At 52.3% G+C, this 114,528-nt stretch carries 114 protein-coding genes, 2 pseudogenes and 1 riboswitch (1 of these 117 only partly in view); of the genes and pseudogenes, 55 read left to right on the top strand and 61 right to left on the bottom strand.

From position 1 onward, the window contains the following. Positions 1 to 65: the final stretch of an alpha/beta fold hydrolase gene (locus OK409_RS19465; RefSeq protein ID WP_010247407.1), read on the top strand. Its footprint begins 802 nt before the window's first position; the window shows 65 of its 867 coding nt (coding positions 803–867); the start codon falls outside the window, past its left edge; it ends in the stop codon at positions 63 to 65. A gap of 52 nt (positions 66 to 117) precedes the next feature. Here OK409_RS19465 and OK409_RS19460 read toward each other — a convergent pair whose 3' ends face one another. Further along, positions 118 to 666, bottom strand: a complete 549-nt coding sequence (locus OK409_RS19460) for a YbhB/YbcL family Raf kinase inhibitor-like protein (RefSeq protein ID WP_264367355.1) — start codon at positions 664 to 666, stop codon at positions 118 to 120. Between the two features lie 257 nt (positions 667 to 923). On the opposite strand from OK409_RS19460, the gene OK409_RS19455 reads away from it, so the two are divergent. Beyond that, positions 924 to 1,802 (top strand): LysR family transcriptional regulator, encoded by an 879-nt coding sequence (locus OK409_RS19455; RefSeq protein ID WP_033768559.1) that lies wholly within the window; start codon positions 924 to 926, stop codon positions 1,800 to 1,802. Positions 1,803 to 1,807: 5 nt separating this feature from the next. Here OK409_RS19455 and OK409_RS19450 read toward each other — a convergent pair whose 3' ends face one another. Further along, positions 1,808 to 3,445: a dihydroxyacetone kinase subunit DhaK gene (locus tag OK409_RS19450; RefSeq protein WP_264367354.1), complete on the bottom strand. Its 1,638-nt coding sequence runs from the start codon at positions 3,443 to 3,445 to the stop codon at positions 1,808 to 1,810. Between the two features lie 258 nt (positions 3,446 to 3,703). Between OK409_RS19450 and fucO the strand changes: the two genes are divergently transcribed. The 5 genes from fucO to glsB all read left to right on the top strand — a co-directional run bounded on the left by fucO (position 3,704) and on the right by glsB (position 8,006). Beyond that, positions 3,704 to 4,852 carry a lactaldehyde reductase gene (gene fucO, locus OK409_RS19445; protein WP_264367353.1) on the top strand — a complete coding sequence of 383 codons (1,149 nt, stop codon included), beginning with the start codon at positions 3,704 to 3,706 and terminating at the stop codon, positions 4,850 to 4,852. 321 nt (positions 4,853 to 5,173) lie between these two features. After that, positions 5,174 to 5,347, top strand: a complete 174-nt coding sequence (locus tag OK409_RS19440) for a GhoT/OrtT family toxin (RefSeq protein ID WP_010247416.1) — start codon at positions 5,174 to 5,176, stop codon at positions 5,345 to 5,347. A gap of 104 nt (positions 5,348 to 5,451) precedes the next feature. Then, a complete protein-coding gene (locus OK409_RS19435) occupies positions 5,452 to 5,622 on the top strand; it encodes a hypothetical protein (protein WP_010247418.1) in 171 nt (56 codons plus the stop codon). 175 nt (positions 5,623 to 5,797) lie between these two features. Next, positions 5,798 to 6,997, top strand: a complete 1,200-nt coding sequence (locus tag OK409_RS19430; RefSeq protein ID WP_264367352.1) for a CynX/NimT family MFS transporter — start codon at positions 5,798 to 5,800, stop codon at positions 6,995 to 6,997. Between the two features lie 82 nt (positions 6,998 to 7,079). Beyond that, the gene (glsB, locus tag OK409_RS19425; RefSeq protein ID WP_413629637.1) at positions 7,080 to 8,006 is read left to right on the top strand and encodes a glutaminase B; all 927 of its coding nucleotides are present in this window, start codon (positions 7,080 to 7,082) and stop codon (positions 8,004 to 8,006) included. 138 nt (positions 8,007 to 8,144) lie between these two features. Here the strand turns inward: glsB and OK409_RS19420 are convergent, their stop codons facing one another. Continuing rightward, on the bottom strand, positions 8,145 to 9,074 hold the full coding sequence (locus tag OK409_RS19420) for an Rpn family recombination-promoting nuclease/putative transposase (RefSeq protein WP_264367350.1): 930 nt from the start codon (positions 9,072 to 9,074) through the stop codon (positions 8,145 to 8,147). 214 nt (positions 9,075 to 9,288) lie between these two features. Continuing rightward, positions 9,289 to 10,227, bottom strand: a complete 939-nt coding sequence (locus OK409_RS19415; RefSeq protein WP_264367349.1) for a D-2-hydroxyacid dehydrogenase — start codon at positions 10,225 to 10,227, stop codon at positions 9,289 to 9,291. 221 nt (positions 10,228 to 10,448) lie between these two features. Between OK409_RS19415 and OK409_RS19410 the strand changes: the two genes are divergently transcribed. From OK409_RS19410 to OK409_RS19400, 3 genes are all read left to right on the top strand, one after another. Beyond that, the gene (locus OK409_RS19410; protein WP_010247431.1) at positions 10,449 to 10,868 is read left to right on the top strand and encodes a DUF2946 domain-containing protein; all 420 of its coding nucleotides are present in this window, start codon (positions 10,449 to 10,451) and stop codon (positions 10,866 to 10,868) included. A 45-nt stretch (positions 10,869 to 10,913) separates the two neighbouring features. Further along, entirely contained in the window at positions 10,914 to 12,644 is a 1,731-nt protein-coding gene (locus OK409_RS19405; RefSeq protein WP_264367348.1) for a DUF2534 family protein, read from the top strand. A 126-nt stretch (positions 12,645 to 12,770) separates the two neighbouring features. After that, on the top strand, positions 12,771 to 13,448 hold the full coding sequence (locus OK409_RS19400) for a pirin family protein (RefSeq protein WP_264367347.1): 678 nt from the start codon (positions 12,771 to 12,773) through the stop codon (positions 13,446 to 13,448). Between the two features lie 45 nt (positions 13,449 to 13,493). Here OK409_RS19400 and OK409_RS19395 read toward each other — a convergent pair whose 3' ends face one another. Continuing rightward, positions 13,494 to 13,721, bottom strand: a complete 228-nt coding sequence (locus OK409_RS19395) for a hypothetical protein (protein WP_010247439.1) — start codon at positions 13,719 to 13,721, stop codon at positions 13,494 to 13,496. Positions 13,722 to 13,893: 172 nt separating this feature from the next. On the opposite strand from OK409_RS19395, the gene OK409_RS19390 reads away from it, so the two are divergent. The 6 genes from OK409_RS19390 (at position 13,894) to crtB (ending at position 20,404) form a co-directional block, all read left to right on the top strand. After that, the gene (locus tag OK409_RS19390; RefSeq protein ID WP_010247442.1) at positions 13,894 to 14,424 is read left to right on the top strand and encodes a YtfJ family protein; all 531 of its coding nucleotides are present in this window, start codon (positions 13,894 to 13,896) and stop codon (positions 14,422 to 14,424) included. A 218-nt stretch (positions 14,425 to 14,642) separates the two neighbouring features. After that, entirely contained in the window at positions 14,643 to 15,551 is a 909-nt protein-coding gene (locus OK409_RS19385; RefSeq protein ID WP_033760185.1) for a polyprenyl synthetase family protein, read from the top strand. 9 nt (positions 15,552 to 15,560) lie between these two features. Beyond that, complete coding sequence (locus OK409_RS19380) at positions 15,561 to 16,856, top strand: glycosyltransferase (protein WP_264367346.1); 1,296 nt, start codon at positions 15,561 to 15,563, stop codon at positions 16,854 to 16,856. Then, positions 16,843 to 18,003 carry a lycopene beta-cyclase CrtY gene (gene crtY, locus OK409_RS19375; RefSeq protein ID WP_264367345.1) on the top strand — a complete coding sequence of 387 codons (1,161 nt, stop codon included), beginning with the start codon at positions 16,843 to 16,845 and terminating at the stop codon, positions 18,001 to 18,003. Before OK409_RS19380 ends, crtY begins: the two co-directional genes overlap by 14 nt. Further along, positions 18,000 to 19,478, top strand: a complete 1,479-nt coding sequence (locus OK409_RS19370; RefSeq protein WP_264367344.1) for a phytoene desaturase — start codon at positions 18,000 to 18,002, stop codon at positions 19,476 to 19,478. The genes crtY and OK409_RS19370 overlap by 4 nt, the downstream gene beginning before the upstream one ends. Next, positions 19,475 to 20,404, top strand: coding sequence for a 15-cis-phytoene synthase CrtB (crtB, locus tag OK409_RS19365; protein ID WP_167433107.1), 930 nt, complete (start codon positions 19,475 to 19,477; stop codon positions 20,402 to 20,404). The genes OK409_RS19370 and crtB overlap by 4 nt, the downstream gene beginning before the upstream one ends. Here the strand turns inward: crtB and OK409_RS19360 are convergent. From OK409_RS19360 to OK409_RS19335, 6 genes are all read right to left on the bottom strand, one after another. Continuing rightward, positions 20,343 to 20,870, bottom strand: a complete 528-nt coding sequence (locus OK409_RS19360) for a sterol desaturase family protein (protein ID WP_010247467.1) — start codon at positions 20,868 to 20,870, stop codon at positions 20,343 to 20,345. The genes crtB and OK409_RS19360 overlap by 62 nt on opposite strands. Before the next feature lie 209 nt (positions 20,871 to 21,079). Continuing rightward, positions 21,080 to 22,168: a fimbrial protein gene (locus OK409_RS19355; RefSeq protein WP_264367343.1), complete on the bottom strand. Its 1,089-nt coding sequence runs from the start codon at positions 22,166 to 22,168 to the stop codon at positions 21,080 to 21,082. Between the two features lie 37 nt (positions 22,169 to 22,205). Continuing rightward, positions 22,206 to 24,656: a fimbria/pilus outer membrane usher protein gene (locus OK409_RS19350; RefSeq protein WP_264367342.1), complete on the bottom strand. Its 2,451-nt coding sequence runs from the start codon at positions 24,654 to 24,656 to the stop codon at positions 22,206 to 22,208. A 117-nt stretch (positions 24,657 to 24,773) separates the two neighbouring features. Then, positions 24,774 to 25,442: a molecular chaperone gene (locus OK409_RS19345; protein ID WP_404932599.1), complete on the bottom strand. Its 669-nt coding sequence runs from the start codon at positions 25,440 to 25,442 to the stop codon at positions 24,774 to 24,776. Between the two features lie 55 nt (positions 25,443 to 25,497). Further along, the gene (locus OK409_RS19340) at positions 25,498 to 26,088 is read right to left on the bottom strand and encodes a fimbrial protein (protein ID WP_245115290.1); all 591 of its coding nucleotides are present in this window, start codon (positions 26,086 to 26,088) and stop codon (positions 25,498 to 25,500) included. Positions 26,089 to 26,535: 447 nt separating this feature from the next. Continuing rightward, positions 26,536 to 26,805, bottom strand: coding sequence for a hypothetical protein (locus OK409_RS19335; RefSeq protein WP_031593389.1), 270 nt, complete (start codon positions 26,803 to 26,805; stop codon positions 26,536 to 26,538). A gap of 317 nt (positions 26,806 to 27,122) precedes the next feature. Between OK409_RS19335 and OK409_RS19330 the strand changes: the two genes are divergently transcribed. After that, complete coding sequence (locus OK409_RS19330; RefSeq protein ID WP_010247473.1) at positions 27,123 to 27,665, top strand: DsbA family protein; 543 nt, start codon at positions 27,123 to 27,125, stop codon at positions 27,663 to 27,665. Between the two features lie 252 nt (positions 27,666 to 27,917). After that, the gene (locus OK409_RS19325; RefSeq protein ID WP_010247476.1) at positions 27,918 to 28,331 is read left to right on the top strand and encodes an ASCH domain-containing protein; all 414 of its coding nucleotides are present in this window, start codon (positions 27,918 to 27,920) and stop codon (positions 28,329 to 28,331) included. A gap of 9 nt (positions 28,332 to 28,340) precedes the next feature. On the opposite strand, the gene OK409_RS19320 is transcribed toward OK409_RS19325, so the two are convergent. From OK409_RS19320 to OK409_RS19285, 8 genes are all read right to left on the bottom strand, one after another. Then, a complete protein-coding gene (locus OK409_RS19320) occupies positions 28,341 to 29,309 on the bottom strand; it encodes a HesA/MoeB/ThiF family protein (protein WP_264367341.1) in 969 nt (322 codons plus the stop codon). Positions 29,310 to 29,318: 9 nt separating this feature from the next. Beyond that, on the bottom strand, positions 29,319 to 30,077 hold the full coding sequence (locus tag OK409_RS19315; protein ID WP_010247482.1) for a thiazole synthase: 759 nt from the start codon (positions 30,075 to 30,077) through the stop codon (positions 29,319 to 29,321). 2 nt (positions 30,078 to 30,079) lie between these two features. After that, positions 30,080 to 30,277: a sulfur carrier protein ThiS gene (gene thiS, locus OK409_RS19310; protein WP_033760164.1), complete on the bottom strand. Its 198-nt coding sequence runs from the start codon at positions 30,275 to 30,277 to the stop codon at positions 30,080 to 30,082. Then, positions 30,267 to 31,205 carry an FAD-dependent oxidoreductase gene (locus tag OK409_RS19305; RefSeq protein ID WP_264367340.1) on the bottom strand — a complete coding sequence of 313 codons (939 nt, stop codon included), beginning with the start codon at positions 31,203 to 31,205 and terminating at the stop codon, positions 30,267 to 30,269. Before OK409_RS19305 ends, thiS begins: the two co-directional genes overlap by 11 nt. A 131-nt stretch (positions 31,206 to 31,336) precedes the next feature. Then, positions 31,337 to 31,456: riboswitch (TPP riboswitch) on the bottom strand. Positions 31,457 to 31,519: 63 nt separating this feature from the next. Further along, on the bottom strand, positions 31,520 to 32,065 hold the full coding sequence (locus OK409_RS19300; protein WP_050679421.1) for a cysteine hydrolase family protein: 546 nt from the start codon (positions 32,063 to 32,065) through the stop codon (positions 31,520 to 31,522). A 245-nt stretch (positions 32,066 to 32,310) separates the two neighbouring features. After that, positions 32,311 to 32,625 (bottom strand): ArsR/SmtB family transcription factor, encoded by a 315-nt coding sequence (locus OK409_RS19295; RefSeq protein ID WP_010247494.1) that lies wholly within the window; start codon positions 32,623 to 32,625, stop codon positions 32,311 to 32,313. A 16-nt stretch (positions 32,626 to 32,641) separates the two neighbouring features. Continuing rightward, a complete protein-coding gene (locus OK409_RS19290; protein ID WP_264367339.1) occupies positions 32,642 to 33,760 on the bottom strand; it encodes an alkene reductase in 1,119 nt (372 codons plus the stop codon). 268 nt (positions 33,761 to 34,028) lie between these two features. Continuing rightward, the gene (locus OK409_RS19285; protein ID WP_235330832.1) at positions 34,029 to 34,757 is read right to left on the bottom strand and encodes a hypothetical protein; all 729 of its coding nucleotides are present in this window, start codon (positions 34,755 to 34,757) and stop codon (positions 34,029 to 34,031) included. A gap of 433 nt (positions 34,758 to 35,190) precedes the next feature. Between OK409_RS19285 and OK409_RS19280 the strand changes: the two genes are divergently transcribed. Then, positions 35,191 to 35,745, top strand: a complete 555-nt coding sequence (locus OK409_RS19280; protein ID WP_264367338.1) for an AAA family ATPase — start codon at positions 35,191 to 35,193, stop codon at positions 35,743 to 35,745. Positions 35,746 to 35,836: 91 nt separating this feature from the next. On the opposite strand, the gene OK409_RS19275 is transcribed toward OK409_RS19280, so the two are convergent. From OK409_RS19275 to OK409_RS19265, 3 genes are all read right to left on the bottom strand, one after another. After that, on the bottom strand, positions 35,837 to 36,265 hold the full coding sequence (locus OK409_RS19275) for a GFA family protein (RefSeq protein ID WP_264367337.1): 429 nt from the start codon (positions 36,263 to 36,265) through the stop codon (positions 35,837 to 35,839). A gap of 185 nt (positions 36,266 to 36,450) precedes the next feature. After that, complete coding sequence (locus tag OK409_RS19270) at positions 36,451 to 37,080, bottom strand: LysE family translocator (RefSeq protein WP_010247507.1); 630 nt, start codon at positions 37,078 to 37,080, stop codon at positions 36,451 to 36,453. A 195-nt stretch (positions 37,081 to 37,275) separates the two neighbouring features. After that, positions 37,276 to 37,788, bottom strand: coding sequence for a GNAT family N-acetyltransferase (locus OK409_RS19265; RefSeq protein WP_157353366.1), 513 nt, complete (start codon positions 37,786 to 37,788; stop codon positions 37,276 to 37,278). 63 nt (positions 37,789 to 37,851) lie between these two features. Between OK409_RS19265 and OK409_RS19260 the strand changes: the two genes are divergently transcribed. Then, the gene (locus OK409_RS19260) at positions 37,852 to 38,430 is read left to right on the top strand and encodes a helix-turn-helix domain-containing protein (protein WP_060679018.1); all 579 of its coding nucleotides are present in this window, start codon (positions 37,852 to 37,854) and stop codon (positions 38,428 to 38,430) included. 126 nt (positions 38,431 to 38,556) lie between these two features. Here OK409_RS19260 and OK409_RS19255 read toward each other — a convergent pair whose 3' ends face one another. The 3 genes from OK409_RS19255 to OK409_RS19245 form a co-directional block, all read right to left on the bottom strand. Continuing rightward, positions 38,557 to 39,588, bottom strand: coding sequence for a methionine synthase (locus OK409_RS19255; RefSeq protein ID WP_264367336.1), 1,032 nt, complete (start codon positions 39,586 to 39,588; stop codon positions 38,557 to 38,559). A gap of 27 nt (positions 39,589 to 39,615) precedes the next feature. Beyond that, a complete protein-coding gene (locus tag OK409_RS19250; protein WP_064690709.1) occupies positions 39,616 to 40,596 on the bottom strand; it encodes a DUF1852 domain-containing protein in 981 nt (326 codons plus the stop codon). Positions 40,597 to 41,058: 462 nt separating this feature from the next. Further along, on the bottom strand, positions 41,059 to 41,769 hold the full coding sequence (locus tag OK409_RS19245; RefSeq protein WP_033760141.1) for an IclR family transcriptional regulator: 711 nt from the start codon (positions 41,767 to 41,769) through the stop codon (positions 41,059 to 41,061). Between the two features lie 172 nt (positions 41,770 to 41,941). Here OK409_RS19245 and OK409_RS19240 point away from each other — a divergent pair, with 172 nt between their 5' ends. The 3 genes from OK409_RS19240 to OK409_RS19230 all read left to right on the top strand — a co-directional run bounded on the left by OK409_RS19240 (position 41,942) and on the right by OK409_RS19230 (position 44,360). Then, positions 41,942 to 42,634 carry an RraA family protein gene (locus tag OK409_RS19240; protein WP_061902258.1) on the top strand — a complete coding sequence of 231 codons (693 nt, stop codon included), beginning with the start codon at positions 41,942 to 41,944 and terminating at the stop codon, positions 42,632 to 42,634. Beyond that, complete coding sequence (locus tag OK409_RS19235) at positions 42,634 to 43,584, top strand: hydroxyacid dehydrogenase (RefSeq protein ID WP_258996027.1); 951 nt, start codon at positions 42,634 to 42,636, stop codon at positions 43,582 to 43,584. Before OK409_RS19240 ends, OK409_RS19235 begins: the two co-directional genes overlap by 1 nt. Positions 43,585 to 43,961: 377 nt before the next feature. After that, complete coding sequence (locus tag OK409_RS19230; protein WP_223565865.1) at positions 43,962 to 44,360, top strand: TonB family protein; 399 nt, start codon at positions 43,962 to 43,964, stop codon at positions 44,358 to 44,360. Between the two features lie 253 nt (positions 44,361 to 44,613). Here OK409_RS19230 and OK409_RS19225 read toward each other — a convergent pair whose 3' ends face one another. Continuing rightward, a complete protein-coding gene (locus OK409_RS19225; RefSeq protein ID WP_264367335.1) occupies positions 44,614 to 45,807 on the bottom strand; it encodes an MFS transporter in 1,194 nt (397 codons plus the stop codon). Beyond that, positions 45,804 to 46,331, bottom strand: coding sequence for a GNAT family N-acetyltransferase (locus OK409_RS19220; protein ID WP_033780118.1), 528 nt, complete (start codon positions 46,329 to 46,331; stop codon positions 45,804 to 45,806). The genes OK409_RS19225 and OK409_RS19220 overlap by 4 nt, the downstream gene beginning before the upstream one ends. Before the next feature lie 98 nt (positions 46,332 to 46,429). Between OK409_RS19220 and OK409_RS19215 the strand changes: the two genes are divergently transcribed. Continuing rightward, complete coding sequence (locus OK409_RS19215; protein ID WP_061703384.1) at positions 46,430 to 47,335, top strand: LysR family transcriptional regulator; 906 nt, start codon at positions 46,430 to 46,432, stop codon at positions 47,333 to 47,335. A gap of 197 nt (positions 47,336 to 47,532) precedes the next feature. Here the strand turns inward: OK409_RS19215 and OK409_RS19210 are convergent, their stop codons facing one another. Both OK409_RS19210 and OK409_RS19205 read right to left on the bottom strand, forming a co-directional pair. Then, complete coding sequence (locus OK409_RS19210; protein ID WP_264367334.1) at positions 47,533 to 47,835, bottom strand: putative quinol monooxygenase; 303 nt, start codon at positions 47,833 to 47,835, stop codon at positions 47,533 to 47,535. A 63-nt stretch (positions 47,836 to 47,898) separates the two neighbouring features. Beyond that, positions 47,899 to 48,915, bottom strand: coding sequence for an NADP-dependent oxidoreductase (locus tag OK409_RS19205; protein WP_264367333.1), 1,017 nt, complete (start codon positions 48,913 to 48,915; stop codon positions 47,899 to 47,901). 89 nt (positions 48,916 to 49,004) lie between these two features. On the opposite strand from OK409_RS19205, the gene OK409_RS19200 reads away from it, so the two are divergent. After that, positions 49,005 to 49,916, top strand: coding sequence for a LysR family transcriptional regulator (locus OK409_RS19200; RefSeq protein ID WP_264367381.1), 912 nt, complete (start codon positions 49,005 to 49,007; stop codon positions 49,914 to 49,916). 180 nt (positions 49,917 to 50,096) lie between these two features. On the opposite strand, the gene OK409_RS19195 is transcribed toward OK409_RS19200, so the two are convergent. After that, the gene (locus OK409_RS19195) at positions 50,097 to 51,437 is read right to left on the bottom strand and encodes an MFS transporter (RefSeq protein WP_010259093.1); all 1,341 of its coding nucleotides are present in this window, start codon (positions 51,435 to 51,437) and stop codon (positions 50,097 to 50,099) included. Between the two features lie 476 nt (positions 51,438 to 51,913). Between OK409_RS19195 and OK409_RS19190 the strand changes: the two genes are divergently transcribed. After that, positions 51,914 to 52,384: a DUF1203 domain-containing protein gene (locus OK409_RS19190; RefSeq protein ID WP_264367332.1), complete on the top strand. Its 471-nt coding sequence runs from the start codon at positions 51,914 to 51,916 to the stop codon at positions 52,382 to 52,384. 152 nt (positions 52,385 to 52,536) lie between these two features. Here the strand turns inward: OK409_RS19190 and OK409_RS19185 are convergent, their stop codons facing one another. After that, the gene (locus OK409_RS19185; protein WP_264367331.1) at positions 52,537 to 53,412 is read right to left on the bottom strand and encodes a LysR family transcriptional regulator; all 876 of its coding nucleotides are present in this window, start codon (positions 53,410 to 53,412) and stop codon (positions 52,537 to 52,539) included. 100 nt (positions 53,413 to 53,512) lie between these two features. Here OK409_RS19185 and OK409_RS19180 point away from each other — a divergent pair, with 100 nt between their 5' ends. After that, a complete protein-coding gene (locus OK409_RS19180) occupies positions 53,513 to 54,487 on the top strand; it encodes a nitrilase family protein (RefSeq protein WP_264367330.1) in 975 nt (324 codons plus the stop codon). Between the two features lie 84 nt (positions 54,488 to 54,571). On the opposite strand, the gene OK409_RS19175 is transcribed toward OK409_RS19180, so the two are convergent. Both OK409_RS19175 and OK409_RS19170 read right to left on the bottom strand, forming a co-directional pair. Continuing rightward, entirely contained in the window at positions 54,572 to 56,155 is a 1,584-nt protein-coding gene (locus tag OK409_RS19175; RefSeq protein ID WP_052271233.1) for a methyl-accepting chemotaxis protein, read from the bottom strand. Positions 56,156 to 56,581: 426 nt separating this feature from the next. Continuing rightward, entirely contained in the window at positions 56,582 to 57,055 is a 474-nt protein-coding gene (locus OK409_RS19170; protein WP_010259098.1) for an Lrp/AsnC family transcriptional regulator, read from the bottom strand. Positions 57,056 to 57,527: 472 nt separating this feature from the next. Between OK409_RS19170 and OK409_RS19165 the strand changes: the two genes are divergently transcribed. Together OK409_RS19165 and OK409_RS19160 are read left to right on the top strand one after the other, a co-directional pair. Then, positions 57,528 to 58,154, top strand: a complete 627-nt coding sequence (locus tag OK409_RS19165) for a LysE family translocator (protein ID WP_264367329.1) — start codon at positions 57,528 to 57,530, stop codon at positions 58,152 to 58,154. Between the two features lie 432 nt (positions 58,155 to 58,586). Then, positions 58,587 to 59,387 (top strand): SDR family oxidoreductase, encoded by an 801-nt coding sequence (locus OK409_RS19160; protein ID WP_033760083.1) that lies wholly within the window; start codon positions 58,587 to 58,589, stop codon positions 59,385 to 59,387. A 180-nt stretch (positions 59,388 to 59,567) separates the two neighbouring features. Here OK409_RS19160 and OK409_RS19155 read toward each other — a convergent pair whose 3' ends face one another. Continuing rightward, positions 59,568 to 60,116 carry a TetR/AcrR family transcriptional regulator gene (locus OK409_RS19155; RefSeq protein WP_264367328.1) on the bottom strand — a complete coding sequence of 183 codons (549 nt, stop codon included), beginning with the start codon at positions 60,114 to 60,116 and terminating at the stop codon, positions 59,568 to 59,570. 127 nt (positions 60,117 to 60,243) lie between these two features. Between OK409_RS19155 and OK409_RS19150 the strand changes: the two genes are divergently transcribed. The 4 genes from OK409_RS19150 to OK409_RS19135 all read left to right on the top strand — a co-directional run bounded on the left by OK409_RS19150 (position 60,244) and on the right by OK409_RS19135 (position 64,045). Then, positions 60,244 to 61,335, top strand: coding sequence for an alkene reductase (locus OK409_RS19150; protein WP_264367327.1), 1,092 nt, complete (start codon positions 60,244 to 60,246; stop codon positions 61,333 to 61,335). A 64-nt stretch (positions 61,336 to 61,399) separates the two neighbouring features. Next, on the top strand, positions 61,400 to 62,182 hold the full coding sequence (locus OK409_RS19145) for an SDR family NAD(P)-dependent oxidoreductase (protein ID WP_122459884.1): 783 nt from the start codon (positions 61,400 to 61,402) through the stop codon (positions 62,180 to 62,182). Positions 62,183 to 62,384: 202 nt separating this feature from the next. Continuing rightward, positions 62,385 to 63,407: an NADP-dependent oxidoreductase gene (locus OK409_RS19140; protein ID WP_264367326.1), complete on the top strand. Its 1,023-nt coding sequence runs from the start codon at positions 62,385 to 62,387 to the stop codon at positions 63,405 to 63,407. A gap of 161 nt (positions 63,408 to 63,568) precedes the next feature. Next, complete coding sequence (locus OK409_RS19135) at positions 63,569 to 64,045, top strand: glutathione peroxidase (RefSeq protein WP_264367325.1); 477 nt, start codon at positions 63,569 to 63,571, stop codon at positions 64,043 to 64,045. A gap of 116 nt (positions 64,046 to 64,161) precedes the next feature. Here OK409_RS19135 and OK409_RS19130 read toward each other — a convergent pair whose 3' ends face one another. Together OK409_RS19130 and OK409_RS19125 are read right to left on the bottom strand one after the other, a co-directional pair. Further along, entirely contained in the window at positions 64,162 to 65,349 is a 1,188-nt protein-coding gene (locus tag OK409_RS19130; RefSeq protein WP_022624669.1) for an MFS transporter, read from the bottom strand. Positions 65,350 to 65,521: 172 nt separating this feature from the next. Beyond that, positions 65,522 to 66,451 carry a LysR family transcriptional regulator gene (locus OK409_RS19125; RefSeq protein WP_163794266.1) on the bottom strand — a complete coding sequence of 310 codons (930 nt, stop codon included), beginning with the start codon at positions 66,449 to 66,451 and terminating at the stop codon, positions 65,522 to 65,524. A 127-nt stretch (positions 66,452 to 66,578) separates the two neighbouring features. Between OK409_RS19125 and OK409_RS19120 the strand changes: the two genes are divergently transcribed. Then, positions 66,579 to 67,145 carry an NADPH-dependent FMN reductase gene (locus tag OK409_RS19120; RefSeq protein ID WP_050679444.1) on the top strand — a complete coding sequence of 189 codons (567 nt, stop codon included), beginning with the start codon at positions 66,579 to 66,581 and terminating at the stop codon, positions 67,143 to 67,145. Between the two features lie 43 nt (positions 67,146 to 67,188). Further along, on the top strand, positions 67,189 to 67,713 hold the full coding sequence (locus tag OK409_RS19115; protein WP_033780083.1) for a VOC family protein: 525 nt from the start codon (positions 67,189 to 67,191) through the stop codon (positions 67,711 to 67,713). Positions 67,714 to 67,970: 257 nt separating this feature from the next. Here the strand turns inward: OK409_RS19115 and hemH are convergent, their stop codons facing one another. From hemH to OK409_RS19100, 3 genes and pseudogenes are all read right to left on the bottom strand, one after another. Then, complete coding sequence (gene hemH, locus OK409_RS19110; RefSeq protein WP_010259113.1) at positions 67,971 to 68,942, bottom strand: ferrochelatase; 972 nt, start codon at positions 68,940 to 68,942, stop codon at positions 67,971 to 67,973. 630 nt (positions 68,943 to 69,572) lie between these two features. Further along, positions 69,573 to 69,863 (bottom strand): Bor family protein, encoded by a 291-nt coding sequence (locus OK409_RS19105; RefSeq protein ID WP_010259114.1) that lies wholly within the window; start codon positions 69,861 to 69,863, stop codon positions 69,573 to 69,575. A 198-nt stretch (positions 69,864 to 70,061) separates the two neighbouring features. Continuing rightward, a pseudogene (locus tag OK409_RS19100) lies at positions 70,062 to 70,196 on the bottom strand (molecular chaperone DnaJ); the annotation flags it as partial. A gap of 312 nt (positions 70,197 to 70,508) precedes the next feature. On the opposite strand from OK409_RS19100, the gene OK409_RS19095 reads away from it, so the two are divergent. From OK409_RS19095 to OK409_RS19080, 3 genes are all read left to right on the top strand, one after another. Further along, a complete protein-coding gene (locus tag OK409_RS19095) occupies positions 70,509 to 73,994 on the top strand; it encodes a KAP family NTPase (protein WP_264367324.1) in 3,486 nt (1,161 codons plus the stop codon). A gap of 781 nt (positions 73,995 to 74,775) precedes the next feature. Then, entirely contained in the window at positions 74,776 to 75,162 is a 387-nt protein-coding gene (locus OK409_RS19085; protein WP_264367323.1) for a hypothetical protein, read from the top strand. 198 nt (positions 75,163 to 75,360) lie between these two features. Next, entirely contained in the window at positions 75,361 to 75,612 is a 252-nt protein-coding gene (locus OK409_RS19080; protein ID WP_010670662.1) for a hypothetical protein, read from the top strand. A 292-nt stretch (positions 75,613 to 75,904) separates the two neighbouring features. Here the strand turns inward: OK409_RS19080 and OK409_RS19075 are convergent, their stop codons facing one another. Further along, on the bottom strand, positions 75,905 to 77,152 hold the full coding sequence (locus tag OK409_RS19075; protein WP_264367322.1) for a sensor domain-containing diguanylate cyclase: 1,248 nt from the start codon (positions 77,150 to 77,152) through the stop codon (positions 75,905 to 75,907). Positions 77,153 to 77,585: 433 nt separating this feature from the next. Continuing rightward, positions 77,586 to 77,969: a nuclear transport factor 2 family protein gene (locus OK409_RS19070; protein WP_033786812.1), complete on the bottom strand. Its 384-nt coding sequence runs from the start codon at positions 77,967 to 77,969 to the stop codon at positions 77,586 to 77,588. 233 nt (positions 77,970 to 78,202) lie between these two features. Between OK409_RS19070 and OK409_RS19065 the strand changes: the two genes are divergently transcribed. From OK409_RS19065 to OK409_RS19045, 5 genes are all read left to right on the top strand, one after another. Next, the gene (locus OK409_RS19065; protein ID WP_052271245.1) at positions 78,203 to 78,844 is read left to right on the top strand and encodes a TetR/AcrR family transcriptional regulator; all 642 of its coding nucleotides are present in this window, start codon (positions 78,203 to 78,205) and stop codon (positions 78,842 to 78,844) included. 60 nt (positions 78,845 to 78,904) lie between these two features. Next, complete coding sequence (locus OK409_RS19060; protein ID WP_031292506.1) at positions 78,905 to 79,486, top strand: TetR/AcrR family transcriptional regulator; 582 nt, start codon at positions 78,905 to 78,907, stop codon at positions 79,484 to 79,486. Between the two features lie 53 nt (positions 79,487 to 79,539). Continuing rightward, entirely contained in the window at positions 79,540 to 80,643 is a 1,104-nt protein-coding gene (locus tag OK409_RS19055; protein ID WP_264367321.1) for an alkene reductase, read from the top strand. A gap of 54 nt (positions 80,644 to 80,697) precedes the next feature. Continuing rightward, positions 80,698 to 81,441 carry an SDR family oxidoreductase gene (locus tag OK409_RS19050; protein ID WP_061703361.1) on the top strand — a complete coding sequence of 248 codons (744 nt, stop codon included), beginning with the start codon at positions 80,698 to 80,700 and terminating at the stop codon, positions 81,439 to 81,441. 406 nt (positions 81,442 to 81,847) lie between these two features. Continuing rightward, a complete protein-coding gene (locus tag OK409_RS19045) occupies positions 81,848 to 82,621 on the top strand; it encodes a hypothetical protein (protein ID WP_061703360.1) in 774 nt (257 codons plus the stop codon). A 103-nt stretch (positions 82,622 to 82,724) separates the two neighbouring features. On the opposite strand, the gene OK409_RS19040 is transcribed toward OK409_RS19045, so the two are convergent. Both OK409_RS19040 and OK409_RS19035 read right to left on the bottom strand, forming a co-directional pair. After that, positions 82,725 to 83,051 carry a hypothetical protein gene (locus OK409_RS19040; RefSeq protein ID WP_010670656.1) on the bottom strand — a complete coding sequence of 109 codons (327 nt, stop codon included), beginning with the start codon at positions 83,049 to 83,051 and terminating at the stop codon, positions 82,725 to 82,727. A gap of 184 nt (positions 83,052 to 83,235) precedes the next feature. Continuing rightward, entirely contained in the window at positions 83,236 to 84,306 is a 1,071-nt protein-coding gene (locus OK409_RS19035; RefSeq protein WP_010259142.1) for a LacI family DNA-binding transcriptional regulator, read from the bottom strand. 265 nt (positions 84,307 to 84,571) lie between these two features. On the opposite strand from OK409_RS19035, the gene OK409_RS19030 reads away from it, so the two are divergent. After that, a complete protein-coding gene (locus OK409_RS19030; RefSeq protein WP_022624645.1) occupies positions 84,572 to 85,834 on the top strand; it encodes a maltoporin in 1,263 nt (420 codons plus the stop codon). Positions 85,835 to 85,917: 83 nt separating this feature from the next. On the opposite strand, the gene OK409_RS19025 is transcribed toward OK409_RS19030, so the two are convergent. The 6 genes from OK409_RS19025 to OK409_RS19000 all read right to left on the bottom strand — a co-directional run bounded on the left by OK409_RS19025 (position 85,918) and on the right by OK409_RS19000 (position 93,665). Next, entirely contained in the window at positions 85,918 to 86,241 is a 324-nt protein-coding gene (locus OK409_RS19025) for a glucose PTS transporter subunit EIIB (protein ID WP_010259145.1), read from the bottom strand. A gap of 678 nt (positions 86,242 to 86,919) precedes the next feature. Then, positions 86,920 to 88,995 (bottom strand): beta-galactosidase, encoded by a 2,076-nt coding sequence (locus OK409_RS19020; protein ID WP_264367320.1) that lies wholly within the window; start codon positions 88,993 to 88,995, stop codon positions 86,920 to 86,922. Between the two features lie 41 nt (positions 88,996 to 89,036). Continuing rightward, complete coding sequence (locus OK409_RS19015; RefSeq protein WP_264367319.1) at positions 89,037 to 90,230, bottom strand: glycosyl hydrolase 53 family protein; 1,194 nt, start codon at positions 90,228 to 90,230, stop codon at positions 89,037 to 89,039. Between the two features lie 3 nt (positions 90,231 to 90,233). Then, positions 90,234 to 91,085: a sugar ABC transporter permease gene (locus tag OK409_RS19010; RefSeq protein WP_010259151.1), complete on the bottom strand. Its 852-nt coding sequence runs from the start codon at positions 91,083 to 91,085 to the stop codon at positions 90,234 to 90,236. A 10-nt stretch (positions 91,086 to 91,095) separates the two neighbouring features. Beyond that, positions 91,096 to 92,403, bottom strand: a complete 1,308-nt coding sequence (locus OK409_RS19005) for a carbohydrate ABC transporter permease (RefSeq protein WP_031292502.1) — start codon at positions 92,401 to 92,403, stop codon at positions 91,096 to 91,098. 41 nt (positions 92,404 to 92,444) lie between these two features. Beyond that, positions 92,445 to 93,665, bottom strand: coding sequence for an extracellular solute-binding protein (locus tag OK409_RS19000; RefSeq protein ID WP_191920212.1), 1,221 nt, complete (start codon positions 93,663 to 93,665; stop codon positions 92,445 to 92,447). A gap of 313 nt (positions 93,666 to 93,978) precedes the next feature. On the opposite strand from OK409_RS19000, the gene OK409_RS18995 reads away from it, so the two are divergent. Then, positions 93,979 to 95,109, top strand: coding sequence for an ABC transporter ATP-binding protein (locus OK409_RS18995; RefSeq protein WP_413629634.1), 1,131 nt, complete (start codon positions 93,979 to 93,981; stop codon positions 95,107 to 95,109). 230 nt (positions 95,110 to 95,339) lie between these two features. Here the strand turns inward: OK409_RS18995 and OK409_RS18990 are convergent, their stop codons facing one another. Then, the gene (locus OK409_RS18990; protein WP_192033946.1) at positions 95,340 to 95,939 is read right to left on the bottom strand and encodes a hypothetical protein; all 600 of its coding nucleotides are present in this window, start codon (positions 95,937 to 95,939) and stop codon (positions 95,340 to 95,342) included. A 30-nt stretch (positions 95,940 to 95,969) separates the two neighbouring features. After that, positions 95,970 to 96,311, bottom strand: coding sequence for a hypothetical protein (locus OK409_RS18985; protein ID WP_010670649.1), 342 nt, complete (start codon positions 96,309 to 96,311; stop codon positions 95,970 to 95,972). Between the two features lie 401 nt (positions 96,312 to 96,712). Here OK409_RS18985 and OK409_RS18980 point away from each other — a divergent pair, with 401 nt between their 5' ends. The 4 genes from OK409_RS18980 to OK409_RS18965 all read left to right on the top strand — a co-directional run bounded on the left by OK409_RS18980 (position 96,713) and on the right by OK409_RS18965 (position 102,253). Continuing rightward, a complete protein-coding gene (locus tag OK409_RS18980) occupies positions 96,713 to 97,150 on the top strand; it encodes a DUF2628 domain-containing protein (protein WP_033760988.1) in 438 nt (145 codons plus the stop codon). Positions 97,151 to 97,508: 358 nt separating this feature from the next. Beyond that, entirely contained in the window at positions 97,509 to 99,386 is a 1,878-nt protein-coding gene (locus OK409_RS18975) for a M48 family metallopeptidase (RefSeq protein ID WP_033786801.1), read from the top strand. Between the two features lie 135 nt (positions 99,387 to 99,521). Then, positions 99,522 to 100,490, top strand: a complete 969-nt coding sequence (locus OK409_RS18970; protein ID WP_062759322.1) for a YiiG family protein — start codon at positions 99,522 to 99,524, stop codon at positions 100,488 to 100,490. A gap of 245 nt (positions 100,491 to 100,735) precedes the next feature. Continuing rightward, positions 100,736 to 102,253 (top strand): hypothetical protein, encoded by a 1,518-nt coding sequence (locus OK409_RS18965; protein ID WP_264367317.1) that lies wholly within the window; start codon positions 100,736 to 100,738, stop codon positions 102,251 to 102,253. Positions 102,254 to 102,448: 195 nt separating this feature from the next. On the opposite strand, the gene OK409_RS18960 is transcribed toward OK409_RS18965, so the two are convergent. Then, positions 102,449 to 103,339, bottom strand: a complete 891-nt coding sequence (locus tag OK409_RS18960; RefSeq protein WP_181451934.1) for a LysR family transcriptional regulator — start codon at positions 103,337 to 103,339, stop codon at positions 102,449 to 102,451. Positions 103,340 to 103,468: 129 nt separating this feature from the next. Here OK409_RS18960 and gstA point away from each other — a divergent pair, with 129 nt between their 5' ends. Next, positions 103,469 to 104,074: a glutathione transferase GstA gene (gene gstA / locus OK409_RS18955; protein WP_264367316.1), complete on the top strand. Its 606-nt coding sequence runs from the start codon at positions 103,469 to 103,471 to the stop codon at positions 104,072 to 104,074. 171 nt (positions 104,075 to 104,245) lie between these two features. Next, positions 104,246 to 104,989, top strand: a complete 744-nt coding sequence (locus OK409_RS18950; RefSeq protein ID WP_264367315.1) for an alpha/beta fold hydrolase — start codon at positions 104,246 to 104,248, stop codon at positions 104,987 to 104,989. On the opposite strand, the gene OK409_RS18945 is transcribed toward OK409_RS18950, so the two are convergent. Further along, the gene (locus OK409_RS18945) at positions 104,986 to 105,297 is read right to left on the bottom strand and encodes a cupin (protein ID WP_010259799.1); all 312 of its coding nucleotides are present in this window, start codon (positions 105,295 to 105,297) and stop codon (positions 104,986 to 104,988) included. The two genes, OK409_RS18950 and OK409_RS18945, sit on opposite strands and share 4 nt — an antisense overlap. 435 nt (positions 105,298 to 105,732) lie before the next feature. Here OK409_RS18945 and OK409_RS18940 point away from each other — a divergent pair. Further along, a pseudogene (locus tag OK409_RS18940) lies at positions 105,733 to 106,554 on the top strand (DUF4225 domain-containing protein). Here OK409_RS18940 and OK409_RS18935 read toward each other — a convergent pair. Then, on the bottom strand, positions 106,526 to 106,855 hold the full coding sequence (locus tag OK409_RS18935; protein ID WP_022624631.1) for a hypothetical protein: 330 nt from the start codon (positions 106,853 to 106,855) through the stop codon (positions 106,526 to 106,528). The pseudogene OK409_RS18940 and the gene OK409_RS18935 overlap by 29 nt on opposite strands. Positions 106,856 to 107,486: 631 nt before the next feature. On the opposite strand from OK409_RS18935, the gene OK409_RS18930 reads away from it, so the two are divergent. Then, positions 107,487 to 108,170 carry a hypothetical protein gene (locus OK409_RS18930; protein WP_264367314.1) on the top strand — a complete coding sequence of 228 codons (684 nt, stop codon included), beginning with the start codon at positions 107,487 to 107,489 and terminating at the stop codon, positions 108,168 to 108,170. A gap of 340 nt (positions 108,171 to 108,510) precedes the next feature. Continuing rightward, the gene (locus tag OK409_RS18925; RefSeq protein WP_010670640.1) at positions 108,511 to 109,131 is read left to right on the top strand and encodes a protein phosphatase CheZ; all 621 of its coding nucleotides are present in this window, start codon (positions 108,511 to 108,513) and stop codon (positions 109,129 to 109,131) included. A 152-nt stretch (positions 109,132 to 109,283) separates the two neighbouring features. Here the strand turns inward: OK409_RS18925 and OK409_RS18920 are convergent, their stop codons facing one another. Then, positions 109,284 to 109,724: a GNAT family N-acetyltransferase gene (locus OK409_RS18920; protein ID WP_264367313.1), complete on the bottom strand. Its 441-nt coding sequence runs from the start codon at positions 109,722 to 109,724 to the stop codon at positions 109,284 to 109,286. Positions 109,725 to 109,932: 208 nt separating this feature from the next. Next, complete coding sequence (locus OK409_RS18915) at positions 109,933 to 110,925, bottom strand: threonine/serine dehydratase (RefSeq protein WP_029519275.1); 993 nt, start codon at positions 110,923 to 110,925, stop codon at positions 109,933 to 109,935. Between the two features lie 51 nt (positions 110,926 to 110,976). On the opposite strand from OK409_RS18915, the gene OK409_RS18910 reads away from it, so the two are divergent. Continuing rightward, positions 110,977 to 111,324: an ArsR/SmtB family transcription factor gene (locus OK409_RS18910; protein ID WP_167423238.1), complete on the top strand. Its 348-nt coding sequence runs from the start codon at positions 110,977 to 110,979 to the stop codon at positions 111,322 to 111,324. Positions 111,325 to 111,732: 408 nt separating this feature from the next. On the opposite strand, the gene OK409_RS18905 is transcribed toward OK409_RS18910, so the two are convergent. From OK409_RS18905 to OK409_RS18885, 5 genes are all read right to left on the bottom strand, one after another. Then, a complete protein-coding gene (locus OK409_RS18905; protein WP_264367312.1) occupies positions 111,733 to 112,344 on the bottom strand; it encodes an SDR family NAD(P)-dependent oxidoreductase in 612 nt (203 codons plus the stop codon). A gap of 347 nt (positions 112,345 to 112,691) precedes the next feature. Next, a complete protein-coding gene (locus tag OK409_RS18900; RefSeq protein ID WP_259393551.1) occupies positions 112,692 to 113,027 on the bottom strand; it encodes a hypothetical protein in 336 nt (111 codons plus the stop codon). Then, positions 112,991 to 113,410, bottom strand: coding sequence for a hypothetical protein (locus OK409_RS18895; RefSeq protein WP_264367311.1), 420 nt, complete (start codon positions 113,408 to 113,410; stop codon positions 112,991 to 112,993). The genes OK409_RS18900 and OK409_RS18895 overlap by 37 nt, the downstream gene beginning before the upstream one ends. 66 nt (positions 113,411 to 113,476) lie before the next feature. Next, a complete protein-coding gene (locus tag OK409_RS18890; RefSeq protein ID WP_264367310.1) occupies positions 113,477 to 113,635 on the bottom strand; it encodes a hypothetical protein in 159 nt (52 codons plus the stop codon). Next, a partial coding sequence (locus tag OK409_RS18885) for an HNH endonuclease signature motif containing protein (RefSeq protein WP_264367309.1) occupies positions 113,632 to 114,528 on the bottom strand: 897 nt, incomplete at its 5' end. The genes OK409_RS18885 and OK409_RS18890, both read right to left, overlap by 4 nt.

The following is a 114,528-nucleotide window of genomic DNA, read 5'->3' as shown; positions in this document are numbered from 1 at the left end:
TCGCGCTGGAGACGCACACCCATCACATTGCGTCGCGCATCCGCGAGATGTTCAGTGGCGACTGACCCGCTGCGCGCAGAGGCAGGCTATTCAGCGCTGCCTCTGCATACGTGCAGGTCATTCATTGCTAAAGCGGCCAACGGTGCTGGCCGCGCCCAGCGCATGGCCTTTTAGCTGTGCAACCAGCTCTGCCTGGGATAACCCCGCTTTCAACTGACCCACCGGCAAATCGGTGGCGATCAGCACAAAGTTATAGTGATGCAGCCCACTGCCTGCAGGCGGACAAGGACCATAATAGTGCAGCGTCCCTGGGGTATTTTTTCCGCCGGTGTAGTCCTTGCCCTTTGTCAGAGCCCCCTGCGCAAATGACGAGCGGCTGGCGGGAATGTTATAGGCCACCATGTGGGTAACGCCGAGCCCTTTGGCCCCGACCGGGTCGGTCATCAGAAGAGCCAGACTGCGGGTGCCCGCCGGAATCGCAGACCAGTTCAATTCGGGAGAGATATTCTCACCGGTACAGGAAGGATTACTTTTATTGGCACCGGCAAACTTTTTATCCAGTAGCGCATTATCGCTGAAGTCTTGTGATTGCAGCGTAAATACCGACGCCGCCAGCGTGGTCATTGGCAAAATGGCCAGCACCGTCGCGCATAGTAATTTTTTCACCAGCCACTCCTTATCAGATTACTCAAGAGATTATGTTCCGTATGGATTGCGTCACAGCCTGATTACTATAACGGCTTTAACGCGATTGACCCGACTGACCGCCTGTTCAGGGGTAAAGAAACGGCAAATCTATGATCTCCGTCGCGCTGGCTGAGAGAGCTGACGCGTTGCCCTGTGACGCATTACCCGATATAAGTTAACGCGTCTGGCTGAAGTTTCGCCTGAATCATCGTCATTGTCACCGATAAGTGGACACTATGCAGATTGAAGATCTCCGGATTTACGTTGCGGTAATGCATGCTGGCAACTTTACTGCAGCAGCTGAGCATCTGATGCTATCGAAACAGTATGTCAGCCGCCGCATGGCTGCGCTGGAGGCATCATTAGGGGTACGACTGCTGATCCGTAACACCCGTAAGCTGTCTGTAACGGATGCAGGTTTACTGTTCGCGCAACATGCTCAGCGCATTCTGGATGAGATTCAGGAAGCGCAACTGGCGGTGTCAGAGCAGCAGCAGGCGCTGCGCGGCACCTTCCGAATCAATCTGCCGATGTCCTTTGGCATGAGCCACCTCTCCCCCCTGATTGCCGAATTTCTAAGCCACCATCCGTCATTGCAGTTTCATATTGAGCTGGCTGACCGCTATGCCGATGTGATTGGCGAAGGCGTTGATATGGCGATTCGCATCGGTACGCTGGCTGATTCCACACTGATTGCCCGTCCGCTCGGCGAGCTGAAGCGGGTTATCTGCTGCAGCCCCCGCTATCTGGAACGGGCAGGCGTGCCGCAGCAGCCAGAAGCCTTGCTGCAACATGCCTGTCTGCGCTACGGACGTGAAGGTCAGAATGGCTGGGAACTGCAGGTCAATGGTAAACCCAAGTGGCTGGCGGTTCAGGGACCGATGGTGAGTAACAATGGCGAGGTCCTGCGTGATGCCGCACTGGCAGGCTTAGGACTGGTATTGTTACCCGCCTTTATCGTTGAGACAGCCCTGCAACGCGGTGAGCTGGTGACCGTGCTGGACGACTATCTGCCGCCCGCACTCTCTCTGAATGCGGTTTACCCGCAGCACCGTCAGCGCAGCGAAGTAAACCGCCAGTTACTGGCCTTTCTCCAGGCGCGTTTAGCGTCGTGACAGGATTAAAGTTTTTTTAATGCCGCAAAGACCCTGGCGACAGCAACGGCACCCGGATCAGACACGCCGTTGAGGTTAGCACTGTTGAGATAAGATGATCGGCCCGCTTTTGCTTTCCCCATGCTGGCGGTTGCATCACTGCCCTGCTGTGCCGCATCAGCCGCCTCTGCCAGCGATTTACCCGCCACCAACGCCTCGATTGCCGGTTGCAGCGCATCAATCAGCGTGCGATCTCCTGGTTGTGCCCCGCCATACTGCTTCATCTTCTCCAGACCCTGCTGCAGGGCCGTGGGCAGCGCATCCCCTTCGGCCAGCTGCTGCGCAGCAGCGGTGAAAAAGATCGCCATCAGTACGCCGCTGGAGCCGCCCATCACGGTCGCCAGTCGCTCACCCGTCACCGCGAGCAGATCGGGCAAGGCATTTAACGGCAGCTGATTATCTGCACATTCGCGCTGGATCTGGAGTGCGCCAGCAGCAAAGGTCGAACCGGTATCGCCATCACCGACCTGCGCATCCAGTTTGTTCAGCTCGCTTTCGCTGGCGATCAGGGTTTCACAGATGCTGTTAACAAACGCAGCGACGGTCGGGTTATCTGAGGGTTGCGCCGGATGCGCTGTTGCCTCTTTTGTCGCGTTTACCGGCTGCAGCGGCGCGATTTTAACCGCCTGAACCCAGCCGGTGACCTCAACCGGCGCGCAGATCGCCTCTTCGAACAACGGCGTCAGCGTCATGGAGGTGACGGAAAAGCCCTTCATGTCCAGCGCGGTCATCAGCGGAGCCGGGCCAATCAGATAATCACTGCCCAGGCTGAGCGGCGACTCAATCAAATCCCGCGTAACCAGACTCATCTCCAGCGCGGACATGCCGCCAAGATTATTGATTAACAGCGCGCGTGGCTGATCGTTGTCCGGCATCACTTTCTCCAGCAGATGCTGCACAATCTGCTGACTGTTTTGCGTCTGCATGACGTCAACACCCGGTTCGCCGTGAATCCCCAGCCCCATTTCAACGCTGCCGTCTGGCACCCGCTGGCCGGTCTGTTCATCCGGCAGATGGCAGCTTGAGAGCGCAACGCCCATGGTGGCGATAGCTCGACTGGCTGCCTCTGCTGCCTCGGTCACCCCCGCCAGGTCATCACCCCGCTCTGCGACGAAGCCCGCCACTTTATGCACCAGCAACGTGCCCGCGACGCCGCGTGGCTGAGGGTTATCGGGCAACGCAACATCATCACCGACAATCACCATATTGACGCTGAATCCCGCTTTGCGCGCTTTTTCTGCCGCCAGACCGAAGTTGAGTCGATCTCCGGTGTAGTTTTTCACAATCAGCAGACACCCCGCCTCACCGGTAATATTGATGATGGCGTTGTAAACCGCGTCAACGCTGGGGGAAGCAAAAACATCGCCACAGACGGCAGCCGTCAGCATCCCTTTGCCGATAAAGCCGACATGGGCCGGTTCATGGCCTGAACCGCCACCGGAAATCAGCGCGACCTGCTGTTTTTGCCAGTCATTACGCATCACGATGCGAATGCGCGGATCGACCTGCAACCGGACCAGATTGCGCCACGGGCTGGCGTAAATCATGCCATCTAACGCGCTGTCGACGAGATCATCCTTTTTATTCATTACGAATCGGGTCATGTCTTCTTTCCTCATAGGCATGCGGGTTTGCTGATGACCCAGTGTTACATATCACTGACGACAGTGAGAAATCCATCAACAGGTCTGTAGCCTGATTTCAGACATACCGCACGAAAACCAGCTGACACAGGCGCAGTGATTTTTACTAATTGATTGATTTTTATCAAATGTCTTTACCTGAAAGTGAGAGGTTCTGCGCAGAACATGAACCGGGGATCACGGATGGTAAAAATTCATTTGTTAACAGAGGATGTTTTAATGACCCAACGTATGATTCTCAATGAAACCGCCTGGTTTGGTGCTGGTGCTTTGCGCCATTTGCCGGAAGAGGTACAACGTCGCGGGATGCGAAAAGCACTGATCGTCACTGACAAAGCGCTGGTCGCGGCGGGTGCGCTGAAGCGGGTGACCGATCTGCTGGCGCAACATCAGCTTGACTGGACGGTGTATGATGAGGTGGTGCCGAATCCTACCATTCGGGTTGTGCAGCAGGGTGTTGCGGTGTTCAGAGAGTCAGGTGCCGACTACCTGATCGCCATTGGCGGCGGCTCACCACAGGATACCAGCAAGGCGATCGGCATTATTATCAATAACCCTGAGTTTGAAGATGTGCGCAGCCTGGAAGGCGTCAGCCCCACCCGTCATCCGTGCGTGCCGATCATCGCCATCCCGACCACGGCAGGCACCGCCGCAGAAGTGACGATTAATTACGTCATTACCGATGAAGAGAATCGCCGTAAGTTTGTCTGTGTCGATCCCCATGACATTCCGAAAGTGGCGATCATTGATGCGGAGATGATGGTGAGCATGCCAGCGTCGCTGAAGGCTGCGACCGGTATTGATGCCCTTACTCATGCCATTGAAGGCTACATCACGCGCGGAGCCTGGACCCTGACCGATATGCTACACCTCAAAGCCATTGAGATTATCAGCCAGTCACTGCGCGAATCGGTAGCAGGAAATATTGAGGCGGTTGAGCAGATGGCGCTGGGACAATATGTGGCCGGTATGGGTTTCTCTAATGTCGGCCTTGGTCTGGTGCATGGCATGGCACACCCGCTGGGCGCCTTTTACAATGTCCCGCACGGCGTAGCCAATGCCATTTTGCTGCCGCAGGTGATGGCGTGGAATGCCTCAAGCACTGGCGAAAAATATCGCGATATTGCCCGTGCAATGGGTGTGAAACAGGTTGAGTCATTGTCGCTTGATCAGGCGCGGGAAGCGGCGGTCGCCGCGGTGCGTCAGCTCTGTCGCGATGTGGGTATTCCCCGCTCGCTGCGTGAAGTGGGCTTAAAAGAGGCGGATATCCCTGCACTGGCACAGGCCGCGCTGGATGATGTCTGCACCGGCGGCAACCCACGTACGCCGGACCTTGAGGACGTGATGGCGTTGTACCGCCAGAGTTAAAGCGCATATCCTGTAGTGATGCAGTGTCGATAACAGGCCCGCCCACGCTGGCGGGCTTTTTTTACGTCATGGCAACGGTTAATCCGGGAGTATTCGCCAGAGGTTGTTGAGTCTGGCTGACGGCATCAGCCAAGGTTTTAGCCGTGTTTTCCCCGCCTGGTTTCAGCCTGAAATCGCCCGCTGTTACGATGAAGTTCAGCGAGCGAATCAGTTGCTCTGACTCATGATTTCTTTAGATGCTAAACCCTGATTCACTTGATCTGGATCACAAAAATCCGCATCATGCGCAGCGAAAACCTTAATGACGCTGCGGAGATATCAATGACACTGTACCAGGGTATGCTAATTTTCTATGCCGTTGTTGCATTGATCGCTACGCTGATCACGTTCTTCATCGCCAAAGATAAGCTGAGCATCAAACTGCTGAGCGCCTTTCTGGTGGGGGCCACCTGGCCGATGAGTTTTCCTGTCGCGCTGATGTTTGCTCTGTTTTAATTGACATTATCCCCTTAGATACCACACTCAGGTAAGACGTCCCTGACCTGCAAACCGCCGATCACCGACGTGGCCTTGTTCATGACGGTTAATAAGGAGCGGATATGCGCGTTATCAGTGTGATGATTCTGGTTTCTCTTCTCAGTGCCTGTAGTGCCCCATGGCACGCTGAAAAACCGGTTCCGGCGGCCGAAACCCGCCAGCAGACCTGCCAGCCAGGCTCCAATCCCAGCCAGAACGACTGCGGTCATTTCCCTGAACCTGAATTCCATTGATCCTGTCACAAGGCGATCGCTGCTGTGAGATCTCAATTACGCTATTTCATCGCATAACAAGGCTTTACACGCTGCTAACCGGTCAGTAAAGTAGCGCCCAGACATCAATTCTGATGCGTAAGCGTTAACGTCAACCAACGCCCCCGCAGCACTGCTGCATGTGATGATCCCTGCCATGATGCCTGTACAACACCCAGCTAAACCTCTCGCTGCGTATTCCAGCGCCACATTTTTTTTGTTCGTCCTGCTGCTGACCGCGGCTAATCTTCGTGCGCCCATTACTGTCATCGGCCCGGTACTACAGGATATCCGCCAGACCTTTGGCCTGAGTGTCGGTGAAGCAGGTCTGTTTAACTTTATTCCACTGATGCTGTTTGCCCTGCTCGCCCCACTGGCCGCCTGGCTGGGAAATCGCGTCGGGCTTGAGCGCAGTTTATGGGGCGCGCTATGCCTGATCACTGCCGGTTCGCTGTTGCGCTGGCTGCCTGCTGAAGCGGCGTTGTGGAGCGGAACGCTGTTGCTCAGCGCAGGTATTGCCGCCGCCAACGTGCTGCTGCCGCCACTGATTAAACGCGATTTCACCGCCCACACCGCTAAATATATTGGCCTTTATGCCGCCACCATGTCGATTACTGCCAGCCTGGCATCTGGCATTGCCGTTCCGCTGAGCCAGCTTTCAGCGGCAGGCTGGCGACTCTCGCTGGTTGTCTGGGCGCTACCGGGGCTGATTGCGCTACTCGTCTGGCTGCCGCTGTTACGTCAACGGCGGTCAACCGCAGCGTCCGCCGACGCGCCCGTTACATATCGCCATCCGTGGCGAACGCCCGGCGGCTGGCAAATCGCACTGTTTATGGCGCTGCAATCGCTGGCGTTTTATACCCTGATTGACTGGTTTACGCTGTTTGCCCAGGATAACGGCTTCAGTCAGGCCCACGCAGGCTGGCTGCTGTTCTGGTATCAGGCAATTGCGATCGTCGCCAACCTGGGCTGCATGGTGGCGCTGAAGCGGGTAAAAGATTCCCGGCTTACCGCGTTCATTGCTTCATCAGGCATTTTCCTGGGCATGCTGGGCCTATTGCTCAATCCGCAGTGGGCCGTCATCTGGCTGACACTGGCCGGACTAGGCGCAGGCGCATCATTGGTGCTCTGCCTCTCACTGTTTAATCTGCGAGCCACCCATCACCGTCAGGCGTCACAGCTGTCGGGCATGGCACAGTGTGTCGGATATGCGCTGGCGGCACTCGGCCCTTTGTTCTTTGGCGTGCTCCATGAGCAGAGCGGTAACTGGACGCTGCCCTTCAGCGTTCTGGCAATGCTGAGCCTGTTACAGATGCTGCTGGCTCCGCTGGCAGCGCAGTCAAAACCCATTAGCTGAAAATGCGGCGGAGCCGTTAACAATAAATGACTCGCCGATCGCGGATGCCTGGCATCACCGGTCGGCGGGAATCGACGGGAGAATGTGCGTGTCTGAACTGAATAATGCTCTGCTGCAGGAGATCCTGGGTCATGTGCGTCCGCTGATCCATCAGGGAAAGGTGGCTGACTATATCCCTGCGCTGGCGGATGTGGCTGCCGATCATCTGGCAATAGCGGTTTGCCTGCGTGATGGCACCCTCTTTCAGGCGGGCGATGCTGAGACGCGCTTTTCGATTCAGTCGATCTCCAAGGCGCTTTCTCTGACCGTAGCACTGACCCGCTATGAGGACAGCGAAATCTGGCAGCGGGTCGGCAAAGAGCCTTCTGGCCAGCCATTTAATTCATTGGTTCAGCTGGAGCTGGAACAGGGCAAGCCGCGTAATCCGTTTATTAATGCCGGTGCGCTGGTGATTTGCGATCTGCTGGAAACCCGACTGACCGCCCCGCGTCAGCGGATGCTGGAAATTGTGCGCCAGCTGAGTCAGCAGTCCGATATCAATTATGATCGCCACGTTGCCCGCTCTGAGTTCGAACATTCGGCCCGCAATGCAGCGATCGCCTGGCTGATGAAGTCGTTTGGAAATTTCGACAACGATGTCACCAGCGTGATGCAGACCTATTTCCACTACTGTTCCCTGTCGATGAACTGCGTTGAGCTGGCCCGCACGTTTATCTATCTGGCGAATCAGGGCAAAACGCTGGATGGCAGCCAGATGATTACTCCACGTCAGGCGCGGCAAATTAACGCACTGATGATCACCAGCGGGATGTACGACGGCGCTGGCGAATTCGCGTGGAGAGTCGGGATGCCCGCAAAATCGGGCGTGGGTGGCGGGATTATTGCCATCATCCCAGGTGAGATGAGCATTGCCGTCTGGTCGCCTGGGCTGGATAGCGCGGGCAATTCTCTGGCCGGTACCGCTGTGCTGGAATTGCTGACCGAGAAGCTGGGGCGATCGATATTCTGAGGCTGAGCGCGCAAGTCACAGGCTCGCTGTGGTGAAATGCGGCGGGATTCCCATGATTTCGGGAAGCTGATTTTGCATTTTCCGTGTAGTCCGCTGGCGATTTGAGTCGTCAGCGATAATCAGAACTCAAAAAACTAATTAGTGCGAAATCTGCGCCAGATCGTCTTCATTCAGACCAGTCATCCGCATAACGGTATTGCGATCCATGCCACTCTTCAGCATGGTGTGGGCAATTCTGAGGCTTGCTCCACGACTACCTTCTGTCCGTCCCTGTTCAATACCCTGCTCAATACCTTTTTCAAGCCCTATCTGCTCAAGCTGTTGTGCGATAGTCATAAGTGCGTTCTCGTGTTGGGGCACACGCTGTGCCAGCTCCCGTACAAAGGCTTTGGCGTCCGATGTTTCACCCGCCTGTACAATGTAGTGTACCAGCGTTATCACCTGTGATGAAGAGTGATAGCCAGCCTGCAAAATGGTCACCAGCCGGTCCATCATTTCAGCCAGATCACGCTGCCGGATATGCTTCTGCAACAGGGTCAGAGCCGCCATGCTGCGATGTTGCATGATCTCATCGTCAGGAATCACCGTGACATCGACCAGCGGAAAACTACGGCTGTAAAGCCTGTCCGCCAGCGCCGGGTCGTCGAACTCATCCAGCCACCGGGTCGAATAGGGATATGGAGTGCGTCTGCCAGTGTAAAACAGGACGGGAATCACCAGCGGCAACCGCTTATGGCCTGCTTCAAGATGGCGTTGCATGGCAGCCACTGCATAACGCATCAGCCGAAATGCCATATGTTTGTCTGGCACAGACTGATGCTCAATGAGTACATGGATATATCCATCGCCAGCGGTTGTTTTAAGACTGTAAAGCACGTCGCTGAAGTACTGCCGGAGGTCATCCTCGACAAACGACCCCGACTCCAGTTTCAGCGTGCTGAGATCACAGCATATGAGCAGCTCTGGCGGCAAATGCAGCTCCATGAAATCCCGGGCAATATCCGGCTGAGTCAGAAATTGCCGGAATGTGGCATCATGAGGCACAGGCGTGCTGTTCTTCTTTTTCACTGACCAGAATCCTTTCTGTTCCTGAAGCGCTTACATCGGCTGATTCAGCCAGTAAAAGGCGCTAATTCCTGTAGCGCACGAACGTTTAAAGTCCTGATGGAAATAACGAAATTAATACCCTGATGACTAAACCGCGTAAAACGCTTTTCCTGAAATCTACGAGGTTGCTCTGAATATCAACCCATGTTGGGCATTAAAAACTATTCCATCTGACTCAGCTCACCACATTAATTGGCTCGCCCTGAATAAAGGCCGCGATATTGGCCATCACGCCAGCCACCAGATTCTCCACGCCGCTGCGACTTGCCCAGGCGATGTGCGGTGTCAGCAGCAGCGTTGGCAGATCCGCCAGCAGCGGATTATCCGGAGCGGGCGGCTCGCTGCTCAGCACATCCAGCGCCGCACCACCAATCTGCCCCTGCTTTAACGCGGCAGCAAGATCGGCTTCGTTAATCAGTCCGCCACGAGCCGTGTTTATCAGCAGCGCCTGTGGCTTCATTTTATCCAGCGCCTCGCGATCAATCATCTGGCGGGTGCTGTCACTCAGCGGGCAGTGCAGCGAAATGATGTCGCTGGTCGCCAGCATCTGCTCAAAGCTGACATAACCGTCACGCACCCTTTCACTGCCTTTTCGCTCGGCGTACTGCACCTGCATTCCCAGCGCCTGGGCCAGCCTGCCGACCGCCTGGCCGATGTCGCCTTTACCCGCGATGCCCAGCGTGGCACCGCCAATATCCCCTATCGGCTGATGATGCACACAGAAGTGCTTAGCCTGGGGCCAGTCGATGCGGGTATTGCTGGCATAAGCCATCAGCTGACGGCGCAGGGCAAAAATCGCGGCTATCACCGCCTCTGAAACGCTCTGAGTTGAATAGCCTGGAACATTACTGACCACGATGCCGCGTGCGCGGCAGGCATCAAGATCGATACAGTCATAGCCCGTCGCTGCGACACAGATAAAACGCAGTTCAGGCAGTTGTTGCAGTGTGTCAGCCCGCAACGGCACCTTATTGGTTATAGCGACCGTTGCGCCCGCCAGCGAAGACACAATGCCTTCAGCCGGAGTCTGCGCGCGCATCTCCCAGTCAGCCTGCTGTTGACCGGTCGGCAGGGGTACCGGCAGCGTGTCACCATCCAGCATTACAATTTTCATTTTTTATTCCTTCATCAGGTTTGGTTAAACCGCAGGCGAATGATTAATGTTATTTGTATGTGCACCGCGAGTAACAACTAAGTTAAATGATGCTGAAATTAAAGTGAAAATGTTCAAAGAGTGCGAAATTTTTCGGAACAAATGCCACTTTATTTAACTCTTTTATTCCCTTCGCGTTACACTGCCGCCCTGAATTCTGACCTCATACGACCGTTGAAATCATGCCGGGATCTTCACTCAGACAACGACTCACCGCCGGTATTGCGATACTGGCCGTGCTGCTGTTGTTTGTTGCACCGATGATCTCAAAGAATCTCGCTGAACATCATGCCAGGATGCAAGGCGCTTCGATCATGAGCGCAGAGATGCCGATGATGGATCATCACAGCGAGATGTCGATGGCTGATCACGGGATGATGATGGGCCCGGGCTTTGCCTGTGGCTACTGCGATCTGCTGGTGCATGTTCCGCTGATGCTCTGGGTTTTTATCCCGTTTATCTGGTGGATGTGCCTGATCAGCCGCGCCCCGCCGCCAGCGGCTATCAATCCACCCCAATGGCAACGGCTGTTGCGTCTTCATCGACCGCGCGCGCCACCCTTTATCGCGTCACACTCACTGCTTACTAATCCGATTGCGTGACAACGTCACCTGATCGTCTTTGTCTTTTGAAAAGTGTGGAATGCTATGTCCTCTTCTCAGGAAATGTCCCCTGCACCGCGCGGCACGGTGTTTAATCTCTTTCGCCGCCTGCATTTTTATATCGGCCTGTTTATTGCGCCGTTTATTTTTGTCGCGGCACTCACCGGCACGCTCTACGTTCTGACGCCGCAACTGGAACAGGCTATCTACCATGATGCCCTGACCACCGATGCCCAGGGTGAGGCCCAACCGTTGTCCGCCCAGATTGCCGCTGCGCGAGCCCGTGCCGGTGAATCAGCACGCATTTACGCTGTGCGTCCGGCACCCGGCCGGCAGGATACGACCCGCGTGCAGTTTGCCGAGCCACAGCTTGGCCCATCGGAATCACGATCGCTGTTTATTGATCCCTACACCCTGCAGGTGAAAGGCGATATGACGGTGTATGGCACCAGCGGTGTGCTGCCGCTGCGCATGTGGCTGGATCAGCTGCATCGCGGCCTGTTGCTGGGTGATTTTGGCCGAAACTACAGTGAACTGGCAGCCTCCTGGCTGTGGGTCGCCGCGCTGGGTGGGATCGTCTTATGGTCCGGCACCCGGCCACCGCGCACCCGCAGTAAAGCACGGAGCGGCTTCGCGGCAACCCGTCACTGGCATGTCACGCTGGGGCTGCTGCTGGCAATCGGACTGGTGTTCTTTTCAGTAACCGGGCTGACCTGGTCACAGTGGGCGGGCAATAATATTGAAAAGATGCGCAGCGACTTTGGCTGGAAAACGCCGCAGGTCAATACTGCACTGAACGGTAACGCGCCCGCTGAAGCCGCCGATCCCCATGCTGACCATCGCGGTGCGATGGAAGGGATGACGATGTCCGGAATGACCATGCCGGCCAAAACCGCTGCGCCTGTGATTCTCAATCAGCCGGATGCCAGCTGGGATCAGGCGCTGGCAGCGGCGCGTCAGGCCGGACTGCACTCAGCGAAACTGGAACTACGTCAGCCTAAGAACGCTGAACAGGCGTGGACGGTTTCGGAGATTGACCGCAGCTGGCCAAGCCAGGTCGATGCGGTTTCAATTAATCCGACTGATTTTAGCGTGGTCGACCGCGTTGAGTTTGCCAGCTTCCCGCTGGTGGCGAAACTGACCCGCTGGGGCGTGGATGCGCATATGGGCGTGCTGTTTGGCCTGCCTAATCAGCTGATTCTGGCGCTGTCTGGCTTTGGACTCTGCACAATGATTGTGCTGGGCTACCGCATGTGGTGGATTCGTCGCCCGGCTGTTCCGCAGCTCAACCCCTCGCAGACGCTGTTATCCGCCTGGCTGGCGCTGCCGCGCTATGCGCAGGGCACCAGCCTGATAGTGATGCTGGCACTGGGATATGCCCTGCCCGTTATGGGTATCAGCCTGCTGGTGCTGGTGCTGCTGGATATTCAGCGCTGGCGCAGCGCACAGCGCGCCGCGGTCGTTCGCGTGGATGTAGCCCCGGACAAGCAGTCGCCGCTGGCCATCGTCCAGTCGCGTTTTGCCGGGAAGCGCAAAGAGATGCGCTATTTTCTGCGCAGCGTGACGGTGCTGGCGCTGATTGTCATTACGGTGATGGCGAATGCGATGATTGGCGGAGTGATTGATCAGTATCAGATCCCCTTCAGTCACTGGTCGCTGACCATGTATATCACCCAGGCGATGATGATCCTGCTCTACTCCACGGTCTTTACCGGGCTATTGTCGATTCCACTCTGGTATTTCTTCCTCGGTGAGAGCGACGAACAGGGCAAGTAAGCTGGCAAGACACCCTAAACTCTGTTATTCAAAATAACTGACGAAGCCGGGCAAAACTCCCGGCTTCTCATTCTCCGCCTGAGGTCTATGATCGTTGTTATGAGTCACTTTATTTGAGAGCAAATCATGAACATTGTGCGAGCTAATCCTGAACAACTGTTTGAGTACGGTCCTTTTACCGTCCGTCGCCAGCGTCCTGGCGAGGCGTTAAGCCCGCTGGTCAGTGTTGATCTGATGTCGCTAAAACTCGATGCCCGGATTCCGATGCAGCAGCATCAGGATGAAGAAGTTTTCACCTACCTGTGGCGTGGTTCGATGCAGCATCAGGACAGTAACGGCGAACGTACCCAGCTCTCTGCAAAACGCGTGATGGTGGTGAACGCGGGTGATGGCGTTCAATACGAAGAGTCGGTGCCGTTAAATGAAGCGGAGCTGTTACAGGCGGTTATCCGGCCTGCACAGCAGGGCGGTGAAGCGATGACCCAGGTGCTGGAGCGCGATCAGGGCATTATGACCAATGGCTGGACCGAACTGGCCGGGCCGGAAGAGTCTGATGCGCCGCTGGAACTGCGCCAGGAAGTCTACATCTTCGACACGCTGCTGGAGCGCAACCATACGCTGGACGTGCCGTCGATGCCGGGCTTTGTCGCTTATCTTACCGTACTTGAAGGGATTATTCGCGTCGGCGATCAGCGACTGAGTCGCGGTGATGCCGTCAGCGGGCTGGATTCCAGCGTCGAGATCGTGGGCGATCGGGATGCCAATCTGGTCTGCTTCCTGATAAAGCCCGATAATTTTGCATAAAAAAGCGCGGGAACTTTCCCGCGCTCACGTCTTGTTTAACGCAGATTAAAGCGTGCTACGTTGCTGCATCGCCTGAACCCGTTTATAGGCATGATCGAACTGACGTACATCATCGCGAAGCCAGTGGCGTTGCGTCAGCGGTGCATCATCCAGCGCCTGCGGCAGCGGCACACCCGCCAGCGATCCCCGGCAGCAAAAGGCGCGCGCCAGCGTTGGGGTGGCAATGCCGATATAACGGGCAAATTCAGGTAATGTCATCAATGCTGTACTCATTTCCCACCTCCTGTAAACACAATCTCCCCTGCATTTTCAGGCCAAATCCTGAATGCTTTTATTGATCTGAAACATAGATGTGGTACTAATCTTCTGCCTGCTAATGAGAGCGTTCACCGCGTCTGACGCAAACCGAGAAAGAAGTGAGGAACCCGTGCGCCATTATGGATTGATGATTGCCCTGCTGTTTTCCGGCTTTGCCACCGCTCACACCCTGACCCCTGGTCAGCCTGTACCACCTGTCTTCGTTGCCGATAAAGGCGAAATGGTGCTGAATCAGGGCGACATAAATTATCAGCGCTGGAACAGTCAGACTCTGACCGGAAAAGTGCGTCTGGTGATTCATGTGGCGGGTCGTCTCTCAGCGAAGGATCAGAGTGCACGATTAATCGAAGCCATTCAGCAGGCCAGCTTGCCGCGTGACCGTTTTCAGACCACCACCATCGTGAATACTGACGATGCGCTGCCTGGCAGTGCCATTTTTGTGGTGCGCAGCATCGCTTCCAGTAAAAAAGCGGCACCGTGGCAGCAATTCATTATCGACAGCAGTGGCGTAACCGCGCACAGCTGGCATCTTAAGCCGGAAAGCGCGTCCGTGGTGGTGATTGATCCGGCAGGCATTGTGCGCTTTGCTAAAGATGGCGCATTATCTGCGGAGGATGTCGCCAGCGTGATGAAACAGCTGCGCGCATTACTGGGTTAATTTACGCATAATGCCCGTCCGGCTATCGCCGCAAAACGCGGAAGGCTGCTGAATTCTCCGACATTTTTATTATCGTGAACTACTCTTAGTTGTAATGGATTAACCCGCCGTTCTTTGAAAACCTGCCAACTATGCTATGGCAGTCGGGGACGATTATTGAAGATGGCATCGAATCATTCGACCTGCTGTGACTTCCTCTGTAGATAAGGACAGCCATGATGACGGTCTGTGCAGAACAACACGTCAATTTCATACACAGCGATGCAGCCAGCCTGTTGAACGACATTGAGCAACGGCTTGATCAGCTTTTACCGGTTGAAAGCGAACGTGACTTAGTGGGCGCTGCCATGCGCGACGGTGCGCTGGCACCAGGAAAGCGTATCCGTCCACTGCTGTTGTTGCTGGCAGCGCGCGATCTGGGCTGCAACGCCACGCCTGCCGGCCTGCTCGATCTCGCCTGCGCGGTAGAGATGGTGCATGCCGCATCACTGATTCTGGATGACATGCCCTGCATGGATGATGCGCAACTGCGTCGCGGACGTCCGACCATTCATTGCCAGTATGGTGAACATGTCGCGATTCTGGCCGCGGTGGCCCTGCTGAGTAAGGCATTCGGCGTGGTCGCTGCGGCAGAAGGCTTAACGGCAACCGCCAGAGCCGACGCTGTGGCAGAATTATCCCACGCAGTCGGCATGCAGGGGCTGGTGCAGGGGCAGTTTAAGGATCTCTCCGAAGGTGACAAGCCACGCAGCGCTGACGCCATTCTGATGACCAATCACTATAAAACCAGCACCCTGTTCTGCGCCTCCATGCAGATGGCCTCTATCGTGGCTGAAGCCTCAGGTGAAGCCCGCGAACAGCTGCACCGTTTTTCGCTTAATCTTGGTCAGGCTTTCCAGCTACTGGACGATCTCACTGACGGCATGGCCGACACCGGTAAAGATGCTCATCAGGATGACGGGAAATCAACGCTGGTGAATCTGCTGGGGCCACAGGCGGTTGAAACGCGACTGCGCGATCATCTGCGCTGCGCCAGCGAGCATCTGTTATCGGCCTGCCGGGACGGTTATGCCACACACCATTTTGTTCAGGCCTGGTTTGAGAAAAAACTCGCTGCCGTCAGTTAAGGATGCTGCATGAGCCACTTTGCGGTCATTGCACCGCCTTTCTATAGCCATGTGCAGGCGCTTCAGCATCTTAGCCAGGCCTTAATCGCACGCGGACACCAGATCACTTTCATCCAGCAGACGGACGTTGGCGCGCTACTCACCGATAGCCGGATCGGCTTTTTCCCGCTGGGTTTAGCCTCGCATCCGGCGGGCAGTCTGGCACACACCCTGCAACTGGCGGCGCATCCTCTCGGCCCCTCAATGCTGAAACTGATCAATGAGATGGCCCGCAGCACCGATATGCTCTGTCGTGAACTGCCCGTGTTGCTGAGCACCCTGGCGATTGATGGCGTGATCGTCGATCAGATGGAGCCTGCCGGTGCACTGGCGGCAGAAGCGCTGAACCTGCCTTATGTTTCGGTTGCCTGTGCGCTGCCACTTAACCGTGAAGCGGATTTCCCGCTGGCCGTGATGCCGTTTGACTATGCCAGGACCGATCAGGCACGGGAACGCTATCGCACCAGTGAAAAAATCTATGACTGGCTGATGCGACGTCACGATCGGGTGATCGCCCGCAACGCTCATGCGATGGGATTAGCGCCACGGGAAAAACTGCATCACTGTTTTTCACCGCTGGCGCAGATCAGCCAGCTGATTCCGGAACTGGATTTTCCCCGCCAGGCGTTGCCCGATCATTTCCATTCGGTTGGCCCGCTGCGTACCACTGAACCGGCACCCGCCGCGTCGCAGCCTCGCTACTTCCCGCATGGTGACAAACCGCGCATTTTTGCTTCCCTCGGCACGCTGCAGGGACATCGCTACGGCCTGTTTAAAACCATCGTCCGCGCCTGCCAGGAGATCGATGCTCAGTTATTGCTGGCGCATTGCGGTCGGTTGTCACCTTTCCAGGCGGAGAAACTGGCGCAGGCCAGCCATGTTCAGGTGGTCGATTTTGCCGACCAGGCAGCTGCACTGGCTCAGGCCGATCTTGCCATTACGCACGGCGGCATGAATACGGTGCTGGATGGGATTAACCACCTGACGCCGCTGCTGACGATCCCGCTGGCCTTTGATCAGCCGGGTGTGGCTGCCAGAGTGGTCTGGCACGGTATCGGACGTCGCGCCTCACGCTTTACCACCAGCCACTCCATGGCGCGTCAGCTCCAGACCTTACTGGCTGATGAAAGCTACGTTCAGCAGATGAAAACGCTGCGTAGCGCACTTCGTCAGGCGGGCGGAACCACCCTGGCGGCGGACATCGTCGAACAGGCGATGCTGACCCGCCAGCCGGTGCTCACCAGGAGAGACTATGCCGCGGTATGATCTGATTCTGGTGGGTGCGGGACTGGCCAACGGGCTGATCGCCCTGCGCCTGAGACAGCAGTGGCCCTCCCTGCGCATTCTGCTGATTGACGCCGAACGTGAACCGGGTGCCAATCACACCTGGTCGTTTCATGCGGAAGATCTCACCGAAACGCAGCATCGCTGGATCGCTCCGCTGGTAGTACATCACTGGCCTGGCTATGAGGTCCGCTTTCCCCAACGCAGTCGCAGCCTGAACAGTGGCTATTTTTGCGTGACTGCGGAGCGCTTCGCGCAGGTCATCAGCGACAGGTTTGCGCCGGATCTGCTGCTGAATACCCGGGTTGCGAGCATCGCTTCACGCGCGGTCACGCTGGACGATGGCCGGGTGCTGGAGAGTGACGCAGTGATTGATGGCCGTGGCTACCAGCCCGATGCCGCGCTGCGCATGGGCTTCCAGTCGTTTGTCGGACAGGAGTGGCAGCTCAGCGAGCCACATGGCCTGACCGCGCCGGTCATCATGGATGCCACGGTAGATCAGCAGGCAGGCTATCGCTTTGTCTACAGCCTGCCCTTTTCTGCAGACACCCTGCTGATTGAAGATACCCACTACATTGATAACGCCACGCTGGAAGGCGATCGCGCCCGTCAGAATATCCGCGCCTATGCCGCGCAGCAGGGGTGGCGTTTAGACCGGCTGCTACGCGAAGAGCAAGGCGCATTACCCATTACGCTGACCGGCGACGTGGCCGCCTTCTGGCAGAACCGCGATTTGCCCTGCAGCGGTTTGCGTGCCGGGTTATTCCATCCCACTACCGGCTATTCTCTGCCGCTGGCGGTCGCGCTGGCTGACCGGCTGGCGCAGATGCAGACGTTTACCTCTGAGACCCTGCACGCCACCATTCAGCAATTCGCCAGTCAGGCATGGCAGCAACATCGCTTCTTCCGCATGCTGAACCGTATGCTGTTTCTGGCGGGTCCGGCTGACCAGCGCTGGCAGGTTATGCAACGTTTTTACGGCCTTCCCGAAGGTCTGATCGCCCGTTTTTATGCGGGAAAACTCACTTTGCCTGATCGGCTGCGCATCTTAAGCGGCAAGCCCCCGGTCCCCGTTCTGGCGGCGTTACAGGCTATTATGACTCCTCACCGTCAACAGGCGATGCAATGAATAGAACTACAGTAATTGGCGCAGGCTTTGGTGGTCTGGCTCTGGCAATTCGCCTTCAGGCGTCAGGCGTTCCCACCCGACTGCTGGAGCAGCGTGACAAGCCTGGCGGCCGGGCTTATGTCTATCAGGATCAGGGCTTCACGTTTGATGCCGGCCCCACGGTAATCACCGATCCCAGCGCCATTGAAGAGCTGTTCACCCTGGCGGGTAAAAAGCTCTCTGACTATGTCGAGCTGATGCCGGTGAAGCCGTTTTATCGCCTCTGCTGGGAGTCCGGCAAGGTGTTCAGTTATGACAACGATCAGCCCGCGCTGGAAGCGCAGATTGCCGCGTTTAATCCGCGTGACGTTGAAGGATATCGTCGCTTTCTGGCCTATTCCCGAGCGGTGTTTGCTGAAGGCTATCTGAAACTTGGCACCGTGCCGTTTCTGTCATTCCGCGATATGCTGCGGGCCGCGCCTCAGCTGGCAAAACTTCAGGCGTGGCGCAGCGTTTACAGCAAAGTGGCGAGCTACATTGAAGATGAGCATCTGCGTCAGGCCTTCTCTTTCCACTCACTGCTGGTGGGCGGAAATCCGTTTGCCACTTCCTCAATCTATACCCTGATTCATGCGCTGGAACGTGAATGGGGCGTCTGGTTCCCGCGCGGTGGCACGGGCGCGCTGGTGCAGGGCATGGTGAAACTGTTTGAAGATCTGGGCGGCGAAGTGGAGCTCAATGCCAGCGTTGCCCGGCTGGAGACCCAGGAAAACAGGATTACCGCGGTGCACCTGAAAGATGGCCGGGTCTTCCCGACCCGCGCGGTTGCCTCCAACGCAGATGTGGTTCACACCTACCGCGAACTGCTGAGCCAGCATCCCGCTTCGCAGGCGCAGGGACGATCACTGCAAAACAAACGCATGAGCAACTCACTGTTTGTGATCTATTTTGGCCTGAATCATCATCACAATCAGCTGGCGCACCACACGGTCTGCTTTGGTCCGCGCTATCGTGAGTTGATTGATGAGATCTTTAACAAAGATGGCCTGGCAGAGGACTTCTCGCTCTATCTGCATGCGCCCTGCGTGACCGATCCCTCACTGGCGCCGGAGGGCTGCGGCAGCTACTACGTGCTGGCGCCAGTTCCGCACCTCGGCACCGCCGATATCGACTGGGCCGTTGAAGGTCCGCGCCTGCGCGATCGCATTTTTGACTATCTGGAACAGCACTATATGCCGGGCCTGCGTAGCCAGTTGGTCACGCATCGCATCTTCACGCCGTTTGATTTCCGCGATGAGCTGAATGCGTATCAGGGTTCGGCCTTCTCGGTGGAGCCGATCCTGACGCAAAGCGCCTGGTTCCGGCCTCACAACCGCGATAAAAATATTAATAATCTCTATCTGGTCGGTGCAGGTACCCATCCTGGCGCGGGTATTCCAGGCGTGATTGGCTCGGCCAAGGCTACCGCAGGATTGATGCTGGAGGATCTGGCTTGAATAGTCCGTCACTGCTCGATCATGCCGTAGACACCATGGAGGTGGGATCGAAAAGCTTTGCCACCGCGTCAAAACTGTTTGATGCCAAAACCCGACGCAGCGTGCTGATGCTCTACGCCTGGTGCCGTCACTGTGATGATGTGATTGACGATCAGGTACTGGGATTCAGCAACGATACGCCATCGCTGCAATCCGCCGAACAGCGCCTGGCGCAGCTGGAGATGAAAACGCGTCAGGCCTATGCCGGATCCCAGATGCATGAGCCCGCCTTTGCGGCCTTTCAGGAGGTGGCAATGGCACACGATATTCTGCCTGCTTACGCTTTTGATCATCTGGCGGGCTTTGCGATGGACGTGCATGAGACACGCTATCAGACGCTGGATGATACGCTGCGTTACTGTTACCACGTTGCGGGCGTGGTTGGCCTGATGATGGCGCAGATTATGGGCGTACGCGACAACGCCACGCTGGATCGCGCCTGCGATCTCGGTCTGGCGTTTCAGCTGACCAATATTGCGCGCGATATCGTTGAAGATGCTGAAGCGGGACGCTGCTATCTGCCCGCTACGTGGCTGGCTGAAGAGGGGCTGACCCGAGAGAATCTCGCCGATCCGCAAAATCGCCAGGCACTCAGCCGCGTCGCCCGTCGGCTGGTGGAAACAGCGGAGCCCTATTATCGATCGGCGTCGGCTGGCCTGCCGGGTTTACCGCTGCGTTCAGCGTGGGCGATTGCTACCGCGCAGCAGGTCTATCGTAAAATAGGTATGAAGGTGGTTCAGGCGGGTTCACAGGCGTGGGAGCAACGCCAGTCCACCAGCACGCCAGAGAAACTGGCACTGCTGGTGGCGGCATCGGGTCAGGCGGTTACTTCCCGGGTGGCGCGTCACGCTCCACGCTCCGCTGATCTCTGGCAGCGCCCCGTTTAACGCCATGGCGTTCTCGCAGCGTCGCCTGCAGTTTTGACAGCGGCGGCGCGTAAAGAAAGCCAAACGAGACACAGCCCTCTTTGCCTCGTACCGCATGATGCATGCGGTGCGCCATATAAAGCCTGCGTAAATAACCCCGGCGCGGAACATAGCGGAATGGCCAGCGCTGATGCACCAGGCCGTCATGCACAATAAAATAGAGCAGGCCGTAGAGCGTCATACCCGCGCCGATCCACTGCAAGGGCCAGACACCCGTGCTGCCCAGATAAATGAGCAAAATCGACAGAGCGGCGAACACTACGGCATAGAGGTCATTAACCTCAAACCAGCCTTTATGCGGTTCATGATGTGACAGATGCCAGCCCCAACCCCAGCCATGCATAATGTATCTGTGCGCCAGTGCAGCCGTTATCTCCATTCCGATAACAGTGACCAGAACAATCAGGGCATTCCAAATCCACAACATAGTTTCTCCCGAACATGCATCCTGCAAAGTGGCGCAGAGGTTCAATTTTAACAGAGATTGGGGAAAACAGCGGGTCGGGTTGTGCCGGTTTTAACGATTGCTGCAGGAGATGGCCCGGATAATGATTGTGTCAGCGCTCAGGGTAGAAACATGTGGCGCATTCAGCATGCATCACACCGTTACCACCTGTAATGCACAGTCTGAACAACCTAGTTATAAACCAGGTTAAAGGTCACTGTGCTGTCCGCTTTGCCCGCCATAACCTGCCCGTCGGTCTGAATATATTGCGCGTTAAACGCCATCGACTTCGTCTGATTGGGTGAGGAGATCGTCGTCAGCACCGGCAGTTGATCGGTGGGCACATTCAGAGGGACCCGCTGGCCTTCAGGAACCTGCAGGCCCGACCCATAGGTCAGGGCAATGCCCACACCTGAAGCAGAGTTGCTCTGTGGCGTCAGGCTAAGGGCATCCTTATCACCCGCAGTAGTCATACCGAAAAAGCCCACTTTAACCGCTGCACTGTGTTCACACATCACCTGAATCTGAAAACCTTTTTCACTTCCCGCCCGGCTACCGATACCGCTAAACTCTGCCTTACTCACTTTTCCCATCTCCACATTAATCACGGACTGGGAGGTGACAACGGCACAGCTGCCATATTGCACGGTAAAGCTGGAGAGGAAGATCTGCGGCTTATCATTGATCGGCTGACTACTGGTTGCACTATCCCCCACCTTTAAGCTGGCATTGCCAATATTCACCTCACCGACATTGGCCGGTTGATTGCCTGGATTAAGCGGCGATTGCTGGCCCGGGATTTTATAGAAGACCACATAGGACTGAAGTGTAATGTCATGTGCAGAATTCAACTGTGGGCCGGTCTGGGAATTACAGATCGAGCTAATTTTGCCCTTGCCGCTGGTATCAGAGAAGGTACCGGCGCACCAGGAGGGCTCCCTGAAACCGATAGCGAATCCGATGCTGTCTACTCCCGGCACACGATATATTGGCGTATTATGACCGCCCGCAATATTCGTCTGTAAGCCGGACTCTTCGGCGTTAATCTCAAACCCCAGATCCTTGTAGTTATAGCCCTGCTCACCGCTGTTTCTATTACAGATAAAGGCATTACTGCTTTGCAAAGGCATCTGCGCCGAGATGGCCGTGCCATCGGCTGCGCCCGGCACATAGTTGACGTTTTGCACCTGTACCACAACCTGACTGATACCCTGACAGGACTCCTGCCCCAGCGCCTGCAAACAAACCAGCGCCGGGATCATCAGTATGATTCCTGTCATTAATCGCTGAACTGATTTCATCTTAACTTCCTGTGGATTACTGACAAACCGCAGAGACCAGCCTGACCGGGTTAGAGCCAGTGGCGGCTGGCAGGCGGAACGGTGCGCGACAGCTTTTCTGCCCTCCCTCATCCTGCCAGTTCACTTCGATGAGGCCCTGAGCCGGTACACCGCTCAGATAAAGTTCCCCTTTTTCGGCCACGATGCCGCTGGTACTGCTCTCTTTACCCGCGGCGGCAAGTGCGACCTGGCCAGCCGCACCGAAGGGCGGAAAAGTATCCTGCCAGGTAAGGGTGAACAACACCCTGTTACCTACGTGGGTGGCATAATCGGCCATCACAATCGCTCCACGCGTAGGGATAGCCTTTTGCCCATCCAGTTCGACGTCAACGTTGTCGGGCAGCGTATCCGTTTCCAGTTCGATAGCGTTTTCCTGGTAGGGCGAGAGTGAAGGCACAATCGCATAGCCGCGGCCATCAGTGACCACTTTGCTGCCGCTCTGGATGCCCACATCTGCCGTATCCGGTACCCGAACAATCGCGAAGGTATCGCCCAGCGGCTGGCTTAACGTAATGCCGTGTTCATGCGCGACGATCCCACCCGACAGGCCATAGTTAAACTGGCTGCTGTGCCGATCGTGACTGACCCCGACACTGACGCTGCCGCGACTGCCGCGATAGTCCAGCGAACCGTTGCTGTTCACGTTCTGTCCCTGACTGTCATGACCCTGTTGCAGGTTGTAGTGCAGGTTATCGTCCTGCAACGCGCTGCCCGACAGGCTGACCTGCTGAGACACATCGCCATCATTAGTGGCATTCATGCTGTAGCTGACGGAGCTGTCTGGCAGCAGTGCGCTGAAGGGGATGGAGACATTGAAAGAGACCGCACGGTCAGCTTTACGGGCACTGGTCGAGTCGTTGTAAAACCAGGCAATGCCCCACGAAATGGCGTTGTAATTGCTGTAGAAGCCCAGATGTAATGTGCGATCTTCATTGTCTGATCGCCAGTAGCGCTGCACATACGCGGAGGCACTGAGGCTGCCATAATCACCGATACCCTGAGAGAATGAAATCTCCGAGCGACTGCGTTTGTTAGCCACATAGCTTACCGGACTGGTCATCGCATTGGCCTCGCTGAAGGCGTAAAAACCGCTGGAAGAGTAGCGATAGCTTGCCATGCTGAAGGTCGTATTGGTGGAGGCGAAATTTTTCTGATATTGCACACGCACCGACTGACCACTCCGGCTTTGTCCTTCCGGCATACGGGTTTTTGCCAGAGTCACATCGGTTCCCAGCGAGCCAAAATCACCCAGGCTTTTACCCAGGCCCGCCGCCACAGCGTGATAGTTTTGCGCAACCTGCAGGCCACCAAAGGCGGTAAAGTCATGCGGCAGTCCGTAGAACAGCGTGGATTGCACAAATTCAGGCGAACGCAGGTTGCTGCTGCCTGAGTAGTGATAACGACCGCCACTGACACCGTATTTCAGATGGCCCTGACGCAGCATATAAGGCACGGCAGAGTAAGGCTGAGTGAAGGTGCGCACCGAGCCATCACTTTCATGAATGGTAATCTCAAGGTCACCGCTCTGGGACGTGGGATAGAGATCTTTGATTTCGAACGCACCGGGTGCGACCACGGTTTCATAAATCATATAGCCGTGCTGGCTCACCGTTACCCGCGCATTGCTATGGGCGATGCCGTGGATCATCGGGGCGAAGCCGCGCTGGCTTTCCGGAAGCATGGTGTCATCAGACATGATCTGCATACCGCGAAACTGCACGCTGTCAAAAACATCGCCGGACGTATAGGTATCCCCTACCCGAAACTGGCTTTTCAGCGCCTTAAGATCCCGCTCCAGAAATGAGGTCTGAGACTGCCATTGACTGACCAGATCGTAGCGCCATGTGGACGTGTTACGCAGCCGCCATGCACCAAGATTGGCCCCGCTGCGCAGGCTGAGTAACGTCGAGTTCCAGCGGTCCCTGTGATTGCGGCTACTGCTGCCAGACAAGGTATAGTTCACAAAAGCAGCCGATACCCCCTCATCCCAGCGTGCTGGATCGACATAATCGCGATCTTTCACCATCAGCGAGATCTGTGGAATTGAAAGGTTTAACTGCTGATGCGCGAAATCAAAGTGGGTCGATGCATCGGGAATGAAATCGCCTAACTCTTCGATGGCCTCATCTTTCTTCAGATTAGTGAGGGCGGAAAAACCGTTGACGTTCACCCCCATCGCGGCCAGCTCTGCCACCGTCAGTTGCGGAACCAGCCCCGCTCTGCCTTGTACGAAGCTGACATCGCGGCTATCAATAACTCTGTTGTTGAGCAACAGCGTGACATGATAAGTGCCGGGTTGCTGTCCGCCCTCACGAGCAAAATAGTGGAGATCGGTGGCGTGATGTTGATCGGATGAGAACTCCAGCGCCGCCGGGTCAAAATAGTCATCCGCACGAGCACCACGCAGCGGGCAGAACAAAATCAGCATTAACCAGGGAGAGGCGTAAAGTGGCTTTGCGTACCTTCTCTTTCCTCTCTGAGCGTGCTGATTGACTTTCACTGATGATGGCCCCGGGTTTAAAACAAAATAAATTACAAATAACAATTAGCGCGTACGTTGTTCGGTAATGCCGCCATAGTCGTTGATTGCAGACCAGCTCACTGCGCCGGAATCAGCGACGCGCCAGTGCCGATCTTCTCCAGGGCCAATCATGCCAGGATCCTGTATCTCGTGATGATTAACGCTGAGCGAATAAAATGAGACAAAGTAAGGCGTTGGGTTATGCGCAATCAGCTGATTGCCTTCATGGCGGAATGAGAGTTGCTGCCAGGCATCAGCCGGATTACCCGGCAAATCTTTTGGCCGATAAAAAAGCTTAAATTTCGATTTAATATTGACCTGAAGCTGGTTACTTTTATCGCGCGGCGTCGGTGAAATAGATTTCACATTCAGCCAGAATACCGATTCACGATCTTTCGGCAGGGGCATCCCCAGATAATTAATCCTTAACAGATTCTCTTTTTCCGCATCAAGCCGGAATAGCGGTGGCGTAACAATAAATGGTACCCGGGAATGATTATTTTTATCAAAGTTCTCTATCCAGGATTCAACCAGATACGGCGTATTTTTATCCTGATTGGTGACCGAAAGTGTTGCCTCCTTTTTGCCTTCCACAAAAATAACACGCGTCCCTCCCATTACCACACCCGCATGGGCAGCCATGCCCAGCATGCACGCAGAAAAGAGTGAAATAAGTCTTATTACCTTAAACATAGATATTTGTGCCATCGATATTTCGGAGGGGAAGCAGGGTTGCCCCTGCTTTTAATCAGTTATAAATCATCACAAAGTTAGAGACTGAGTTGGCAGCACCGACAGCAATCGGCGCACCATCACTTTTATAATCGGCAAAGAAATTTAAGTCCGCAGAACCGCCCTCGTCAGCCGTTACCAGGCTGACCGCTTTGGAGACGGATCCGATAGCAATCGGCGTGCTTCGGTCAGCTTCATAAAGTTTAATTCCTACGCCGGACGCGCCACCGCTGGTGACTTTCAGCAGGGAGTTGTCACCGCTATCTTTATCGCCATCAAACAGCACAGCCACGGTTTTAACTGATGAAGGACAATCCTTAACAGAGATAGTGAATGGCGTTTCTGTAGTTTCGTTACGGCTTTCGAAATACGATTTCGCCCATTTACCTAAATCAACGCTCTGGTTTTTACTGGCGGTAGAAACGTCACAGGAAACATCGGTAATTTCGCCGGTAAATTTCACTTCACCACCGGCACCCTGTGTACCGGCTGCTGCTCCCGGATTAGGAGTAATCGGTGATGGGCCATCAGCAGGCGTTGCTAATGCTGATCCGGACACCATAAGGCCAGCCAGTGCCACGGGCAGAATATGTTTTCTGAAATTCATCAAACCTGTCTCTTTTAATACATGCAAAGTGGCTGCAATGAGTCACCTGATGGATAAATATGCATTTACAGAAATGCGCCAACATAACAACCTGATGTTTATTATGTTGCTGCTATATTAGCCTCTCACGGCTATATAAAAATTAAACAAGACGTTTAGGTTCTTACATAGAAGATATACATTAGTAGCCTTCCTTGATCTACATCACTTTAAGAAGGTAAAAAGATTATTTATTGAAAAAAATATTTTCACTAAGAAGGCACTTAATATAAACCTTAAATATATATTCATTCCAGAATGCGAATATATAAGTTGGCCGCCGTGAAAATTATGCAGTGCCGGAAATTCTCAGCGGTGATTAGCAGCGGCTCACCTCGGGTTTTACATCATCAGCCACACCAGGTTTTCGACTTGCGTGATTTTCACTGATGCCGCGAGCCAGTCAGCTCAAAGCAAATCGTGACCTATGGGAGTGCGAAAAGCGTGGCGTGCCGCGGTCATTAACTGACTGGCGGTGACGGTCGTGGGTAAGCGCATCAGAATTTTGCTCGCCTGCCAGTAACAGAGCAGCATGACCTCATCCTCCTCTTTTTCAGCCAGTTCATGCAGCCGGGCGCGCAGTGATAACACATCAATGGTCTGCTGCTCGTCAAGCATGTCAGAGATCGTCTGATTGATGACGTGATGGAGAGTTTTCCAGGTGAGATCGGTATGCAAAATTAACCTCTTCTAACGCTTATCAGCTCCGGGCAAACAAACAGCAGTGAAGCAGCTTAAATGGCTGTATCCTGCAAAAGATTGCACACTGCTGACAACTATAGCTGTTCGTGGGCGGCTACGCCGTGCCAGCAGTTGAAAATGCCAAAGTTGGCAATTCTAACGACTAATGGACCTGTCTGTCGCGTATTACACGCGACTCATCAGCTGATTGCTGTTTTTTGTAACAATTGCGGCTGATTCTTAACTGGCTGATGTCAGAGGGATTTGCCAGGGTAAACAGGTTTCCCGTCTCGTTAATGTTCAAGGAGTTGTCGATGAGTCAGCACGCTGATGTACTGGTATGGGGCCACGGCCCTGAGATCTTTGAAGTCTTTCTGGAACCCACCTGTCCTTTTTCGGTGCGCGCCTTCAATAAATTCGACGCGTTACTGGCGCACGCGGGTGAAGAGAACATCACCCTGAAGATCCGTCTGCAATCACAGCCGTGGCACCTCTATTCCGGGCTGATAGTGCGCTATATCCTTGCCGCCGCCTGCGAAAGCAAAGAGGCCGCGAAAAAGGTGATGCAGGCGGTGGCCGATCATCGTGAAGAGTTTGAGTTCACCGATCACTGTACCGGTCCGAACCGCGATGCCACGCCGAATCAAATTCTCGCCCGCCTGAAAGAGGTCAGCGGCGTAGATGCCAGCGCCGCGTTTGATCAGCCCGACCTGCAGAACGCCATTAAATGGCACTGCAAATATGCCCGCCAGAATGGCATTCACGTTTCACCGACCTTTATGGTAAACGGTCTGGTACAGCCCGAAATCAGCAGCGGTGACGATATAGCGCACTGGGCAAGCTTTCTGATTCGTTAATCTTAGTGCGCGGCTGTGCCTGGCCGCGCCAGACTGAGTCTCTCCTTTGCGACCCCACTCACGCTCAAACTCAATATCCTGATAATTAAGCCTGTTTTCCCATGTGGAGGCCGGGTAAGCTGTACCGCTATCAGCAGCAGACGGTGGGAATAAAGCCGCTGCTGCTGTTCATCTTAACGGCACCGCTGGCCTGCATGGCGATAACCTGACGTTACGCCGGGCCCGCACGCCTAATTCATTGAGGATTTGCTGATGACGATGACGCTGCAACAACTGCAGGACAAATATCCGGGTGCCTTCACAGATGCATTTGGTGACTCCCCGGAATTAGCCAGCGAGCTCGCAACGCTGATTATTGCCGGTAAGAAAGTGGCTACCTGCGGGTCGTTGCGGAGCTGGCAGGATCAGGAAGCATTGCCTCAACCGGGCGGTTACAGCATTGTTCTCAACGGCGAACAGCAGCCCGTCTGCGTGATCCGCACCACCGGCTTGTTCCTGACGCGCTTTGATCGCGTCACGCCAGAGATGGCGATGCTGGAGGGTGAAGGCGATCTGAGCCTCGACCACTGGCGTCAGGAACATCAGCGCTACTTCGAGCGTGAAGGCTATTTTCACAGCGAAATGGAGCTGATCTTCGAGACGTTCCAGCTGGTCGAGGTGGTCTAAACCGGCACGCTACAGCGTGTTTGCCGCCACCAGCGCAAGCCGCGCAATCCCGCGCGCGGCAAGGTTCTCAGCCGCCTGGGCTGCGCGCATGCCACTGGCACACACCAGAACCACACGCTGATTGACCGGCGGTTGCCAGGCCGCTATCTGCTGCGGCAGAATTCGCACCACCCGCTCGGCCACACTGACCGGTGCCTCTTCCAGGCTGCGCAACTCCACTATGCAATCATCCTCCATCAGCATGGCCCGATCGATAAAGGGCGTGCCGGGCGCGTCAGGTTCAGGTGCGTCATCAAAACGAAACTGCCTGATATGCCAGTCAACAAAGTTACAGTGGATCATGCAGCCGAGCGGCGATGGCGTCAGTTTTAACAATACGCTCAGCGCCATCTGCGCCTGCATTGCGCCCAGCGTCGCTACCGCCGGTCCCATTACGCCTGCCGTATTGCAGTTACCCGAGGCCGTGGGCAGCTGCGGGAACAGCGCGCGATAGCCAGGAGCACCGCCACAGAATCCGCCAACATAGCCTTTGCGTCCCAGCACCGAGGCGCAGATCAGCGGCAGGCCTGCCGGATAACAGGCATCGGAGAGCTGATAAGTAATAGCGAAGTTATCCGCCGCGTCCACCACCAGATCGATCCCCTCCAGCGCCTGCGGCAGTTGACTGGCGCTTAGCGCGTGAGGATGCGCCTCAACGCGACAGTCAGGATTGCGCTGCGCCAGCGCACGCTGAGCGCAAAATACTTTCTGCTGACCCACATCGTCGACGCCAAACAGCGTCTGCCGGTGGAGGTTGTGCAGTTCAACCCGATCGCCATCGTAAAGACGGATAAATCCCACACCCGCGCCTGCCAGTAACGGCAGCAGCATTGCACTAAGCCCGCCCGCCCCCACCACCAGCACCCTTGCCCTGCTCAGCCGCTGCTGCCCCGCTTCACCAATCTCAGGCAACATCGACTGTCGCTGATAACGCTCCATCGCTGCTCCTTAACTGAATTGTGCCAGACCAAAAATAGGCGTAGAAGCAGACGCCATGTCGCGCTGCTCCATCAATCCCGCCTGAAACGCCTCGTGTCCGCCGTGGATTGCAGCAGCAAAGGCTCCAGCCATACGCACCGGATCGCGCGCTTTTGCCACCGCCGTGTTGAGCAGCACGCCATCGAAACCCATCTCCATTGCCTGAGCCGCCTGGCCAGGCGCGCCAATGCCCGCATCAATAATCAGCGGCACATCTTTAAACCACGCACGCATAGCGCGCAGTCCCTCGATATTACGCAGTCCCTGGCCGGAGCCGATCGGCGCGCCCCAGGGCATCAGCACTTCACAGCCCGCTTCCAGCAATTTTTCGCCGACAATCAGATCTTCCGTAGTGTAGGGAAACACCTGGAACCCGTCAGCGCAGAGAATCCGTGCGGCCTCAACCAGGGCAAAAGGATCGGGCTGCAGCGTGTCGGCATGGCCAATCACCTCCAGCTTGATCCACGGTGTGTCGAACAGTTCACGCGCCATCTGCGCCGTCGTCACCGCCTCTTTCACCGTGTGGCAGCCCGCCGTATTCGGCAGAATACGTTTGTTGAGCTGTTGCAGCAGCGTGCGGAAAGCGCCGCCTTCACTGCCTTCCCGTCGCAGGCTGACGGTAATAATCTCCGCGCCTGACGCGTTGATCGCCTGATGCAGAATGTCCGGTGACGGATAACCGGCCGTGCCGAGCAGAAATCGGGATTGCGGAGTAAATTGATAGAACATGGTTAACCTCCCTGCATCGGTGACAGGATTTCGAGCTGGTTGCCCGCCTCAAGTTGCTGGCTGGCATAGCGGCTACGCGGTACAAACTCCCCGTTCAGCGCGGTGGCGACGGTCCGCGGATCGATCTGCTGCTCCGCCATAAGCTCCGCCAGCGTCGTTGCGCTGGTTTCAATCGTGCGTCCATTCAGTTCAACGCGCATGAGTCATCTCCTGAGTCAGTTGCAGCATAAGTTTTTCAGCCATGATCGGGGCCAGCAAAAAGCCGTGGCGGTAGAGGCCGTTAAGTGAGAAACGCCCATTTTCGTAGCGGACTTCCGGCAGGTTCTGCCGGTAAGCAGGACGCAGACCGGTGCCGCTCTCCACGATCCGCGCTTCGGCCAGTGCCGGATGCAGGCTGTAAGCGGCGCTGAGCAATTCCATCATCGCCCGGGCGCTGATCGGGCTGCTGTCGTGGCTTTCCACCATAGTGGCACCCAGCATGAAGTGGCCTCCGGCACGCGGCACCAGATAGCAGGGAAAGCGCGGGTGCAGCAGCCGGACAGGACGGGAGAGTTGTACGTCGGGTGTGTGCAGGATCACCATTTCGCCCCGCACGGCGCGCAGGGCTGGCTGCCGATCGGTGGCGTGGATGCCACGGCAGTCGATGATTTTGCCGCCGGGTTTACCACTGTGAACGGGGACGCCAGCCTGTTGCAGTTTGTCGCGCAGTTGCTGCAAGGCGCGGCGCGGATCGAGATGCGCCTCTGCGGCGAAAAACAGGCCGCGGGCAAAGCGGTTTTCCAGCGCGGGTTCGATGTCACCGGGAGAGACCCACTGATGCTGCTGCGTCATACTGGCGAAGCGCGTGAGTTCGCGGCTGTCACGCGGCGGAGCAACCACCAGCGTGCCCTGCTGTTCCACGCCATCAACGCGTTTCGCCCACCATCTGGCCGCGTGCTGGCCCCATTCGATCACCTGTGGCGGTGCGCTTTCTGCTTCACACCAGGGCGCGAGCATGCCGCCCGCCCAGTGCGAGGCCGCACGGCAGTCAGGCTGAGTAATAACTTCGACCGTTTCTCCCCGCTCCAGCAGCAGCGTGGCGACACAAAGCCCGGCAACGCCGCTGCCGAGCACCGACCAGCGGCTCATGGTGTCCACCGGACAGGAAAAGAAAGATTCAGGATGAGATATTTCAATTTGGCCTCGTTATCCGTTAACGAAGACCCGTGATACAGAGGGAAAAGGCAGGAACGTTGCGAATGCGCCCCTGCGGCAAGTATCTGATGAGATACCCGTCTTCCTACGCCAGTATCAACTGGGTCAGGTTCTAAGGGTCGCTAAGCCGCGCGGTGCGCTATTAGCCTCTCAGTCTCTCTGGCGAGACTCCCCTGACGGATTTAGTTGTAAGTTAAGCAGACAGCTTCGTCAAGCAGACTGCATAGAACCGGGTAAGAAAATCGGACTTAACCGGCAGAACCGAAATGCCAGTCAGTTGCGGTTGCCAGCGTCACAAAGGGGCCCGCCAGCGTCTGGTTGTGATGCGCAATAATCTTCTCCGCAGAGAGGTGGGGATTATCGACGGTGGTGTGCGCATCGGAAATCAGTACGACGTTAAAACCCAGCTCCGGGGCTGCCCGACAGGTAGTATCAACGCAGAACTCCGTTTTCATCCCCGCAATCACCAGTTGCTTAATGCCCTTTTGCCTCAGCTGAAGCTGCAGGCCAGTATCCCTGAAACAGCTGGGATATCTTTTGGTGAAGACGACATCACTCTGCGGGTTAGCCTGCAATTCCGGGATCAGGCGCGTCAGCGGGCTTTGCTCGTTAAAAGGGGAATCATCCGGGCCGATATGTCGTGCGAAAAAGAGGGGGACGGCAGAAGCCCGGGCTTTAGTAATGAGAAGTGAGATGTTCGACAAGATCGAATTTGCGGCGAAGGGAGCCTCGGGACCATTAAAAAGGCCCTGCTGCATGTCGATAATTAAAAGTGCACTTTCAGATGTAACCATGACCTGTCTCCATTCAGTTTTTAAGAACGGAGAACAGCTCCCCGTCCGGTTCGGCGGGGAGTGAGAATCTGTTGTGTCAGGTGCCAGTCACAGAGTCGCTCACGCCGCCGCCAGAGGCGGTGGTGGTGACGGTTGTGAAAGACAGAACTGACATAAACATTTTCTGACCCTGAGTCAATGCGTTCGGTGAAGTCACCCTCAGAAGGATGGTGCTGACATCTACATTACCCTGTACGCCGTCGCTTTTAAAGCGCCTGCAGCGATTGGGTTACCGCATCGGTTATTTCACGAATGCGCGGTTCGGCGCGGCGATAGTAAGTCCATTTTCCGACTTTGCTGGCTTCAACCAGCCCTGCATTGTGAAGTGCTTTCAGGCATAACGAGGTGGCGGGCTGTGATAAGCCCGCCTTGTCCTGTATGAGGCTGGCACAGACGCCATACTGATCGAAGGGATAGAGCTGGGTATAGCCCGCAAACGCTTCGTCAGGATTTTTAAGCCACTTCAGCACTGCCACTCTGGTCGGGTTGGACAGTAACTTCAGGGCATTTTCGGGGGACATGCCGCCTCACAGAATATCAGGATGGATAAAATGGATAGTCAGTATAGCCTTTCTCAGTGCCGCCATACAGGGAGGCGTGATCGACCTCATTCAGCGGATATCCTGATTTAATCCGCGCGGGCAGATCGGGATTAGCGATAAATGAGCGGCCAAAACCAAACAGATCGCCCCAGCCTTTTTCCAGCACATGCTGCGCTTTTTCAGCCGTGTAGCGACCCGAATAGATGATCGGAGAGCGGAATGTTTCCCGCAGCGCGACACGGAAGCTCTCTGGCATCTCCGGGCTGTTGTCCCAGTCGGCTTCGGCAATGGAGAGATAGCCAACTTCCAGCTCGTTCAGCAGGGCTCCTGCGCGGATGTAGGTCGCATGTGGATCACTTTCAACCAGGCCGAGATAGACGCGCTCTTCGTCGGTACTGGTAAACAGAGGCGCAAATCTGACGCCAACGCGGTGGCTGCCAAATACCGAGCTGACCGCCTCAACGACTTCTCGCAGGAAGCGCAGACGATTCTCAGCAGATCCGCCATATTCATCCGTACGGAAGTTGGTGTGCTCAGAAATAAACTGGTTAATCAGATACCCGTTGGCGGAATGCAGTTCCACACCGTCGAAACCGGCCGCTTTGGCATTCTCCGCCGCGCGTCGGTAAAGCTCTACGATCTCTTTAACTTCCGATGTAGTCAGTGCGCGTGGCTCGCTGGGTGCGGTCAATATGCCGGCGCCGGGTCCGGTTTCAATAAATACCCGAACGTTATCGGCTGCGATGGCTGAAGGGGCAACGGGTGCCTGCTTGCCCGGCTGCAGTTCATTATGCGACACGCGGCCAACATGCCAGAGCTGGCAGAAAATCGTGGCCCCTTGCTGATGTACTGCCTCTGTAACCTTTTTCCAGCCGGCGATCTGCGCTTCGCTGTGGATCCCCGGCGTCCATGCATAGCCCTGCCCGCGAGGCTCAATCTGGGTGCCTTCGGTGATCATCAGCCCCGCGCTGGAACGCTGGCGGTAATACTCCACCATCATCTCGCCGGGAATGTTGCCCGGTTGTTCACTGCGGCAGCGCGTCAGCGGCGGCAGTACAATGCGGTTACGAAGCTGAAGGTCGCCCAGATTCAAGGGGGTAAAAAGTGACGGCATGACAAAAAGTCCTCTGATGTGTGAAGAGGCGACATTATATTTACACATTTAAATTTGTAAATGTGTAATCTGTGCTTTTTGTCCAGGGCGGTATCGGTGGTTTCTGGCAGAGGGTCACTTTCTGGGTGGAGTGGTGACAGCGCGTGGGATTAACAGTCCCTCATCGCAGCGCCTGACTGCGTAACGTCAGGAGGAGATCCTGCAGACGCCGCTTTCAGGCAAATTGCTTCGCCGGGACGGAGGTGCTGCCTGCAGGATCATAAGAACATTAAGAAGCGTATTTTTCAGTGAACGCCTGCCACTGCTGGCGATAAACCTCCAGTTGACTGAGTGCGCCATCAATGGAGGGCTGTGCTTTGTTGTCAGGATTCGGCGTGGCACGAATCAAATCGGCAAAGGTGCTGAAGACAGAGTCCATATCACGGCCCGACTTCATGGCTTCCATCATCCCGGCCAGCTCCACCTGTGGCCGTGCGGTTGCGCTCTTAACCTGGCTGAGATAGTCACGTGCGCTCTCCTGCATGTCGCGTGTTCCATGACGTATGGCTAACGCCAGCGTATCCTGTGCTCCCAGCAACGTCTGACGTTCACGAATGGCGACTTTGACGCTTATCATCTCATCAGCAATGTCATTCGCCTGCTTCTGGTTATCGCCGGAGACATATTTTTCTATCAGTTTATGGAGCTTAGACTGCGTCAGGGTCAGCGCCATGGCTTCCGAGGTATCCGAATTATCATACTGATTACGGCCCACCTGGCCTTCAGCCAGCACCTCATGGAGTGCAGCGGCAAACTCATCCATAGCGGTCTGCGTATTAGCAGCCGTCATACTCAGAAGCGGAGTAAATGTTCTGGCGTCCCAGCTGGTGTAGGGATCGTTGAATAATGCATATCCAAGGTTAACGGACGGTCCCTGACCGGATGACTTTGTCTTTGCCAGTTCCTCTGAATTTTTCGCCTGCTGCTCTGCCGTAATGGGCTCAGCGATAGCCTGCACCAGGCGCGCTCTTGCCTCGGGTGAGATCACCACCACACTGGCAGGTAATTCTTTTCCGGTAATAGTTTCTTTACTCGTGTTCTCAGATCTGTTTGTTACGGTGAGCGTGGCTAAATATCCTCTTGCCACCTCTGTTGTCACGCCATTGATTAACCCCATAATGCCCTCTACGGTTTGATTGGTTGAACAATTTATCGGCAAAATGTAACCAATCTTTACCGAAATCTTATTGCTGCCTGGGTTAAGACGGCTCAGGGCAAGTCTGGCTATCATCGCCGCTGCGGCCTGACTTTGATCCAGAAAAGGTTCAGAATCCCCAGGCTGACCAGCCAACGGGTCCCGGCAGCGTTTCAGACTTTACGGAATGCACAGGAAAGTTTCAGAGCAGTACGCATTTATCCATTTCAGACAGGGTTAATTCAGAGGAGACGTTGTGAATAGTGCACTTCCATTAGACGCGCTTGGGCCACGCATTTGTATTATGGGTCCCTCGAACAGCGGAAAATCGACCTTAGCTGAAGCCATTGCTCGCAAAACAGATCTACCCGCGGTTCATCTGGACCAGCTTCACCATATTCCGGACAGTCAATGGATGCCCAGAGCACCGGCAGAATTTCTTCGTTTGCATGCTGAGGCGGTGAGTCAGGAAAGATGGGTGATGGAGGGTAATTACACCAAATGTATTGAAGAACGATTCGCTCGTGCCACAGGCTTAATTCTGCTGGATGTAAAAGTGACAGTGGCACTGCTGCGGTACATTCGCAGATGTTACTCATCCACGCCGCGTATTGGCGGTCTGGGGATGGGCAGAGAGCAGATGAACCTGGAGATGCTGAAATATATTATCCGTACTGCCCCGCAGAATCGAAAGCGCCATAAAAAGCTTTACGACCAGGTCAGACTGCCAAAACTTCTGCTTCCTTCTCCCCGCGATGTTAAAGCCTGTTCTGACTACTGGGGATTACAGCTAACGAATAATGATCGATGAATACAGGCTGCCGGAATAACGTCTGTTTTCCGTTAATAGGGTCGCTCTGACTCAGTAACCCTTTTTGAATAACAAAGAAGCACCACTGCCCTCAATCAAAAAGCATTAAGCTTGTCAGAAGAGAGTCCAGCGATTCTACCGGCCCGGCATGATTTGTCTCGGAAGGGATTGTGTCCCAGGGCATGGCGTCATCAGTACAATAATCACCAGTGCACTGCATATCGGCAGGCTCACTGAGTAAACCAACCGGAAGCCAGATATAAGGCCTGCCACGCAACCGGTTAGGCACTGTGGAGCCACAGCTGGCGCAAAAATCGTTGCGATAACCTGTGGGTTTGCGCCATGACGCGATCTGGCTCTCACCAGAAATCCAGCTGAAGTCACTCTCTTTTACGATCGTTGCCAGGTTATAGCCGGTTCCGCTCTGTTTTCTGCACAAAGAACAGTGACAACGGTAATAGCGCGTGGGGGTTACTGATATTTCGAAAACAACGGTTTCACACAGACATGCGCCTTTCATTTCATCATCCTGTTCACTCAGATTCCTGGTTTGTCTGACTACTTGCCTGATCATAGTGGTGTTTAAGTAAGGGGCTGCTGAAGCGCTACCGCAACCCTGTCATTTTAATGCCGCTCCGGCTCATTGCATGATCTTTTGCGGATTTGAGCCAGAAGCGGATAACCCCTCGTACACCTTCATCAGTACTAACTGCGGCTGAATACCAGTTTCAGCCCTGCCAGCGCAAAGCAGCAGGCTAATAGCGCATCGAGTCCGCGACGAATGCGACGGTAGAATGCGCCCATCATGGCGGTTGAGAACAGCAGAGCATAACCGCCGAACACAACCACGCAAATCACCGCACAGCCGCAGATGATTATCGGCAGCGTGGCGGCGACCACATCCGGCTTCAGTGCAAACGACATAATGGCCACCCAGGTAAGAATCGCTTTGGGATTGCCGATATGCATCAGGATACCCTGACGAAACAGTCTGCCATACGCGACCCGCTCATCGCTGGCTTTAAAATCGCTGGCCTCAGTGCGGCGTAACGCAGATTTGCCGGCTTTAAACGCCAGCCATAACAGATATAACCCTCCGCCAATTTTTAACACGATCAGCAACTGAGCGAAGGTGGCCAGCACAGTCAGCACACCGCAGGCGGCCAGCAGCGCCCAGAGCATCGAACCACTCACGACACCCGCAGCCAGCGCCAGTGCGGCACCTCTGCCCTTTTTCATTGCCGTTCCCATTATCGCCATATTACTTGGCCCGGGACTGGCTGTAGCGACAAAGTAGGTGGTGAAGATCAGGATTAATTCGTGCGAAAGCGCCATGATGTCCTCTGCGATGGGTTGTTATTTATCTGTTATATCGGCTGACGTGCAAATTTGCTATCTCCTGGTTCGCTGCGGCTTCGTTTCTCGCTTTAAACGATCTGCGCAATCAAACGTTTTCCAGAGATAGCTTTCTTCTGCGGGGATCGGCATCCTGCCGGAAGTATCATCAAAGGATTCGCTTTAAGGGACAACTCAGGGTCGTTTACGGTCATCCAGACGCAGCTGCAAAAATGTCAAATCCAGCCAGCGTCCAAACTTAGTTCCAACCTCCGTCATTCTGCCAGACTCAATAAATCCCAGTTTTTTATGCAGGGCTATGGATGCTGCATTTTCCGATTCAATCGCCGCCACCATAACGTGCTTCCCGGCTTCGCGAGCAAGCTGGATAAGCCCCTGCATCAGGGCGGCACCCGCGCCTTTACCTCGTGCATCTTTATGAACATAAACCGAATGCTCAACCGTATGACGATATCCGTCCCATGGACGCCAGTCACCATAAGAGGCATATCCCAGCACGGTATCATCATTGTCGTCTGTCGCCACAATCACAGGAAAACCGGCCTGCTGGCGGCTGTTTATCCACGCGATGCGGTTAGCCACATCAATACGATTTTCATTCCAGATGGCTGTGGTGTTAAGCACCGCATCGTTATAAATCTCTGCGATGATTTCAGCATCGCTTTCTACAGCCGCACGGATAATCATGGTGGACACCCCTTTGCTCACTCACTAAAGTAGATGAATTGTTCACTATGATAGTTATCCATTATGTTAGATAAAATGTCCAGCAAAGAAGACAGCCTGAACATCCGCATCGGTCAGAAGGTAAAAGAGGAAAGGGAAAAACGCGGCTGGTCACTTACCGAGCTGGCTGATAACTCAGGCGTTTCACGGGCAATGATCCATAAGATTGAGCGTGGGGAGAGCAGCCCGACGGCGGTTTTGTTAGCGCGCCTCTCAGGCTCGTTTGATATGACTATCTCACAGCTGCTTGCTCAGACTGAAGTGCAAACCGGGACGCTGGTCAGGCATGAAAATCAGCCGGTGTGGCAGGATCCGGAAACCGGCTATCTGCGTCGCCACGTTTCACCGGGCGAGATGCCGGTCGATCTGGTCAGTGTCGAACTGCCGGCAAATACCGCTGTGCCGATGCCGGCAATCTCCTATGTTTCAAGACGCCAGCTGATATGGGTAATTGAAGGGACACTGACTTTTGAAGCAGGTTCCAGCACCTATGAAATGGCTGCTGGCGACTGTCTGGAACTGGGCGATCCGGCTGATTGCGTGTTCAGAAATAAAACGACTCAGGGCTGTCGATATGCCGTTATCGTACTCCGGCCTGCCTGAGCAGGCAGACGGCATAAATCCCTGAGTAAATCGACCATTGGCAGAGGGATGATTGTCACTCAGTCCGGCTATCGATCGCTTTCAGAAATCAAATCGCCAGCCGGACTGAATCTGCTCAGGGAAAGATTATTTCCCCAGAATCTCTCTGCGGACAATCTCAGCGCCCGCACTTAACGCATGCAGTTTGCCATTGGCAACCTCACGCGGCAGTGGAATCATGCCGCAGTTGGTTGAAGGATAGAGATTTTCAGCATCCACAAACTGCAGCGCTTTGCGCAGCGTATTCGCCACTTCTTCAGGTGTCTCAATGGTATGGGTTGCCACGTCGATGGCACCGACCATCACTTTCTTACCGCGAATCAGCTCGATCAGATCCATCGGAACCCGCGAGTTCTGACACTCCAGTGAGACAATATCGATAGCCGAACGCTGTAATTTAGGGAAGACCTCTTCGTACTGACGCCACTCTGTACCCAGAGTTTTCTTCCAGTCTGTATTCGCTTTAATGCCGTAGCCGTAGCAGATATGAACCGCGGTTTCACACTTCAGACCTTCGATGGCGCGCTCTAACGCGGCGATGCCCCAGTCATTCACTTCGTCGAAAAAGACGTTAAACGCAGGTTCATCAAACTGAATAATATCCACGCCAGCGGCTTCTAATTCTTTGGCTTCCTGATTCAGAATCTTTGCGAATTCCCAGGCCAGTTTTTCGCGACTTTTATAGTGATTGTCATAAAGGGTATCGATCATCGTCATCGGACCCGGCAACGCCCACTTAATAGGACGATCGGTCAGCTTACGCAGGATTTTCGCATCTTCAACAAATACGGGTTTCTGACGTGAGACTTCACCCACCACGGTCGGGACGCTCGCATCATAGCGATTACGGATTCGAACCACTTCACGCTTTTCAAAATCCACACCGCTGAGGTGTTCAATAAAAGTCGTCACGAAGTGCTGACGGGTCTGCTCGCCATCACTGACGATATCAATACCGGCCCGAACCTGATCGTCCAGACACAGACGCAACGCATCTCTTTTGCCGTCAACTAACTCTTCATCCTGCAGTTTCCAGGGTGACCAGAGCACCTCTGGCTGCGCAATCCAGGAGGGTTTAGGCAAGCTGCCAGCAGTAGATGTCGGTAATAAGGTTTTCATAGCAGGTGACCTTCTATATTTAATTAATCAAAGAACGAATTCAGCAGACCATTGCGCGAGAAGTGTCTGATTCGGCTTAATAAAATGCGTCTCAGTAAACTTACCCTGTTCGACGGCCAGGCGGCTGCGTTCTTCGCGATCGTAAACAATCCGGGTTAACGAATAATCCTGATGCTGCAGCGTGGGTTGATAGCACTGTCCCGCAGCAGAATTCGCGTTGTAAATTTCAGGGCGATAGATCTTCTGGAAAGTTTCCATGGTGCTGATGGTGCTGATCAGCTCGAGATTGGTGTAATCGCTGAGCAGGTCACCGTGGAAATAGAAAGCCAGCGGCGCAACACTGCCCTGCGGCATGAAGAAACGCACTTTCAGACCCATTTTTCCGAAATAGAAGTCAGTCAGGGAAGGTTCATCCTGCTGATATTCAATGCCCAATACCGGATGCTGATTACCGGTGCGCACGTAGGTGTTTTTGCTCGATACACTCAGGCAGATAACCGGCGATTTACTGAAGTTCTCTTTATAGACCGCTGAGTTCACGAAACTTTTGAAAATGTTGCCATGCAGCTGACCAAAATCATCCGGCAGGCTGAATTCAGTCTGACCTTTGTTATGTTCTGACAGAACAACGCTGAAATCATAATCACGCACATAGGAAGAGAAGTTATTGCCGACAATCCCCTCGGTGCGCTGACCGGTTTTATGATCCACGATATGCGTTTTTAAAATCTCAATCGCCGGGAACGATTCGTCGCTGCTTCCGGGACGAAGATTCAGCTCAGCAGAAATAATCTCAAGTTCAACTGAGTAGCGGTCGCCCTTTGGATTGTCCCAGTGCGCCAGAGAGTTGAAACGATTGTCGATCATCACCAGGGCGTTGTGCAGGTTTTCCTGACGTTTTTCGCCGCGCGCTAAATTAGCGAAGTTAGTCGTCGCCCGCGTATTTTTCGAAGGATTATAGTTTTCGTCGAAACGAATGCGCTTAAGGGTAAAGGCTAAGTTGTTCATCGCTATCGGGTATCCTGGTCGCTGATATGCGTTGTTGCTTTTAAGGGTTATCCAGTGTGGCTATCCCTTTACAACTATTCATATGACTCAAAGTTATTAACAATTCTTACTTTATGCCTCAACACCCGGTTGAAAAAAAGTGATTAAATTTCAACGAACATGAAGGGAATTCATGTTGAAGTATTTAAGCGGGGAAATTTTCATGAGGCAGCGAGCCTTTTAACACCTGATGTAAAATCCGGGTGTAAAAAGCCTCGCACAAAGAGGGCTTAGCAAGAGATGTCAGAGGTGGAGTGATCTTTCGCCTCAACTTAAGGCGCGGAGGCTTTCATGATCCCATAATCAGGCACGCCAGCGTGCTGTTAGTCATTTAGCGGAAATCAATCGGTTCCCACCCGCAGAGCGTTAAACGCAGCATGGATGCAGCAGCTAATAAATCCCGGTCACAGCCAGGCAACACGACTAAATTTTATAAACGTTATCACACATCACTTTATGTGCGCCTGATTTTACCGAAAGCCTGCACGCTGCCTCTTTCATCAGTTTTCCCATCTCACTGTCGCGCATCGACTGCGTCAGGCGTGAAGCCGGACCGGTTAATGCCAGCGCCGCGAGCAGTTTGTTACCTTCACCAAACACCGGTACGGAGAATGCCGCGATATGCGGATCGCGAATACCTGACGTGAACAACGGGAGTTCAGGTACAGAGTCAAACAGAGGTTCATTCAGCCCCCAGTAACGAAGCACCTGCCCGATGGCGGAATTATCCAGCGGCAGATAAGTGCCGGGCAGACGTGTTTCACGCAGTCCTTCAGAGGGCTCCGCTCTGAAAAGACAGAGTCGTTGACCGTTTTCAATTACATACCATGTGGCGCTTTCGCCTGTCGCAGTCGCCAGTGCGTGAAGTTCAGGCTGAACGATACTGGCCAGATGAAAGGATTGTTCATAGAGCTTGCCCAGATAAAGCAGTCTTGGCCCCAGGGTATAAACGCCATTGTCGCGACGAATGACATAGTTCATGCGCTCAAGTGAGTTCATCAGACGATAAACTGTCGTTTTATGGTACCCGGAAAGCTGCGCCAGCGCGGTCAGCGTCAGTGATTCCTCACCAGGCTTGAAACAATCCAGCAGCGCCAGCGCTTTTTCTACGGCAATTACGCCTTCATTCCCCATCGATACGTCCTCCTGTTTGCGACGGCAGGCAGTTTACCGCGCAATTTGTGATTCACATCGTATTTACATCACAAATGAATGCTTAACACTGGTGCGAACTCAATTAACATCGATATAGTAGTTTTATATTGTACAACTTAGTTGTGCCTGGTAAAACAAAGAGGATTAATCTATGCCCCATGCAGAGAATACATTCATCAATCGCGACATTATCCGTATCGCACCAGAGCGCGTAAAACAGGCTGCTCAGTTTCAGGCGGCAATCCTTGCTGATGTTGCCGGACGACGCGGAACGCTGCACGGTCGCGTAAAACCTGTGTCCCCCACAATGAAAGTCGCCGGACCGGCTATCACTGTCGAGGTGAGACCGGGCGACAACCTGGCGATCCACGCCGCGCTGGCGATTGCCCAGCCGGGCGATGTCATTGTGGTCGATGGCAAAGGCGATATCAGCTGTGCATTAATCGGTGAGATAATGTCCACCCAGGCAGAAGCCTCCGGCATCGCCGGAATTATTATTGATGGTGCGGTGCGTGACGCCGATGCACTCAGCGCAAACGGCTTTCCGGTTTTCTCTGCGGGCCTGAATCCCTGCGGTCCGACCAAGTCCATTGCGGGACGCGTCAACTACCCGGTTTCTGTGGCGGGCGCAGCCATTCAGCCAGGCGATCTCGTCATCGGGGATATTGATGGCGTGGTGGTTCTGCCGCGTGAAGACGTTCCTGCGTTGCTCGAACTGGCGCAGAAAAAACTGGATTTCGAAACCAGCCGTATTGCAGCCATTCGTGATGGCGACCTTCGCGCGCCGTGGTTAGAGAAAGCCCTGCAAACCGCTGGCATGCTGGTCGATGGGGAGTCGCTCTGATGACAACCTCTTCTCCCGTGATCCTGGTGACGGGTAATGACCTGGCACCGCAGGCAGTAAACCTGCTTAGTGACTTCAGCATTGTTTATGCCGGCAAACAGCCCAGCGAAGATAGCCTGTTCCAGCTCTGTCAGCAGCATAACCCTGTGGCGATTATCGTCCGATACGGAAAAATCAACGCCCGCATTATGGATGCCGCGCCTGACCTGCGGGTTATTTCCAAACACGGCAGCGGCATTGACGTTATCGACCAAAAGGCGGCGGCTGAACGTCATATCAGTGTTCAGTCAGCCCCGGGGGCCAACGCAGCGGCCGTGGCCGAGCATACCTGGGCGTTAATTTTAGCCTGTGCAAAATCGGTGATACCGCTTGATCAGCGCATGCGCCAGGGACACTGGGACAAATCGACCCATAAGTCGGTGGAGCTGGAGGGCAGAACGCTGGGTCTGGTAGGGCTTGGTGCCATAGGCGGTCGTGTTGCCCGTATTGGCCGTGCTTTTGGCATGAAGGTTCTCGCTTATGATCCTTTTGCCAGAACCTTTCCCGATGAGTGTGAATCGACCTCACTTGACGACCTGCTGCAACAGGCAGATGTCATTTCGCTGCACTGCCCGTTAACCGAACAGACGCAACAGATGATTAACGCTGAGAAACTGGCTCTGTTTAAAAAAGGCGCCATCCTGGTGAACACGGCGCGCGGTGGTCTCATTGATGAAGAAGCGCTGTTAGCGGCGCTGGATAATGGCACTGTCGCCTGGGCCGCACTGGACAGTTTTGCCACTGAACCCCTGACTGCGCCGCATATCTGGCAGAGTGTTGGAAATGTGATTCTGTCGCCACACATCGGCGGCGTCAGCGATAACTCCTACGTGAAGATGGGTACCGTCGCGGCCAGTAACATATTAAGCGTACTGGCAGAACCACTGAAAAACGAAAGTCCGGTAGCCTGAACCGCCCTCTCCAGCCGATCAGACAGGTAACAGCGCTGTCTGGTCGGCTGGTTAATGGGTTTAATCTGCTGCAACAGAGCGTAATGCTTAGCTGTCAGGGTTTCCGACACGAATCTTATTCTGTTCTATGCCGTTCTGGCTTACTTGCCTTCGCCCACATAAATGGGTTTATTACCCTTCAATCGTTAACGACTCTTCCCGCGTATTGAATGAGGTAGCTGCCTGTAGCGGTTTCTTTGAAGTGTCAATTGAAGGGCATGTGTTATGAAGGATATGTCCGCTATGAGCAAGGAGCGGATGACTAGCTTGTAGCAAGACTGGGGCAGGATTTATTGGGGTTATATCCACTGTTTTTTTGGATTATAACGCGATATTCGATGAGTTCAGCAAATGTCCTTCCGTTGATGTTTAAGTATAATGATAATGTTTATCAACAAAAGGATATTGTTATGTATGGGTTTATGATGATTCTGGCTGTTCTTGTACTCAATGCATGTACTACTTATTCACCTGTTAAAGTTGAACAACCAAAGCCCCTTCGACAAGATCGGCCCGTTTACCCATACTATGCGGCTAAAAACCGGATAGAAGGTATGGTTAAGTTTAACTTTGACGTTGATGCAGAAGGCAGGGTAAGTCAGATGAGAATTATCGAGTCTACGCCAGACCACTTGTTCGATGATGCTGTAATAACAGCCGTATCAAAATGGCGTTTCGAAAAGGGCAAACCTGCCAGGAATCTTCCCATGACTGTAAAATTAAAAGTGCAAAAATAGATTTAATTTTAAGGCTGCATAAATGAAAATTAATGACTGTAATTCAGGAGGTTATTATGGCTGAATGTTGTTCTTCTAAATATTAACATAAATTATTATCCGATGTCCGCTTCTGGCACAAAGCAGATATCTGCATCAGATAAAGTCCGATATGTGCGAAAAGCGAAAACACAAGATACGGATTTATCAAGATCAAATCCTGATAGTATCGCGAACCGTATCAAACGTTTTTCCCGGGCAGATGTAGTATTTTCTAATCACGGCTCTGTACTCCTGAGCCGGAATGACGTCGCCAGAGCACTACGGAAATCGCCGTAATGAACAGTGTCAGGAAAGCTGAAATAAGCAGCGTACCGCCTACGCCGTCCCGTTCCAGCAGCATGGCATAAGCAGAAGGGGCAAGTGCCGCGAGAAAAAATCCTGGTGATAACAGCATGCCTGTTTTGCGGGCGTAATGTTGCGGATCAAACAGCACGAGAGGAAGTAAGGCCTTCACGACCGTGCACAGTCCGTTCACGGCTCCATAACCCAGGACGAAGAGGGCTGTAGCCACAGGCGTAACGTACCCCGCAAGGCCGGTCATAAAACAGAGTGGCAGCAGGATACCGGTAATAAGGTTCAGGCGTAGTGCGGAGATTCGTGCGCCGGAGGCCACGTCCAGCAGGCGGGCACTCACCTGTCCCACGCCCCAAAGCATGCCGGCCAGGGCAGGCATGCTATAAGCGGCCAGTATCTGGGGGAAATGCGTAGACACGCCGGTGGAGACAAAGCTGAGCAGCGCTATCAGGGCGGCATACCACAGGCCGCTGATAAATCCTTTTCGTTCCTCTGCGGTCCCTGCCGCCGGAAGCTCAGATCGACCAGCAGCGGGAGGTTTTACCCGACGGCCTGCCGGAACGGCGGTCAGAAAAAGCAGGCCCACCAGACCCGCACACCCGTAAACGAGTAAGGCATGCCGCCAGTCGGTAATGTGCAGCAGGGCCGCGCCAGCAGTCCAGAACACAGATGACGCGAGGCCGCCCAGCAGTGTAACCAGAGAGACTGCTCTTCGGGCCCCGGCACCTGCGGTTTCCACAAGCAGGGCAAACGCAGCGTCATACAAGGCAAGGCGCATGCCGACACCCGTCAGGACCCAAACCGCAATCCATGCCACCGTGGAATGGGTAATCGCCATCAGAAAACACCCAATGGTTATGGCGAAGGTTCCCGCCATCATCATCATGCGTCCTCCGGTCCGGGCCATGACGGAACCGGTCAGCGGTGAAACCAGCCCCATAACCAGCATGGCAACGGTCAGACCAGAGAATGTCACCACGGGAGACCAGCCCGTCTCCGCCATGATGGCGGCTCCGAAAACGCCCGGCATGTAGAACGTAATACCCCAGTTAATAAGCTGTGTCATACCGATACAGAAAATGCTGCGGCCTGTCAGATGTCCGGCTGTCAAACTATGCTCTCCGCAAGCGTGGAGTCGCCCTGTCCAAGCGTGCGCTGCAGAATGACCGTATCGAGCCAGCGCCCGTGCTTGAATCCTACCGAGCTGAGTGTGCCAGTGATGCTGAAGCCTGCGGCGCGGTGCAGGGCAAGGGAGGCAGTATTTTCGCTATTACCTACCACGGCCACGAGCTGGCGAAAGCCACGGGCTTCTGCCCAGGCTATCGCACGGGATAACAGCATTTTGCCGTAGCCCCGCCCCTGACAAGTGGCGTCAATATAGACTGAGTCTTCCAGGGTAAACCGGTAGGCGCGCCGTTCTCTGTAAAATGACAGGTAGCAGTATCCCCGGACTTGCCCATCATCAACCGCCACAAACCAGGGCAGTCCTGCTGAACGCACCTTTTTCAGGCGGGCTGCCATTTCAGGTACATCTGGCGGTTCGGTTTCAAAAGTGGCGGTGCCATGTAATACGTGATAAGCATAAATCTGCTGGATAGCAGTAATATGTCTTTCATCTGCTTCAGTTATTTCCATCGGTATTGCTCTTTATCCGGTCAGAAACAAAGATTAACCCGGGTAAATAATTTCAGACAGGCCGCGGGACTTATCAGCGGTATAAGGAAAACTTTGGCATGGCAAACCTGAACCTTGATCACCTTGCTACTTTCAGGATGGTCATCAGCCGGGGAAGTTTCTCCGGAGCGGCAGAAGCACTCGGACTATCACAGCCTGCTGTCAGCCTGCAGATAAGACAGCTGGAGCAGGCACTCCATGTCCGGCTTATTGAGAGAACCAGCCGGGGGATAAGGCCCACTCCTGCCGGGCTGACTTTTTCTGAGCACTGTATGAAAATTGATTCAGTGGTAAATACGGCCATTGAATCGGTGTCTCTGCATTCAGACGACATCACCGGCACCGTTACTGTTGGCACTGGTGCAACAGCCTGTATTCATCTTCTGCCTCCCTTACTGCAACAGCTGCGACAGGCACATCCCCTGCTGAAAGTGGACGTACGCACGGGCAATACTTCCGATATTGTTCGGAGCGTAGGAGAGAATCGTATAGACATTGGACTTGTAACGCTTCCAGTAACCGGCAAATGCCTGAGCGTAAGCCCACTGGGTACTGATGAGTTTGTTGTTATCATGGAAAAGGATGCATCAGAGCAGAGTGCGAACCCGCTGTCTCCCGACGCCCTTTTGTCACTGCCGCTGATTATCTTTGAACCCGGAAGCGGGACACGCGCCCTAATCGACGAATGGTTCCGGTATGCCGGGCATACTGCCAGCCCTGTGATGGAACTTGGCAGTATTGAAGCAATCAAAAGAATGGTACGTTCCGGTCTGGGCTACAGCATCGTTCCCCTTATGTCCGTTGCTGGTATGGAAGAAAGTCAGGGTCTCAGCCTTTACTCTGTGACGCCCTCGCTTCACCGGACTCTGGGGACAGTAATGCGGGAGGATCGGATTGTCAGCAGGGGCATAAGTGAAGTGCTGAAAAGACTAAACGCCAGTTTTGCAAAAGATGAAAGCAGTTAAATATCACTCAATATATTTATCTGACAGATCCGGTCTCCTCAGCTCCGAAAAATATCCTTGCTGCTTAAGCCTCTGATGTCCGCTTCTGGCACAAAGCGGACCATCGTCCAGGCTTATGCCTGCTATGAGCTAAGAGCGATTACTCACAGATCCGAGGCTTGATAATAAAGCACTCTCGATTTTAATAAGATTTTTATTTACCCATCCATAAGCCCTCTCTCGTCACAGGCGTCATATTTGAAGAGTTTCCCCTTCATTTTCCCCTGCCATCGGTTGATAAACTCTACCGTGTCGGTTTTTATAAGATGGGCATTGAGCGCGTCCTGATCCACCCATCGTTCTGATATAAGCAATCTTCCGGTCTGATAGTCCTCCACGGCAGCGTTATATGAAAGGTTTCCATGACGTTGTCGCACGGCATTTGCCAATAACTTAAGTTCTCCCATAAATTGCTCCAGGATAGATGGATCAATGTACATATGACCGGAAATGATAAGCATTTTATTTTTCCTTTAACTGACTGCTACTCGCCCTCAGAAAATGGCTGATCAGGTATGGGGTAATCAGAAGTTAGTCAGCACAATTTTGCCCTGGATACTTCCTGACGAAGCGCGCCGATGTGCGGCTGATGCCATGGCTAATGGATAGGTGCTGTCAATCACGACGTTGATAATGCCTTTTTCCAGTAAAAGCCCCGCTTCGGATAGCTGCAGACCACTTGAACGCACTTGCGTTGTTGACACAGTAATCCCTTTTTGAGCGGCCTCAGTCTGCCCGGTAAAACTCAAAGGATTCACCAGAAATAGTGCTCCGCCCTGTCTGATGCAGCTTAAAAAGCGCTCTATATGCTTTCCGCCAACAGCATCAATAACCAGATCGACGTTTTTCACTACATTCTCAGCGGCTACTTTGGTGTAGTCGATAAAATCATCTGCGCCCAGTTCGCGCATAAGCACTTCATGACGGGAAGAAGCGACGGCAATGACTCTCGCACCCTTCCACTTCGCAATCTGAACAGCAATGTGCCCTACGCCTCCTCCTGCACCGTTAACCATCACCGTCTGGCCTTCAAGCAGAACCGGTTTATGGTTGAAAGATTGAAACGGATTGGGCGCATCATGGCCGACGTCGACAAGAAATTGCCACGCGGTGAGCAGTGACATCGGGGCACCCGCTGCCTGGATATGGTCTATTCCCTGAGGTTTTAACGCCACCTCTGATGCAGGAACGCTTACATAGTCGGCATAAGCTCCACTACCGGCCATTATCCCATCAGGAAAACGCACCATTGAATAGACTTCATCTCCGGTGCTGAATGCGGAAACATTTTCGCCCACGGCTTCGATAACTCCTGAAACATCCGTTCCCAGGATTAAGGGAAAGTGGGGTTCGGGCCGCCACTCAGGCGGAAGCGCCCGATAACCATCACGCAGATACAAGTCTGGTGGGTTCAGACTTGCGGCATGCACGCGCACAAGGACTTCGTCAGCCCCGATAGTTGGGCGGGGTGCATCTTCATACCTGAGATTCTCCGGGCCACCATACGCATGTAGCTGTACTGCTTTCATCATTTCAGTCATGGCAATTTCACTCCAACACAAATTCAGGTGCCAGAATATGACCAATTGTGATGATTGATAATGGGGCTGGATTTCGCTTTAATATTGCCATGAAGGAACAAATAATCTTTGAAAGACTAACAGGTCTGATTGCATTCGCTCGTGCGGGATCGCTCGGCAGCTTTACCGCTGCCGCTCGCTCGCTGGCAGTATCCCCTTCCGCGATAAGTAAAAGTATCCAGAGACTGGAGCAGCGTCTTGGCATCACATTGTTCACCCGAACCACCCGTTCGCTGGTGCTGACTGCTGAGGGTCGTGAACTGCACGAGCGCACGCTGCAGTTATTACGCGATGCTGAGGAGCTTGAGCAGGTCGCCATGCGATCGCGAGAGGAGCCAGCGGGAACATTACGCATTGCGGCATCGTTTCCGATTGGTGTTCATGTGATCGCGCCTCTCCTTCCGCAATTCTGTGCACTTCATCCTAAAGTGACAATCGACTTAAAGCTGAGTGATCGCGTAATTAGCATTGTTGACGAGAGTATTGATATAGCCATCCGGATCGGCGACCTCGCAGATTCAAATCTTCTGTCGCGTCGTTTGTCGCCATATCAAATAGGTTGTTATGCTTCGCCAGATTATTTGACCCGATGCCCGGAACCCGAACACCCCAATGATCTTATCGGGCATAAAACGGTTAGTTTGCAATATCAAAATACGGGGCAGATTTTTCGCTGGCCGTTCCGGGTTGGCGAGCGGGAGATTGAAATTGTGCCATCATCTGCTGTCATCGTCGATGCAAGCGAGGCCGTTATCGCGGCTGTGGCGGCCGGTGCCGGAATAGGCATGGTGGCGAGTTTTATGGCTGCTTCCTGGGTTAAGCGCGGGGAGTTAGTGCCCCTTCTCACTGATTTTTCAGTAGAGCGGCATAATATTTCTGCGGTATGGCATGCGAGCAGGCGTTCAAATCCTGCTGTACGCGCCTTTATTGATCTCATGCTTAACAGTTCTGAACGCTCTTAAACTGGGTATTGTCAGTAAATCCCCAAAGGTAAGTTCTTTCCGCATCTGACACATAACAGACATCAACAACCAGCAGACTGATTCAGGTAATGACAGGATGTGGAATGTTTATATGGCAGAGATAAAGCCGGAAGAACCCGCCTGCAGAGGCGCTGCTAAGCGTCTGCAGGCGGGATTACTTTATTTACTGACTGACGAAGCGCTATTTTCAACGTCGATGGTTAACTCTTTTTTGCGGCCCATGACCAGCACGGCAATGCCCCCGATGCCACAGAGGATAGCCAGTGGCACCATAGCCAGCGTATGGCTGCCGGTCGCCTGATTGATAATGCCATAAACGTTGACCATCACCCCACCGCCGATCAGATTCGCCATCGCACCGATAGCCGCCAGACCCGCTGCAGCGGTAGTCGATGACATCCATCCCGATGCCAGCGCCCAGAAAGGTCCTTTCATTGAGTAGGCTCCGATTAATACCAGCGACAGGATCACCACACTGCCGGTCAGACTATTGGTGATAAAGGCTGACAGCAGGCCACCTGCAATTAAGAACAGCGTTAACGCGGTGTGCCAGCGACGCTCGCCGCTGCGGTCAGAACTTCTCCCCCAGATAATCATTAGAATGGAGGCCAGGCCGTAGGGAATCGCATTGACTAAACCGGTGGTGAAGTTATCCAGTCCAAACGATTTAAGCAGTTGCGGAGACCAGACGCTCAGCGTTGAGCCAGCCGCAGACGCGCCTGCATAAATCAGCGCCATCACCCAGATATGTTTGTGACGCAGCAACTGCCACAAAGAGATATGACCTATCGCCTTCTTCTTCGCATTTTCGGCTTCGAGAGTGCTGTTCAGCCACGCTTTTTGTTCCTGATTTAACCAGCTGGCATTCGTGGGACGATTGCTCAGTAAAAAGAAGGCTGCAATTCCCAGAATTACCGCCGGAATACCTTCCAGGATAAATAACCAGTGCCAGCCACGCATACCGTACCAGCCATCCAGTGACAAAATCAGACCAGAAATGGGCGATCCAATAAAGTTCGCCGCAGGAATGGCCACCATAAAGGTAGCAATCACGCGTGCACGGTACTTTCCGGGGATCCAGTAAGTCAGATAAAGAATGACGCCAGGGAAAAATCCGGCCTCAGCGGCACCCAGTAAAAAGCGCAATATATAGAGTGTATTGGCACTTTCAACAAAGGCGGTACAGACAGAGATGATACCCCACGACACCATGATGCGAGAGATCCAAATCTTTGCGCCAATTTTCTGCATGGCCAGATTGCTGGGTACTTCAAACAGGAAGTAACCGACAAAAAACAGACTACTCGCAAAACCAAATACCGCTTTCGACAATCCTAAATCTTCGTTCATCTGCAACGAAGCCATCCCAATGTTGCCGCGATCAATAATGGCAATCAGATAACAAACAATCAGGAAGGGCAAAATGCGCCAGACCACCTTCTTAACGGTCTGCTGCTCAATATCGGCAGAGAAAGTCGGGATGTGCTGTTTTTCAGACATGATGATCCTCACAATTTTGTCATCGCTTTAGGTGCAATCCGCAAAGCGCTTTGTTTTACTCTGTAAAACTGTAATGTACTGAGTAAAACCATTATCACGATAAAAATTCTTTCCCGCCGGAAGATGTAATGGGGTTGTGTTATTTGTCACAAAAATGTATTCATCAACCTTAGTTTATGTGACGAGTATGTCGTTAACGGGTGGAGTTCAGCGATCTTTTTAATGAAGTGACGACAGGAGAACGGGAAAGAGTGAGAGGGAACAGAGTAATTTGAGCGCCGCCGTCGGGATGTGAGGCCTTAGCACTTGTGTGAAGATATCAGCCAGCGTCTGAGAGTTTGCAGCTGATGAAGCACTCGCCTGCCACTGTCGGACGGTCACATCATGAAATTCCCTGACCGATAACGGCGAGTTTCTCCTCACAGTATTCGATAACGTCATTGTTCGCGGTGTTACGGTGAAAAGAGAGGGATGCTATGAAATACCAAATTACTGGCCTGAACGCCGGGCAATTTGCTCATCTTTTTGGACAGAGCGATGAATATCTGAAAAAACACCATGCAGTACGACAAACGGTAGAGTGCTATCCGGGTTATCCCGACAGAATCTCATTGTGCGATATCCCCGCTGGAGAAAGCGCCCTCCTGATTAATCACATCTATCAGCCTGCCGACACGCCCTATTTTGGTACTCATGCAATCTATATATGGGAGGGATGCACCCGGCAAGGCATTTACATCAATGAATTACCTGAAGTCCTGCTAAGCAGAACGCTGTCATTAAGGGCCTATGACGGAAAGCATTTTTTAAAAGAGGCGGATATAGCTGAGGGGAAAGTTGCTGAAAATCTCATCGGCCATTTTTTTGCCGATCCTCAGATTAGTTATATCCAGATACATAATGCGAAACGGGGATGCTATTCCTGCTGTGCAGAACGTTTTGAATGACGGTTTGTATTGAGAAGCTGTATCCGCAACAGGAAATTATTCGTTGCCAGGGTGCCTCGGTGTCATCCCCCTGTTCTGAAGAGGGTACTAAGAATTATGTCAGTAATCCTGCCCTATCCAATATGGTAAAAGGAGTGACTGTTCCTGGAGGGTCAGACGTCATGAAGCACGATACCCTTTTTTATACTGGCAATAAAATTATCACGGATTATATCCTCGTGGTTCGCGTTCCAGGCAATGCCAACTTTCCAGCTTATTGACTCACCTGTTAACGGAATAATAACCAGCTCCGGCGGTGCAATATGCATAACACTGTATGGCACAAGGGCAACACCCGTGCCCGCGATGACCAGCGCGACAATAGTTTGTATATCATCACTCAATTGAGTGGATGATATGAAAAGAGCGTTGTCATGAAGAAAGCGATCAATTTGCGCATTTAAACCCCGTCCTCGCCCGGCATGAAGTCGCAACAGAGGGCGTTTCTTCAGCCAGTCATCAGCAGGCAATGACGGTGAACTTGCAGGCGCAATCAAAACCAACCGATCGGTAAACAATGGCAGGTAATCCAGCGCTACGGGAGGCGGAACTCTGACAAAACCGACCTGGAGCTCATCATTTTGCAAAAGTTCGTACTGCTGGAAGGAAGGAAGATCTGTCAATGACATCTCTATCCCCGGACACTCCCGACGAAATTCTGCCATACAGCGTGGTGCCAGATAAAAACTTGAGAGACCGAACCCCACGGCTATATGCCCTTCAATCCCTTTTGAAACCCGCTCTGCATGATGCATAAATAATCGGGTTTGCCTGACCACTTTTTCAGCCTCTGGCAGCAGACGCCTGCCACCGCCCGTGAGTGTGGCTCCATGACGCCCCCGCGTAAACAGTGACGTTTCCACCAGGGACTCAAGGAGATTAATCTGCTTGGTCAATGCAGGTTGCGAAATAAACAACGCCCGTGCCGCGTCGGCATAATTTCTTTTTTCAGCCAGCATCAAAAAGGCCTTAAGCAAGCGGATGTTCATTTTTACATTCCAAAAGGTTATCGAAACCGGAAATGTTTTGATTATACAGTTATCAGCAATGGTTATGTAATTCAGTTTCGATTACTACCGGAGAAGTACCATGAGCAAACATACATCCTTAAAAGCTGCCACCGTGCAATTTCAGCATCAGGCAAATAACAAAAATTATAATCTGCTGATAATGGAGAAATTTATTGAACAGGCAGCGATTGAGCAGGTGAAAATCCTCACATTCCCGGAAATGTGTATTACCGGCTACTGGCATGTACCCAAACTCACCCCGGCTGAGGTAACTGCTCTCGCCGAGCCGATCGAGGGGAGTCCTTCCCTTACGTTGATTCGTTCCCTGGCGATGAAACATCAAATGCTTATTGGTGTCGGGCTTATCGAAAGAGCCGATGATGGCCGCCTCTACAATGCATATGTTGCCTGTATGCCGGACGGCTCAATGCACACTCATCGCAAACTCCACGCTTTTGAACATCCGTCAATCAGCAGCGGTGACCGCTTTACCGTTTTTGAAACGCCCTGGGGAGTAAAAGTAGGTATCCTCATTTGCTGGGACAATAATCTGGTAGAAAATGTGCGTGCAACGGCATTGCTGGGTGCAGATATTCTTCTTGCGCCACATCAGACAGGCGGTACCGATTCCCGCAGTCCTTATGCGATGAAACCCATTCCGCTGACGCTCTGGGCGGAACGGGAAACGCGAAGGGAAGAAATTACTGCTGCATTCAAAGGGGCAAATGGTCGGGAATGGCTGATGAGGTGGCTGCCCGCTCGTGCGCATGACAACGGATTATTTATTCTCTTCAGTAACGGCGTAGGTGCAGATGATGATGAAGTGCGCACAGGTAATGCAATGATCCTGGATCCTTATGGAAGAATCATTAATGAAACCTGGGCAGCGGAAGATTTTATGGTGAGCGCTAACCTTGATTTGAGTCTGCTTGCAATGAGTACCGGACGTCGCTGGATCCATGGTCGCCGTCCTGATTTATACCATATTCTGACACAACCGCAGGGCTACGAACTTGATGCGATTAGCGCCCGATTTTCTGATGAGACGCCTTAAATAGGCTCGGCGACTGAAATCATCCAGTCGCGAGAAAGATTGTCAGGGCGCGGCATCGTGAAAACCTCGCCCTGACATTAAAGCTTAAACCAGCGCACTATTAATTTTAAAGACGCTGACACTGGCAAGCAACATTTCGGCCTGAGCCTGTAAGGCCTGCGCTGCGGCTGTGGATTGCTGAGAAAGCGCGGCATTTTGCTGAGTGGCCGCGTCCATATGTGTGACCGCCAGATTAACCTGATCGATACCAACACTCTGCTCATTACTGGCCGATGATACGTTTTCAATCAACTCGCTGACCTGATGAATACGTAAAATAATTTCCTCCATCGTCGTCCCCGCGTGTTGAACCAGTTCATTGCCCTGGCCGATTGAACTCACAGAACGTTCGATCAGGATACGCACATCCTTTGCCGCTTTTGCAGAGCGCTGTGCCAGAGCACGTACTTCGGCCGCAACCACCGCAAACCCTCGACCTTCGGTGCCCGCACGCGCCGCTTCGACCGCAGCATTCAGTGCCAGAATATTAGTCTGGAAAGCGATACCGTCAATCACCGTAATGATCTGGTTAATCTCGTTCGAGAACTGCTGGATCTCGCTCATGGTGTGTACCACTTTTTCCACCACATTGCCGCCCTGACCCGCAATGGAGCGGGCATCCTGGGCAATATTGCTGGCATGATATGCGTTCTGCGCGTTGTTTTTCACCACCGAAGTGAGTTCCTCCATGGAGGCAGCAGTTTCTTCAAGTGCGCCAGCCTGCGCCTCGTTACGTGAGGAAAGTTCCTGGCTGCCCTGCGCGATTTGAATTGACGCAGAGGCGATGTTTTCTGTACCGGTACGTACACCAGAGACGATTGAAGTCAGGCTGCTATTCATTTCACGCAACGCTGTCATTAACTCTGCGGTTTCGTCACGTCCGTTTGGACGAATAACAGTCTGCAGATCACCTGAAGCCACGGTGCGCGCAATATTGACTGCTTCGCGTAATGGATGGGTAATGCTGCGGATTAACCAGACAGTTATCACTATGCCGGAAAGTAAAATACCGGCCATGGCGATCCATAAGGTCATACGGGTTTCACGGTACTGAGCAAGGTTTTGCGCTGTCAGTTGCTGATTGAGTTTTTGAGCATGTGCCAGCGTATGATGAACGACATCATCAATCATTTTGGTCGGCTCACGATCGATGCCATTGACCTGGCTATCAACCAGCTGGGCGCTGGCGAGGTTACGCGTGTCGTAGTTTTGCAACGCAGCGAGGTATTTTTGTCTGAGCTGGACGTGTAGCTCAATCGTCTGTTTCACCTGCGCCGTATCCATCCCAAGCTCGGGTTGCAGTATCAGCAGTTGATGGAGCAGTGCCTGAGTTTTGTCACTCTGCGTCAGAAAGGCCGTTTTGTATTTGTCAAAAACACTCTGGCCTTGTGTGCCGCGTAAGAGGGCATTTTTCCACTCCTGTACCTGAATTTTAAACTGAACCTGTGCATTACGTGCAGTATCAATGCTCTCTGCGACACGTGTTTCGCTTGCCATGATGTCAATATTTTTTTGCAGAGCCTGAGCATTCAGATTTATGCCCCTCAAACCGACAATCATTGTCGCCAGCAGCAGGATTGCTGCCATCACACTGAGTCTTTGCCCTATCGTAAAATGATTAAGTTTCATATTTTTTCCGTGGTGAAAACAATAATGCACCGGCAAATCCCGGTACAACGGTTATCGTCACGGTAAAGCATGGACTTTATGGCTGGGGGAAGATTGATGGCATAATTTCATGTAAATAAGCGTCTCTTTTTAAGCTGACAGAGGCTGAAGAGAGGCTATGAATTAAAGTTTAAGCTGCTGGCTGCTCCGGTTTGAAAGGCACTATTGGTCGTTATCAACAATCAAGTCATCACAAATACTCGTGTTGTTAAAGCAGAAAAATGAGGAGAGTCAGCACGCTCGCTAACGCTATGCCACTATTAACTTGTGTAAGATCATGCCGGATAACAGTTTTGTGCGCTGAATCACGCAGGTAGCGTGCCTGATCATTAAATCCGCTCTATGCGGAATTGATAATCAGTCACTGGGCATCCCGGCAGCGATAGACTACTCAGAGATTTTCTTAATAGGATAACTAACGAGTGGTTTGATCTCTTTAAGCACAAACATACTCTGCATTTCTTTAATTCCTGGCAATCTGCGTACCACTGACATTGCAAAATCAGCATAGGAGTCCAGATCTGAAGCCACAACCTGTAGCAGAAAGTCAGCATCCCCACCGATGCTATAACAGGCAACCACATCCTCCAGGGCGGTCACTTCCTCTTCAAATTTCCTGGCCTCCGCTTCGCTATGGCTGTCAATGACGACCCGAATGAAAACCATTACTCCCAGCCCAATTTTCTTGCGGTCAAGAACAGCACGATAGCCCTGAATCACTTTATCTTCCTCGAGCTTACGAACTTTGCGCCAGCAGGGAGATGCTGAAATGTTTATCTTCTCCGCCAGCACCTGGTTAGTTACCCGGGCATCGTCCTGTAAAATTTCGAGAATTTTCATATCTGTCGAGCTGAGCGTCATAAGGGGGAATTCCTTTCTTTATGGAGGCGGTTTAGGGTTACTTTTACCTAAAAACAGGCATTAAGTAAATAATATAGGTAACAATTTTCCGCTTTCCTGCTGCATAATATATTTACTTTTCCGGGCTGTTATTACAAACAATATAAGGGAAAACTGAATCCTGATTTAATGCATATGGTCCAATTTAATTTAAAGAATGCCGGGAGCTGATCATCTCTGGAAGAGAGGATCGGATAGAACACTGCGCGCACATGAAAATTAAACTTGTCATCTGCGTAGTTAAATCAATGCAGCAACATCCGCCCTGGAATAATCGAACCTCCACTTTAAACGTTAAACCAACTGATAAAAAGGATGCATATCTTTAACCCTTAATTAAGCTTTTTATATGACAACCATCGCTCAGAACCAGGCATTTTTGAACAACTAACTCTGTTCCCTTTTACCGAAGTGCATTTCAACAGGAATAACTATGTCAGGAACTACTGAAATACTATCTTATATTGCTGCACTCGGTTTAGCTGCTGCAATTCCGGGTCCGGGGATGACTGCATTAGTCGCTCGCAGCGTGAGTGGGGGCGCAATAACCGGCTTTACGATGCTGGCCGGTCTCATTCTCGGAGATTTGATTTATTTATCTGTGGCGGTATTTGGTCTGGCGGTGATCGCTCATACCTATACATCTCTCTTTACGCTGATTAACTGGGCTGCCTCACTCTTTTTATGCCTGCTGGCATGGCAGTTCTGGTGCCACCAGCCTCAGGCAATAAAAATCGATCAAAAAGCGACAAAACGAGAACTGGCATCAGCCTGGTTTTCAGGGCTGACCATAACGCTGGGCAACCCTAAAACCATCGCTTTCTATCTGGCTATACTGCCTCTGGTTATCTCTCTCGATAATGTATCTTTTCAGTTGTGGGGAGGACTGCTGGTTCCGCTTACCGTGTTAGTCCTTTTGAGTGTGGGAGCCGTTTTTATTTTTGCAGCCCTCAGAATACGCCATCTCCTGACCAGCGCTAAAGCGCAACGACTCCTTTTTCGTTCAGCCGGTACCATCATGATGATGGCCGCGGCTGGAATGGTGGTAAAGACTCTTTAGCTTTCATTACCACCTCCTCTGCCTCAGGAAAAGGGGGCCGGTCTCGTGGTCTCGATAGAAAATGATCAAGCTCTGGCCTGGTTATCAGGCAATGAGCAATAAATAGTAAAAGTGATTCCAGCCAGAAAAGCCTGAGCGTCAAAAGCAGCTATCTTCTGATAGCTGCTTTTTTGCCTTTCAGGTCTCCCATTTTTACTGCTTATGTTCCTGCTTCAACGTTTCCTGACTATCCACCCAGGGCGCATTAGCGGCTAACCCTGTACTTCACATCTATAATTCAGTGACTCAGGCCCATGTACTCGATCCGGCTAGCCGATTAATCAATTTGTGGATGGCTGGACGTCGTAGTGTCAGCGATACATCGATATTCACTCTCCCGATGATGCCGGCCGGGTTTAAGACGATCATCATTTACAGAAATAAGGATGCCTCATGATCTTTTCTCTCAAAAATCAGGTTGCGCTGGTTACCGGTGCCAGCTCGGGTCTCGGCTATGCCTGCGCAGAAGCACTCGCTAAAGAAGGTGCCTGTGTAGTGATTAACTACCATAGCCAGGCGGAACCGGCCGAGGAGCTGGCTGAGAAAATCCGCGCCGATGGAGGCCGTGCAATTGCTGTCAAAGGAGACGTGTCGAAAGAGGCGGATGTAGAGAATCTTTTTGACCAGACGATCAGGGAATTTGGCAGGCTGGATATCCTGGTGGCGAACTCAGGACTGCAGAAAGATGCCCCGTCCATTGAGATGACGCTAGAGGACTGGAATACCGTTCTGGACGTGAACCTGACTGGCCAGTTCCTCTGCGCGCGCGCTGCGCTGCGGCAGTTCAAGCGGCAGGAGCATCGCCAGGATATCAGCAAAGCTGTCGGTAAGATTATTCATATGAGTTCGGTTCACCAGCTCATTCCCTGGGCCGGACACGTCAACTATGCCGCATCAAAAGGCGGCGTTGACTTGCTGATGAAAACGCTGGCTCAGGAAGTGGGTGAAGAACGTATTCGTGTCAATGCAGTGGCGCCCGGCGCTATCGCTACCGCCATCAACGAGGAAAGCACCCAGGGTGAAGCGGGCAAAGCGCTGTTAAAGCTCATTCCTTATGGGCGTATCGGTGCGGCTGAAGATGTGGCGAACGCCGTCGTCTGGCTTGCCAGTGATCTCTCTGATTACGTTCATGGCACCACGCTTTTTATCGATGGTGGAATGAGCCTTTATCCCGGATTCCGCGACAACGGCTGAGTGATGCGTCACTGTCCCAGGTGGATGGCCGACTGATCGATAGCTCGTTGATGGGAATGGTATCCGGAACGGGAAGTCCGGATTACGCTTTCCCGCCGTTCATAATAAAACGCCAGCGGGCTGGTGCGTTCAGTCCATGCCGCAACGATTTTAGTAAGGTTGAACGGCAAGAGCATCGATTCAATCTTTACAGTCATTCGGGCTGAGCAGACGCGTACGGCAGACCTCCAGAATTTCATCAGCAAGCCCGGAATTATCCGGGCAGGCACGCGAAAGCATCAGGGCACCCACAAGATGCGCGAGCGTATTGATCAGATCCGCACGCGTGACCTGTTCCGTTTCTAAAAGGGCAAGCTGTCGTTCAATTCCGGCCGCAAAGGTCTCGCGGATGGATTCAGACTGGCGCGCTGCATCGGTGCCCAAAGCCGACATGACACACCCCTTTGCCATATCATCGCGATGCTGGCGGGAAAGGTAATATTCAACGAACTTTTCCCGACTCACACCCTGAGTTTTTTCCGCCGATTGCGCGAAGCCGCAGTTCATCGCTTCGGCTAACAAATCGGCTTTCGACCCAAAGTGCTTATAGAACCCGCCATGCGTTAACCCTGCGGCTGACATCAGTTCAGCGACGCCTACCCCATCGTAACCCCGCTCACGAAAAAGTTCTGACGCCGTTTCAACGATTCGGTTCCTGTTTTCGCGAACCTGCTCTTTTGACACTTTCATCTTTTCCTCCTGAAACTGAGCTTAAGTATACATTGATGATGATCATAATCAAACCAGTTGACTTTAATGATTACGATCATCATCATTAAATCAGTTTACTGACCCGCTAATCCGCAAAGGAATAACCATGACGAATCAATCCTTATTTCAGCCCTATGAACTGGGATCTGTCACGCTTGCGAATCGCATCGTGATGGCCCCGCTGACGCGTAACCGGGCAGGCGCAGGCCTGGTGCCAGGTGAACTGGCAGCGACTTACTACGCTCAGCGTGCCACAGCAGGGTTACTGATTACCGAGGCTACCCAGATTTCAGCAGAGGCGCAGGGCTATCAGGATACGCCGGGGATCTACACGCAGGCCCAGATTGAGGGCTGGCGTAAAGTCACAGACGCGGTACATGACAAAGGCGGACGTATATTTGTGCAGTTGTGGCACACAGGTCGAATTTCACATGTCGATTTACAGCCAGAAGGTGCCGCACCAGGCGCGCCGTCAGCTATCCGTGCTGAAACCAAAACCTTCGTGAACAACCATTTTGTTGATGTTTCAGAACCCAGAGCGCTTGAGCTGAAGGAAATAAAAGGCATTGTTGCCGATTTCAGAAAGGCATCAGCCAATGCCATTACCGCAGGCTTTGATGGCGTAGAGATACACGGTGCGAATGGCTATCTGCTTGAGCAGTTCCTGAAAGATGGTGCCAATCAGCGCACCGATGAATATGGCGGTTCAGTTGAGAATCGTGCGCGTCTGCTACTAGAGGTCGTGGAGGCCGTGAAAGATGAGATCGGCGCAGCGCGGACGGGCGTTCGCATCTCACCGGTCTCACCTGCTAATGCGATTTCATGCAGCGATCCGCAGCCACAATATGACTACCTGGCAGAGCAACTTGATGCTTCAGGTATCGTTTATCTGCATGTTGTTGAAGGCGCGACGGGAGGTCCCCGTGATGCCTCACCGTTTGATTACGCTTCGCTGCGTCGCCGCTTTAAAAACACCTACATCGGTAACAATGGCTATGACCTGGCGCTGGCGTCTGACCATCTTGCACAGGACAAAGCCGATTTGTTCGCGTTCGGTCGCCCCTTCATCTCTAACCCCGATTTCGTCGAAAGACTTAAGTCGGGAGCACCTCTGGCCCCGCTTAATCCTGAAACACTGTATGGCGGAGGTGCGGAGGGCTACACCGACTATCCATCGCTTAGCGGTAACACTCTTTAGATATCACGGTTAACACTGCATCGCTAACGGCGATTTTTATCAAACAAATGAAGAAGATAAAATTATGACTCGTACTTCAGTCCTCATTACAGGCGCATCAACGGGTATTGGTGCTGTTTACGCTGAGCGCTTTGCACGTCGTGGACATGACCTGGTTCTGGTTGCTCGCGACAAATTGAAATTAGAGGCGCTTGCTGAACGGCTGCGTCAGGAAAATCATATTTCCGTCGATGTGCTGCCTGCCGACCTCACGCTGGCGAGTGATTTAGCTGCTGTTGAAGCACGCCTCCGGGAAGACACGCGGATAGGCACTCTTATCAATAACGCAGGTATCGCTCAGTCCGGCACGTTTACCGAGCAGACGCCTGATTCCATCGAACGCCTTATCGCGCTTAACGTCACTGCCCTGACGAGACTGGCCACTGCTGCAGCAGGCCGGTTCGCAGAAGCCGGAGAAGGTTCGATCGTCAATATCAGTTCCGTAGTGGGTCTCGCCCCGGAATTTGCAATGACGGTTTACGGCGCAACAAAAGCCTTTGTTCTTTTCCTCTCTCAGGGAATGAACGTTGAGCTCTCTTCAAAAGGCATTTATATCCAGGCAGTGCTCCCTGCAGGTACGTACACCGAAATCTGGGATCGTGCCGGTATCGACATCAGTAACGCTTCAAAAATGATGGAAGTGGGTGAACTGGTTGACGCCGCTCTGGCGGGTTTTGACCGCCGCGAGCACGTGACGATTCCGCCATTACATAAAGCTGAGCGCTGGGATGTTCTTGATGCCTCCCGTCAGGGTCTGCTCTCGGACATCCGACAGGAAGAGGCCGCAGAGCGATACAAAACCCTTTAGCCAAGCCCTGCTCAGCAGAACCTTTTACAGGGTTCTGCTGAGCGGTAAATCGACCATGAATGTCTTAATGGCGGCATGAGCATATTAACCGGCAAAACCTTATTCCATTATTTATTACGTTGCTCCCCGGAGCCGCTTTTTTGCTCAGCAACAGAGGCACCTGAAAGTACGTCAGTGCTAAACATCAGAGGATAAACACCAAATGAAAACCAGGACGATGCGAGCCTTTACGTTTAAACGCTACGGGAAGTCACCTGAGCTGGGATTTGAAAATGTAGATTACCCTTCCCCCGCTGCCGATGAAATCCTGGTAAAAGTCTATGCCGTTGGTCTGAATCCCATTGATAACATTATCCCCGGCGGAATTTTCAAACCGATTCTGCATTTTAAACTTCCGGCGACGCTGGGCAGTGATTTGTCAGGCGTGGTGATTGCAACAGGAAGCCGGGTGACACGTTTCAAGCCGGGCGATGAAGTCTTCGCCAGCATTTTCGACAGGGGAACAGGTTCACTCGCCGATTTTGCATGCGTTCCTGAAAGTCTCGCGGCTTTTAAGCCTGAAAATCTGGATTTCATTGAGGCTGCTTCACTGCCGATGGTTAGCCTCACCGCCTGGCAGGCGTTTACAGAGAGAGCACATCTGCGGCCAGGCCAAAAAGTGTTTATTCCGGCAGGTTCGGGAGGGATTGGCACTATTGCGATTCAGCTGGCAAAGCATCTTGGCGCCCGGGTAGCGACGACGACCAGTTCAGCCAACGTAGAGTGGGTGAGTCGGCTGGGCGCAGAAGAAGTGGTCGACTATAAAAAGCAGGAATTTGAAACCGTGCTGAGTGGCTACGATCTCGTACTCGGCACGCTGCGGGGGGATTCAATTGAAAAATCCATGCAGATTCTTAAACCTGGTGGAAAGATTGTTTCTCTGGTCGGTCCATTAGACGTTAATTTCGCGCGAGCCAGGCAGCTGAATATCTTCCTGCGGATGATTTTTGCCCTGATGAGTTGCAAAATTATGCGCCTTTCAAAAAAGCGCGGTCTGGATTATTCATTTCTCTTTATTCGTTCTGATGGCAATCAACTCACCCAAATCGGCAAACTTATTGAAGCAGGACATATCAAACCGGTAATCGACAGGGTGTTCCCATTTGCAGAAACTCAGGATGCGCTTGACTGGCTTCAACGCGGACATGCAAAGGGTAAAGTCGTGGTTAAAATTCATCAGGAATAACAACCAAATCTGACGTGGGAAATAGTCATTAACTCAGGTGGTAGCACCTGAAGCCAGGATGCGTGACCTGCTAACTAAGCATCTGCTTCCCAGACCCCGCTCTCGTTATGCACTCTGTGGTAATGTTAACGCCATACGGTTTTTGCTCTGAGGATTGCGACATGTCTCCCTTTTATCAACTCACTGCCACCAGTCTGAATGGCCAGCTTATCCCGATGGCCGACTACGCTGACAAGGTGGTTCTGGTGGTTAATACCGCCAGCCATTGTGGATTCACGCCACAATACGCAGGTCTTGAATCGCTCTATAAAAAGTACGCCGCGCAGGGCCTGGTGGTGCTGGGTTTTCCCTGCAACCAGTTCGGAAAGCAGGAACCCGGCGGTGCCGAAGAAATCGCGCAGACATGCCACATCAACTATGGTGTGAGTTTTCCGATGTTCGGGAAAGTTGAGGTCAATGGCACCTCAACGCACCCGATTTTCCGTTACCTGAAAGATGAATTACCCGGCGTGCTGGGTGGTCGTATTAAGTGGAACTTCACTAAGTTCCTGATCGGGCGCGACGGCAAACCGATCAAACGCTTTGCCCCGACCACCACCCCGGAGAAAATGGAATACGCCATTCTTGCTGCTCTTTAAGTGAGGTGTTTTACCATCTCACTGTCAATGACGGGATTACCAGTAAACTGTTTCTTTCCGCTCCACCTGGCAGCGCCTGTAACTCATCGACGTCTGTTCAGGGCCAGAAGCGGACGTTACTCACTGTGAGAAGCAGAACGCATAGCCGCGCTATGCCCGGTTTTGTCAGTCAGTCCGGATATAACCGCCAGAATCAGCGCTATAACCGAGAGTATCGCGCCTGCCCAGTCAGGCGACTGAAGACCAAAGCCGGCCGCTATAACTGCCCCTCCCAGCCATGCACCCAGGGCATTACCGAGATTGAAGAGACCTATGTTAACGGCTGCAGCCAGCGTCGGAGCCCCTGCCGCCCGCGCTTTGTCCATCACCAGTTTCTGGATGGGGGACACGGTCGCAAACCCAAACGCAGCCATCAGAAAAATACAGACCGCTGACATGACCTGGCTGTGGGCAGTAAAGTTAAATACCAGCAGGACTACGGCCTGAGCGGCCAGGGTGACGTAAAGCATCGGCATCAGCGCGCGATCGGCATATCTGCCGCCCAGCTGATTACCGACAAATAGCCCCAGACCGAACAGCAGCATCAGCCATGCCAGGCTGCTTTCGCTGTATCCAGCCAGCCCGATCATCATGGGTGCGATATAGGTAATGGAGGTAAAAAATGCACCCGGCCCAAAGACCGTTATGCCCATCGCCAGCAGAACATTGACGTTGCGGAAGGCATTAAACTCGTGTGCGAAATTATGGTTCTCCGGACGGGGCTGATGCGGGATAAGCATGCCGACGCTGATAACCGTAACAACTCCAATTGCGGCAATAACCATAAAAGCATCTCGCCAGGAAAGATGCTGCCCGATCCAGGTACCGACGGGAACACCAATAAGATTTGCTACGGTCAGTCCCATGAACATGAATGCAATCGCCCTTACCCGCTTAGACGGCGCAACCATATCGGCAGCAATGATCGAACCAATACCAAAGAAGGCGCCGTGAGTCAGAGACGTGATGATCCTGCCCAGAATGGCAATGCCCAGCGTGGGCGCAAAGGCCGTAACGAGGTTACCCGCCACAAACAGCAGCATCAGAAAAACCAGCATGGCTTTTCGGGGCACTTTTGAGCCCAGAATAATCAGGGCCGGCGCGCCGACAAAAACACCCAGCGCATAAGCCGTTGCCAGATTTCCGGCCACGGGAATAGTAACGTTGAAATCAGCGGCAATAACGGGAAGCAGGCCGGCAATGATGAATTCAGTCGTACCGATACCGAATGCACCAATCGCCAGCGCCCAGAGAGCAAGTGGCATAACAAATATCCTGTCAGTTAACCTATTTTTTTGTCTGAGCTGCGCATAACACGTGCCGGCTTTCGTTTAGAGAACCGGCACATGACACGGTGATGGCAGCAGGACAGACAGGATATAAGCTTGCTTAGAGTTGATAAACAGCCCTGAAATCGCCTGAGTGGTGATAAAAATTCTACTTAAGAGTGCCAAAGTATCCTTTTTCGGCCTTACTTAGCAGTTCATCGACAATAAGCCTGACCTTGGGGATCAGATGCCTTGTGCGGGGCCAGACAACGTTCAGCCCGACGGGTACGGGCATATGATCGGGCATAACAGCAACAAGCCTGCCCTCATCAATATGGCTGTTCACCATCGATTCCGGAAACTGGGCAATACCTGCTCCTGCCAGGCAGGCCTGAAGCATGGCGTCTCCGTCGCTTATCTGGTGTGCCGAGGCCGAGATAAACTTTATTTCCCGCTCCCCGGCTGGCCGCAGCCGCCAGGCAAGCGGTGCCCCCCGCCGGTACCCCATAATGCAGCAGTGTTTTTTTAGCGCATCGACATCAAAGGGCTGACCATGCCGCTCAACATAAGCGGGAGATGCGCAGAGCATGAGGCGCTGCCGGCTCAGACGACGCGCAATCAGCTCATCGGTACTCTGCAGTTCGCCCAGGCGCAGTACCAGGTCAACGCCCTCCTCAACCGGATCAATCAGACGGTCGTTAAAGGTCAACACCAGACGCAGGGCTGGATAACGATTCATCACTTCAAGCAGCACCGGCATCATCAGGTTGCGTCCGAATGATGCCGGCATGTCTATACGCACCGTTCCGGCAGGATTGTCCTGCCGCCGGCTTAGCGTATTTTCAGCCGAGTCCAGAATTTCCAGCGCAGAGAGGCAACTGGTGAGATAGGCCTCTCCGTCACTGGTCAGGCTTAGCTTACGGGTTGAGCGGTGAAACAGACGCGTTCCCAGCCTCTCCTCAAGCCGCGCAACGCTTTTTCCGACGGCAGATTTTGTAATGCCCAACTGCTCCGCAGCTTCAGTAAAGCTGCTGGACCTGGCCGTTGTGACAAAAGTCGTGATTCCTCGCAAGGATTCCGCTGTAAAACCGGTAGACATAAAGTTGACTCTCTGGCGACACATAGCGTGTTTATCGATGTGTAATTCTATACCAGGCTTAAGTCAGTTCGAAAACAAAGTGCCGGCACCTGTCGGCGTATCCATCTTAAAAACACGGGGAGCAGTCATGTCACAGACAAGACCTTTGAAATTTGTCTCACTGCTGGGCAGTCTTCGCGCGGAATCTTTTAACGCCGTCGTAGCCCGCAATCTTAGCCTGCTGGCGCCGGCAGGCGTGGATGTCAGCGCGCTCAGCTCTGTCGGAGAAATACCGCATTACGACGCTGACCTGCAGGCTCAGGGGTTTCCTGAATCGGTTGTGGAAATGGGACAAGCGATAGCGGCAGCAGACGGCCTGATTATTGTCACACCTGAATATAACTATTCTGTGCCGGGTGCCCTGAAAAATGCGCTGGACTGGCTTTCACGTCTTCCGGATACCCCTGTCGCCGGTAAGCCCGTCGCCATAATCACTGCGTCACCCGGTGCCATAGGTGGCGCAAGGGCGCAGTATCACCTGCGCCAGATTCTGGTCTTTCTCGACGGCAGAGTGCTTAACAAGCCAGAGGTCATGATTGGACAGGCCTCTTCCCGGCTTGACCCGAAATCCGGCCGCATAACGGATGCGGACACCCGTGACCATATTTCGGCTCAGCTTAGTGCGCTCGCAACAATGGCGGCCCGCCAGGGCTGATTAATAACATTACTCACATCTGAACAACCACAGGGAGAAAACTATGTCTACCAACGTTATTCGCGGTATGGACCACGTCGGCATTACCGTTGCTGATATTGATGAGGCTACCCGCTTCTTTTCTGACGCCTTTGGTGCAGAAGTTATTTATGACTCCGTCTCGCCTTCAGACGATGACGTAAAAGGCGAAGAAACGGAAAATATTCTGAACCTGTTCCCGGGAACGAAAATTACCACGGTCAGAATGATGAAGCTGAAGCACGGCCCGGGACTGGAACTTTTTGAAATGAAGGGGCCAGAGCAAAGTCAGCCCGTGCGACCCAGCGATTATGGCCTGCAGCATTTTGCTGTTTACGTTGATGACATCAACGAGGCTATCAGCCTGTTCGAGCAGGCTGGCGGGAAAATGTTTACTTCTCCTCAGCCCCTGATGTTTCCAACTGAGGTGGGAGAGAATAACTTTTTCTGTTACGGCCGCACGCCGTGGGGTAGCGTCATTGAACTAATTTCTTTACCTTCAAAGCTGCCGTATGAAGACCATACCTCTCTGCGCCGCTGGAAGCCCTGAGTGTAACCGGGTGCGCCAGCGCAGGCGTACCCGTAAATACTAAACGTCCGCTCCTCGCTCATAGCTGACTTGCCCACGAATAATCTCCGACTCATACCCACGTACAAGGCAGTTGCTTGCAGCTGGAGTGGCTGGTTTTCCAGGCGGCCCCTATAACGCCGCCCCGGCACGTATCACATACATGTCCGGGAGGGCCCACTTCTGGTTTCACTATGAATGTTGACACCTGCAACATCCTGCTCCCAAGAGTGTGAAAATCATCCCTGAAACCGATTAAGGTTCACAAGTTGTCGCAGCATCTCGATATGAATCGGTTTATCATTAAGCGCCGGTATGTAAGTAAACGATGTACCACCCGCATGCATAAAAATCTCCCTGTTCTGCTCATCAAGCTCCTCAAGCGTTTCTAAACAGTCTGATGCGAACCCCGGGCTGATTACATGCAGGCTTTTTATTCCTTCATTCGGTAGATTTTTAATTGTCTCATCAGTAAAAGGCGTTAACCATGGCTCTCTGCCGAATCTTGACTGGAACGTCATCAATATTTTCAATGACGGCATATTGATTGCTTCAATGAGTAATTTTGTCGTTAACTCACATCTTTCCTGGTATCGGTCCCCCTCTTTGACAAACCTTACCGGTATACCATGATATGAAATTAACAATGCATCTGGAACGCCGTTAGCTTCGAAAGATGCCTGAACGGATGCTCTTAACGCTTCAATGTAGGCAGGGTGATCGGCATAGTCATTGATGAAATTTATGGAGGGCGTATACCGGTTCTTCATTATCTGCAGGTGACGGCTCACGCTATCCCAAACAGAAGAAACGGTCGAAGATGAAAACTGGGGATACAAAGGAATGACGATAATTTTATCGACGCCTTTTTCCAGTAGCCTGTCAATTGCACCACCTATACTCGGCTCGCCATAACTCATCCCCAGCTCGACGGGCATACCTGTCACTTCTTCAAGCGCACGGGCTTGCCTGACGCTGTAAACCATAAGAGGGGAACCTTCCTCCATCCAAATCGAAGAATATAATTTCGCCACTCGCCTTGCACGTAATGGGATAATCACGCCATGTAGAATGGGGCACCAAATGATTCTTGGTAAGTCGACCACTCTGTAGTCATGCAGAAATTTAGATAAAAATTTCTTTACCGCAACAGGCGTTGGTTCTTTTGGTGTTCCAAGGTTAACAATCAAAACACCCTGTTTATTCGTCATCAGGTGGGACCCTCAAAGCCATTGTCACTAACTCACTCATGCCAGTCACTCCGTAGCAGCTTGTCTTAAAGGCCTCAATTTGACCTCATTTTGTAGAAATAATTGAAATGCAGATTGACTGTTTCACGGCTTATGATGCTATGAGTCTGATTGCAGCCATCGTTTTTACTCGATGATCATGATTTTAGGACATATCATCAGTGAAAACATTACTTTCTCTATCGTCAGACTTAACCAGTGCGGGGCTACGCGACGTCATCATTGAAGTCGGGGTGTGGAGGAGTTAGCTGGAGGAGGTGCGAAAAACCGGATCTGGATGCCCGCGCAGATGCATGCCTTAGGCTTTATCATTTTATGCGTATAAGTGATGAAGGCGACTGACCTGCTCCCTGTTAATTCTTACAGCACGCTTTTAGCAATGTCTGTTACTCGCTCAAAGCGGACTGACACGCATCAACAGCTTACCACTGCTTTTACCTGGCTGGACGACGTTGCCTGAACTCGTTTCGGATATCGTCGTCAGCAGGCGAGCCGCGCAGCGGTGCGAGAGCAGAATTTAATAGTTACAATATACTAATGCGATATAATAACAGGCGCAGGATTAGGCCGGCGAACCGGCCTGAGGCATTATCAGATGGCGCAATAAACGCGCGCTTCACGTGGCGTGTAGATACCAAACGTCACCACGCTCAGTAAGCCATTAACAAACGTCTGCTGCACTTCAACCCGGTTAACTTTTTCCTGGCCGCCGCACACCTGCGCCGCATCAATGCTCTTACGCTGACCGATACCTGAAACAAAGAACGGCTGGCTGGTGGTTTTCGTCGCCGCGCCAACTTGATTCTGTTTCATTACGAAAGTCTGCTGCGCACAGCCGGTTAAACTCAGAGCCAACAACGCCGCAACACAAAGCTTGTTCATAAATATCCTTATCGCCTGAAATGAAAAAAATGCTGAGTGAAATCATCACTCAGCCAGCAATCAGGTTATCGACAACGAAAGCGGAAACATGAGAAAAATTTTTAAGTACGCCTAACGGATACGTTTTGCTGAAAAGTGCAGCAATAAAAAAAGCCCCTGCACAGCAGGAGCTTTTTATGTTTACCGCAGCGTTTCCGCTTAGCGAGTCAAATCGTCGAAGAACCTTTTGACGCCATCGAGAAAGCTTTTTGAATGCGGACTGTTCTTCTCGCCCGCCGCACCACCAAAGCTCTATTCCGGCTCACGCAGCAGCGACTTATGCTTCTCGCTCATAGCGGACCCTGGCCTGCCGTCAGTCCGCTTTGTGCCAGGAGCGGACCTTCCAATGCCTCCGGCCTTTTGATTGCAACCCCTTCTTGGCGTGCCTCCTTCACACGTCCACGCGATTAATCAGTACAGATCCGAGTTTACCCTTTTCGGATCTGCGGGATTTAACAATAAGGAATTGCTGCTATTGCTTCAAAAGGCACTAGGAATATTCTTATCATCAGCATTATGATGAAAACGTGAGCGATTCTGATGAATGCACATTTTCACTGACCTTAGGTCATCCCCCAGCAACAATGTGAAGCACAAGGAGAGCACGTGGCACTTAAACTTCAGCAGGAAATGCCCGCAGACAGCGACCTTTTCAAAGGTGGCAGCCACCAGAATGTGGCAGACAGGATGGCAGAGGTAATTAAAGAACAGGATATTAATATTCTGGGTCTGGAAGGTGAGCTTGGATCCGGAAAATCGACCATCATTCATTTTTTAAAAAAATCTCTGTCTGCTGAATACACTTTTATAGACTTTGATGCAGAGATTTATCATTACGGTAATACAAAAAAAGCACTCATCGAAGTCATTCACGATGGGCTGAGTGAAAGTAAAGGGGCAAATAAGGACAACCTCGATAAACTCAAAAACACAGCTCTGGGAAACATCGTAAAGTATGATAAACGAGTAAGCAGTAGACTGAGTTGGTGGACCGTAAGCTTCATTCTTTTATGCCTACTTTCAGTGCAGATGGTCAGATATCTTATCCTAGACATCAATGCTAATGTCAAAACCCCGGGCACAATTTCAGGTTTGATAATTTCTCTAGAAATAGTTGCGGCGCTTTCACCAAGTCTACTTTTATTATGGCTTTTAGTAAGCCCGAAGTTAAATTTAAAAAGTTGGTGGACCGCAAGCTTCATTCTTTTATGCCTGTTTTCTGTGCAGGCGGTCAGCTATCTTATTTTAGATATCAGTGCAAATGCCAAAACTTCAGGCACAATCTCAGGTTGGATAATTGCCCTAGAGCTAGTTGCGGCGCTGTCCTCGGCCCTGCTTTTAGTATGGATTTTAATGAGCAAAAAACTTAATAAAAAACCTTGGGGTAATTCAGAGGACGTCACCACCGTGGGCGATCTCTTCAAGCAAAACAGTACCGACAGTATTACTGAAAAGTGGCTGATAAGCCGGGAAATAGGGACTATTGAATTAACGAATGCGCTCGCAGGCTTTACCAGTAGCTCATCTGTTTCTGCTGACGCGAAGTTTATCCTCATTATTGACAACCTCGACCGCATTAACGCCGACAAGGTTAAAGAGCTCTGGAGTGATATGGAGCTTATTGCGGGAACAACGCACCGGCAGTTCCGTATTATTGTGCCTTATTCCGCTCGTCATGTTGCAAAATCTCTTCTGCTAGAGGGCCATACCGGCCGGGAATTTATCTCCAAACGCATCCCCGTTACCTTTACCGTGCCACCTCTGATCACTGCCGGATGGCAGGACACGTTCCGTGAAATGTGGAAAGAAACCGTGAATGAGCGGAATGATTTCTCCTGCGCGGAGACCATGCAGATATTGGAACGCTGGCGTACTGTTGAGTATCCTCGGATGACGCCGAGACTGCTAAAAAAACTGGTAAATGACGTCCACATACTCCTGATGACAGTGCCTGCGGAAGCTCCGGAGGAATATGTTTTACTTGCACTTTATGTGGTTTTCGTACGCTACAATGAATCAGACGTAATGGCGCTACTGAGATTCGCTGAAAATGACGCTATCAACGTGCAGCCCGATGAGTATGAAGATAAGTTGCAAGCAACAAAAGCCCAGTTAAACCGTCTTTTCATGAATGATACGAATCGATGGAGTGAATATCTGATGAGCATTCATTTCCAGGCATCGGTGGAGCTTGCGCGTACAGAGTTATTTGATCTGCCACTTACCGAAGCGATTAATAGCCGGGATGCTGTGGCATTGGAGAAACTGATAGGTATGTATGGATTCTCTCATGCATGGCAGCGCTGTGCCGGGCGCTTTAATATGTACGACTGGATGGAAACTGTCATAAAACTTTCCGACGATACATTAATTAAAATCAAAGAAGAGCTAAGCGGTGCTATTGCTAGGCTCAACGCATTATATGCATTATCTGAGCGGGAAGATTTTCGTGAATCCTTCACCGAAAGCCTCAAATATTTAGAAGAAAAAGATTACCTTGGTACTGAAGATTTCATGGTCCGGCAGAAAAATTATCTCGTCGCAGAACTTAATAAATTACAGAAAATGCCGGAAAGAGATGTGGTTTACGTCAGGGAGCTTCTTAAGGAGGCGGACCTTTATTCTGCAATATTTAAAAAAAACCTGCTGGACCTGACAGAGAATGAAGTTAGCGGTAAACTTTACTCCATGTACCTGCTGAATGAAAAACAAAATCTGCCCAATCTCTGTGTCAGTACACTTTCACTTACAGATGAAGAGCAGGAAGACATGCTTCGCCACTTACTGCAGACTGAGGCGCACGGAATTTTCAACCCTGACATCATCCGCTTTTTTGAGCTGTCAAGCAGGGCAGTAGAAAATATAGTTAAAAACGAAAATGAGAACTTACCTGAAAATATAGTTAGCAAGCTGGGATTGCTCCGAAACTCCGGCAGCAATGAGGATATAGATGATTTTCGCTATGTTATTTTCAACCCTGAGTGGTATGACAGTCAAATAACTCCCATTTTAAAAAAACAGAGTGCCATCAGGGAAAATTATCCTGAAGAATATGCTGCTCACATGGTCGCACATCTGGTGGCAGTAAAAAACCACTCTGAAATACCGAACTACGCTGAAGGTTATGAAAATGATGTAAATTACATTGAATATCTATCTTACTATTTCCGCTACGCTCAGAGTTTTAGTATCGTACTGGATGCGCTGAAAGACACTCAGTCTTCAGCGTATGTAAAAGAAGCCATAAAAATTTTATTCATTGAAAATCATCTAGGTTATATTAATACAGCCGATTACGTTAATACTTATTACCCATTGCTCAAGTCTGAAATGAGTGACGTAGATTACATGAGTCCAATTGTCGATCGCGAGCTTGGTTTGCTCAGAGGCATAAATGAAAAAAATATAGCAAAAATAAGCCAAGAATTTCTGGAAGATATTTTCTCCGGAAATGAGCTCAAAAGATTCAAAGAGAAACTTCACACAATCAGTCAGGACATTATTTCAAGTAAGGAGCAGCTCTATAGTGCCTTTAAAGCTATAGAAAGCAACAGAAGCCTCGTTCTACAAAGGATGGCATCAGCAGGAAAGTACGTAAACATGACCGCAGGTATCAGCCTCTTCGCGGACTGGTATCGGAATCTTGATGGTGTAGAGCTGAAAACCACTAATAATGTAAGGTTGATATGGTCATGTCTTAATGAAGTGCACCGGTCTGAAATACTTAAAGAACTCCACGATGTTCTTATGGAAGTGGATACGCTTAAAGAAAACAGGCTCAAAGTCATTCATGATTTTCATGATGTTATTAACTTTGCAGAACCGGAAGGGAAAGCTTCACGAAGGGCACTAGCAGCGCTGTTCAGTCTTGCTTCCAGTGATGAGGTATTGCGTTCGTGGCTTAATGCACAGCAATTTACTTTCAGCGCCTGGCCAAGGGCTGAAGCCGAGACAGTGAGTCAGGTAATTAACGAAAATCAGGAGGATTTTCCAGATATTATCAGACGTTCTCCATTCATCAAAAACCGTCTTCCCGTACTGGCGCTGGAACAGGATGATGCAAATGCGGGACATAATAAGAATGGGGCTTGAAAGTAACTTTCGCATCTGGGGCATTTCGGCAGCCCCTTGAAGAAGATGCTGGAGAACTGAAGTGGCGGTCATCAATGTGAAAATTGAGCTGCACAGTGAAGGTCTGTGGAATGGCAGGATTTATACGTCTGTAATCGAATGCACTGGCCTAACGGCGCCACTTTACACAGGCCTTACTTTCAATGTCATCTGGCGCCTGAATGCCGCTAAGGCGGCATTCAGGGAGTTACTGCGCATTACTCGCTTTTTGTACGCTTCTAGAAACGAGAAATCAGCAGGCTGAATGTCCGCTCTTCGCTCAAAGCAGCCAGTCGATGCGCTAACATCACGTTTTCAATCAGTCACCGTTTACTGCGCTGGCGAACGTGTGCGGAACTTCCGCGATGTCTGTTCCTCTGGGCTTCCTTTCTTCCCATAATCTGCCGATTGGCATGCAGTTCTGTGCAGGGTTTAATCAGGAGCATTTATTGCTGGCACTGGCGGGTCAGCCTGAAAGCGCTTATCCGTGGCAGACAAGAAAACCAGCGGGGAGAGGCGACCGGCTCATAAAGTCACCTGGAAAACTTTAGCTCACTGCTCACGGTTGACATGACTCTCCGTAACAGGCATACCACTTTGTCAGTTTTGCCGTTAGTGAACAGGTGAACAACCGGGAACTTCCGCTATCGAACGATCTGATATTGTGAGTATCTGCGCTCGTCGTCAGAAGCGGAATAATATCGATATCGGTGGTTTAGACTGTTGAAGTAACAACTCAGGTCTGAAAGATCAGGAGATTAATATGCAATCAGTTCGCCTCATGGGTGACGGATACGAACCTCATGTGACACAGGAGGAAGGTAAACTGACCTACTCATTGCCTGTCGATTCTGCTTTTATCAGCTATGAATTTGCCTTTGAGATCAGCCGGCACGATCTGGATATTCTGCTTTCCGATGATTACAGACGTGCCGTGCTCGAAATTACTGCGCATACCTTGCTCCAGCGTTCGACGCTAAAAGTCTATGACCGCTTTACCCAGAAAGACTTCGATAAACTGGTCACAAATACCCTTCACTCCACACCCGATTTCCTGCAAACATTCATTTCTCAGATAAGCCATGAACATCACATTGTTATTGAGCATTACGTGAAAGAAATCATTGACCGGCGTTCTGCCTCACAATGAATACAATGAGTACTAAAGAACACATTTAAACTTTTTGAAGTGAAAGCGACTGTCCCTTCAGGTGGGATATCAAGTGCAAAACAGTGTCCTGCGATAGCTCTACACCTGAACATTCAGATAAAAGGGAGGTTTTACAGAATGAGTTGTGAGTTCTGTCAGGATCTATGTGTTAAATTCGTTATACGGGAACCTCGTCAGTTGAGCCTTGCAATACGTATTGCACATAACGCAGTTAAAGAAGAGATCATTTCCGAAGTTTCAACCATCAATAACTGGAATCAGTACACCTTTTCTGAATGTGCTGAACAGATGATTTGGGGCGATATCGTTGATTACCATTTTGCATGTAATCATTGCGGAACCTCGTTCGTGCTGGGAGCTGAAACCTATCATGGCAGTGGGGGTTACTGGTCTCCCGAAAGTGAAAAACCAACAGAAATAATAAACTGACGCAATGAATTGCCGTACGCGGAGTTCCGCGAAGTCACTCAGGCCAGTTCATCACAGACGTTTGAATGAATTCAGTAGCCTGTCTCGCACATAGATGTTGGTCATCAGCAACAGACTTCTTTTTGAGCCTGAAACAGAAAATCTTTCTGCTGTGGCGCGCGGTTTCAGAATATTAGGCGGGTTAATCAGGCGTTCAGGAAATGTATCCTTGCGGGAACAGGCGGCAAAGCGTTAAACGTAAGATCCATTACCTTCAAATCCGGAAGGTTATACCAGCAATCATATGCATCGACTAAGGCTCTTCTGACTCAAAAAACTGATACGACCCATCACGTCGGGCTTTGGCCTGGTACATCGCTTTATCCGCGTTTTCGAATAATATTTTGGCCGATGCCGTCCCAAAGCGGGCAAGGCTGATACCGATAGCCGCGCCAATGCGCACATCCATATTATCAATGGCGAATGGCGCGTGCAGACTTTCAATAATACGCAGGGCAATGGCAGCGGCTGTATCGCGATTTCTGCACTTTGCCGCCACAACAAATTCATCTCCGCCCAGTCGCGCCAGTGAGTCGCCCGGACGCATACAGCGTTGCAGCCGTTCACTGACCTGCTGCAGCAAGGCATCCCCTGTCGCGTGGCCCATCAAATCGTTCACCGCCTTAAAGCCATTAAGATCGATAAACATCACCGTCGTGTAGGCCTCATCATCCACCTTCGCCAGCATGCGCCCAACCTGGTCGTTGATCCAGGTACGATTATGCAGCCCGGTCAGCGTATCCAGCGTTGCCAGCTTCTCCAGATTGCGCATCCTATCTTTGTCTCGCGTAATGTCGCGCGACACCAGAACTGCACCGATATTTTTGCCGGTAGAGGGATTGATGACGCCACAGGCTTTGGTGCCCAGAATGATGTAGTGGCCGTCACGATGTAGCTTGCGCACCTCAACGACGTCCGGCAGTACTCCTCCGCTGAAGATGCAGGCGAGTGCTTCAGAAGCGGGGCCGCGGTCATCGGGATGCAGGAAATCCACCACCAGCTGACCGACAACTTCTTCGGCTGTCCAGCCAATCATTTCGCTATAAGAGGGCGAGATTGAAACGTACCGGCCATCCGCGTCGCAATGGGCAATCAGATCGGTGCTGTTTTCAATTAACAGACGATATTCTGCCGCCGTGCGCAGCGCATCTTCCAGCGCTTTACGCTGTCCGGTCACATCCAGAATGAAGCCGTTATACTGCAGACGGGACGTACCAGGCTGGCGATCCGGCAGGCCAGATACAATAACCCGACGCGTCTTGCCATCCAGACAGTTGATCGGCACTTCAATATGAAAAGGCGTCAGGAAATCAAGCGCTGCGGTCAGTTGCAGCGCGATCTTTGCATCGTCGTCGGCCTGTGCCAGTCTCAGCCATGAACTCAGCGTCACACCCTTTAGTTCAGGCATCAGACCAGCAGGGCTTTCCTGACTGGCGACGCAGATACCCTGGGCATCTGTAGACCAGACAGCGGTAAAAGAGGGTTTGATCATTGTGTTCATGGCGGCCGACTCCAACGTAGCTGACGATATTAAACAGGCTCAATACTCGTCGCTACAGACCTGATTATAACCGTTAATGTCCGCCTGTAGCTGAAGGAGGATCCGGAGACAGGTTCACCATTGCGAGAATACCCGCCATTGACGGCGGCTGACGCTGCGCTTGTCCGTCTGCAGCTGCTGAGGTGCCGCCCTGCCCGCACAAAAGTGAGCGAACCCGGGATTCAGTGTCAGAAGTATGAGCCAGTGTTTATCGGCCGAACGGCCCAGAATCTTTAATGATGCCACCTCTGCCAAAAGCGCTGGGGTATGATTATGTTGATTAATAGCAACCGGATAATCAGGCGTAAAATCACCTTACTGTTTTAGTCGTCACAATCCATTTTTGCAGCCCGCAGCAAACGCAGGCTGCAACGGTCAGCTGACCAGACTGCGATCAGTCTGCCGTATGTGTGTGATAGATCTTGCTGACCACGGTCCAGCGATCGTTCACTTTCAGCAGGTTAAAAAAATCAGTGAAACGGAAACCAGAAATGTCGTCAGTGTCGATGCGGGCACTGGCGGCAGTCCCAACAATATCTACGCGCACGATAGCCGCTTTTGCTTCGGGTGAAGGACGGAATGCGGTGTCGATGGTGTCAAACAATCCCTGAATTGGACCGCCGCTGAGGTTGCCGTCACTGTCGAGACCAAAAATGGTCGCCCTGTCGCTGAAAGCGGGCTTCATGAGCTCACTTTTCGCCTGCTTACCTCCTTCGTTATACTGATTCAGCACTGCCACGATGGCGTTATAGTCCTGCACATAGGTCGTGTTATTCATCTGTTTTCTCTCCGTTCTGATTAATAAGGTATCCCTTCAGACACCCCGCTTTTGGGTGATATTTTCTGACACAGACATGTACCGACTCAGCGCGACAGCAGCCTGCCGGGGGAGCGCAGGCGGGATAAAGGTCGTGCCACTGTGTCGATTTAATTCTGTAGTGAGCACTACGTAATAGTATTATTGTATAGTGATTACTATGTAATGTGTCAAGAGAATGATTGAGGCCGTCTATGAAAATACCTGACCAGCCTGCTGCCACTGAAAAGCCGAAAGGCCGGCCACGAAGCTTTGACCGTGATAAAGCGTTGCTGAAGGCGCTGGATCTGTTCTGGCGCAAAGGTTTTGAGCCAGCATCGGTTGCCGAACTTTGCACCGCCATGGAAATCAACCCACCCAGCCTCTATTCCGCCTTTGGCAACAAAGCAAAACTTTTTCTGGAGGCCGTGAACTACTACGAAACGAAGTACTGGAAAGCCAGCTGGCTGCGGCTTGAGGAGAGGCAGGATATTGGTGAAGCGATTGACGGTTTCTTTAGCGAAGCAGCCGATATTCTGCTCTCCCCTTCAGCGCCCTGCGGCTGCATGGTGGTGCTGGCAGCCATCAATGTTTCAGCAGAATCGACGGATGTTGTCAGGGCGGTTAGCGTTCTCAGACAGGAAGGGAAAGATCTGTTTGAAAAAAGGCTGGTCAGAGCGGTTCAGGAGAAGCAACTGCCCGCAGATACCAACACCGTCGCGCTGGCTACCGTTCTGAATACGCTGCTGGAAGGCATGTCGATAGAGGCGAAAGACGGTGCGACGCTTCAGAGCCTGAAATTGATCGGCCAGCACGCCACCCGACTGCTTCACCCGCTCACAATCAGAAACAGATAGCATGAAACAGGTTAAAAGTTACTAGACGACCGGTCAGTTTTTCACTAGAGTGTGCACATTATGAAAAGAAACGTGACAGATATGCGGCAGCACATCATTGATGTGGCCAGGGCGATCATTACTCATAAGGGCTACAGCGCCGTCGGGATTTCCGAGATTGTAAAAGCGGCGGATATCCCAAAAGGCTCGTTCTATTACTACTTTCCGTCGAAGGAAGCGTTTGCAGAGGCGCTGCTGGAGCACTACTTCAGCCACTATTTGCTGGAAGTTGAGCATCAGCTAGGCGGAACAGGAACGGGGAGAGAGCGACTGCTGCGCTATTTTACCTTCTGGAAAACGACCCAGGGCGCAGACCTGCCTGAAAGTAAATGTCTCGTGGTCAAGCTGGGGGCGGAAGTCTGCGACCAGTACGATAACATGCGGCATGTGCTGGCAACGGGCACCCATGAAATTGTGCTCAAAATTGCTGCCTGCCTCCGACTCGGTCAGGAAGATGGCTCCCTGCCCGCCGTAACGGATGCCACTGAACTGGCAGAAGAACTCTATCAGCTCTGGCTGGGGGCTTCCCTGATGGCGAAAATCCACGATCCTGACAAAGCGTTCAGTCAGGCAATGAACGCAACAACACGGCTACTCGGGTAGCCGGTTTTTTTTATCCAATTACTAGACGACCGGTCAACTATTAAGAGGTTTATATGACTGACAACAGTATCCGTACCGATTTATTTTCACCTGTTTCGATGGGCAGCCTTCAGCTGTCAAACCGCATTGTCATGGCACCGGTCACGCGTAGCCGTTACGGTGAAGAGGGTGTGCCTGATGAACTCCATGCTACCTACTATGCACAGCGTGCCGGGGCTGGCCTGATTATTTCTGAAGCCACCAACATCTCTCCGCAGGGACGCGGCTATGCCGCTACGCCGGGGATATGGAGCGAAGAGCAGGTGGCTGGATGGAAAAAAGTCACTGATGCGGTTCACGCTAAAGGCGGCAAAATCGTCTGCCAGTTATGGCACGTGGGCCGTTTTTCAAGCGTGGAACTGCAGCCTGAGGGCCAGCGTCCGGTTGCACCTTCTGCTATTAAAGCTGATGGACAGACTTACACCGTAAACGGTTTTGTGCCGGTATCGACGCCGCGGGCGCTGGAAACAGAAGAAATCCCCGGCATTATTGAGCAATATAAACGTGCAGCTGAAAATGCCCTGCGTGCCGGTTTTGACGGCGTTGAGGTGCACTCCGCCAACAGTTACCTGCTCGATCAGTTCCTGCGTGATTCCACCAATCACCGTACTGACGCCTACGGTGGCTCTATTGAAAACCGCGCCCGCCTGACGCTGGAAGTGACAGAAGCCATCATCAACATCTGGGGCAATGACAAAGTCGGTATCCGCCTCTCTCCGGTCACGCCTGATGCCGGTAACACCCCGCCAGACAGCAATGTTATGGCGATGTACGGCTACCTCATTCAGCAACTTAACCGGTTCAACCTGGCTTATCTGCACTTCGTTGAAGGCGCGACGGCCACCTCTCGTGATGTGCCTGCCGATGTGGACATGGACGCGCTGAGCGCACAGTTCAACGGTCCGTTTATTGGCAATAACAACTATGACCTTGAGATGGCCATCAGCCGCCGCAACGCCGGAATTATTGATGCGGTTGCCTTTGGACGCCTGTTCATCTCCAACCCGGATCTGGTTAAGCGTCTGCGTTACGGTGCCGCGCTGACCATCGCGCCGAAAGAAGCCTATTACGGCGGTGGTGCAGAGGGTTATACCGACTGGCCGGAAGCCAGCTACTGATAACGGTTTATGGCGGGTGACTACCCGCCCCTTTCACCAGAAGGAGATTTAAAAATGAATTACCTGCAACAGAAAACAGCCATTATTACAGGTGCATCCTCCGGGATTGGTGCGGCTACCTCGCTTGAACTTGCTCGTCATGGCGTGAATATTGTGGCGGCAGCACTGGACCAGAACGGCCTTGATACGCTGGTACGCCAGATTGAAGCTGAAGGGGGACGCGCTGTCGGCCTGGTAACCGATGTTACGCGTCTGGAAGATACCCAGGCGCTGGTGAAGTTCGCCAGTGACACCTTCGGCTCGACAGACATACTGATTAACAATGCGGGCCTGATGCTTTTCTCAAGCTGGAGTGACGTTGCATGGGAAGAGTGGAACAAAATGGTCGACGTCAATATCAAAGGCTATCTGAACGCCATTGCCTCTGTGTTACCCGTTATGCTGAAGAAAAATGAGGGACAGATCCTGAATATGGCATCGGTTGCAGGTCATCAGGTTGATGCGGGTGCAGGGGTTTACAGTGCAACAAAATTCTTCGTCCATGCCATGACAGAATCGATGCGCAAAGACTTAGGGGTTAATAACGGGATACGCGTCAATACCATCAGCCCTGGCGTTATCAATACCGGCTGGGCCGATAAAGTCGGCGATCCTCAGGGCCGTAAAGTGGCTCAGGAACTCAATAAATTAGCCATCAGCCCACAGGATGTGGCTAATGCGGTGGTGTATGCACTTAATCAGCCGCAGAACGTTACCGTCAACGACCTGATCGTTTCTCCCACCAGACAAAACTGGTGATATCCGGATAAGAGCGTCGGGGTTGCTATGCCATCCACCCTGCCCCGATGCTGATTATCAGGGCAATACTGCCCCGGCATGGCTCGCACGCCCTGATGCTACTTTTTCTGCAATTTTTACCTGATTAAGCCGCCGGGCTATCACTCGTTGCATCGCCTGAAAATTAAGAAGAAAACAGAGTAACTCAGAATTAATTCTTATAGGTTAACAGGGGAAACAGCCCAAACACTGCACTCCGAAAGGGCAAATATTACATTAAATCATAGGGTAAATGCCGGTTTAGCGAGTGACAAGCTGTGATCAAAATTCCTGTCATAGTTTTCTTTAGCTTAACCTTTTCTTAAGATTAATCTTATAACATCGTCTCTGTATTAGCCCATGTTGGGCTGTTCCGGAGTATCACCCTATGCAAAATAACAACACAGCTTCTCACGCTCTCAGTAAAGTTCCGGCCGTTACCGCGGCTTTCTGGTTAACCAAAATCGCTGCGACTACCCTGGGTGAAACCGGCGGCGATGCGGTGACCATGTCGATGAATTTCGGTTACCTGACCGGGACATTGATTTTCGCCATCATCTTTCTGGTCGCGGTGGTGGTGCAGATAAATCGCCACAGTTTCAACAAATGGATTTACTGGTTCACCGTGGTGGCCACAACCACCGTTGGCACGACGATGGCAGACTTTGCCGATCGCTCACTGGGCATAGGATATTTAGGGGGCACCGTGCTGCTGAGCACCCTGCTTATCCTCTCGCTTTTCCTGTGGAAAATCACCTGTGGTACGGTTGCGGTCAGTTCAGTGAGCAACGGCGTCACAGAGAGTTTTTACTGGGTCACTATTATGTTTTCACAAACCCTGGGCACGGCCTTAGGTGACTGGACGGCAGACACTGAAGGGCTGGGCTACGATGGCGGGATCCTGCTGTTTGTTGGCGCGCTGGCAATCATCTGGGCGGCCAGTCGCTTCACATCACTTTCGCGTACGGGGCTCTTCTGGGCGGCCTTTATCCTGACCCGACCACTGGGTGCCGTGGTCGGCGACTTTCTGGACAAACCCCTTGCCTCAGGCGGACTCGCGCTAAGCCGCTACGGTGCCTCACTGACGCTGGCGCTAATCATCATCGCTCTCCTGGTGATACTGCCCCAGCGTCCGGCAATGAAGACCGCCACGGCGAGTTAAAAGACGTTACTGGCAGATTTACAGATAACGCATCGACTTAAACGTAATCAGGGCCGCCAGCGATGGCGGCTTTTTTTTATTATCTGATGCGTAACAGGCTACATCAGACAGAGCGCTCAAAGGAGACGATTTGACCATCGGGTGCAGCAGCGAGTACCGGCAGACTCTCTGCAGGCTCCTGCATTTTCACCCGAAACGCCGTGTTGCTGGCATCAAGGAAAACGGTTCTCAGATGACGGTTACAGATGAACCATATTTCATCGCGGTCATTTGAAAGAATGTAGTAAGCATCTGATGTTTCAGAGGGGTTAAAACAGCCCAGCGCGCGATAAGCCGTCTGCGGGGTAAAACCGCTGGAAAGCGGCAGTGGCCTGGGGCCATGCGCTAACTCTTCAATCCTGAGGTAAAGCCCCTGTTCAAGCCACAACATAATGTCACTCCCTGAGAGTAGAGAAACCGGGCTGAACGTGTCGGCTGCATTACCGCGAAGCAGAATGCCCGTTCACTGACCGATTTAGTGATCGGATAATTTTCCGACGTGCAGAATCGTTATCCTGATCTGAGCATAGCAGCGGCGCGTTCTTATGCTTTTTTTATCTGCTTACGGTGTTCTGCTACTCAAGACGACTGGCGAGCAGCCGCAGCTGCTCAGCAATCTGCTTCAGATCCCGCTGCTGCTGACCGGCGATACCCGTCGAGCTGCGTACCACCAGTTTTGCCGGAAGGATAGAAGAGGAACGCTGCTCATCCTGCTCACTGGCTAACAACAGACGCGCGACCGCCTCTTTGCCCTGTAAATCAAGATCGAGCGACACCGTGGTCAGCGCCGGATGGAAGAAGGCACTTTCATAGGTGTCATCGTAGCCAATCACCGAAATCTGCCCCGGCACCGCTACCCCGCGCTGATGCAGCGCGCTCAGCACACCCAGTGCCATCTGATCATTTCCCACCAGCAGCGCGCTGAACTCCGGCGCTTCACGCAGCAGTTGCAGCACGCCGTTGTAACCACTTTGCGCATCCCAGTTACCGTGGCTGACGCTGACCGGCTTCAGACGATAGCTCTCCAGCGTATCCAGCCAGCTCTTTAACCGCAGATTGGCAGAAACGGACTCCTCTGGCCCGGCCAGCAGAGCAAATTCCCGATGCCCCTGCTCATAGAGATATTTGACACTGGCACGGGTGCCGTCAGCCGGGTTAAACGAAACGTTAAACACCGCGCTGTAGGGATCAACATCAAGAAACAGGCACAGGATATCGTCGTTCTCCTGCACGATCTGCTCCGCATCACTGCTCTCCAGCGGAACGTTGATAATCACCTTATCCACGCGCTGCGACTTCAGCTCATTGATACAGTTCTGCAGACTTTGATTGACGTTCTCATCAATCATGGCGATCAGCACCTGATAGTCAGCGGCATTGGCATATCGTTTAACCGCAGCGGCCACCTGCGAAGGAGCATGCAACGCCAGCGATGTGGTCACCAGACCCAGCGTTGTGCTCTGCTTACCCACCAGCTGTTGCGCCAGTCTGTTTGGCACGTAGCGCAGGGTTTCAATAGAGTGCTCCACCTTGCGCCGCGTTGATTCTGAGACGTTTGCCGACTTATTCAAAACCCGCGAAACCGTCTGATAAGAGACGCCAGCATGGCGGGCGACATCCTCTAAGGTGGCATTTTTTGATTTCATAATTCGCATCCCTGATTACCGATGGCGGAATGGTATCACAGCAGCCGAATAAGCCAGGTTACCGCAGTCACATTGCGTAAATAAAAAGTAAAAGTCATACCTTCACATCACGAGATTTGGTGATCTGATTCACTAATCGTTACAAATACCGCCACTTTATTTGCACTGCATCACACATTATCGCGATTTTGTTTGTCACTCATCTGACAAAAAGCGTTAACTGCCGCTGTCATGTGAACGTATTACAAATAAAATTGAGGATAACATGGAAACAAGGTTACGTACTGCTGCTGTGGCGCTTGCTGCGGCCCTGACCTCCCCGACGCTCTATGCTGCTATCGACAACATTGATTTCCATGGCTATCTGCGTGGTGGCGTTGGCGTATCGCAGGATGGCGGTATTGAAGAGTATCAAAAGAACAAGATTGGCCGTCTCGGCAATGAAGCCGACACCTACGGCGAGGTTGAGCTGGGCAGCGAAGTCTACAAAAAGGATGACGTCAGTTTTTACGTCGACACCATGGTCAGCATGTTCTCCGACGGTTCTAACGATAACGAAACCACCTTCGGTGACGATGCGCAGTTTGGTTTGCGTCAGCTTAATCTGCAGATCAAAGGGCTGGTGCCGGGTGACAAGAATGCGGTGATCTGGGGCGGTAAACGTTACTACCAGCGTCACGATTTGCACATCATTGATACCAAATACTGGAATATCTCCGGCTCCGGTGCGGGTATCGAAAATTACACTCTGGGCCCGGGCGCGATCTCCTTTGCCTGGATCCGTGGCGATGCCAATGACGTCGATTACCGGGTGGATGGCGATAACGACGTCAACATTAACTACCTCGATCTTCGGTATGCTGGCTGGAAACCGTGGAGCGGCGCCTGGACCGAGTTTGGTATTGATTACGCCATGCCGAACACCACCAAAAAGCAGGAAGAGTATGGTGGCCTGTATGATGCGGAAAACGGCGTTATGCTCACCAGTGAAATCAGTCAGGATATGTGGGGCGGCTATCAGAAACTGGTGTTCCAGTACGCTAACAAAGGCCTGGCACAAAATATGATTTCACAGGGCGGTGGCTGGTATGACATGTGGAACGATACCCGCGATGCCACCGGATACCGCGTAATCAATACCGGCCTGCTGCCGATCACCGACAAGTTCTCCCTGAATCAGGTCTTTACCTGGGGTTCAGCGGATGACGTCACCGCGCAGACCAGCAAAAGCACCCTGCTGTCGCTGGTGGGTCGTGGTCAGTATCAGTTCACGCAGTATGTCCGCGGCATCGGCGAAGTGGGTAGTTTCTGGCAGAAAGATGAGAACAAAGTGGGCAGTGACTACAAACAGGCGGGTCAGAAATATACGCTGGCGCTGGGTCTCGCAGCCGGTCCCGAATTTATGTCACGCCCGGAACTGCGTCTGTTTGCCTCTTACCTGAATGACTCAGAAGACGGACACAGTTTCCAGGACAACACCAGTAACAACACCTGGAACTTCGGCGTACAGGTCGAAGCCTGGTGGTAACCAAGCAGTCTCCTCATTGTGATCATTGTTAAGCTCTTATGCAGGGGCTTATTTGGATAACCGGCGACGGTTATCCATTTTTTTTACTCCGGCTGAAGCGGCTTAAAGAATCGGGCTTCCAGCAACTGACGCAGCTGGTCGGATTGCGTACCAAAGATGGCATGAACTTCCTGCCCCAGAATCACCACGCCAATCGCCCCCGCCTTCTGTAATCCTGCCGTATCTACCGCCCTCAGCGATGTCACTTTCACCCGCAGCCGGGTTAAACAGGCGTCCACCTGCTGAATATTTTCACGCCCGCCAAAGCACTCTACAAGACGCTCCAGCAGCGCACTGTCAATCTCAACCTCTTCCGCCGTCAGCGGCTGCCGACTGAAATATTGCTTAAACGATTTCAGACTCACCATGTTGTTCTCCTCCAGATAATAAAAAGGCGGGCTGCTGCCCGCCACTCACGACTGATAAACGAAAACGAGGGGGAATGGCTTCAGGGCACTCACAGAAAATACACTCTTCCTGCCCTCAAACCCTATTCCTCCGCCACAAAGTCCGCAATTAAAGCCACGCAGAACTTCCCACACACAACTCCCATGTTCAAAGCGATGAGGGCATATGCCCCTGAGCCAGTGCTCAGACTGCCAGCAACTTCCACCTGACCTGCTCCATGCAATCAGTTCCAGGCACTGACCCATTCGACAGGCCACTCCCAAGCTTAAAGCGATGGGGGCCAGTGCCTGGAGCAAAGCATCACGGGCCACGGACAAAAACGCCGGGAGCGTTTTTGAACAACGCAACGCGTTGGCCCGGGAACGGGCGCACCTCAGGGATGAGGTGCGTAATTGCCCGTGTTGAGCTGGCAGGGATGCCGTCTTTTGCGTCTTTGCGGAAGGTACTGGCCCCCTGAGCCTCAGCTCAGACTGTCAGCAAACCTAACAAAATGAGCTCCATGCCATCAGTTCCAGGCACTCACCCAACCAACCAACCAACAGGCCACTCCCAAACTTAAAGCGATGGGGGCCAGTGCTCAGACTACCAGCATCGTCCACCTGACCTGCTCCATGCCATCGAGCGGCATTCAACTAACTTTAAAGGCTTGTGCCTTCAGTTAGCGGCACACTCAGAACGCGACATCCCCACGGCGCCAGCACCAGCGATTCCCCCACAACCGAGCCATCGATCAAATCGCTGAGCCCAGCAGGCAACGACAGCTGCTGCACCTGACCGGTAAAATTCTGCACAAAAAGAAACGCCTGTTCGCCATCAGTGCGCCGCTGAACGACCACACCCGGTGGCAGATCAATCGCCAGCGCGCGTGGCAACGCCAGCTGCTTAATCAACGCACCATAAAAATCCCGCTGGAAAGACAGATCATTACGCGATGCGATATACCAGGCTTTGCCCTGACCCACGCGATTCACCGTCACCGCCGGGGTACCGGCATAAAAATCGCTCTCATAGCTGGCCAGCGCCGTTGCCCCTTCCAGATGAATATGCTCGCAAAGCTCTCGCGCCTGATAAGGCCCGCTCAGACCCAGCTCATTGCCGCGCACCCCGCGTACGCCATTGAATTCCTCATCAGTCAGACTATCGATCTCTTCTGACCAGATGCCAAGCAACGGCCGCAACGGCCCCGGGAAGCCACCGGGATAACACAGATCGCTCTCATTCACGATGCCGCTCCAGTAGCTGGCAACGAAATGCCCGCCCCGCTCAAGATGCTGCTCCACCCGCGCCGCAAAACCATCCCGCACCATATACAGCATCGGCGCAATCACCAGATCGTAACCACTGAGATCGCAGTCGCCGTTAATCACATCCACCGCCACGCCCTGCTCCCAGAAAGCACGATAGTGCTCGTTCACTGTGCGCTCATAATGCAGTCCGAGATTGCGCGGCCCCTGCGCATTATCCATCGCCCAGCGACTCTCCCAGTCGAAAATAATCGCCACCCGCGCCTCAACCCGGCTGCCCATCACCGGCGTCATCGCGGCCAGCATCCGGCCCAGCTCACTCACTTCACGACCGGTGCGCGTATCAAGATGACCCACATGATCGACTACTGCGCCATGAAACTTCTCGACCGAACCCCGGCTCTTGCGCCACTGAAAATATTGCACCGCGTCCGCACCATGGGCCACCGCCTGCAGTGACGACAGAATATGCATACCCGGCTTCTTCAGTTTGCTGGTCGGCTGCCAGTTGGTGGCGCTCGGCGTCGACTCCATCAACACGAAAGGCTTGCCCTGCTTCAGGGTGCGCATCAAATCGTGGTACATCGCGGTATAACAGGCGAGCGTGGTCTCATCCTTCTCGTTATGCCACATCGGGTAGCTATCCCAGGAGATAAAATCGAGCGCCGGTGCCAGCTTCCAGTAATCGTAGTCGTAGAAATATTCCATAAAATTGGTGGTCGCAGGCAGATCGGGATTGGCCTGCTTCAGCGGTTTAATCTCCTCACGACAGAAGTCAGTAACCTGATCGGTCATAAACCGCCGCCAGTCCAGATTCAGACCATGAATCGACATCTCACCCTGTGGCGCTGGCGACACAATCTGTGACCAGTCGCTGTAGGTATGACTCCAGAAATCACTCCACCAGGCGAGATTCAGGTTCTCCAGCGTCTCATAACGGCGCTGCAACCAGCCGCGAAACGCCTGCTGACAGCGATCGCAATGACATTCTCCGCCATATTCATTGGAAATATGCCAGCCGAGCACCGCCGGATGATGCGCATAGCGCGCCGCCAGCCGACTGTTCATCGCCTGCACTTTCTGGCGATACACCGGCGAGGTCATGCAGTGGTTATGACGACCACCATGCAGGGCCGGCACGCGATCGCGCCCCACACGCAGTACCTCCGGATACGCCTGCGACATCCAGGCTGGCCTGGCCCCGCTTGGTGTAGCAAGAAACACAGAAATCCCCTGCAGCCAGAGCGTATCAATCACCTCATCCAGCCAGCTAAATTCATAGCGCCCCTCTTCCGGCTCCAGCTTCGCCCAGCTGAAAATACCCACCGACATAACGTTACAGTTCGCCTGCTTCATCATCATGACGTCGTCATCAATAATGCCCGGCTGGTGCGCCCACTGTTCGGGATTGTAGTCAGCACCATGCAGCAGCCGGTTAACCCGTGCGCTGAGCGGGGGAAATTTATTCATACCTGTTCCTCAGAGGTAGACATCAGCGTTTGCGCTAATGGTTAATGAAAAACCTGCAGCGAAGGCAGCGCCTTGCCGTGACAGTCAAACAGCGCCTGGTTTTCGCGGGCGTTACCCTGTTTCCATTCGTCGTGGATATATTTCATGCCGGCGGGTGTCGCCCAGGTATTGCCGGGCGCAGGGATCCACGCCGGTTCCCAGTAGACGACACCCTTGCCGCGATGGTCCGGCACCGCCAGCACCGCTTTAATCAGGTCATGCAGATAAGCCGCCTGGCCCGCTACACTGCCGGGATAGCCGCCCGCCTGCTCCTCTTTGGCCTGGAAACTGTTCTCCGCGCTATCGCAGTTTTCCAGCGTGTAGCCGTAGGCCGCTTCCACCACCATCACGTCTTTGTCATAGCGCCGGGAGATATCATCCATGTTGGCTTTCAGAGCGCTGATGGGGCCGTTCCAGTAGGTGTACATCGACAGGCCAATCACATCGAATGGCACATCACGCTTAACGATCTCGTCAAACCACCAGCGAAACGTGTCGTTCTTTGTGCCCTCAGCCAGGTGCAGCATGATCTTCACCTGATGCGGGTCGCTGAGATTCTCACGCACCCCGCTGATCCCGGCTTTCAGCAGACCGGCCAGCCGATCGAACTCACCGCCGTTCTGGCCCCAGCTTTTGCCTTCCGGCCAGAGCATGCCACCGTTGAGTTCATTGCCAATCTGCACGATATCCGGCATCACACCTTCCGCTTTGAAACGGGCGATGGTGTCGCGGGTGTAGTCATGAACCTGGGTTTCCAGCTGCGGAAAAGGCAGTGACTGCCAGGCTTTGGGCTTGAACTGCTTGCCTGGGTCAGTCCAGAAATCGCTGTAGTGGATATCCAGCAGCAGCTTCAGGCCCGCCGCTTTAACGCGCTTCGCCAGCGCCAGCGTGGTCGCCAGATCGTTGCCGCCACCACCGTAGGTCTGACCGCCGTCGTCGCGGGGATCCACCCACAGCCGCAGCCGGATGGTGTTGATGCCGCTGGCTTTCAGGATGGCGATAGCATCCTGCTGCTGGTTATCTGCGTTGTAGAATTTCGCACCCTGCTTCTCCAGTTCAGCCAGCGATGAGATATCCGCACCTTTGATAAAATCGGCTGGCCACGGCCCGGCAGAGCCGATGACAGGCTGATCGGCGGCGAGCAGCGGTGTCGCCCAGGCCAGTGCCAGGGCGAGAATCAATGTTTTTGGCGTCATGATTTATCCTTTAGTACTGCCTGAGGCCAGGCCAGAAACGAAGTATTTCTGCAGGGCCAGATAGAACACCGCCACCGGCACGGCGATCAGCACAGCACCGGCGGCATAGGTGGTGTAACTGGCGCCCATTTTTTGCGACACCAGGTTATAGAGGCCAATCGGCAGCGTGAACTGCTCTGGCGTTCGCAGAATGGTGCTGGAGAGGATGAAATCACCCAGCGGGCCGGTGAAGGAGAACAGCGCCACTACCGCCAGAATCGGCTTCGACAGCGGCATAATGATCTCAACAAAGATGCGGAAGTTGCCTGCACCGTCCATACGAGCCGACTCATCCAGATCTTTGGGAATCGAGTCGAGATAACCCTTCATCAGCCAGGTGTTCATCGGGATCATCCCGCCAACGTAGATCAGCACCAGCGCCAGATGGCTGTTGATCAACCCCAGCAGCTGCGACAGCACGAAAATCGCGATCAGCGCCGAAAACTGCGGGATCATCTGTAACAACAGAAACAGCATTAGTCCGTTCTGCCGCCCCTTGAACCGAAAACGGGAAAAAGCGTAGGCGGTACAGCTGACGCTGATCAACGTCAGCACCATGGTCAGGAAACTGATTTTCATCGAATTCCAGTACCACGTCAGGTAAGGCACCGTGCCATTGAACAGGTCGCGGTAATGCTGCAGCGACGCATTCTCCGGAATGATCGAACTGCTGAGCAGGCTGTTACCTGCATTCAGGGATGCTCCTACTGTCCAGACCAGCGGATAGATAATGATGGCCGAGACGGCCAGCACCACCAGCCAGGTCAGCGACAGGCGTATCCACCTTTCGCGTTTAATACTGCCGGACTTCGCCATAACTGCTCCCTTACGCCATCTCATCTTGTTTAAACGACCGGGTCGCGCGGAACTGCCACAGCGCCAGACCTACCACGAAAATCGACAGCAAAATGGTGATAGTGGCGGCGATAGCATATTGCGACGACGACATGGTGAGCTTGTAGATCCACGACACCAGGATATCGGTTCCTCCGGCATTCGACCCCGCCACCGCCGGACCGCCGTTGTTAAACAGATAGATGATGTTGAAATTATTAAAGTTGAAGGTGTATTGCGTGATGATGATCGGCGCAATGGCGTAGAGCACCAGCGGCAGCGTGATGGTTTTCAGCCGCGTCCAGGCGCTGGCACCGTCCATGATCGCCGCCTCATAGAGATCGTCAGGGATCGCCTGCAGGACGCCGGTAGTCATCGCAAACACAAACGGGAAACCGAGCCAGGTCTGCATCATAATCAGCGCGGTTTTGGTCCAGAATGGATCGGTCATCCACGCTTTAGGTGCAATGCCAAAGAAGTCGAGAATAGCGTTGTTGATCACCCCAAAGCTGTCGTTGAACATTCCGGCGAAGACCAGAATGGTGACGAAGCCCGGCACCGCCCACGGCAGGATAAAGATGGTGCGGATCAGCGGCTTAAAGCGCAGGTCTTTCTGATTGACCAGAATCGCCAGCATGACGCCTACGGTGCACTGCAGCGTGGTAGCGAGCAGTGTCCAGACCACCGTCCATTGCAGCACGTCAAAGAAGGTGGAGCGCCAGATCGACAGGGTAAAAATGTTGATGAAGTTTTTGAACCCCACCCAGTCCACCAGCTTCGCCGGTGGCGTGTGATAGAGGTTGTAGTTGGTGAAGGCGATGGCGAAACCGAACAGAATCGGAAACACCACTACAAACACCAGCAGAATAAAGCCTGGCGAAATCATCAGATAGGGGAAGCCATCGCGCAGCAGTAACTGATACTGCTGGCGCACGCTGTTCAGCTGCTGACCCTTGTCGCGCCTGACGCCATTGACCCAGGCGTCGCGCATTGACACTCCCCAGACCGCCACGCCGAAGGCGGCAATCAGTACGCTGATAATGCCCTCTGCCAGCAGAAAAATGGAGTTATCACGCGGCACCGATTCGCCCAGCGTATAGAGCCCCCAGAATCCCTCACGCAGGAAATCGTGGAAAACGCCGGTAAAACTGCTGAGCAAAATCAGAAAACAGAGCCCTTTAGCCCACTGGCGGTGGTAAAACTGGCCGAAGCCAGGCAGCAGTGCCAACAGCGCACCGGTGGTCGCATGACGACGCGGACGCTTAGCCGTCACCAGATTTTCATCGGAAGATATAGCCACACCCTGATCCTTATCCTGTACGGTTATCCCGTGAACCTGCATTACTGGTTGCTGGCCTGCATCGCTTCAATCTGCATGGTGATCTGCTTCACTGCATTATCCAGTGCCGCTTTTGGCTCCTGCTTGCCGGATACGCTCAGCTCAAGGGCAGCATTGGCTGGCCCCCATACTTCCTGCATTTCCGGCACGCCTGGCATCGCTGACGCACGCGCCGCCTGCACCGCGACCGCGTTGGCCTTCTCATCATCTTTGATAATCGGATCGTTCATCAGCGCGGTGACCGGTGGGATCTCCTGGGTTTTCTGATAACGCTCTTTCACGTACTGCGGCTGGTTGATGAAGGTAAGGAACTTCTGCGCCAGCATCTGATCTTTGCTCCAGGTAGAGACCACATAGCCTTTGACGCCCAGGAAGGAGCTCATCGGCTTGCCGTTAGGCAGCAGCGGCAGCGGTGCCACGCCATAGTTGATTCCGGCAGCCTGATAAGGCTGGAATGCCCACGGCCCATTGATCACCGCCGCCGCTTTCTTCTCGGTAAACAGCGAGTCGATGGCGTTGAGACCGTTGTCGCCCATGATGCCGCCTGGCAGCAATCCTTCACTGAAGAAGCGCTTGAGATAAGTCACCGCTTCCACGCTGCCTGGGGTGTTCAGACCAATATCCTGAGTGTTAATGGCGCCTTTGGCGTCTTTGCCAAAGATGTAAGAGCCCATCGGAGCCATCACACCCCAGCTGTAATAAATCTGGTCAAACTTAGCGAGCAGGCCATACTGCTTCGCCTCACGCTGCTTCTGAGAGAAGGCACGGTATTCCTCCAGCGTTTTCAGTGGCGACGGCAGCAGATCTTTGTTGTAGATCAGCACCAGCGTTTCCACCGCTTTGGGTACGCCGTAGACCACACTGTTCTGTGTGAAAGCCGCCATTGCTGAGGGGGTGTAAGCACTCTGCTCTGCCGCATCAATTTTTAGCGGTGCCAGTAATCCCTGTACGACCGCGCTACCGAGCTGGTCATTAGGGATCACCAGGACATCCGGGCCAATACCCGCCGGGCCATCAAGACGCAGCTTCTCAATCTGCTGTGCAAACGGCATCTCCTGAACTTTTACTTCAACGCCGAACTGTTTCTGAAAATCGGCGATCGCCGTTTTGATGCCGTCTGATTTTTTAATGTCTTCCCAGACGGTAAGTTGCTGAGCGGCCCAGACGGATTGATTAAGCACCAATGCGGAAAGAAGTAGCGTAACGCTGATTTTGATTTTCATTACTGGCCTCATGTGAAGGTATGACATTTTAAGCTGTCATTTGCTGATGTTCTTTTTTCAGGCACATGCTGAACAAGGAATTATTGAGCATATGAAGTGTGGATAACGTATCGCATTTGAGCCATAAGCTACGCGGAATGCGTACCGCGCTCCAGCCCGTTCGCATCAATGTGTGATCGCTATTACAGAAATCAAAATCAGCGGTAGGGCGCACTCTGGCGGAGCGATATAGTCAGCGCAGGCACCATCAGGGCTGACGTGTAAAAAGACAAACTGTTATACGTCATACATTTCAGCCGCCAAATCCCTTGCCATGAGGATCAGCATGTCCAGCATCAGATTGAGAAACGTCACCAAACGCTTTGGTAAAACAGAAACGCTGAAAAATATCGCGCTTGATATTGAGGCCGGTGAGTTTGCGGTCTTCGTCGGTCCGTCAGGCTGCGGTAAATCCACACTGCTGCGGCTGATCGCCGGGCTGGAAGAGATCAGTGACGGTGAGATTTTGATTGGTGATGAGGTCATGAATGATGTCGCACCCTCACACCGTGGAGTGGCAATGGTGTTTCAGTCTTATGCGCTTTACCCGCATATGACGGTGGCGGAAAATATCGGTTACGGACTGAAGGTGAACGGCCTGCCGAAAGCGCAGATTCAGCATCAGGTAGAGATGGTGGCGAAGACGCTACAGCTTGCGCATCTGCTGGATCGTAAACCAAAGCAGCTTTCCGGCGGTCAGCGTCAGCGTGTCGCCATTGGTCGCGCAATCGTGCGTAATCCCCGGGTGTTTATGTTTGATGAGCCCTTATCGAACCTGGATGCGGAGCTGCGTGTCGATATGCGGCTGCACATTGCGAAGCTGCACCAGGAGCTAAAAACCACCATGGTCTATGTGACGCACGATCAGACGGAAGCAATGACGCTGGCCGATAAGATTGTGGTCATGAACTACGGCAAGGTTGAACAGGTGGGTTCACCGATGGCGCTCTATTACAACCCGATTAACCGCTTTGTCGCCGGTTTTATCGGCTCACCTAAGATGAACTTCCTGCCTGCGCGCGTGGAGCAGTGCGGCCCTGCTGGCCTTGTCGCCCTGATCAATGACGGCGAGCATCGGCTGCAGCTCCCCTCGCCCATCCGCCAGTTGCAGCCTGGTGATGAGATCACGCTGGGTATCCGGCCGGAGCAGTTGCAGATCAACGGCGATGCGCCACTGAATATCAATTTCCACTGCGAAGTGGTTGAGCGACTTGGCAACAACACCTATCTGTTTGGTCAGAGCCACGGCCACGACGGCTTCAAGATGCTGCTGCCCGGCGATGTGCATTTCCGTCCTTATCAGACGCTGCGCCCCACCTTCCATCCGCACCATTGCATGATATTTGATGCTGAAGGTGCTCGTATCAGCGCGGATATAGCGATGCCGCAGGTTCGCGCAGCCTGAAGCAGATGTTTGCAGAGCGTTAACGAGAGGCCGGAGACGGCCTTTTCTGTTTTCAGGTCTGGCATAACGCCTGAAGAAAGAGGTCAGGAAAGGGGTTTGCGGGCAAGCCGTGATGACGCCTGAGCATTGTTCAGACAAGGCATTGCAGGTGTGTTCTGAGTAAACTCATGAACCCCACCGGCAACCCCTTATCCGGGTCGATCAGCTAACCGGGCTTAGCGACCGAGGCCTTACTTACCGAGGATATTGTTTACTGCTTTCAGGTGGCCAGCCTTGTCTTTGTGGTTTGAAATCACCTGAATAACGGTGAATTTCTTGTTGGCGACCGCCAGCAGCGTCGCCTGTTGCACATCGTTGCCACCCATTTTGTCGGTGGCTTCAATATGATAGACCGGCAAACCGTTGGTATTTTCAGTTTTCTCACTGATCACCGTATAAGAAGGTGAAGCCTGCTTCTGCTTGTCTTTGATAGACTTCCCGCCTTCAAGAAAATCAGCGTCACTGCCACCGCGCGCAATCAATGGGATCTCTTCTTCGCCAATGATCAATACGCGTTTTTCCTGCTTGTTCACATACATGGTGCCTGGTCCGCCGCCCGGCACAGGCTGCTTTTCATAGCCCTGCAGTTTGAACGTCTGTTTGCCATCCAGCAAAGAGATCGTCTGAGTCTGCGTGTTTGCAGCTGGTGCTGTCTCAGCGGCTGATGCCATCAGAGAAGTAGCCCCGATGGCAGTTGCCAGGCAGATCGCACCCATAATGTTTAATGATTTTTTTAATTTCACCATGAACTCCTTCGTATTGATGATATTTCCATTTCGCTGATACAGCATCAGTATGGCCTGTATCAATGATGTGAAGTGTTATCGGGTCAGGTCGTAAATACAGATCCCTGAGCCGAGCAGAAACAGAATAATCGGCCAGTAGAGAACGGGAATAAAAAAGAAGTTGTGGGTTTTTTCAGGGGCCATCATTGGCTGGCTTTTCGTTGCTTGTGCAAGGGAGTCCAGCCATTTTTCCTGCCGGAGCACCCAGACAAAGGCCGCACAAAAAAGGGCAGAAACGATCAGCGTAGCGCCTGTCGCCCATAGATGGGAGACAAAGAAACCGTCGTAGTAATAAATATCTAACAGCCATTTACACAGGAGGTAGGCGGCAGAAATTAATACTGCGACGAAAAAACCCACTCCGCTCCATGCGATCATCTTTATATCCTTCTAAGGTGTGAGGAACGAGGAATATTTTTTTTGAAAATTAACATATTTTTATCATTGTGGCGATATTTTCTTTGATGCTAATATAAATTACATCCAGCCCAGGAGATGTCCGGCCTGTGCAATTTTCACATTACTGATTCTGATGGATTTATTTTCAAATATTGTTGTTTAACCTGAATTCGGCACCCGTGCAGCTAATAGCGCACCCAGGGTGTAGCATGGCTATTTGTACCGTACCGATATTATTTTCGTGCGAATTAACGCGGCTTCCCTGTTTTTAAAATTCGTATGCGCTGTTCTGGCGGTCGATAAGCACCATTCATGCGGCTGTCATCCGTCTGAAACAGTGTCGGTCTCTGTAGTTTTCTGCGCAGGATATTGAGGTAATCATGAATCAACCTATTGAAAATCATAATAAAGTAAATGCAACTAAAGAGTACAGTGCGAAATGGCAGACCCGATTTGATTTTTTCGACCTTCATGGTGCTCCCAGTACACCAGGCTTCAGACAGGCATTGAAACAACTGCCTTTCAGGCAAAAATTAAAAGTGAACATGAATTTAATTGCCTTCCTTTTCGGCCCGATTTATCTGTTCGTACTCGGCCTGTGGAAGAAGAACATCATGCTGATTTTAATTATGGTAGTTGTTTATACTATTTTGATCATCGCCTTAGCGATAGCGGGCATGGAATTTCCACGGTATCTTCAGATCGGCCTGGGCTATGGTTTTAATGCCCTGTACGGCATGAGCACCAATTACAGTTATTACCTGAAAGAGAAAAAAGCCGATAACGGCTGGAATCCCTTCAAAGGGATGCGCTGGTAATTTTTTCGCACCGCTCTGATGGTAAAATATAGGATTATGGTGTATCGGATGCAGACAGATGGCGGGGATTAGCCCTCGGTCAGGAGATCGGACAGAATAAGTGATGAGTACTAACTCAAATTAGTGCTGTCGTGGCAGAACCACCGGAAGCCGCCAGAAAAATAACCTGACGGAAAAGGAAAAAATCGCCGAAAATATCCGTCTATACCTTTTCAAAACGGGTTCAGGCTGGCTTATAATCGCTCTGCAATAATTATAATATCGTGAAGCTCGCATAAATGTTTCCGCACCGTTTAACCGGGGCCAGGATATTCTTTTCGGAATTTCCTGATAGCAGCAGCTTCTCCCTTTCATAGACATGCAGGATGTTATTATTTTGAATACATTAACGGAATTGAAAAAGGGTTATCTAAAGGTATTTTTCTGGCTGCTGTTCACACTGTTTCTCGTCCCTGTCATTACCCTGTTTTTTGCTGAATATGGCAACAAACAACTTGATCAGCAATATACGCAGTTCTTCATGGACGATGCGCGGGAACAACATCAGGATACGGATAAACTACAGGCGTTTCTGCAGCAGAACCCGCCTTCCAGTGTCTGCGGCCCGGTAGATGAAAATCTGCAGGATTACAAAAACGCCGTCTGCGAACCGCAATCCGAACTGTGGCAGTTCTACATGATGGATAAAGTGGCATTCTGGACACTGATCGGCAGCGGCGCTGTCCTGCTGATGGTGCTGTTGTTCAGTGCGCTGGCCTTTAAAAGCCGCCAGGGACAGGTTATCAGCCTGGCGCTGGCCCGCAAGTTCCTGATGCTGGCCTGTTCGCTGGAAGTCATGGTGCAGGGCGGCATGCTGGTATGGCTCTCATTCTGGGGCACCGCCTTCTTCACGCAAACCTACTATCCCAAACTGGTGATGGCAGTAGGACTGCTGGTGCTGGCCGGTATGTATTACATGATTAAAGGCATCTTCAAAAAACTCCCACCGGAAGAGAGTATTGAAGGCGAAGTCGTGACCCGCGAAGCGGCACCGGCACTCTGGTCACAGATTGATATGCTCGCCGCCAGAGTGGGCACCACGCCACCCGATCATATTGTTGCGGGTATCGACACCAACTTCTACGTGACCGAAGCTCCGCTGAACGTGAATGGGAATCCGCTCACCGGCCGTAAGCTCTATGTCAGTATTCCGCTCCTGCGTCAGCTCACCGTTGCGCAGGCTGATGGCGTGATGGTCCATGAGCTGACCCACCTGCATGAAGGCGACACCGCCTCCGGCGCATTACTGGGACCGAAACTGCATCGGTTTGATCTCTATATGCAGCTGATGGGTCAGAATGTGGCCACGCTGATCGTCTTCTATCCGCTCTATCTTTATCGCATGCTTTTTGAACTGGCGTGGCAGCGTAACAGCCGTGAACGTGAGTTTGTCGCGGATCGCAATGCATCAACGCTGGTCTCCCCTGCCGCGATTATCGAATCACTGATCAAAGTATCTGCGTATGCCAGCTACCGGAATGAAGTTGAACGAAACTTCTTTAATAATCAGACGCTGCACGAAAATGAACTGGGGATCAGTAAAGCTATTGCTGCCGGTCTGCCAGAACATGTCGCCTCTCCGGACTTTATCAGCGTCATCCGTGAGCAGAATGTGCCGCACCCGTTTGATTCACACCCGCCTCTGGCGGAAAGGATGCGTAACGTAGGGTATGAGATTAACGAAGCTGACTATGCAGCGATCGCCGCCGATTTCCCGGCCCAGAGCTGGGTCGATCTGATGCCGGTTGCCAACGAGATTGAACAGCAGTTGTGGCAGAAATATGAGCGCGACTTTTCTTCTGTGCATGAAGAGAGCCTGGCCTGGCGCTATCAGCCTGACGGTGAAATGGAAACCGCGCTGGTGCTGAAGCATTTCCCCAATGTTCCTTATACCCTGAAAGATGGCTCGCAGATCGTCATCACCTGGCAGGGCATCGTGTCGCCGAAAACCGGCGAAGTGCTGGAGTGGGATAACGTTAAAAACATCAACGTCATTCGTAGTTTCGGCCGGGATAAGCTCTACGTGCAACATGTGCAGCCAAACTCGCAGGGGAAAAAACGCAGTGAGATCCCTCTGCCGGGCCTGAAAAAGGAGATTGAAGCCTTTAAAAACACCCTCGGCTATTACTGGCATCGTCATCAGACAGTCAGGGCGTTGCTGAAAGAAGAAACGGCGGCAGCGACGCAAAGCGCATAACCCGTTTGTCATCGGCTCCCTCCTTGCAGCTGAAAAGGGAGCCAATGCGAACATCCATTTTCAATCTCTATTTCTGACCACATAAATAAAGGAACGATTGTGTTTAAAAGAGCAAGCAGGGCCATGATACCCGGGATGCTGTTGACTGCCCTTGTGCTGCCGCTGGCAGCATGTGACAACAGTGACAAAGCGGATGCAAAACCCGCCCCTCAGAGTCAACCCCAGGCTGTTGCGGAGGATAGCGCTGCGCAACTCACCACAAAATTAAACGCCTATGTGGGTTGCTTTAACACTACGGATGGATCGGTTCGCGATAGTGCCCTGCGCTATGTGAGCTGGATGGCGAATGCTGAAAAGGGGCCAACCGGCAAAGAGCGCAGCGTCAACGTACTGGGTGAGGTCACGCCTTATGAACTGGAGAGCTGCACTAAAGCCATCAATCAGGCATCAAAGGCTAAGCCGACGTTACCGGCGCTGGATGCTGCAGCAACACAGTATCTGGCGGATTTAACGACATTGCAGCCGCTGGTTTCGCAGGCTCATCTTTACTACAGTCAGGAAGATTACAAGGATGATGGCTTCGCGAAAGCCAAACAAATGCATCCGCCACTCATGAAGGCGTTTAACAGCTTTATGAAATCCAGCGACCAGTTCGGTGCCGAAGTTGAAAAAGAGAACAATGAGGTCGTTGCTGCGCAACTCGTTGAGATTGAAAAGTCTGAGGGCCGTCATAGTCGCTACTACCGCCTGGCATTAGTCACACAGGCCAAACCGCTGGCGACCCTGTTTACCTCTTCCGCTCCCGACGTGACAGAGATGACAAAAGCGATTGATGCTTACAGTACGCTGCTGAGTGAGGCAGAAAAGGCAACGGCCAGCGAAGCGGGCAAGCCATTAACCTGGTCCATCTTCCAGGATAATGCCGGAACCTTCCTGAAAGACTGCAAGGATCGCATGCGTCGGATTCGCGATAAAACACCTTACAGCACGGGTGAGCAGAGTCTGCTGAAAGGAAGCGGCAATTCAGGCTGGATGGTATCGGGTTCACCGATGCGTGTTTTAAAATCCTATAACGAACTGGTTGAGGCCGGTAACCGCCTGTAAGCTGAATACCTGCCCCGCATGCCTCCGGGCAGGCTTCGTCAGTCGGGCTGCTGCGTGCAACCCGACTGACGCTGTCACCTGCCGCGAAAAAAATAAAAATGTTCACGCGCCAGCATTTCGTTAAAACGTTATGCCAGGCTAGTGTGCTGGATGGATCTGAGATCCGTGGCAAAGCGCACCCCTGAGCAGGATGCGCGCTATATCAGATTTTCTGACTGTAAAATTTTTGACTGAGAGGAGCGAGAGTGCAAGCAAAGGTCGGCGATATCTACAGCGTGTATTCCCCGCAGTTGCAGCAGTACGTCGCCTGTCAGGTGACACACCTCCAGCAGCCTGCTAATGCCAGAGGTAAAGTCCTTGCAGCCATACTCCAGCTCGACTGGGCAGGTGATCATTTGCCTGACAGGGCGGAAGCCAGCCGTATGCAGCCTTTGCGCTGTAGCTACTATTTTGTCAAAGACAGCTTCGATCACGGTTATGTCTCCGCCAATGTCCCACCGGGACATGTATTAATTGCCAACCTGCCGCCGCTGGCAGATCAGGAAGTAAACGCCTACAAGTTCGGCTGGGACGTGGGAGACAGTCTTGTTCGTCAGCGAAACTGGGAGAAGATCGACCCGGCCAGCCGTGCGCGGTTCAAGGCTGCTTCAGGCGCGCACAACGTGGTTGTCGGCGGCCACACACTTCGCCAGGACACCACCCGTATCAATGACCACCTCCTGCAAACCCTGACCGATCTCTCTGAACTGGATCGCCTGCCCTGCCTGATGACCATCGAAACCAGTCATGGCACTCCGGAACTGATGGCTTATATACAGCAGCATGACTTCATTAATGAGTTGCACTGGCAATCCGCTGTCGTCAGCGAAATCGATGTCGGGGCGACCCGTCTGTCGCGTTTTATTCTGAACCCGGAAGGCGTCAGCTGCGTGCGGCTGAATCCTGATCTCTCCCTGCTGTCACTCACCGCAACGCCTTCTTCAGGCTTTCAGGTAGAGGCTGATCAGGAGGGACGCAATCTGTGCCTGCAATGTTCGCAGACTTTGCCTGTGCTGCAGGGTATTGACCGGCTCAGGGCATTGTCATTGACAGGCGTTAAAGAGATTGACCTGGCACCAGTCGTTGAGCGCTTTACCTGTTTGACTGAGCTGCGCATCTGGGGAAATCCCGGCGTAGCCAGCAATTTGCATCGTATTGCCGCACTGCCACAGTTGCAGATGCTGACTTTCTTCGACCTGTTTGGCTTCAGCGCGGCTGACTTTCCCTCACCAGAAGCGTTGCCCAATCTCTCATGCCTGTGGATGACCAGCGTTCCGCTTGACGTGGTCAGCTCTGTCAGAACCGCTTATAAAAAGGCGACAACTCAGGGGTTGGATCTCTCGCTGAGTAAAGCGCGCAAGCCGGAATGGCTGGCTGAGAATCTGCACAATCCTTTCCGGGACTGGGATGGCCGCGAACATATTTCGGCCACTTATGCCAAAAAAGCAGCGCTGGCTTACAAAAACCTGCGGGCTGCCACGAACAACATCGATCGCAGCATGGATGTGGCGAGCCTGCTAACCGCCGCCGTATCCGCCTACACTGAAGCCTTTAATCTCATCGACCGGCGTTCAAAGGCGATTGAGACGGTCGAGCGTGAGGAGATCTACAGTGTGCTGTGCGATGTTCTGAACCCGCTGGAGCAGAAACTGGGCGAGCAAGGCGCCACGCTTGTGGATCAGCCGCGGTTGTATCAGCTGTTCGACCAGTTACGCGAATTCTGAGCCATCCCGATGATTCAGGCGTGTTACGCCACGCCATAAACCGTTATTCGCCCCGATCACCTTATGCGGCAAAGCGTTAAGACGCGAGTTGAGAAAGGATCGCGGGCGGGAGAGTCTGCAGACCTCTCTTTCCCGGCCAGCCATTCTGCTGTTTATGATCGGGTAACGGCAGATAAAGTCAGCTGTGCAGTAGGATTATCCGGAGATATTACCCTGTCCTTTACGCAGTCCGTTCAGGAGTGCCTGCGTCGCGCCAGAAGCTTTTCCGGAAGGCGAACAAACCAGCCCGAATTCACGGTGCAGAGGCGGGATGACCGGCATCACTGACAGGCCGCGCCGTTCCGCTGGCAGGGCTGATTCCGGCACCAGCGCGACACCCATGCCTTCACGCACCAGCATGCAGGCGCTGATCCAGTCGCGGACCTTTACGCGCACGTCAGAGAGGTGGAATCCTGACTGTTCCATCAGGCTTTTGCCATTAACGACGCATCCGCCTGTTGCAAGCACAAAGGGCTGGTCTGCCAGTTCCTGCAGGGTTATACCGTTCGCGCCTGACTGACCGATGTGCGGAGCGCTGGCTGGCATGACGGCGACCCATGCGTCCTGTCCCAGTATCACATCAGCACGTCCGGGTGCCGGGTTCATTACCACCCCCAGCTCAACGGTGTCCGCTGCAAGCCACTCCTCAACTTCTTGATCCGTCCCTTCCAGCACCACCACCTCCATGCCCGGATGCAGACGCCTGAAGTTACGCAACAGCCCAGGCAGGAGTGTGGACGTCACAGAGGGAAAGCTGGCAAGCCGAATGCGTCCGCCTTTTAAACCCCGGCTCTCATCAGCCAGCACGCGGATCGCGCTGAGCTGCGACAGCATAATCCTGGCATGTTCAATGACCTGCTCTCCCAGCGCGGTAACACCGATGTGCCGGCGCTCACGCACGAATACCGCGAACCCGAGTGACGACTCTAACTGGGCGATAGCCTGGCTGGCACCGGACTGTGTCATGCCTGTCGTTTCAGCAGCACGCGAAATATTACTGGCATCGGCCACCGCTACCAGCAAGCGCCAGTGCAGAAGATTCATCATGGTTATCAGTAGCCCAGCTAATAGTTAATTATTGAAGTATTAATTTTACAGAATCCTCTGCGTTAAGCACAGTCTGTTCCGTAACGACAAAGAGAATCTCACATCGCTTTCAATGTTAACGGAGAAGACATGAAACTTTATTACGCCCCGGATACCTGTTCGCTGTCACCCCATATCGTGCTGCGTGAACTCGCACTGGAGTTTGAGTTGGTTAAAGTGGATAACAGGAGCAAGCTCACCTCTGACGGACGCGACTTTCGCCTTATCAACCCCAAGGGCTATGTTGCTGCACTGGAACTGGACGACGGGCAGATACTGACTGAAGGGCCGGCGATTGTGCAGTACCTCGCCGACCTGAGGCCGGAAAGCGGGCTGGCACCGCCAGCAGGCAGCTGGGCGCGTGTTCGACTGCAGGAGTGGCTGAACTTCATTACCAGTGAAATCCACGCGGGTTCCGCTCTGTTGTTTAACCAGGCACTGCCCGACGCTGTCCTGTCACTGTTTCGTGAAAAGCTCTTCCGGCGGTTCGACTTTCTGCATGATACGCTCGCCGAAAAAGCGTTTCTGATGGGGCCGTCATTCAGCGTTGCTGACGCCTACCTTTTCACCGTACTGGGCTGGTGTAAGTTCTTCAGCATTGAACTGGATCGCTGGCCTGCGCTGGTGGCGTACAGAGCAAATATCAGTGCGCGCCCTGCTGTTCAGGCGGCATTATGGGCAGAGGCGACGCAGTAAGCGCGGAAAGGTCGGCGGCCTGACGCCAGAGTATGAATAACCGGTCCGCTTTGATCTGCTGCTGGCGCCTTGCGTAACGGTAGTCTGGCGCCAGAAGCAGACGGAAATTTATCGTTTCACCGGGAACGGGTTAATATCTCCAGACTGACCTTTTAGCGGGGAGTCGGCTTTATGATTAACAACACCAGGGCGGAAACCTCTGTCATCAGGCATGCCGACAGGAATTTTGACGTCACGTTATTGAAGGTGAATGAGGCCAGCCAGTGTATCCTTTTTGCGGCAGGTGCTGGCGGAAGTCCATTGCGTCATCTTGAGCTTCTGCAGACCTTTAGCCGCATTGGTATTTCAGTGGTAGCGCCCCATTTCGAACGGTTAACCTCTTCCACGCCCTCAAAGGCTGACTTACTGGAACGCAGCCAAAGGCTGGTCCTCGCCCGCGATGCGTTTTGTCAACATTATGCCTCGATTACCGGCATCGGGCACTCACTCGGCACCGTGATTTTGTTAATGCACGCCGGGGCGACGGCCTGGACTCGCACCAGAGAGAAGGTGACATATGCAGGCAGACAGGATTTGAATCAACTGGTGCTGTTAGCGCCACCTGCGGATTTTTTCAGAGCACCCTCGGCACTCGCCTCCGTGAAAGTGCCTGTCAGGATCTGGACTGGCGAGCAGGACACCCTGACACCGCCATCGCAAGCGCTGTTCATCAAAGAAGAATTAGATAATCGAACTGAGACAGAACTTTGCGTGGTTAAAGATGCCGGGCATTTTACCTTCATGAACATCCTGCCTCCGCACATCACTGACACCCACCCATCACGCGACGCCTTTCTTATCAATCTGGGAGAAGAGATCGCCCGTTTTGTCACTGGCTGGATGGCTCAGCCAGATAATGAATCACAACTTAATTAAACCGATCCCTCTTTTTCAATCACCAGCACGCGGGCGACGCCCTGTGGACGCGCAATATGCTCTGTCCCTTCACTGGCATAAAAAATATCACCAGCGTTGAGTACCCGGCTTTTAACTTCGCCCTGCTCTTTATATTGCATTTCAACGCATCCATCCATGACAGCAAAAACCTCCTGACCATCGTTGATGTGCCACTTATAAGGCTGATCGGTCCAGTGAAGTTTCACGCTGACATTATCGAAGCTGGCAATATGCTGTGAGTCCCAGGCCTTCGAACCGGTAAATTCCTTACTGCAATAAAAATTCATTTTAGCTCTCTTAACAGGAGTGATTTAACGCCATCGACATCATCAATATCAGAGAGAGTTGATCGATTCTATACGTCAGGCATCTGTTGTCCTGATCTGTCCTCTGGTTGTCCGTTTAGGGGCAGAGCGGGGTTGTGACAATCAGTATGACCTGCCCTCTTTTACTGACTTAGCCAGACAGGCGCGACATGCTGATAAAGCGTAACGCGGCCGATGCGCTGGCGATCTCAATTGCATGAGTTTCGCTTTGGGTCGGTTTTCGCTGTCATGCGAATGGCCTCTGTATAAGTGTGAGAGCCACGATCATTTGAAATAAATCCTGATAGTTCATCCTCTAACGTGTTATCCGAAGCAACATATTTTCAACTGTAACGACGGTTTACACCTGTAAATAATGGGGTATTATCGGCGATATTATGTACAGGGAGAAGATAAATGGATGTAGCATTGATCGAAATGATGCGCTCAGGCAGAAGTAAAAACTGGGCTGAAACAATGATTAATCTTTAGGCCAGAAAGCTGATTAATACAGCTAATCATGTGTCCTCAGTCCATCTTTCGAATGGCATGACTCAGGTGAAGTTTGTTCAGGAGATCAGAGATCTGGTTGAGCAGCAGTTTGCGTCTGCCTGACGTGCAAAATCAGAAGAAGAATGCATAGCCTGTATTAAAAATCTGAGGGAAGAAACGGAAAACCTTCAGGAGCAGGACAGAATGCTGCGCATGAAAACGGCGAAACTCTATGCCAAAGTGGAGTTCGTCAGGGAAAATAATAAAATTGTCGGGTATGTCATTTCGGCTGTAAATGTAGTTTTGTCGGGGGCTGAAATAGCTGCTGGCCTGACCCTTATAGGAACTATGACACCATTGGGCGTTCTGGCCGGTGCAGTTTTAGTTACTGATGGTGCGAACGGCATAAGCAAAGAAATTGCGCACTATGTAATGGATAACAAACAGTCTGAAGGATTGGTTGCTGATGCCGCTATGTCCACTGCTGCATTCATGGGGTTCAGCCCTGATAGCGGGCTGGGAATCTATAAATCAATCTCGCTTGTTGCAAATGCCTATAGCGTATTCGGTCTGTTCAGACGCCCTGGAACCTGGCGTCTGTTCAGATATTTGCCCGCGGATTATTTCAGGAAAGTCAGCACTATGAGCCGTCCAAAACTCACAATGAATATAGTCGGTTATGGTGTTAAAGCTAAGGTCATATTTGACCTTATGTCTGTCACTGATGCTGCTCTGAATGAGCCGTGATTCTGCGATAGCGCCATGACTTGTATGCAAGCTTTGCTGGGGCTAAATACCATATAAAAGGCAATACAATCGCAAGTGTGGCCGCCAGCGTGATGCTGGTATCTACGGATGCCAGCATCAGCGTAAGAGCAAGTATGATAAAGGCAATAATAGTAATCCACTTCGAGGCGTTAAAGCGGTTAGCAAGATCATGGATCATGGAATCCAGTGAGCCACCATAATTAGCCATATTGTTTTTCAGTTTTAGTAGATCTGCATGACTAAAGCCGGATTCCAGTAGTGCTTTTTCACTCACTTTCATAGATTTTCATCCTTAAAAATTACCTGAATAGCTTAAGCAAGTTTACCTGAAAACAGCACTAAAAAACCCTTGAAGCGCAGGCTTTCTGTCGCGTGATACTTGTAACCGTCCATTATCCACAGAGCGGGTGGTTAGCTGGGATCAGCATGATGTACCAGTGCGCTTTTCCTGATCTATCAGATAGTGCCCCTTGTGGATGTACTCCTGACCGCGAAACAGCTGCGGCTAATCGGGATTTCCAGATACTGTTGGCATTTACTGAGGGATTGCCAACTCATCAGCCAGCCCTGACCCGTCATCCTGACCATGAATAACCATGTAATACAATCATTTAAATCTGGTCGCTAACTGGTCATCAGTGACCACTGTACGGGTAGACTGCGTTCGCCATCTCCTGTGAACTGGACGAATCGACGCAACGCTATCCTTAAAGATGTGCGAGACGTTGAACATATGGTGATATGTTTGCGGTCAGCAAAAGGGATATGCCTGATAAGTTATGGGCAGTAATAACAACTCACTTCTCAAATCCTTATTATCCCTTAAAAATTAATCGAATAGCCTAAAATACCAGACAGAAATACTATTAATGACGAATCGCCTCTGCTCATACCAATGCCAAAGGTCTGTAATGAAATCGATAAATCTGGAAAACTTGTATCGCTCTGCCAACGAGAACACCCTCTCCATATGGTCAGAAAATGCAGGAGTTGGGGCTGTTAAAGAGGGGAATTACTACGATCCTGTAAGGCTGGCTCTTGCAGCGGGCATTCAGCCGCCGGTGCCCTTTGATGTCTCACGTCTTATTTGTGAATTACAGCAACTCACAAAGGATGATCCCCTTGCCGATATTCTGCCCACACAGGGTTTCCATTATACTTTCTTACCCCTTACCCTGCCGCTCTATAACGAAAACGAGCCATTGCCCGAAAAAATCGATGAATTAACGAATATCTGGAGCGAATTTGATGCAATAAAAATTGTTATCAGAGATTTGCGGTTAGTTGCATTGCCCAGTCAGTTATTGCTTGCGGGGATCCCTGATAGTTCGGCAATAGCCATGCGCCACTCATTCTGCAAAAAAGTTCTGGATTCGAACTGGAAAAATGAGTTGCTGATGCGTCATAACGGCAGCCCATTACCGGCCCCCTTCTGGCACAGCACGATTCTGCGCTACGGCGCTGATTTTTTACCTGCACCCGTGCGTGAGTTTATTTATGGACGTCAGACCATTAATTTTGGGGAGGTTGCTGGAGAATTAAAACTGGCGAGGGTTAACTACAACTGGACAAAATGTTATCCGTTGGCGGATTAATTAAGACGAGGTAATTGCATGATAAATAAAATATCTTATTTTCCACTGCCTGCCCTCGCGTAAACCTTTCAAAAGTGGGTAATACGCCCCTTTTTTCGCTCATAACAGTCATTAATCCGCACACATTCCGCTCTATACCTGACAACCCCCTCCGGCTGAAAAAACAGGGCCTGCGCGCAACACTTTCTGCCTTTTACAACCCTGATGTCGTTAGCTCTATGGTGTCTCATTCACATCATGTCACTTTTTACACGAGTAAAAACCTCAGGAAATTTAAAAAACCGCCGCGTGCTGCCGATAACCTCAGGTATCGAAACTCTGTACGCAGGAAACAACATCCATGTCACCATCCGACACCCATAGTAAGCATCAGGAAATTGGCGAAATTACGGCGCGTGCTGGCTTCATCCTGCGGCAGCTTCGCGACAGTCTGCAACAGCTGGGGCTTGATAAAACCATCGCCGATGTGGCGGGAAGCATCCCTAACGCCCGTGAAAGGCTGGGTTATGTCGTCACAATGACCCGCGAAGCAGCAGAGGGCGTAATCAACAGCGTGGAAATCACGCAGCCTCTGCAAACCGATCTGGGAGAAAAAGCGGAGAAACTCTCGCAACGCTGGGATGCCACATCGGGGACGCCATTAGAAAAAGAACAGACCCAGGCATTAGCGGCAGATACCGTTGCCTTGCTGAATGATGTCCCCCGTGTCACGGGTCTGACGCAACAGCAGTTGCACGCGATTATGATGTCACAGGGCTTCCAGGACCTCACAGGACAGATTGTGCAGGCTATGATGGCCGTGCTGAATCAGGCTGAGCAGCAGCTGATACAGGTCATCCGCGATAATACCGGCTCACATAGCACCGCCGAGCGCACTGCGCCTTCTAAACCCTCCTCCGCACCAGAGACTCCTGCCAGTCAGGATGATGTGGACGACCTGCTGGCCAGTCTGGGAATGTAAGCCGACGTAATAAAATCGCTCTGAGAACGGACGATTAATGATTAAAGCGTTTTCGCCAGGCCACCCAATCGGTCTTGCTGACAGCAAAGATGTTATTTTGGCTAAACGTCCGCTTTGTGCCAGAGGCAGACGTTTATGAAAATGGCAGTGGATTACGCGCTGCGATGTTTCTCCAGTTTGATATCGGTATCGTTAATCTCTTTTTTATTACCCCAGCCGAGCTGCATGTAAAATTTCGCCGCGCGACTATTTTTATCGGTTTCCAGCCACGCAATCTCATGATGTTTGAATAATTCCTGCTCGGCGAGAAAAACCAGCCTGCGACCTATCCCCTGGCCTTCATATTCCGGGAGAACAAAGGCCGCAAAAAGACAGCATTCATCCGGCAAAATCATTGAAAATCCGACTATTTTGTCGTTTTCAGCCGCAACCCAGGCGCAAAGACTCTTTTCAATCATATCGGCCACGACGCTTTCTGTGATTCCCAACTGACGCATTTCTTCACGACTCAAATAATTCTCGAGCACTGAGGTTCTGACTTCGAAAATACTATCAACATCAGAAGCCCGGGCTGTTCTTATATTAATATTCATTAGTCTTACTCCTTGTATGACAAAAATATTTCTTGATGATGATGCCTGACATTCCCTTAAACGAACCATAGAATCTTTAGCAAAAAAGCTGTTAAACGGCAGGCCGTCAAAGGCGGCACTACCTCAAAGCCTGCATAATGAATGAAGCCGTTATGATAAGAACGTTGTGCAATAAGAGCTCAGCCGACCTTAACTCCGCTCTGTTTCTTCATAGTGACGCCTCATTAACTAATTTGAGATAGCGGGAACCCGATATGTTTCTACCACTCACCACGCAGACAACTTTACGCCCGCTCAGTTCTTTTGCATAACGGATGGCTGCCGCAACTGCGGGTACGCCTGAAGGCTCTACAACATGGCTGTGCAGATTAAGCATTAACAGCATCGCTGCTTTAATTTCAGCTTCTGAAACCAGAAGAACACGATCGACGCGATCGCGTATAAGTGGCCAGGTCATCGCTTCAGGCTCTATATAGCCACTTATGCCTTCGGCGATTGACGACGATATTTCCACTGGGATCGCCTCACCAGCTTCTTTCCAGCACGCAAACGTCGGGCTTGCTTCACTCTGCACTGCCCACACTTCGGCTGCAGGGTTTATGCCCTTGATGGCTGTTGCGATACCGGAGGCCAGCCCGCCGCCGCCAATGTTCACGAGAATAACGTCAGCGTCTGGCCAGTCTTCCATGATTTCCAGACCGACGGTGCCGCCTCCGGCAATCATCTGCTGATTATTATAGGCCGAGACGAACGTAGCGCCGGACTGTTGCGCTGCAACAATGGCTTCCTGCCTTGCATCTTCAATGTTGTCAAAAAACGTAACCTGCGCACCATAACTTTTCATTGCAGAAACCTTAATCGGGTCTGCTGAAAACGGTAAGAATATGGATACGGGTATGCCTGCCGCATGTCCCGCACAGGCAAGCCCTAAACCATGATTCCCTGCCGTCGGGGCGATGACGCCGGCACGTCGCTGGTCTGCATTAAGACTGGCAAGAACGTTTGCAGCACCTCTCAGCTTAAAGCTACCCGTATGCTGAAGATTTTCCATCTTAAGCCTGACCTCCGTCCCGACAAGAGCAGACAGCGAGTGGGAAGGCTCCAGTGGAGTTTTGCATACTGTTGATTTAATTCGCCCGGAAGCGGCATAAATATCTTTCAGCGTGACACTGTCTGTTAGCCTTTGTCTGTGGTTTGTCATAGTATGCCCCTAAAGTTATATAAGAAAATGACTATATAGGCGATTGACTATATGCACAACTCAAAGACATTAATGGCCGATATTTTTCGTGCCCTTGGTAATGAGCATCGGCTCGTGATTGTTGAATGGCTGTCCGATCCAGAGTCACATTTTCCGGTGCAGCAGGACGGCGATCTGGTTAAGGATGGTGTGTGTGTCGGATTTATCACCGAAAAAATTGGACTGAGTCAGCCCACCGTGACAGGCCATCTGCAAATTCTTGCTAAGGCCGGAATTGTGACATCGAAACGTATCAAGAACTGGGTGTTCTATAAACTTGATAGACAACGGATGGATGAAGCTACGTCAATGTTGTCTGGATATGGGAAGCAGGCGACTGATTCACCTGAACAGCCATAATTGGTCAGTATGTGTATTTACAGGGCAGGAAATCCAGTGTGTGTGTATATCTCGCCCCTGGCGTGCCCGCCTTTCAGATAAATTTATTCGGTCATCGTTATCTGTTGTCATCTTCTGTAAAACTGCCGTTTAACTTCAGAAACTACCCCGGCTGATGACCAGCCTGTAGGTCTGGGTCCACTTTTCATTCAAAGCGGACCTTATGACCTAACTTTCTGTACGAGCCGTGCCTGAGGCGGCCATTAATTACATTCAGATGCGCTAAGAAACATTGAGCCGCTTATTTTCCTTCAGGATGATTCGGACATATTTGAGAACCGACTGCGCACGACACGCCAGGCATTCTGCCGCAACCCGTCAACCAGCCTGCCTCATCCAGGCAGGTGGAATGCTTTTATTAGGCGAGATTCACCAGGGTGCGCGCTCTCCATCCAAAAAGAATCCTGCGGTGATTGTCTGGGATGCTTCAGCAGCGAGCCAGACGATCCCCCTGGCCGCCTGGGATACAGTTCGATAACCGGTATGTCCGTTAAAATCGGTGGCCGTATATCCCGGGTCAACTGCGTTTACGCTGATGCCATACTCAGACAGTGAATTGGCAAATGCCACCGTAACGCCATTTAATGCCGTTTTTGAACTGGTATAGCCCAGTGCCGCTACCTGAGAGTAGGGATGCGCTTTGTCAGATACCCATTCCAGCGATCCCAGCCCGCTGCTGACCATGATAATCCGGGGTTCATCACCCAGTTTGAGCAGCGGCAGAAAAGCCTGCGTTACTCTGATGACGCCGAAAACGTTGGTGTTATACACCGTCATAATATCGCTGATGCTCTGCGACTCAGGCGCGATGGGCCAGGTTCCGGGAATACCCGCATTGTTGATCAGCATATCTAGTTTTCCATCTTCTGACTTTATCTGCCCGACGGCCGCATCAACACTTTTCTGGTCTGTCACGTCAATGATAGCCAGCCGCACTTTAATGCCTTCCGACGGCAACCGGCTGTCGCCGTCTTTGAACACTGGCTGCAGCCCTGCTTTACGACGGGTGAATTGCAGCCTGTGCTTCCGGAGTGGTGGCCCGAATTTGAAGGTCCCTTGCTCTACTTTCCCAGCCGCTTTATGTCAGCACCTCTGCGCGCTTTTGTGGATTTCCTGAAAAAGGTACAGTCAATGCCTGAACCGCTCGATTGACTGCAGTAGCAGGCCCGCCAGTCGATATTGAGCTCGGCTAACAAGCTCACCTCTTTTTTGACAGGTTGTGGCAGGTTAAAACGCACTGGAGGCATGGGTCCGCGTTTCAGACCGCTTTGTGCCATAAGCGGAAGTTTATAGCCCAAAATGCTGCAAGCAAAACGAATGTTTTAAAGTTACACAGCCAGTGAATCCAGAGTCACTAAATGGGTAAGGGATACACATTTTTGCTTTACAACAAAATCTGTTTCTTCCGCCTCTTGTGGAAGCATGTATAAAATATCCAGCGGCAATTCCACTCCTGCAAGCTTCAGCTCTGATTTGAGTTGGATTAATGCTTCTCCCTCAGGGCCAATAACCAAAATATCGTAATCAGTGCCAACCCCAGAAAGCGACGAACCAAACATAAAGCATTCAAAAAACTTTAATGTCTGGCACGTTTTTAAAAGATGGCGTGCCACATCACTTACCGACATCAACGGCGAAGAATTAACTCCTTGAATTCTGACCATTTCATGACTCCGCAACCAAGTTCACGCCCAGCTTCAAGGGCATTTTTAGTAGGATCTCCGTTTGGATTAATATTCCACATGACATCAACAGGACCAAACCTTTCCCAAAAAGATCTCACTGCATCAGCTGTAGGTTCGTACTCAAGGAGCATGCCCACCCTCAGCTTGCGACCATCGGCTAAATTAATATTGAATACGCGATCAAACTCCCGCGCTATGCTCCTTACAACTCTCATTTGAGTTATAAGTCGATAAGAGAAAAAATAATCTTTGTGAGCAGCAATATTAACAGTGTTGTCTGAAAGGGCAGAATATAAGGTGCCTGCATTGCCCCATCCTATTTTTTCGCCACTTAAGTACTTGATAGCTTCACCTGTCCACACACACTCTGTCCTGTAACCACAGATAAAATCCAAATCAGGGAATTTTTCATGATACTGCTTTGCTATTTAAATAGTGATCTCATGTGATGCGGAAATAATAGCTAATGTGTCAGGCCTGTCGTGGATAGAGATTTTGATAGCATCATCACTGACATGTTCTGCGGAACCGGTTCTTTTGAAGTGTTTATTTATATTTTCAAGTGCATAATTAACTTGCCAGCTCATGCAAATATTCCATCCATATCTTGAGGGTAACGTATAGCCCTTCCAGAAACACCACAAACATGGCGTTCAGAAAGTCCACGAACATGCTCTTTGTATTGCGCAAAGGTTTCCCGCTCGTCGGCTGTCAGATGGCATAAGTTCATGCTTATGATCGCCTGAATGCGGAAGTGATTAGGTAAAATGACACTTTTCATCCTTTGCAACCATATCTGTGCCGTTTCAGACTCAGGATTGATCTCAAACCTTGCCCCCTCAACAGGAGCGAACTCTTTCCATATAGCCTTACTTTCATCCATAGCTGCTATGACAGCCTCTCTCGCTTGCCCTCTATCTTCATAACGAATAATACCCTGCTTATGCGCTAAGGCTGCAAGATGGTTGCTCTTCCAGCCTAAAATCATGCCTCTTGAGAATGATTCAGGCGCTTTATCGATAATAGTGTGGCAAGTTGGACATAGCAGTATGAGGTTTTCAAATGAGTCTGCTTCAAACTCCTCAGCAGGCCTCTCTTCGTGGCGGGGCCCAGTTTCACCATGAGGAATGACATGTGCCATTTCAGCTATATGCTTATCACCGCCTATCTCTGCCGGGAAAAGTGGCTCAAGACAGCCAGGGTTCTGACAATGACCTGCTGATGCCGAAAACAGCCGCAATTTGGTTTCGTTTGGGATACTTTTCCGGATAGCCATAGTAGATTCCAAGGGCTTGATTATAAGGATGAAAACACACTGTACTACACCTGCTATAGCATACAGTTGACCCGCCTCATATTGCACTGAGTTTTCATCAAGCGCTTTTCCATGTAGATAATAATTTCGAACTTCCGCTTGTCGCTCATACGGGACACTCATAATCACATCTCCTGACCCAATGGAGATTGAACATGACAACAT

It is taken from the genome of Pantoea sp. RG18, assembly GCF_025910075.1.
Taxonomy (GTDB): Bacteria; Pseudomonadota; Gammaproteobacteria; order Enterobacterales; family Enterobacteriaceae; genus Pantoea; species Pantoea agglomerans.
This window is presented reverse-complemented; position numbering and strand designations above follow the sequence as displayed.

Excerpts from the sequence above, each read along its gene's own strand:
- OK409_RS19045 (WP_061703360.1), top strand. The coding sequence starts at position 81,848 with ATGCAAAATAACAACACAGCTTCTCACGCTCTCAGTAAAGTTCCGGCC.
- OK409_RS19295 (WP_010247494.1), bottom strand. The coding sequence starts at position 32,625 with ATGTCCCCCGAAAATGCCCTGAAGTTACTGTCCAACCCGACCAGAGTG.
- OK409_RS19330 (WP_010247473.1), top strand. The coding sequence starts at position 27,123 with ATGAGTCAGCACGCTGATGTACTGGTATGGGGCCACGGCCCTGAGATC.
- OK409_RS19405 (WP_264367348.1), top strand. The coding sequence starts at position 10,914 with ATGTCCTCTTCTCAGGAAATGTCCCCTGCACCGCGCGGCACGGTGTTT.
- OK409_RS19170 (WP_010259098.1), bottom strand. The coding sequence starts at position 57,055 with ATGACGCTCAGCTCGACAGATATGAAAATTCTCGAAATTTTACAGGAC.
- glsB (WP_413629637.1), top strand. The coding sequence starts at position 7,080 with ATGTGCGTGTCTGAACTGAATAATGCTCTGCTGCAGGAGATCCTGGGT.
- OK409_RS19075 (WP_264367322.1), bottom strand. The coding sequence starts at position 77,152 with ATGAACACAATGATCAAACCCTCTTTTACCGCTGTCTGGTCTACAGAT.
- OK409_RS19415 (WP_264367349.1), bottom strand. The coding sequence starts at position 10,227 with ATGAAAATTGTAATGCTGGATGGTGACACGCTGCCGGTACCCCTGCCG.
- OK409_RS19290 (WP_264367339.1), bottom strand. The coding sequence starts at position 33,760 with ATGCCGTCACTTTTTACCCCCTTGAATCTGGGCGACCTTCAGCTTCGT.
- OK409_RS19200 (WP_264367381.1), top strand. The coding sequence starts at position 49,005 with ATGAAGGAACAAATAATCTTTGAAAGACTAACAGGTCTGATTGCATTC.
- OK409_RS19455 (WP_033768559.1), top strand. The coding sequence starts at position 924 with ATGCAGATTGAAGATCTCCGGATTTACGTTGCGGTAATGCATGCTGGC.
- OK409_RS19275 (WP_264367337.1), bottom strand. The coding sequence starts at position 36,265 with ATGAAAGGCGCATGTCTGTGTGAAACCGTTGTTTTCGAAATATCAGTA.
- OK409_RS19020 (WP_264367320.1), bottom strand. The coding sequence starts at position 88,995 with ATGAATAAATTTCCCCCGCTCAGCGCACGGGTTAACCGGCTGCTGCAT.
- OK409_RS19030 (WP_022624645.1), top strand. The coding sequence starts at position 84,572 with ATGGAAACAAGGTTACGTACTGCTGCTGTGGCGCTTGCTGCGGCCCTG.
- OK409_RS19105 (WP_010259114.1), bottom strand. The coding sequence starts at position 69,863 with ATGAACAAGCTTTGTGTTGCGGCGTTGTTGGCTCTGAGTTTAACCGGC.
- OK409_RS19015 (WP_264367319.1), bottom strand. The coding sequence starts at position 90,230 with ATGACGCCAAAAACATTGATTCTCGCCCTGGCACTGGCCTGGGCGACA.
- OK409_RS19210 (WP_264367334.1), bottom strand. The coding sequence starts at position 47,835 with ATGCTTATCATTTCCGGTCATATGTACATTGATCCATCTATCCTGGAG.
- OK409_RS19305 (WP_264367340.1), bottom strand. The coding sequence starts at position 31,205 with ATGAGCCGCTGGTCGGTGCTCGGCAGCGGCGTTGCCGGGCTTTGTGTC.
- OK409_RS19450 (WP_264367354.1), bottom strand. The coding sequence starts at position 3,445 with ATGACCCGATTCGTAATGAATAAAAAGGATGATCTCGTCGACAGCGCG.
- OK409_RS19135 (WP_264367325.1), top strand. The coding sequence starts at position 63,569 with ATGTCTCCCTTTTATCAACTCACTGCCACCAGTCTGAATGGCCAGCTT.
- OK409_RS19255 (WP_264367336.1), bottom strand. The coding sequence starts at position 39,588 with ATGAAAACCTTATTACCGACATCTACTGCTGGCAGCTTGCCTAAACCC.
- OK409_RS19395 (WP_010247439.1), bottom strand. The coding sequence starts at position 13,721 with ATGAGTACAGCATTGATGACATTACCTGAATTTGCCCGTTATATCGGC.
- OK409_RS19360 (WP_010247467.1), bottom strand. The coding sequence starts at position 20,870 with ATGTTGTGGATTTGGAATGCCCTGATTGTTCTGGTCACTGTTATCGGA.
- OK409_RS18995 (WP_413629634.1), top strand. The coding sequence starts at position 93,979 with ATGAGGATCAGCATGTCCAGCATCAGATTGAGAAACGTCACCAAACGC.
- OK409_RS19215 (WP_061703384.1), top strand. The coding sequence starts at position 46,430 with ATGGCAAACCTGAACCTTGATCACCTTGCTACTTTCAGGATGGTCATC.
- OK409_RS19165 (WP_264367329.1), top strand. The coding sequence starts at position 57,528 with ATGTCAGGAACTACTGAAATACTATCTTATATTGCTGCACTCGGTTTA.
- OK409_RS18915 (WP_029519275.1), bottom strand. The coding sequence starts at position 110,925 with ATGACAAACCACAGACAAAGGCTAACAGACAGTGTCACGCTGAAAGAT.
- OK409_RS19400 (WP_264367347.1), top strand. The coding sequence starts at position 12,771 with ATGAACATTGTGCGAGCTAATCCTGAACAACTGTTTGAGTACGGTCCT.
- OK409_RS19230 (WP_223565865.1), top strand. The coding sequence starts at position 43,962 with ATGAGTTCAGCAAATGTCCTTCCGTTGATGTTTAAGTATAATGATAAT.
- OK409_RS18890 (WP_264367310.1), bottom strand. The coding sequence starts at position 113,635 with ATGAGCTGGCAAGTTAATTATGCACTTGAAAATATAAATAAACACTTC.
- OK409_RS18970 (WP_062759322.1), top strand. The coding sequence starts at position 99,522 with ATGCTGTTGACTGCCCTTGTGCTGCCGCTGGCAGCATGTGACAACAGT.
- OK409_RS18910 (WP_167423238.1), top strand. The coding sequence starts at position 110,977 with ATGCACAACTCAAAGACATTAATGGCCGATATTTTTCGTGCCCTTGGT.
- thiS (WP_033760164.1), bottom strand. The coding sequence starts at position 30,277 with ATGCGCGTTGAACTGAATGGACGCACGATTGAAACCAGCGCAACGACG.
- OK409_RS19370 (WP_264367344.1), top strand. The coding sequence starts at position 18,000 with ATGAATAGAACTACAGTAATTGGCGCAGGCTTTGGTGGTCTGGCTCTG.
- OK409_RS19260 (WP_060679018.1), top strand. The coding sequence starts at position 37,852 with ATGTTAGATAAAATGTCCAGCAAAGAAGACAGCCTGAACATCCGCATC.
- OK409_RS19265 (WP_157353366.1), bottom strand. The coding sequence starts at position 37,788 with ATGATTATCCGTGCGGCTGTAGAAAGCGATGCTGAAATCATCGCAGAG.
- OK409_RS19430 (WP_264367352.1), top strand. The coding sequence starts at position 5,798 with ATGATGCCTGTACAACACCCAGCTAAACCTCTCGCTGCGTATTCCAGC.
- OK409_RS19240 (WP_061902258.1), top strand. The coding sequence starts at position 41,942 with ATGCCCCATGCAGAGAATACATTCATCAATCGCGACATTATCCGTATC.
- OK409_RS18920 (WP_264367313.1), bottom strand. The coding sequence starts at position 109,724 with ATGAATATTAATATAAGAACAGCCCGGGCTTCTGATGTTGATAGTATT.
- OK409_RS19245 (WP_033760141.1), bottom strand. The coding sequence starts at position 41,769 with ATGGGGAATGAAGGCGTAATTGCCGTAGAAAAAGCGCTGGCGCTGCTG.
- OK409_RS19160 (WP_033760083.1), top strand. The coding sequence starts at position 58,587 with ATGATCTTTTCTCTCAAAAATCAGGTTGCGCTGGTTACCGGTGCCAGC.
- OK409_RS18990 (WP_192033946.1), bottom strand. The coding sequence starts at position 95,939 with ATGCTGTATCAGCGAAATGGAAATATCATCAATACGAAGGAGTTCATG.
- OK409_RS19345 (WP_404932599.1), bottom strand. The coding sequence starts at position 25,442 with ATGTTTAAGGTAATAAGACTTATTTCACTCTTTTCTGCGTGCATGCTG.
- OK409_RS19150 (WP_264367327.1), top strand. The coding sequence starts at position 60,244 with ATGACGAATCAATCCTTATTTCAGCCCTATGAACTGGGATCTGTCACG.
- OK409_RS19130 (WP_022624669.1), bottom strand. The coding sequence starts at position 65,349 with ATGCCACTTGCTCTCTGGGCGCTGGCGATTGGTGCATTCGGTATCGGT.
- fucO (WP_264367353.1), top strand. The coding sequence starts at position 3,704 with ATGACCCAACGTATGATTCTCAATGAAACCGCCTGGTTTGGTGCTGGT.
- OK409_RS19180 (WP_264367330.1), top strand. The coding sequence starts at position 53,513 with ATGAGCAAACATACATCCTTAAAAGCTGCCACCGTGCAATTTCAGCAT.
- OK409_RS19155 (WP_264367328.1), bottom strand. The coding sequence starts at position 60,116 with ATGAAAGTGTCAAAAGAGCAGGTTCGCGAAAACAGGAACCGAATCGTT.
- OK409_RS18930 (WP_264367314.1), top strand. The coding sequence starts at position 107,487 with ATGAAATCGATAAATCTGGAAAACTTGTATCGCTCTGCCAACGAGAAC.
- OK409_RS19035 (WP_010259142.1), bottom strand. The coding sequence starts at position 84,306 with ATGAAATCAAAAAATGCCACCTTAGAGGATGTCGCCCGCCATGCTGGC.
- OK409_RS18985 (WP_010670649.1), bottom strand. The coding sequence starts at position 96,311 with ATGATCGCATGGAGCGGAGTGGGTTTTTTCGTCGCAGTATTAATTTCT.
- crtY (WP_264367345.1), top strand. The coding sequence starts at position 16,843 with ATGCCGCGGTATGATCTGATTCTGGTGGGTGCGGGACTGGCCAACGGG.
- OK409_RS19435 (WP_010247418.1), top strand. The coding sequence starts at position 5,452 with ATGCGCGTTATCAGTGTGATGATTCTGGTTTCTCTTCTCAGTGCCTGT.
- OK409_RS19340 (WP_245115290.1), bottom strand. The coding sequence starts at position 26,088 with ATGAATTTCAGAAAACATATTCTGCCCGTGGCACTGGCTGGCCTTATG.
- OK409_RS18900 (WP_259393551.1), bottom strand. The coding sequence starts at position 113,027 with ATGGTCAGAATTCAAGGAGTTAATTCTTCGCCGTTGATGTCGGTAAGT.
- OK409_RS19010 (WP_010259151.1), bottom strand. The coding sequence starts at position 91,085 with ATGGCGAAGTCCGGCAGTATTAAACGCGAAAGGTGGATACGCCTGTCG.
- OK409_RS19185 (WP_264367331.1), bottom strand. The coding sequence starts at position 53,412 with ATGAACATCCGCTTGCTTAAGGCCTTTTTGATGCTGGCTGAAAAAAGA.
- OK409_RS19270 (WP_010247507.1), bottom strand. The coding sequence starts at position 37,080 with ATGGCGCTTTCGCACGAATTAATCCTGATCTTCACCACCTACTTTGTC.
- OK409_RS19055 (WP_264367321.1), top strand. The coding sequence starts at position 79,540 with ATGACTGACAACAGTATCCGTACCGATTTATTTTCACCTGTTTCGATG.
- OK409_RS19355 (WP_264367343.1), bottom strand. The coding sequence starts at position 22,168 with ATGACAGGAATCATACTGATGATCCCGGCGCTGGTTTGTTTGCAGGCG.
- OK409_RS19175 (WP_052271233.1), bottom strand. The coding sequence starts at position 56,155 with ATGAAACTTAATCATTTTACGATAGGGCAAAGACTCAGTGTGATGGCA.
- OK409_RS19325 (WP_010247476.1), top strand. The coding sequence starts at position 27,918 with ATGACGATGACGCTGCAACAACTGCAGGACAAATATCCGGGTGCCTTC.
- OK409_RS18935 (WP_022624631.1), bottom strand. The coding sequence starts at position 106,855 with ATGAAAGTGAGTGAAAAAGCACTACTGGAATCCGGCTTTAGTCATGCA.
- OK409_RS19145 (WP_122459884.1), top strand. The coding sequence starts at position 61,400 with ATGACTCGTACTTCAGTCCTCATTACAGGCGCATCAACGGGTATTGGT.
- OK409_RS18925 (WP_010670640.1), top strand. The coding sequence starts at position 108,511 with ATGTCACCATCCGACACCCATAGTAAGCATCAGGAAATTGGCGAAATT.
- OK409_RS19235 (WP_258996027.1), top strand. The coding sequence starts at position 42,634 with ATGACAACCTCTTCTCCCGTGATCCTGGTGACGGGTAATGACCTGGCA.
- OK409_RS19000 (WP_191920212.1), bottom strand. The coding sequence starts at position 93,665 with ATGAAAATCAAAATCAGCGTTACGCTACTTCTTTCCGCATTGGTGCTT.
- OK409_RS18950 (WP_264367315.1), top strand. The coding sequence starts at position 104,246 with ATGATTAACAACACCAGGGCGGAAACCTCTGTCATCAGGCATGCCGAC.
- OK409_RS18980 (WP_033760988.1), top strand. The coding sequence starts at position 96,713 with ATGAATCAACCTATTGAAAATCATAATAAAGTAAATGCAACTAAAGAG.
- OK409_RS19195 (WP_010259093.1), bottom strand. The coding sequence starts at position 51,437 with ATGTCTGAAAAACAGCACATCCCGACTTTCTCTGCCGATATTGAGCAG.
- OK409_RS19350 (WP_264367342.1), bottom strand. The coding sequence starts at position 24,656 with ATGCTGATTTTGTTCTGCCCGCTGCGTGGTGCTCGTGCGGATGACTAT.
- OK409_RS19380 (WP_264367346.1), top strand. The coding sequence starts at position 15,561 with ATGAGCCACTTTGCGGTCATTGCACCGCCTTTCTATAGCCATGTGCAG.
- OK409_RS19025 (WP_010259145.1), bottom strand. The coding sequence starts at position 86,241 with ATGGTGAGTCTGAAATCGTTTAAGCAATATTTCAGTCGGCAGCCGCTG.
- gstA (WP_264367316.1), top strand. The coding sequence starts at position 103,469 with ATGAAACTTTATTACGCCCCGGATACCTGTTCGCTGTCACCCCATATC.
- OK409_RS19315 (WP_010247482.1), bottom strand. The coding sequence starts at position 30,077 with ATGTTCTATCAATTTACTCCGCAATCCCGATTTCTGCTCGGCACGGCC.
- OK409_RS19050 (WP_061703361.1), top strand. The coding sequence starts at position 80,698 with ATGAATTACCTGCAACAGAAAACAGCCATTATTACAGGTGCATCCTCC.
- OK409_RS19125 (WP_163794266.1), bottom strand. The coding sequence starts at position 66,451 with ATGTCTACCGGTTTTACAGCGGAATCCTTGCGAGGAATCACGACTTTT.
- OK409_RS19320 (WP_264367341.1), bottom strand. The coding sequence starts at position 29,309 with ATGGAGCGTTATCAGCGACAGTCGATGTTGCCTGAGATTGGTGAAGCG.
- OK409_RS19250 (WP_064690709.1), bottom strand. The coding sequence starts at position 40,596 with ATGAACAACTTAGCCTTTACCCTTAAGCGCATTCGTTTCGACGAAAAC.
- OK409_RS19070 (WP_033786812.1), bottom strand. The coding sequence starts at position 77,969 with ATGAATAACACGACCTATGTGCAGGACTATAACGCCATCGTGGCAGTG.
- OK409_RS19085 (WP_264367323.1), top strand. The coding sequence starts at position 74,776 with ATGCAATCAGTTCGCCTCATGGGTGACGGATACGAACCTCATGTGACA.
- OK409_RS18960 (WP_181451934.1), bottom strand. The coding sequence starts at position 103,339 with ATGATGAATCTTCTGCACTGGCGCTTGCTGGTAGCGGTGGCCGATGCC.
- OK409_RS19115 (WP_033780083.1), top strand. The coding sequence starts at position 67,189 with ATGTCTACCAACGTTATTCGCGGTATGGACCACGTCGGCATTACCGTT.
- OK409_RS19205 (WP_264367333.1), bottom strand. The coding sequence starts at position 48,915 with ATGACTGAAATGATGAAAGCAGTACAGCTACATGCGTATGGTGGCCCG.
- OK409_RS18945 (WP_010259799.1), bottom strand. The coding sequence starts at position 105,297 with ATGAATTTTTATTGCAGTAAGGAATTTACCGGTTCGAAGGCCTGGGAC.
- OK409_RS19390 (WP_010247442.1), top strand. The coding sequence starts at position 13,894 with ATGATTGCCCTGCTGTTTTCCGGCTTTGCCACCGCTCACACCCTGACC.
- OK409_RS19190 (WP_264367332.1), top strand. The coding sequence starts at position 51,914 with ATGAAATACCAAATTACTGGCCTGAACGCCGGGCAATTTGCTCATCTT.
- OK409_RS19410 (WP_010247431.1), top strand. The coding sequence starts at position 10,449 with ATGCCGGGATCTTCACTCAGACAACGACTCACCGCCGGTATTGCGATA.
- OK409_RS19220 (WP_033780118.1), bottom strand. The coding sequence starts at position 46,331 with ATGGAAATAACTGAAGCAGATGAAAGACATATTACTGCTATCCAGCAG.
- OK409_RS19440 (WP_010247416.1), top strand. The coding sequence starts at position 5,174 with ATGACACTGTACCAGGGTATGCTAATTTTCTATGCCGTTGTTGCATTG.
- OK409_RS19140 (WP_264367326.1), top strand. The coding sequence starts at position 62,385 with ATGAAAACCAGGACGATGCGAGCCTTTACGTTTAAACGCTACGGGAAG.
- OK409_RS18975 (WP_033786801.1), top strand. The coding sequence starts at position 97,509 with ATGCAGGATGTTATTATTTTGAATACATTAACGGAATTGAAAAAGGGT.
- OK409_RS19060 (WP_031292506.1), top strand. The coding sequence starts at position 78,905 with ATGAAAAGAAACGTGACAGATATGCGGCAGCACATCATTGATGTGGCC.
- OK409_RS19300 (WP_050679421.1), bottom strand. The coding sequence starts at position 32,065 with ATGGTTACATCTGAAAGTGCACTTTTAATTATCGACATGCAGCAGGGC.
- OK409_RS19065 (WP_052271245.1), top strand. The coding sequence starts at position 78,203 with ATGAAAATACCTGACCAGCCTGCTGCCACTGAAAAGCCGAAAGGCCGG.
- OK409_RS19040 (WP_010670656.1), bottom strand. The coding sequence starts at position 83,051 with ATGTTGTGGCTTGAACAGGGGCTTTACCTCAGGATTGAAGAGTTAGCG.
- OK409_RS19120 (WP_050679444.1), top strand. The coding sequence starts at position 66,579 with ATGTCACAGACAAGACCTTTGAAATTTGTCTCACTGCTGGGCAGTCTT.
- hemH (WP_010259113.1), bottom strand. The coding sequence starts at position 68,942 with ATGACGAATAAACAGGGTGTTTTGATTGTTAACCTTGGAACACCAAAA.
- OK409_RS19385 (WP_033760185.1), top strand. The coding sequence starts at position 14,643 with ATGACGGTCTGTGCAGAACAACACGTCAATTTCATACACAGCGATGCA.